82 protein-coding genes, 1 tRNA gene, 2 pseudogenes and 1 other annotated feature (1 of these 86 cut by a window edge) are annotated in these 105,969 nt (G+C 50.1%); of the genes and pseudogenes, 26 read left to right on the forward strand and 59 right to left on the reverse strand.

Annotation, left to right across the window (positions count from 1 at the left end; translation table 11 throughout):
- Positions 1-467, forward strand: the 3' portion of a protein-coding gene (locus B4O97_RS03795; RefSeq protein WP_083048489.1) for a TP0733 family outer membrane beta-barrel protein. It extends 181 nt beyond the left edge of the window; only the last 467 of its 648 coding nucleotides appear in the window; its start codon lies beyond the left edge, outside the window; it ends in the stop codon at positions 465-467.
- Between the two features lie 19 nt (positions 468-486).
- Positions 487-1,590 carry a hypothetical protein gene (locus B4O97_RS03800; protein ID WP_083048491.1) on the forward strand — a complete coding sequence of 368 codons (1,104 nt, stop codon included), beginning with the start codon at positions 487-489 and terminating at the stop codon, positions 1,588-1,590.
- Positions 1,591-1,599: 9 nt separating this feature from the next.
- Here B4O97_RS03800 and B4O97_RS03805 read toward each other — a convergent pair whose 3' ends face one another.
- From B4O97_RS03805 to B4O97_RS19445, 37 genes are all read right to left on the reverse strand, one after another.
- The gene (locus B4O97_RS03805; protein ID WP_083048492.1) at positions 1,600-6,714 is read right to left on the reverse strand and encodes a chitobiase/beta-hexosaminidase C-terminal domain-containing protein; all 5,115 of its coding nucleotides are present in this window, start codon (positions 6,712-6,714) and stop codon (positions 1,600-1,602) included.
- Positions 6,711-7,328, reverse strand: coding sequence for a phosphoribosyltransferase (locus B4O97_RS03810; protein ID WP_083048494.1), 618 nt, complete (start codon positions 7,326-7,328; stop codon positions 6,711-6,713). The genes B4O97_RS03805 and B4O97_RS03810 overlap by 4 nt, the downstream gene beginning before the upstream one ends.
- Positions 7,329-7,348: 20 nt before the next feature.
- On the reverse strand, positions 7,349-8,749 hold the full coding sequence (locus B4O97_RS03815; protein ID WP_158084140.1) for a Do family serine endopeptidase: 1,401 nt from the start codon (positions 8,747-8,749) through the stop codon (positions 7,349-7,351).
- Between the two features lie 58 nt (positions 8,750-8,807).
- A complete protein-coding gene (map, locus tag B4O97_RS03820) occupies positions 8,808-9,560 on the reverse strand; it encodes a type I methionyl aminopeptidase (protein ID WP_083048498.1) in 753 nt (250 codons plus the stop codon).
- Between the two features lie 19 nt (positions 9,561-9,579).
- On the reverse strand, positions 9,580-11,214 hold the full coding sequence (locus B4O97_RS03825) for a tetratricopeptide repeat protein (RefSeq protein ID WP_083048500.1): 1,635 nt from the start codon (positions 11,212-11,214) through the stop codon (positions 9,580-9,582).
- On the reverse strand, positions 11,201-11,626 hold the full coding sequence (nusB, locus tag B4O97_RS03830; RefSeq protein ID WP_083048502.1) for a transcription antitermination factor NusB: 426 nt from the start codon (positions 11,624-11,626) through the stop codon (positions 11,201-11,203). Before nusB ends, B4O97_RS03825 begins: the two co-directional genes overlap by 14 nt.
- A 3-nt stretch (positions 11,627-11,629) precedes the next feature.
- On the reverse strand, positions 11,630-12,703 hold the full coding sequence (locus B4O97_RS03835) for a peptidylprolyl isomerase (protein WP_083048504.1): 1,074 nt from the start codon (positions 12,701-12,703) through the stop codon (positions 11,630-11,632).
- 9 nt (positions 12,704-12,712) lie between these two features.
- On the reverse strand, positions 12,713-13,126 hold the full coding sequence (locus B4O97_RS03840; protein WP_096348836.1) for a hypothetical protein: 414 nt from the start codon (positions 13,124-13,126) through the stop codon (positions 12,713-12,715).
- A 39-nt stretch (positions 13,127-13,165) separates the two neighbouring features.
- A complete protein-coding gene (secG, locus tag B4O97_RS03845; protein ID WP_083048505.1) occupies positions 13,166-13,513 on the reverse strand; it encodes a preprotein translocase subunit SecG in 348 nt (115 codons plus the stop codon).
- 12 nt (positions 13,514-13,525) lie between these two features.
- Complete coding sequence (gene tpiA / locus B4O97_RS03850; protein ID WP_083048507.1) at positions 13,526-14,278, reverse strand: triose-phosphate isomerase; 753 nt, start codon at positions 14,276-14,278, stop codon at positions 13,526-13,528.
- Between the two features lie 80 nt (positions 14,279-14,358).
- On the reverse strand, positions 14,359-15,540 hold the full coding sequence (locus tag B4O97_RS03855) for a phosphoglycerate kinase (protein ID WP_083048509.1): 1,182 nt from the start codon (positions 15,538-15,540) through the stop codon (positions 14,359-14,361).
- A 27-nt stretch (positions 15,541-15,567) separates the two neighbouring features.
- A complete protein-coding gene (gene gap, locus B4O97_RS03860) occupies positions 15,568-16,569 on the reverse strand; it encodes a type I glyceraldehyde-3-phosphate dehydrogenase (RefSeq protein ID WP_083048511.1) in 1,002 nt (333 codons plus the stop codon).
- Between the two features lie 103 nt (positions 16,570-16,672).
- On the reverse strand, positions 16,673-18,640 hold the full coding sequence (locus B4O97_RS03865; protein WP_158084141.1) for a tetratricopeptide repeat protein: 1,968 nt from the start codon (positions 18,638-18,640) through the stop codon (positions 16,673-16,675).
- The gene (locus B4O97_RS03870) at positions 18,633-19,412 is read right to left on the reverse strand and encodes a hemolysin family protein (RefSeq protein ID WP_233142897.1); all 780 of its coding nucleotides are present in this window, start codon (positions 19,410-19,412) and stop codon (positions 18,633-18,635) included. Before B4O97_RS03870 ends, B4O97_RS03865 begins: the two co-directional genes overlap by 8 nt.
- Before the next feature lie 23 nt (positions 19,413-19,435).
- The gene (gene ybeY, locus B4O97_RS03875; protein ID WP_083048515.1) at positions 19,436-19,891 is read right to left on the reverse strand and encodes an rRNA maturation RNase YbeY; all 456 of its coding nucleotides are present in this window, start codon (positions 19,889-19,891) and stop codon (positions 19,436-19,438) included.
- Entirely contained in the window at positions 19,888-22,110 is a 2,223-nt protein-coding gene (locus tag B4O97_RS03880) for an HD family phosphohydrolase (protein ID WP_083048517.1), read from the reverse strand. Before B4O97_RS03880 ends, ybeY begins: the two co-directional genes overlap by 4 nt.
- Positions 22,094-23,035, reverse strand: coding sequence for a PhoH family protein (locus tag B4O97_RS03885; protein WP_233142892.1), 942 nt, complete (start codon positions 23,033-23,035; stop codon positions 22,094-22,096). Before B4O97_RS03885 ends, B4O97_RS03880 begins: the two co-directional genes overlap by 17 nt.
- Positions 23,036-23,100: 65 nt before the next feature.
- Positions 23,101-26,595: an LPS-assembly protein LptD gene (locus B4O97_RS03890; protein WP_083048521.1), complete on the reverse strand. Its 3,495-nt coding sequence runs from the start codon at positions 26,593-26,595 to the stop codon at positions 23,101-23,103.
- A gap of 3 nt (positions 26,596-26,598) precedes the next feature.
- Positions 26,599-29,418 carry an excinuclease ABC subunit UvrA gene (uvrA, locus tag B4O97_RS03895; protein ID WP_083048522.1) on the reverse strand — a complete coding sequence of 940 codons (2,820 nt, stop codon included), beginning with the start codon at positions 29,416-29,418 and terminating at the stop codon, positions 26,599-26,601.
- A gap of 69 nt (positions 29,419-29,487) precedes the next feature.
- Positions 29,488-30,873, reverse strand: coding sequence for a DUF4340 domain-containing protein (locus B4O97_RS03900; RefSeq protein WP_158084142.1), 1,386 nt, complete (start codon positions 30,871-30,873; stop codon positions 29,488-29,490).
- The gene (locus B4O97_RS03905) at positions 30,870-32,306 is read right to left on the reverse strand and encodes a GldG family protein (protein ID WP_083048526.1); all 1,437 of its coding nucleotides are present in this window, start codon (positions 32,304-32,306) and stop codon (positions 30,870-30,872) included. Before B4O97_RS03905 ends, B4O97_RS03900 begins: the two co-directional genes overlap by 4 nt.
- A 4-nt stretch (positions 32,307-32,310) precedes the next feature.
- A complete protein-coding gene (locus B4O97_RS03910; RefSeq protein ID WP_083048528.1) occupies positions 32,311-33,174 on the reverse strand; it encodes an ABC transporter permease in 864 nt (287 codons plus the stop codon).
- A complete protein-coding gene (locus B4O97_RS03915; protein WP_083048530.1) occupies positions 33,174-34,127 on the reverse strand; it encodes an ABC transporter ATP-binding protein in 954 nt (317 codons plus the stop codon). The genes B4O97_RS03910 and B4O97_RS03915 overlap by 1 nt, the downstream gene beginning before the upstream one ends.
- Positions 34,128-34,255: 128 nt before the next feature.
- Complete coding sequence (locus tag B4O97_RS03920) at positions 34,256-35,164, reverse strand: tetratricopeptide repeat protein (RefSeq protein WP_083048532.1); 909 nt, start codon at positions 35,162-35,164, stop codon at positions 34,256-34,258.
- 2 nt (positions 35,165-35,166) lie between these two features.
- Positions 35,167-36,228, reverse strand: a complete 1,062-nt coding sequence (gene ispG, locus B4O97_RS03925) for a flavodoxin-dependent (E)-4-hydroxy-3-methylbut-2-enyl-diphosphate synthase (RefSeq protein WP_083048534.1) — start codon at positions 36,226-36,228, stop codon at positions 35,167-35,169.
- 116 nt (positions 36,229-36,344) lie between these two features.
- Complete coding sequence (locus B4O97_RS03930; protein WP_083048536.1) at positions 36,345-36,767, reverse strand: V-type ATP synthase subunit K; 423 nt, start codon at positions 36,765-36,767, stop codon at positions 36,345-36,347.
- A gap of 71 nt (positions 36,768-36,838) precedes the next feature.
- Positions 36,839-38,653: a V-type ATP synthase subunit I gene (locus B4O97_RS03935; protein WP_083048538.1), complete on the reverse strand. Its 1,815-nt coding sequence runs from the start codon at positions 38,651-38,653 to the stop codon at positions 36,839-36,841.
- A gap of 25 nt (positions 38,654-38,678) precedes the next feature.
- Positions 38,679-39,275 (reverse strand): V-type ATP synthase subunit D, encoded by a 597-nt coding sequence (locus B4O97_RS03940; protein ID WP_083048540.1) that lies wholly within the window; start codon positions 39,273-39,275, stop codon positions 38,679-38,681.
- 15 nt (positions 39,276-39,290) lie between these two features.
- Complete coding sequence (locus B4O97_RS03945; protein ID WP_083048542.1) at positions 39,291-40,598, reverse strand: V-type ATP synthase subunit B; 1,308 nt, start codon at positions 40,596-40,598, stop codon at positions 39,291-39,293.
- An 18-nt stretch (positions 40,599-40,616) separates the two neighbouring features.
- Positions 40,617-42,383, reverse strand: coding sequence for a V-type ATP synthase subunit A (locus B4O97_RS03950; RefSeq protein WP_083048544.1), 1,767 nt, complete (start codon positions 42,381-42,383; stop codon positions 40,617-40,619).
- Between the two features lie 24 nt (positions 42,384-42,407).
- Complete coding sequence (locus B4O97_RS03955; protein ID WP_083048547.1) at positions 42,408-42,941, reverse strand: hypothetical protein; 534 nt, start codon at positions 42,939-42,941, stop codon at positions 42,408-42,410.
- 11 nt (positions 42,942-42,952) lie between these two features.
- Positions 42,953-43,564 (reverse strand): hypothetical protein, encoded by a 612-nt coding sequence (locus B4O97_RS03960; RefSeq protein WP_083048549.1) that lies wholly within the window; start codon positions 43,562-43,564, stop codon positions 42,953-42,955.
- Positions 43,565-43,698: 134 nt separating this feature from the next.
- Positions 43,699-44,061: a hypothetical protein gene (locus tag B4O97_RS03965; protein ID WP_083048551.1), complete on the reverse strand. Its 363-nt coding sequence runs from the start codon at positions 44,059-44,061 to the stop codon at positions 43,699-43,701.
- Between the two features lie 106 nt (positions 44,062-44,167).
- Positions 44,168-44,572: a hypothetical protein gene (locus B4O97_RS03970; RefSeq protein WP_083048553.1), complete on the reverse strand. Its 405-nt coding sequence runs from the start codon at positions 44,570-44,572 to the stop codon at positions 44,168-44,170.
- On the reverse strand, positions 44,572-45,525 hold the full coding sequence (gene rsgA, locus B4O97_RS03975) for a ribosome small subunit-dependent GTPase A (protein WP_083048555.1): 954 nt from the start codon (positions 45,523-45,525) through the stop codon (positions 44,572-44,574). The genes B4O97_RS03970 and rsgA overlap by 1 nt, the downstream gene beginning before the upstream one ends.
- Entirely contained in the window at positions 45,516-46,367 is an 852-nt protein-coding gene (murI, locus tag B4O97_RS03980) for a glutamate racemase (protein ID WP_083048557.1), read from the reverse strand. Before murI ends, rsgA begins: the two co-directional genes overlap by 10 nt.
- Positions 46,330-46,605 (reverse strand): hypothetical protein, encoded by a 276-nt coding sequence (locus B4O97_RS19445; protein ID WP_083048558.1) that lies wholly within the window; start codon positions 46,603-46,605, stop codon positions 46,330-46,332. Before B4O97_RS19445 ends, murI begins: the two co-directional genes overlap by 38 nt.
- 109 nt (positions 46,606-46,714) lie before the next feature.
- Here B4O97_RS19445 and B4O97_RS03990 point away from each other — a divergent pair, with 109 nt between their 5' ends.
- The 7 genes from B4O97_RS03990 to B4O97_RS04020 all read left to right on the forward strand — a co-directional run bounded on the left by B4O97_RS03990 (position 46,715) and on the right by B4O97_RS04020 (position 52,124).
- On the forward strand, positions 46,715-47,476 hold the full coding sequence (locus tag B4O97_RS03990; RefSeq protein WP_083048560.1) for an ABC transporter ATP-binding protein: 762 nt from the start codon (positions 46,715-46,717) through the stop codon (positions 47,474-47,476).
- The gene (locus B4O97_RS03995) at positions 47,473-48,609 is read left to right on the forward strand and encodes an ABC transporter permease (protein WP_158084143.1); all 1,137 of its coding nucleotides are present in this window, start codon (positions 47,473-47,475) and stop codon (positions 48,607-48,609) included. The genes B4O97_RS03990 and B4O97_RS03995 overlap by 4 nt, the downstream gene beginning before the upstream one ends.
- Positions 48,610-48,832: 223 nt before the next feature.
- Positions 48,833-48,904 (forward strand) — tRNA-Gly (locus tag B4O97_RS04000).
- Positions 48,905-49,018: 114 nt separating this feature from the next.
- On the forward strand, positions 49,019-50,179 hold the full coding sequence (locus B4O97_RS04005) for a tyrosine-type recombinase/integrase (RefSeq protein WP_083048564.1): 1,161 nt from the start codon (positions 49,019-49,021) through the stop codon (positions 50,177-50,179).
- Positions 50,180-50,388: 209 nt separating this feature from the next.
- Positions 50,389-50,574 carry a helix-turn-helix domain-containing protein gene (locus tag B4O97_RS19800; RefSeq protein ID WP_083048566.1) on the forward strand — a complete coding sequence of 62 codons (186 nt, stop codon included), beginning with the start codon at positions 50,389-50,391 and terminating at the stop codon, positions 50,572-50,574.
- Positions 50,567-51,841, forward strand: a complete 1,275-nt coding sequence (locus tag B4O97_RS04015; RefSeq protein WP_083048568.1) for an AAA family ATPase — start codon at positions 50,567-50,569, stop codon at positions 51,839-51,841. The genes B4O97_RS19800 and B4O97_RS04015 overlap by 8 nt, the downstream gene beginning before the upstream one ends.
- Before the next feature lie 10 nt (positions 51,842-51,851).
- Positions 51,852-52,124, forward strand: a complete 273-nt coding sequence (locus B4O97_RS04020; protein ID WP_083048570.1) for a hypothetical protein — start codon at positions 51,852-51,854, stop codon at positions 52,122-52,124.
- Positions 52,125-52,475: 351 nt separating this feature from the next.
- On the opposite strand, the pseudogene B4O97_RS04025 reads toward B4O97_RS04020, so the two are convergent.
- From B4O97_RS04025 to B4O97_RS04055, 7 genes and pseudogenes are all read right to left on the reverse strand, one after another.
- Positions 52,476-53,697: pseudogene (locus B4O97_RS04025) on the reverse strand (IS3 family transposase).
- Positions 53,303-53,419: a sequence feature (AL1L pseudoknot), on the reverse strand. Its footprint overlaps the pseudogene before it by 117 nt.
- 195 nt (positions 53,698-53,892) lie before the next feature.
- A complete protein-coding gene (locus B4O97_RS04030) occupies positions 53,893-55,533 on the reverse strand; it encodes an N-6 DNA methylase (protein WP_083048572.1) in 1,641 nt (546 codons plus the stop codon).
- Positions 55,530-56,387, reverse strand: coding sequence for a phospholipase D-like domain-containing protein (locus tag B4O97_RS04035; RefSeq protein ID WP_083048574.1), 858 nt, complete (start codon positions 56,385-56,387; stop codon positions 55,530-55,532). Before B4O97_RS04035 ends, B4O97_RS04030 begins: the two co-directional genes overlap by 4 nt.
- Entirely contained in the window at positions 56,384-57,652 is a 1,269-nt protein-coding gene (locus B4O97_RS04040; protein ID WP_143305524.1) for a hypothetical protein, read from the reverse strand. The genes B4O97_RS04035 and B4O97_RS04040 overlap by 4 nt, the downstream gene beginning before the upstream one ends.
- Before the next feature lie 745 nt (positions 57,653-58,397).
- Complete coding sequence (locus B4O97_RS04045; RefSeq protein ID WP_083048578.1) at positions 58,398-61,901, reverse strand: DEAD/DEAH box helicase; 3,504 nt, start codon at positions 61,899-61,901, stop codon at positions 58,398-58,400.
- Positions 61,888-64,161 carry a DISARM anti-phage system protein DrmE domain-containing protein gene (locus tag B4O97_RS04050; protein ID WP_143305526.1) on the reverse strand — a complete coding sequence of 758 codons (2,274 nt, stop codon included), beginning with the start codon at positions 64,159-64,161 and terminating at the stop codon, positions 61,888-61,890. Before B4O97_RS04050 ends, B4O97_RS04045 begins: the two co-directional genes overlap by 14 nt.
- A 1,577-nt stretch (positions 64,162-65,738) precedes the next feature.
- The gene (locus B4O97_RS04055) at positions 65,739-66,113 is read right to left on the reverse strand and encodes a hypothetical protein (RefSeq protein ID WP_083048582.1); all 375 of its coding nucleotides are present in this window, start codon (positions 66,111-66,113) and stop codon (positions 65,739-65,741) included.
- A 398-nt stretch (positions 66,114-66,511) separates the two neighbouring features.
- Here B4O97_RS04055 and B4O97_RS04060 point away from each other — a divergent pair, with 398 nt between their 5' ends.
- From B4O97_RS04060 to B4O97_RS04075, 4 genes are all read left to right on the forward strand, one after another.
- A complete protein-coding gene (locus B4O97_RS04060; protein WP_083048584.1) occupies positions 66,512-66,874 on the forward strand; it encodes a GxxExxY protein in 363 nt (120 codons plus the stop codon).
- A 162-nt stretch (positions 66,875-67,036) separates the two neighbouring features.
- Entirely contained in the window at positions 67,037-67,291 is a 255-nt protein-coding gene (locus B4O97_RS04065) for a FitA-like ribbon-helix-helix domain-containing protein (protein ID WP_083048641.1), read from the forward strand.
- Entirely contained in the window at positions 67,288-67,710 is a 423-nt protein-coding gene (locus tag B4O97_RS04070) for a type II toxin-antitoxin system VapC family toxin (protein WP_083048586.1), read from the forward strand. Before B4O97_RS04065 ends, B4O97_RS04070 begins: the two co-directional genes overlap by 4 nt.
- A 371-nt stretch (positions 67,711-68,081) precedes the next feature.
- Positions 68,082-68,444: a GxxExxY protein gene (locus tag B4O97_RS04075; protein WP_083048587.1), complete on the forward strand. Its 363-nt coding sequence runs from the start codon at positions 68,082-68,084 to the stop codon at positions 68,442-68,444.
- A gap of 218 nt (positions 68,445-68,662) precedes the next feature.
- Here the strand turns inward: B4O97_RS04075 and B4O97_RS19450 are convergent, their stop codons facing one another.
- Positions 68,663-68,839 (reverse strand): hypothetical protein, encoded by a 177-nt coding sequence (locus tag B4O97_RS19450; RefSeq protein WP_158084144.1) that lies wholly within the window; start codon positions 68,837-68,839, stop codon positions 68,663-68,665.
- Between the two features lie 17 nt (positions 68,840-68,856).
- Between B4O97_RS19450 and B4O97_RS04080 the strand changes: the two genes are divergently transcribed.
- Entirely contained in the window at positions 68,857-69,846 is a 990-nt protein-coding gene (locus tag B4O97_RS04080) for an ADP-ribosylglycohydrolase family protein (RefSeq protein ID WP_083048589.1), read from the forward strand.
- Between the two features lie 160 nt (positions 69,847-70,006).
- On the forward strand, positions 70,007-71,020 hold the full coding sequence (locus B4O97_RS04085; RefSeq protein WP_143305528.1) for a LacI family DNA-binding transcriptional regulator: 1,014 nt from the start codon (positions 70,007-70,009) through the stop codon (positions 71,018-71,020).
- A gap of 53 nt (positions 71,021-71,073) precedes the next feature.
- Here B4O97_RS04085 and B4O97_RS04090 read toward each other — a convergent pair whose 3' ends face one another.
- The 12 genes from B4O97_RS04090 to B4O97_RS04145 all read right to left on the reverse strand — a co-directional run bounded on the left by B4O97_RS04090 (position 71,074) and on the right by B4O97_RS04145 (position 92,834).
- Entirely contained in the window at positions 71,074-72,165 is a 1,092-nt protein-coding gene (locus B4O97_RS04090; RefSeq protein WP_083048593.1) for a class II fructose-bisphosphate aldolase, read from the reverse strand.
- Positions 72,166-72,186: 21 nt separating this feature from the next.
- Complete coding sequence (locus B4O97_RS04095) at positions 72,187-73,104, reverse strand: carbohydrate kinase family protein (RefSeq protein WP_083048595.1); 918 nt, start codon at positions 73,102-73,104, stop codon at positions 72,187-72,189.
- Positions 73,105-73,126: 22 nt separating this feature from the next.
- Positions 73,127-73,966: a carbohydrate ABC transporter permease gene (locus B4O97_RS04100; RefSeq protein WP_083048597.1), complete on the reverse strand. Its 840-nt coding sequence runs from the start codon at positions 73,964-73,966 to the stop codon at positions 73,127-73,129.
- A 22-nt stretch (positions 73,967-73,988) separates the two neighbouring features.
- A complete protein-coding gene (locus B4O97_RS04105; RefSeq protein WP_083048599.1) occupies positions 73,989-74,894 on the reverse strand; it encodes a carbohydrate ABC transporter permease in 906 nt (301 codons plus the stop codon).
- A gap of 96 nt (positions 74,895-74,990) precedes the next feature.
- Positions 74,991-76,274, reverse strand: a complete 1,284-nt coding sequence (locus tag B4O97_RS04110) for an ABC transporter substrate-binding protein (protein WP_083048601.1) — start codon at positions 76,272-76,274, stop codon at positions 74,991-74,993.
- Between the two features lie 125 nt (positions 76,275-76,399).
- On the reverse strand, positions 76,400-79,705 hold the full coding sequence (locus B4O97_RS04115) for a DUF499 domain-containing protein (RefSeq protein ID WP_083048603.1): 3,306 nt from the start codon (positions 79,703-79,705) through the stop codon (positions 76,400-76,402).
- A 21-nt stretch (positions 79,706-79,726) separates the two neighbouring features.
- Positions 79,727-82,504, reverse strand: coding sequence for a DUF1156 domain-containing protein (locus B4O97_RS04120; RefSeq protein ID WP_083048605.1), 2,778 nt, complete (start codon positions 82,502-82,504; stop codon positions 79,727-79,729).
- Entirely contained in the window at positions 82,501-86,019 is a 3,519-nt protein-coding gene (locus B4O97_RS04125; protein ID WP_083048607.1) for a helicase-related protein, read from the reverse strand. Before B4O97_RS04125 ends, B4O97_RS04120 begins: the two co-directional genes overlap by 4 nt.
- Before the next feature lie 12 nt (positions 86,020-86,031).
- Positions 86,032-86,976, reverse strand: a complete 945-nt coding sequence (locus tag B4O97_RS04130; protein ID WP_083048608.1) for a hypothetical protein — start codon at positions 86,974-86,976, stop codon at positions 86,032-86,034.
- An 18-nt stretch (positions 86,977-86,994) separates the two neighbouring features.
- Entirely contained in the window at positions 86,995-88,791 is a 1,797-nt protein-coding gene (locus B4O97_RS04135; protein WP_083048610.1) for a GmrSD restriction endonuclease domain-containing protein, read from the reverse strand.
- Between the two features lie 340 nt (positions 88,792-89,131).
- Positions 89,132-89,788, reverse strand: a complete 657-nt coding sequence (locus B4O97_RS04140) for a porin family protein (protein ID WP_158084145.1) — start codon at positions 89,786-89,788, stop codon at positions 89,132-89,134.
- Between the two features lie 235 nt (positions 89,789-90,023).
- A complete protein-coding gene (locus tag B4O97_RS04145) occupies positions 90,024-92,834 on the reverse strand; it encodes an AAA domain-containing protein (protein ID WP_198947011.1) in 2,811 nt (936 codons plus the stop codon).
- Positions 92,835-93,317: 483 nt separating this feature from the next.
- Between B4O97_RS04145 and B4O97_RS04150 the strand changes: the two genes are divergently transcribed.
- From B4O97_RS04150 to B4O97_RS04180, 7 genes are all read left to right on the forward strand, one after another.
- The gene (locus B4O97_RS04150) at positions 93,318-94,640 is read left to right on the forward strand and encodes a transglutaminase domain-containing protein (protein WP_083048614.1); all 1,323 of its coding nucleotides are present in this window, start codon (positions 93,318-93,320) and stop codon (positions 94,638-94,640) included.
- Positions 94,640-95,515 carry a hypothetical protein gene (locus B4O97_RS04155; RefSeq protein ID WP_083048615.1) on the forward strand — a complete coding sequence of 292 codons (876 nt, stop codon included), beginning with the start codon at positions 94,640-94,642 and terminating at the stop codon, positions 95,513-95,515. Before B4O97_RS04150 ends, B4O97_RS04155 begins: the two co-directional genes overlap by 1 nt.
- Positions 95,512-96,030: a hypothetical protein gene (locus B4O97_RS04160; protein WP_083048616.1), complete on the forward strand. Its 519-nt coding sequence runs from the start codon at positions 95,512-95,514 to the stop codon at positions 96,028-96,030. Before B4O97_RS04155 ends, B4O97_RS04160 begins: the two co-directional genes overlap by 4 nt.
- Positions 96,023-96,934 carry a hypothetical protein gene (locus B4O97_RS04165; protein ID WP_083048617.1) on the forward strand — a complete coding sequence of 304 codons (912 nt, stop codon included), beginning with the start codon at positions 96,023-96,025 and terminating at the stop codon, positions 96,932-96,934. The genes B4O97_RS04160 and B4O97_RS04165 overlap by 8 nt, the downstream gene beginning before the upstream one ends.
- Positions 96,918-97,463 (forward strand): hypothetical protein, encoded by a 546-nt coding sequence (locus tag B4O97_RS04170; RefSeq protein ID WP_083048618.1) that lies wholly within the window; start codon positions 96,918-96,920, stop codon positions 97,461-97,463. Before B4O97_RS04165 ends, B4O97_RS04170 begins: the two co-directional genes overlap by 17 nt.
- Before the next feature lie 69 nt (positions 97,464-97,532).
- Entirely contained in the window at positions 97,533-98,144 is a 612-nt protein-coding gene (locus B4O97_RS04175) for a hypothetical protein (RefSeq protein WP_083048620.1), read from the forward strand.
- Between the two features lie 34 nt (positions 98,145-98,178).
- Positions 98,179-99,390 (forward strand): PrsW family intramembrane metalloprotease, encoded by a 1,212-nt coding sequence (locus B4O97_RS04180; RefSeq protein ID WP_083048622.1) that lies wholly within the window; start codon positions 98,179-98,181, stop codon positions 99,388-99,390.
- Positions 99,391-99,447: 57 nt separating this feature from the next.
- Here B4O97_RS04180 and B4O97_RS04185 read toward each other — a convergent pair whose 3' ends face one another.
- Positions 99,448-100,974, reverse strand: coding sequence for a Fic family protein (locus B4O97_RS04185; RefSeq protein WP_083048624.1), 1,527 nt, complete (start codon positions 100,972-100,974; stop codon positions 99,448-99,450).
- 373 nt (positions 100,975-101,347) lie between these two features.
- Here B4O97_RS04185 and B4O97_RS19300 point away from each other — a divergent pair, with 373 nt between their 5' ends.
- The 4 genes and pseudogenes from B4O97_RS19300 to B4O97_RS19665 all read left to right on the forward strand — a co-directional run bounded on the left by B4O97_RS19300 (position 101,348) and on the right by B4O97_RS19665 (position 105,572).
- A complete protein-coding gene (locus tag B4O97_RS19300) occupies positions 101,348-102,184 on the forward strand; it encodes a type IV toxin-antitoxin system AbiEi family antitoxin domain-containing protein (RefSeq protein WP_143305530.1) in 837 nt (278 codons plus the stop codon).
- On the forward strand, positions 102,181-103,152 hold the full coding sequence (locus B4O97_RS04195) for a nucleotidyl transferase AbiEii/AbiGii toxin family protein (RefSeq protein WP_083048627.1): 972 nt from the start codon (positions 102,181-102,183) through the stop codon (positions 103,150-103,152). The genes B4O97_RS19300 and B4O97_RS04195 overlap by 4 nt, the downstream gene beginning before the upstream one ends.
- A pseudogene (locus B4O97_RS19805) lies at positions 103,149-104,879 on the forward strand (TOTE conflict system archaeo-eukaryotic primase domain-containing protein); the annotation flags it as partial. The gene B4O97_RS04195 and the pseudogene B4O97_RS19805, both read left to right, overlap by 4 nt.
- A gap of 159 nt (positions 104,880-105,038) precedes the next feature.
- On the forward strand, positions 105,039-105,572 hold the full coding sequence (locus B4O97_RS19665; protein ID WP_233142899.1) for a DEAD/DEAH box helicase: 534 nt from the start codon (positions 105,039-105,041) through the stop codon (positions 105,570-105,572).
- Between the two features lie 72 nt (positions 105,573-105,644).
- Here B4O97_RS19665 and B4O97_RS04210 read toward each other — a convergent pair whose 3' ends face one another.
- Entirely contained in the window at positions 105,645-105,869 is a 225-nt protein-coding gene (locus tag B4O97_RS04210; RefSeq protein WP_083048632.1) for a HigA family addiction module antitoxin, read from the reverse strand.
- Between the last annotated feature and the right edge of the window lie 100 nt (positions 105,870-105,969).

Consider the following 105,969-nt stretch of genomic DNA (forward strand, 5'->3'; position numbering starts at 1 on the left):
TCATTCCCCTCTATTACAGAAGACCCGGAGATTTTTCCACCGCCCCGGCCAACCTGAGCCTTGGAGGAACGGGAAGCATCGAATACTCCAGCTTTATCAACTCAAACATGACCCTGGGCCTGAGCCTGAAGGGAATGTTCGCCTATACTCCCAATGACAGGCTTCTCTCCATGTTTCCCATAACCGGGAAGCTAACCTATTATATTACGGACTCCTATCCCTTTGAGTTTCCCCTCTACGTTCATGCTGGTCTCTGCATCAGCCGTCTTGAATCCGAGACCTTCTACGGCCCCACTATCATGCCCGGGGCGGGGGCGACCTGGAACATGAACTCCTCCTGGGGATTCGGAATCAACGCCACCTGGTGGTGGGTACCCATGTGGTACGGGCCGAGCCACGAGGATACCGCCAAGAGCCGCTTCGGGAACTTCCTGGACATTTCCCTTTCGGCCACCTATCACTTCTGACCTGAGGACGCTGACAACCATGATGCGAAGTATACGGAAATGCAGAAAGATCATACCCCTTTTTCTTCTGATCCTGATGATTTTTACCTCCTGTACCGACGGAGGGGCCGGGATCTTCTACTCCATCGAGATAGAAGAGGAGATAAAAAACCGCTCCCTGCCGGACTACCTGACGGCTTTCAGTTATGCCACAACCAGTTCGGACAGTATGTATTATCTGGCAGGCGGAGGCCTTTACCGATGGGACTCTTTAACCCCGTCCCAGGAGTGGTCGGATCTGTCCCTGCCCTCGGGCTGGAAATACACCTGGCAGGTAGCGAGTAACGGTACGGACACCCTCTACGTCATACTGGAAAACAGCGACGGAGACCGTTCAGCCCTGTATTCCTGGGACGGCACTGACTGGCAGAAGCCTATTGTAGTCTGGGTAGGACGACCTTACCGGCTGTGGTTTGCTGAAAACGAACTGTACGTTGCCACACAGGAGACCGCCAACGAAACCGACAAGATCTACAACTACAGGTTGTATCATGCAGATGATGCTTCCAACCTCTCCTCAGGTTTTTCCCAGGTAACTGTCGGCGGTTCGCCTTTTGTCTCGTCCAATAAGCCCATCAGGGATCTGGATGCAATTCCTGCCGGAGACTTCTTCTTTATAACATCAGCGAAGGTCTATAGCGGAACCGACGTTACTTTCAATGAATCGGTTTGGCCGAATCGTTACCTGCGGAAACTTCACTATTCCCCCCTCCTCTCTTCCCTTTTTCTCTCCGCCGGAAGCCAGTCCATCAACGGTTCCGGCTACGTATACAAGTGGAACGGAGTAGACGATTGGGATTTTGTTGACTCCGTCGGCGACGACCCCAACGATTTTGAGGATGTCACCTTCGGAGGATCAGACTACCTGCTTATAGGTACGGAGAATGGCTATTACGAAAGCAGCGATGGTAATAGCTTTACCGGGGAATCCGCCACCATCGAGTCCGCGTCGAAATACGAGATTACCGACCTGTCATCCGCGGTTGTTCAGGGACTCTTTGACGGCCCCGGAAACATCTTCTTTGCCATGACCTCCGGCAACGGTCTCTGGAGAAACACCGCCGGTACCTGGTCCAGGGAATAAAAAGGGGAATCAGGGCGCGGCGTAGAACTCGTCGGCCCCGATATCCGGAAAGGGCCTGATTCCGTGGGCGGGATTGGGCCTTTTTTGTCCCTCCAGATCCGGCAGCCCGATTCCGCTCTCGATACCCGCATCCACACAGGCCGAGTTTTCCCGTAAACGGTAGCCTTCATCGGCAAAGCTGTCCCCGGGAGCCTCCCCGATATTTCCGTCTATCCAGCCGCCCAGGGGATCCCCATCGAGACTGTTCAGTGCCGCCGGGTCGGGGACCGGACTTCCGCCGTACTCCGCCGTGCGGGCCCAGTCTCCGAAGTTGCAGTTTCTGATACTCCAGGCATCGTTCTTTTCTCCCCGCAAGGCGGTTCCGGAAGGTCCCCGGCTGTTGGAAACAATGCTGTTTGTCATAAACAGCTGGGCGCCGCTGCGGCTTATTATACCGGAGGGACGCTCCCGGGAGGACGAAACCAGCAGACTTGAATGAACCATGCTCAGGCGTCCGCCTTCCAGATCGATGAGAACCGGCTCCCCCCTGGCGGAAAGCGAAGCTGTACAGTTGAGCAGGTCACTGGATCCTTTCCGTTGACGCAGCATGAAGCTGAAACCGGCTTTCTCCTCCGTACTTACATTGCAGTGGCGCATCGTCATCTGGCTGTCAGCCAGGACAAGAGCGGTATTACCGTTCTGTCCACCCAGTATTATCTGCGTCTCCCGGATTTCCAGCCGGGAAGAGTCAGCACGTACGGCAATCGGCGTCTGGGCACCGACGGCATGTATACTGCCACCGGTAATATGCACCTGGCCCCTTACCAGCTGCAGAGCGACGGCAGACCTGCTGCCTGAACCGGAATACAGTTCCGCTCCCCGCAGGCGTATATAGGCATCTTCCCCATTCACAGAGGCTGTACGGGAGCCCTTTCCGGGCCGTATGGTACTTTCCTGCAGAGTAAGGCTTCCCCCTTTCATACTCACCGCCGTCCAGTCTCCGGAGACATCCTCGGTAAGCGTGAGAGTAGAACCTTCGATGTTAATACTACCTCCGACGCTCTGGAGTATACCGCGTCGACCTCCGCGATAGATCACGGTATCCGTGATAGTTATGACGCCTCCCTCCTGACGAAGCAAATAATCAAATACGCTCCCCGCTGTTGTATCGATATCCCGAAGACGAACATCGACCTTCCCGACAGTCATGGGAAGGCCCGCCCTTCCCCGGGGATCGCTGAAAAGGAACCCCTGAATACTGCAATCACTGTTTATCGCGAGAATCTCCCTTCCCTGAGGAAAGTACTCCCCGCTTTGTATGGTGCTTCTTCCTTTCGGTTTCCAGTCTTCAGGATCAAGACCGCCGATCAGTTCAAGATCCCCGCTTACAACAAGCGGGCGCTGAACAGTGTAGCTGCCTTCTGCAATGTAGATGGTACCCATCTTCAGAGAAACAGCCCGTTCAAGGGCCTTCTCCAGGGACCTGAAGGGGCGCAGCCTGGTTCCCTCAAATAAATCGTTTCCGCTTTCGGCAACATAAATTATGTCTTGATCCAGCAGTACAGTCCATTCAGCTTCCCTGCTCCGGTTCCCCACCCGGTCAAGGGCAACGGCCCTGACAATAACGGAGCTTCCTGCTTCTCCCCGGGTATCGAGCTTGATGGTTCCGGTATATTCCCTTCGCGGCTCATCACCGTCAAGACTGTAGAGTATCCTGTTACCTCCAGCCTCCAGTTCAATCGTTTTTTCCCGCAAACCGGAAACGCCGGAGCCTCCCTCCACCAAATGAGGAAGTCCGGGTCCAAGACGGTCGATGGTAAAATCCAGGTATTCCTCCGCCTGAGGAACCCGGGACTCCCTGGTGGGATACAAACCGGCCCGCAGGAAGAACCTTCGCTCCATTCCGGCGGGCACATTCAGAACCATCTCGTCCTCCATGAGAGGAGAATACGGTCCCAGCTCGTCGGCTTCCGAATTGATACCGAGTTCAAAGCGCACAAAGCCCTTATCAGCGGGAATCACCGGTTCGACTACAAGCCGGCCGGGGTATACACCACCCCTTTCCACTCCCCGAATAAGAGCACTCCCTCCTTCGCCGACGGGAGATTTGAGCCTCATGGTCCTGACTGCAGTGGTGATCCCCGATTCGCTCTCAAGATAATACTGAACTGAAGAGGTCCCGCCTCCCGGGGATCTATCAAGGCTCAGGGGCGATGTATAGACCCTCCAGTCACTCCCTTCCTCAAGACGATAAAACAGCCTTGTACCGGGAGGTACCGGCCAGCTGATCTGTACGGGACCTTCGAAATCGTTATAATCCACCAGAGGTTCCTCCGGAGTCAGTACAGGACGCCGGTCGATGGTGATGACTTCACGCGGAGTTTTAAGGGATCTGTTTCCGGCTTCGTCAAAGCTGCGGTACTCAAGCTGAAACACGGTAAGTGCACCTTCGGTTCCGGAAAGTTCGAGGGGATCCTGGTAGGGAACAAAAGGAATCATCCCTTCCCGGGATATATCATCCCCGGTAATAAGGCGGTATTCTATCCCTGCATTCTCAGGGGCCCTGAGCTCGACCCGCAGGGGAGCACTGCTTATCCGGCCCTGGGGAATACCTGAGCTTGCAGGCTCAGGAGGCGCCAAACGGTCGATTCGCAGATGCAGAGAAGGTTCCATGTCCCTGCGGTTTCCCGCAGCGTCAATCATGCTCAAGGCAATGGTAAAGGTCCTTTCCAGACCGTCCTGAAGACTGATCCGGCGTGGTCCGGTGTATTTATCGCCATACAGCAGAGGATCAGATTCGCCGGGAGGAGCGGACTCCCCGCCGATTAAAATATATGCGGTCTCATCATCCGGCAGTTCACCAAGGGACAGAACAACATCATCAGCACTGATACCGGATTCGGGTATGCCGAAAATCTCCGGGATCTCCGGTGCTTTTCTGTCCACAACGAACCTGAGAGTAGTAATGCGTCCCGTACGGCCCCGTTCCGGAAAAACGGGAAGCAGTTTAAGCTGATAATAGACCTCGGTGCCCTCTTCAGTTGCAATTGCAAGATCCTGAAGCCGCGGCGAGTTAATGTCCGGGTCCGGCGGTTCCCGGGAATCGGTTCCCAGGGAATAGACGACGTCCAGGTCATCCTCTTCGCTCCTGAATCCCGGATTGAGAACCGGGTCATTATAAACCCGGCGATCCTCCAGACCCATTATACCGGGCAGTTCAGGCAGCCTTTTATCAATCCTTAGGTCTGACCGGGCGATATCACTTCTGTTTCCCCATTCATCCTCTGCAAAGGCCCGTATCCGGTACAGCTTCAGTTGTTCAGCCTCTCCTTTCAGCTCGAAAGACTCCTCGTAAAGGGAGAATTCCTCTTCCCCTTCCTCCTGTCCGGTACCTGCAGTCTGTTGGTTACCCTCCGGTTCAATCAGGGAATAGAACAGAGTACCGCTTCCGGAAATACGGACCGTCCCGCCTTCCAGGGAAATCGAAGGAACAGGCGGCGGCAGACGATGGATCTCCGTCCGGATCTGTACCGGAGCGGAGAGGTTTCCCGCAGCGTCCCTGGAGGCGAAGCGAAAAAACCGCCGGGAGTTCATTCCCCAGGGGGTATGCAGTTCTTCTCCGGACCAGACCGGAGAAATCCCGGAAATCTCCCGGGTGGAGGACTCATCATCTCCGGATTCAAAAACCACCAGCGCGTCGCCCTTTGCAGCGGCCTCGATGCGGACCGCCCCGTCCCTTTTCTGTTCTCCCACCATAAGCTCCGGCGGTTCCGGAGGAAGAAGGTCATAGGGAATAAGACGTCCGGAGACCGGACCGCTGATTCCCTCTGTTGATACCACCGCCGCTTTTATCATCAGGTTGCCTTCCGTATCGGACAGCGGCGGAGTAAAAGGCCCGCTATAAAGGGGAGAGCCGGCATCGGGATCGGAACCGTCCAGGGTGTAATGGATTCTGCTCTGGTCGGAGGCCAGTATCGATATTAGCGGGGCTTCGGAATAGGGTGCAGTTCCGGAAACGCTGATTGAAGGGGCTTCCGGTTTGCGGGTGTCAAAAACGTAGAAGTAACGGTAGTGTGGTGCGGTTTTGTCCCCCGAAGCCTGGAGAAAAAAGCGCAGGCCGTAATAGTGCACCCCCCCCGGGGGCGCCATCAGGGTCAGCACTCCTTCCATGGAAGGATCATCACCGGTGGGCCTTCTTTCTTCAAAGGTATAAAAAACAGGATTTGCACTGAAATCGAGGGACTGTCCTTCCCGGTATACGCCTGAATCAGGAAGTCCGGGAAGACTCTCATGGTTTCGGTCTTCCTGTACCGAAAATTTTACGGTCTTCACCTCTGTAAATGTTCCATCCGGAAGCCTGCCCGCGACTGACAGGGTAAGGTCTCCCCGGGCATCTTCCAGCAGGGTTCCACCGGAAAAACTCTCTCCCGAGCGTCGGGGATCCCTGCCGTCGGTGGTATAAACGAAGTCGGAAAGTCCTGTGCTTTTAACATAGAGAAACTGCGGATTGCGATAGACCCCTTCCGCGGGACTGAGAATATCGAAGGAGTACCTGGATTCCCGGGGCTTTGTACTTACCACATATTCCCACTGGACAAGTCTGCTCAGGTTTCCTGCTGAATCTCTGGAATACGCGGATACCCTGTACGGCTTTATCCTTGGCTGCAGAACGATATCTTCACCCTGCCAGGTACGGGGTTTTTCTGATATATGTTCGTCCACGGAATAGAAAATCGCATCCTTCCTGGTGTGAAAAGAAAGGCTCAAAGGTCCCGAATAGGTTCCCGGTTTCGGTTCCATTTCCGGTTCCGGAGGAATCCGTTTATCTATATGGTATTCGAATACTCTGAGATTTTCGTTTCCATCCTGGACCGGCCGGTCGGAGATCTCGATTCGATACGTTCGCTCCTCCCCCGGAAGGGCACTGAGACGGAGAGGGAACCTGCAGGGAACAAAATGATCAGGGGAAATACCTGTAAAACGATAGTAAAACCGTGTTTCCCCTGTGTCTTTAAATTCAAGCAGAACGGACTGATTGTATTCTCCCGGGGGATGCGACAGCTGGACTGACTGCCCGTTCAATTCAGGCAGGGAACAGAAAAACAGCAGGAAGACCAGAATGTACAGTTCCCGGGTTTTTTTCATTCCAGCGCGCTCTCCAGGGCCTCCCGCAGAAGAGGATCGTTACTTCCGGCATAGTAGTAGCGTTCCCTCTCTTCACTGGTGAGCCCGATCAGCTCGTGACTCGCGTAATGGATCCAGTAGTCCTCCTCGGGAGCATTGATACTCAGCTTGCGACAGTAGTAATCAGGCTGAAGGGGAAGCCGCTTCTGCTCCGGGATATACTCGAGGATCTTGTAGTCATGAACGGCTATCTTGATGTCTTCCCTGGGAATTCCTTTATCGATGATAATTTCAGAAAGATGGTTTATCGTGCGGCCGGAATCGAATATATCGTCCACGAGAAGAACCTTATCCCCGTTTCGCAGATACGATGGATTGTAGGTCCATCCGTCAACCATAACCCGCTCCTGTTGACGTATATCCGTATATGAGCGGGCGACTACGGCGGCATAGAATACGGGCCTGTCGTTTCTGCGGATAGCTTTAAAATATTCACTGATGATATTTCCAAGATAGGCTCCGCCCCGCAGGGATACATAGATTACATCGGGGACAAAACCGTCCTTGTAAATGGAATAGGCCAGCTTTATGGAATTGTCCCGCATTGTCTGATATGGCAGAAACTCTTTTTTCATGTCCTTTACCGTCTCTTTTTTCAGTTCTGTTTCATTGGGCCCATCATGAGCTCCAGATCTTCACCGCCCCTGTGTACACTTAGAGCAAGCGCCTGGTCTTCCGCCAGTTTCAAGGAGGAGTAGAAGGCATCCAGGGAATCTATCTCTGTCTTCCCCAGACGGGTAATTACGTCGCCGGATTTAAGACCGGCAGACTCCCCCGGGGTGCCCTTATCCACGGCGAGCACATAGACTCCCCTTTCCGGGATCTTCTCCATCTCCTCCCGCAGTGCATCGGTAATGGGATAGAGACGCAGTCCGGGCCAGAACTTGTCCGACCTGGCACGAATTGTATCATCATCGGCCCGTTCCTCTATGGCCACCGGGATTTCCAGGGACTCACCGTCCCGCAGAATAACAAAATCACTGTTGCGGCTGACCGGCAGATCGCTTACCGCCTGGATCAGGTTGTCGGCATTTTTAATCCGGCGTCGACCTACGTTCAGAATTATATCTCCGGGACGTATGCCGGCTTTCTCCGCCGGACTGTCGACATAAATATTGGTGACCACCGCACCGGAAACATCGTCTTCCTTCATGCTTTCAAGGATATCGTGACTCGTATCGGTAATACTGACACCCAGCCAGCCGTAGGCGACCTGTCCGGTTTCAATAAGCTGATCAATAACGTTTCTGGCACTGTTGATGGGTATGGCGAAACCAAGACCGATACTGCCGCCGGTAGGGGTCGTTATCCAGGTATTTATACCTATTACCCGTCCCTTCAGATCCACCAGGGCACCGCCTGAGTTCCCCTGGTTTATGGACGCATCGGTCTGTATAAAATCACTTATATCCGTAGGCCCGGACCTGTGCAGCCCGGATATGATTCCCTGGGTAACGGTACCGCTGTACCCGAAGGGGTTGCCGAGGGCGACAACAAGGTCGCCTATTCGCAGGGAATCGGAGTCCCCAAGGCGTGCCTCCTGAATATCCACTCCAGGCGCCGAAAATGAAACCAGAGCCAGGTCCCTCCGGGGGTCCTTTCCTATCAGGTCTGCAGGATAGATTCTGCCGTTGTGCAGGGTTATGCTTACCTCGTCAGCCTCACCCACCACATGATTATTGGTTACAACGTAGTAGGTATCCCCATTACGACGGACAATAACCCCCGACCCCAGACCCTGGGTACGAAACTCCCGTTCTTCCGACTCTCCTTCGCCGTCGGGGTCCGGGAAGAAAAAGTCCCAGCCATCGAGATCAGGGACTTCCTGGGAGAAGATGTCCACAGTATTTACCTGCACCACAACTGGAAGGGTTTTGTCTGCGATGTCACGAAAATTCTTCTGGATCGTAAGAGAGGTCAATCCCGCACAGCCTGAAATCAGGAATACAAGAGCAATAAGAAAAAACAGCATCATTTGCTTTGGTCGAATTGTCATTATTTTTCTCCCAGCCGCAGCGGGCTCCTTTCTATTGTCGAACAGGTGATGCATAATCTCAAGTCCGCGGACGGGTCAGTATTTCCGTTCCATCCTCGAGGATGGCAACGGTATGTTCAAAATGGGCCGAGGGTTTGCGGTCTGCGGTTACCACGGTCCAATCATCATCCAGAATAACGACCTCATGAGTTCCCTGGTTGATCATGGGTTCCAGGGCAATGACCATTCCCGGTTTTAAACGGGGATTCGGCCCTCTGCCAACGTAATTCGGAACCTGAGGTTCCTCGTGAAGTTCAATACCCGTTCCATGACCGCAGAAGTCCCGCACTACCCCGTATCCTGCTGAATCGGCATGTTCGAATACTGCCCGTGAAATATCCTTTATCCGGTTCCCCGCTACTGCTTTACTTATCGCGATATCGAGACACTCCCGGGTTATATCCATGAGCTTCTGCTTCTTTTGATCAATTCTCCCCACCGGCAGCGTCAGAGCCCGGTCACTGTAGTATCCGGAAAGATTGATGCCCATATCAATACTGATAATGTCCCCTTCCTTTAGTTTTGTACCGTTGGGTATACCATGTATAACTACTTCATTTACGGAGGCACAGATGCTGGCCGGGTATCCCATGTATCCCAGAAAGGCGGGTTCTCCGCCGCCATCACGGATTGCCTTTTCCGCGGCTTCATCGAGTTCCTTTGTACTGATTCCCGGTACAACAAGGGGTTCCAGGAGATCAAAAACCTCAGCCAGAAGACGACAGGATCGTCGTATTCCTTCCAGCTGGGTCCGGTTTTTCAAACGTATCATATATACTCCTCAGTGTGTTCTATTCCATTTTACCCAGAGCATTGATCATCAGAGTTGCGCGTAAATTGGATGGATCGAGATCCAGGGCATAGCTAAGGGCATTTGCAGCATTCTTTCTGTCCCCGGCGGCCATATGGGATTCGCCGATTCCAAGCCAGACCATGCTCCGGTTCTGTGCTGATAAATCTTCACGAAGCGTAAATATCTCATCCGCTCTGCTGAAAGCATTCAGGGCCCTTTCTGCCTCTCCGGCTTCCAGGTACAGACGTCCGGCATCGTAAAGATACTCCCAGTGCTTGTTTTTCTGATATGCCGCTTCGAATTTTTCAGCAGCTCCGGCGAAATCGCCTGTAAGGGAAAAATAGAGCCCCTCCAGCAGGTCCTGATCAGGTCCGTTTCTCTGCTTTTGCATAGTCAGAAGAACCCGCAACCCCTCCTGGTCCCGATTACCGAAAAGACGCCATCCGAGAAAAAGAGCCAGAGAATCGCCCTGCTCTCCGTGATAGGAGTCCCACAATCTGGCGGTGCTTCCCTGAGAGCCGGCTCCCAGCTCGAGATCCGCAAGCCGAATCCGTGCCTCGGGATGTCCTTCTGCTACATCAAGAAGCCGCGTGAAGGTCTCTTTAGCAGAGACAAAAGCTCCTTCCCGGTAATAAAGCTCACCAAGTCTTTCCAACAGCACCCTTGATTCGGGAAATTTTTCCAGACCTTTTTTCAGATACTCCTTCGCAGAAGAGTTATCCAGTACAGCCATGTTTAGGTAGGGCAGGACGGAGTATTCGGGCGTATTCTGTATCAGATCCCGATAAATTTCCATGGCCTCTTTTTGCCGTGCCAGGGCGATGGCGAATTCAGCCTGGTATAGTTTCAGTCCCGGATCCTCCTGTGCCTGTTCCCCCATCATCTCCTGTATAAGGACCAGTCCATACTGGGGATCAGCTGCATCGTAGGCGATCTGGAGAGAAAGCTCCGGAAAACGGCTTTCCGTTGAGTTTTTCAGAAGCCTGTTCGCCTCCGGGATGGAACCCTCCTCTGCGTACAACAGGGCTGCATCGGCGATCAGTTCGGGAGAGTTCCACTCCCGTCCGGCGGCGGAAAACAATCGCGGGTCTCTGCTGTTGAGCAGTTTGATGAGTCCACCGCTGGAGAAACTGCTTTCCCCAGCCTGCTTTTCCAGATACGTGTCAATTTCCATCCCCGATGAAAGCAGACTCTCCGCCCTCATTCCCAGAAATCGGGGAGAAACAAGTTTTTCCTCGCTGATTTCCACTGCCCGTTCCGGATTACCCTTCATTATAAGAGCCCTGCAGTAGATAAACCAGAGATCCTCCCTGCCGGGGAAACGTTCAGCCCCGCGGCGGGCAAAATCGGTGAAAATGGAGACACCCCTGCCGTTGACGGCAAGCTGATGGCTTCTCTTTAGAATCTGGAGATACTGAAAACTCGATAGATCTACCCGTAAAAGGGGGCGCAGTGTTTCAAGTGCCTCACTTTCCCGGCCATAGTCAAGGAGACCGTCGAATTCGCTTAGAAGGTCCCTGAATTCAATATCCCGATAGAGGATCTGCCGGTGATCATAGAAGGAGTATGCAAGGATTGAAACAAGAAGGAGTACAAGGATTTTCGGTAAAATATCCCATTTATCTTTTTTCATGATGAGATTTCAGTATTCCGTCCAGCACCCCGTTTATAAAGCGGTAGGATTCATCGCTGCCGTAAATTTTCGCAATATCAACGGCTTCATCGATGGTAACGGTAGCGGGTATATCCTGCTGAAATTTCAGAGCATAGGCACTCATACGCAGTATTGCAAGATCTATCTTGCCGATGCGCTTGAAATCCCAGTGCTCAAGATGTCCGGAGATACACTCATCAATAAAGTCGAGGTTTTCAATGGTTCCCAGAACTATAAAACGGGCGAAATCAAGGGTTTCCTGCTCGTAACGGGCCCGCATCTCCTCATCTATCCAGGGGAAAGTGGCGATCTCTTCCGGAGTCTGAGGATTTAAGTCCCAGCTGAACAGGGCCTGAAAGGCCAAAACCCTTCCCTTGCGACGTGATCCCATGAGCTACTCGAACACCTGAATATCTGCTTCACTTCGCAGGGTACTCACAACACGACTGTAGGCATCGTGAAGCGCCTGTTGCTGTTTTTCGTTAATAATCAGTCGGCTTATATATTCCCGTACGGTCATTGGATTTGTAGGACTCAAGGGGTCGTTCAGGGAAAGAATCTTAGCATCCCGATGTTCGGTTATTTTAACGATGTGAAAACCAATGTTGGAACGCAGTACACCTGAAACCTGATTCGTTTCCAGACTGAAGAGGCGGGCAAAGAAGTCTTTTCCAAAATATGCTTCGGCCCTGGCGTCATCCCGGGCCAGGTATCCGAAATCACCGCCGGAATATCGTGAACCTGCATCATCGGTGTACTCGCTCACCAGGGAACTGAAATCGGCGCCCTGACGGATCTTTTTATGGATATCCTCCGCCTTCTCGCGAAGACCATCTACAGCGGCTTCATTCTTGTTCATCGTGGAAATGAAAATCTGACTGAAACGGATAATTTCAGGATTGACCAGGCGGGTAGCTATTCTGTTATACCGCTCCTGAATATCTTTTTCCGCCGGAGGACTGATAGTATCAATGACATCGGACTGGGTCTGCATTACATATTTCTGCTGAAGCAGCTGTTTGCGGATGGACTCACGGATCTCAACCCAGCTCATCCGGGTCTGCTGCTCCATAAGCTCCCGGAAGCGATTTTCAGACAGCTGCTCTGATGCTCCCATCTGTCCCCGCTGCTGCAGCTGCAACTCCACACCCTTGCGCTGATTATTCAGCGCTGCGGATATTTCGCTCTCGGATACGTTTATTCCGTCCCGTTCAGCGGCCTGCTCAATGAGGATTTCTGCGATCATGGCATCCAGGACCTGTTTTTCTGTCTGGGGAGGAATCCCGAGGCGGGCCTGAACCCGGACTTCTTCGGTCTCTTCAACCCGCTGCTGCAGCTGTCCCTTCGTTATGACCTCGGTGCGAATAAGATTTATCATCGCCGCAGGTCCGTCCAGGGGGGCAGCCGTTATCTGCAGAGAGCAGAAAAATATCAGGACAATGATAAACAGGCATCCGACTTTCTTCATCCCAGACTCCTACTCAAGGTGCAGCTTCTTCCCGATGGCCTCGGCCTCTTCCGGTATACGGAATACATCGGAGAGTTTCAGGAACATTCCCTCATGCTCCATGGCCTTCATGAGGACCCTCAGGGTCTTGCTGTTCCGCAGACCCTTTTTTGCCAGGAAGGCGAAACTGCGTTTACCCGCAACCATTCCGGAATTGGATAGGAATCGCGGGATGGACGGATCAATCTTACCGCCGAAAAGGGTGGTTCCGACAGCTCCGAGGGCGATATAATTGTAGATCGTCAATTTTGTATTGATATCCCGTTCACCATCGATCAAATCGACGGAGACCCCCTGGCTTTCAATCCCCCGGGCCAGTGACCGGGAGATCTCGGTCATCTCCTTCTTTTTGGATCCTGGAAAATAGACTACCGCCGCTCTCACTGTAACTCCTTTATCCAGTAAGGCGTGGGCCTCACCGGACTATTCGGCTGCGTCCTGATTGGCTCCACCCTGATCAGGATTCTGATTCCACCATTCCGTTTGCGCAGCATCATTTGCCATTCTTCGGGCTGCACCTTCCACGTCGCCTTCAGTGTCACTTACGTTTATCCAGGCGAGGGCAAAGGCACTTCCCATGAAGATGACACCGAGAATGGATGTAAAGCGGGTAAGAATATTACCGGAGCGTGATCCAAAGGGCGTGGAGCTTCCTCCGCCGAACATTCCGCCCAGTCCGTCTCCCTGATCGTCCTGGATAAGGACAATAAAAATAAGCAAAAGGGCGCTGATGACAAACAGAATCATCAGTAATACAGAAACAATTACCATAGCTGTGTGCTCCTAGGCATCAAATTTTACGATCGGAACAAACGAATCAAGCTTCAGGGCAGCTCCGCCGACGAGGGCCCCGTCGATATTTTCCATACCCATCAACTCTTTCGCATTATCAGGCTTAACGGATCCGCCGTACTGAATGACAAGATCCTCAGCTGCTTGTGCAGAATACAGCCCGCTTATCTTCTTTCGGACGGCCTTGTGAATAGCATCGGCATCCCCGGGGGTAGCGGTTTTTCCGGTACCGATGGCCCAGACAGGTTCATAGGCGATGGTGACCTTTTTCAGGTCCGCTTCGCTTACATCCTTGAGGCTGCCTGCGAGCTGCCCTTCCACCACTGCTTCGGCCTTTCCGGCTTCCCGCTGTTCCAGGGTCTCACCCACGCAGAGAATAACTTCAAGTCCCCGGGAAATAGCCAGGCGGACTTTACGATTGATGAATTCGTCACTTTCTCCGTATATAAGACGACGTTCCGAGTGTCCAAGGATAACAACCTCAACTCCCAGATCCTTCAGCATAAGAACGGAAACTTCTCCCGTGTGTGCGCCGGATTCCTGGTCTGACATATTCTGGGCACCCAGGATTATTTCGGAACCCTTCAGGCTCTTAGCCACCGCATCAAGAGCGGTAAAAGGAGGGGCCACCATAACACGATGGGCGACACCGGAAACCTCCTTCTTGAGCCCTTCCACAAGTTCGAGAGCCTCTGCAACAGTTTTGTTCATCTTCCAGTTGCCGGCAATAAAATATCTTCGCATGTCTTTTCCTTGTCTTTCGTATAACAGAACTGTAAAGCCCCGGCCTGTACGACCGGGGACCGCAGAACTATTCTATCAGCTTATTGTGTTAATGCAACTATTCCAGGGAGGGCTTTGCCTTCAAGGAATTCGAGCGAGGCTCCCCCTCCGGTAGAAACATGGTCGATGCGATCGGCAAAATTGAATTTATTGACCGCAGCTACGGAATCTCCGCCGCCCACAACTGTCGTGCCCGGGCACTCCGCGACATAACCGGCGACTTCAAGGGTTCCCCTGGCAAAGGCATCGAACTCAAAGACTCCCAGAGGTCCGTTCCAGACTACATTTTTGGCAGCAGCAACGGCAGTCCTGATTCCGGCCAGGGTCTTCGGCCCCACGTCCATGCCGATTCTGCCCTGGGGAATGTCAATTCCGTCGACCTGTTCGGGTTTTGCAGACTCGGAGAATTCGGAGGCCACAACGTGATCCAGGGGCAGAATCACCTCGACTCCCGCCTCATCCGCCTTTTTCAGGAGGGATCTGGCTGTGTCAAGGAAGTCCTCTTCCAGAAGAGATTTGCCGATTTCGTGGCCCTGGGCCTTCAGAAAGGTGTATGCCATGCCTCCCCCGATAACCAGGGTAGTGCATTTCGGCAACAGGGATTCGAGGACAGCGATTTTCGTGGAGACCTTGGCGCCGCCGATGATCGCGACGAAGGGTCGAGCCGGATTCTCAAGAAGTGGAGAAAAAAACTTCACCTCTTTTTCGATAAGAAACCCTGCGGCCGCCTCCAGATGGTGGGCAACACCTTCGGTGGAAGCGTGTGCCCGGTGAGCGGTACCGAAGGCATCGTTCACGTATACATCCCCCAGTTTTGCCAGGGACGCTGCGAAACCGGGGTCGTTTTTGGTCTCCCCCTCGTAGAAGCGAACATTCTCGAGCATCATGACATCCCCGCCTTTGAGGCCGGAAGCAAGCTTTTCGACCTCGGCGCCGATACAGTCGGGAGCCATGATTACGTCTTTTCCAAGAAGCTCGCCCAGCCGGACAGCAACGGGAGCCAGACTGAAAGCCGGCTCCCGGGCACCCTTGGGCCGCCCCAGATGGGTCATGAGTATTAGTGACGCCCCTTCCTGCTCGAGAATATACTTCAGGGTCGGCAGAGCTGCCTTGATACGGGTATCATCGGTAATCGTCCCCTCCTTCAAGGGGACGTTAAAATCAACCCGTACCAGAACCCGTTTGTTTTTCAGATCGATATCTTTAACTGTCTTAAGGGACATACAATATTCCTCTAAAATTTATGCTGATTATACGATCTTCTCAGCAAGGTCTACTACGCGGTTGGAGTATCCCCATTCGTTGTCGTACCAGGAAACAACCTTGAAAAACCCCTTGCCGAGTTTCATGGTGCAGAGAGAATCGAAAACTGAAGAGTGGGGATTGCTCTTTACATCCATGGAGACGATGGGTTCATCGCAGTACTCGAGAATTCCCTTCATCGGGCCCTTAGCGGCCTCTGCCACAGCTTTATTCACTTCTTCCACGCTGGGATCCTTCTCAAGCTGCACGGTAAGGTCTACAACAGAACCGGTGGGAGTGGGTACCCGCATTGCCATACCGTTCAGCTTTCCGTTCAGGTCGGGGATTACCAGACCGACAGCCTTTGCTGCACCGGTGGTGGTGGGAATGATTGAAAGCGCTGCGGCGCGGGCCCGGCGCAGATCCTTGTGGGGAAGATCAAGAATATTCTGGTCGTTGGTGTAGGCATGAATTGTGTTCATGAGCCCCTGAACAATACCGAAATTGTCATGCAGGACCTTGGCAAGGGGGGCAAGACAGTTGGTGGTACAGGAAGCGTTGGAGTATGCGACGTACTCATCACTGATCATATCGTCGTTAACGCCGAGAACAATGGTCTTGTCGATGGTATCCTTGGCGGGAACCGTAAGGATGACCTTCTTCGCGCCGGCTTTGATGTGGTCCTTGTAGCCGCCCCGGGGGCCTTCTGCTGTGGTAAAGATACCGGTGGACTCGACAACGACATCGACACCCAACTTGCCCCAGGGCAGGTTTGCGGGTTCGCGGACGGCGAAGATCTTTATCTCCTTTCCGTCTACAACGATAGCGTCTTCCTTAACCTCGATCTTTTTATTGTACACACCGAAAGTTGAGTCATATTTCAGCAGGTGTGCCAGGGTCTTGGGATCAGTAATGTCGTTAATTGCGACAACTTCAGTGTTGTCACGCTCAAAAGCAACCTTGAAAACATTCCTTCCAATTCGTCCGAAACCATTAATAGCAATCTTCATCCAATTCCTCCTGGAAATTATTTACCTTTGGTGACCAATATATGACAAAGCCCGAACATGTGTCAATTAACCGGGAAAGGGATATAAAACTGGAAAATATAATTTATTGTATTGTAAGCAGTTCCTGATAGAGCCCTTCCCTCTGATCGTCTTTCTTCGGTACCGGCGGAGGAGCTTCTCCCGGCATGATCAGAATGTCTCCCTCGTTTATGTAATCAAAGAATCCCAGGGCTTCGATCGTCCCCTCCGCCACGAGATCATCGATACCATCAACGGTAAAACGCCCCACCATATCATCCTCACTGTAGGCGAATCCGAGACGGTCCCGCAGAAGGCTGACAGCCTCGGGAGGAAAAATAAGAAGCTCGTCTCCCTCCTCGAGGCCGTCGAGGGCACCGATATCAAGCAGTCCGGCATCGAATTCCCGTCGCAGAAGATTGCCCCGCAAGGGCAGTGAAGCGTGAATTCCCCGAACGGCGCGGTCAAGAGCATCGCTAACCCTGTCGTTGCCGGTTCTGTATACCTTCCGTTCTTCCATTCCTGCACCATTGACAGCGAGATACATGTCCGCGTATACAGAAAAACTGCGCCGGGTTTCATCGAAGGAAAGAAGCAGGAAATACTCATCTCCCCGGCCTCTCGCAATACCGAAGGCCTCTGCAAAGGAAGATACCATCCGGGCCCGGAGATCCGTTACGGCGACCCTCTCCATTGAGCTCAGAAAGTCCACAAAAAGATCCGCGGCAATCCTTTCGCCCATATATTTTTCCATGGTTGATTCCGAAGGAATATAGAAAACCCCGAGGCGGTACTCGTTCCGTTCGATTTCGAACTGCCCGAGCCCCCAGGACTGTGCAATCCCGTCCTCCTGAAGACTGCGCTGAATTTCCAGTTCATCCAGGATATCCTCAGACTGAGTTCCTTCATCAACGATTCCCTCAAGATAGCTGAGATACTTTGCGTAATAACCAAGAGTCTTCCAGACCTCCGCATACCGCATACGGTAACGCGCCTCCGATGGTTGCAGCTGTACTGCAAGACGATACTCCCGTGCCGCCTTGTCCATGAGAAAACGGGATTCGAACTCGATTCCCCTGTTCAGATGATACTCCGCCAGAGTCTCCCGCAGCGGGTGATCCCCGGGGGTACTGCGCCTGACCAGGGATTCCAGGGCGTAACGGGTCAGTTCGTCGTCCCGGCGGCTGCGAAACACGGAGGTATAACTCCGGATCGCCTCCTCAGGTCGACCTGCCATTTCATATGCCATTCCCAGGGAATAGAGGGTACCGGCATCTGCAGGATCCACTTTAAGGGCGTTCAGAAGATACTCGATCGCTTCGTCAAACTCATTTTTCAACAGCAGAGCCCGGGCAGCTGTAAGCAATGCAGGCTGATAGTCCGGCTGAAGAGAGACGGCGATACGGGCATGATGGAGGGCATCGTCAAAGCGCTCCCGCCTGATATAATGCCGGGCGACAGCTACCTGCACCTCGGGACTGTCTCCATGATACCGCACCGCCGCGGAGACGTAGGTTTGAGAAGCTTCCTGGCGTTCCAGCTCATCGGAGAGAAGCAGAAGCCCCAGAATAATCCGCTTGTCCCCGGGGACCCGGGCAAGGGCGTCCTCATAGGTCTGCAGTGCATTACCCACCTCCCCCTGAGCCACGTCCAGTTCAGCCAGCCCCAGCAGGGCTTCCATATTGTTGGGCTCCGCCTCGATAACCTGGGAAAAAATCTTCCTGGCCTCGTCGAATCTTCCCAGACCCACCAGAATCCTTCCATGGAGCACCTGAAGAGAGGTGCTCCCCCGGCGCAGTCTGATGGCATCCTGTATATAATGGAGGGCGTCCTGATACTCACCAAGAAAGAAGAATGATTCCGCGAGGCCGATCACGGGGTCGGCATAGACCGGATACCTGCGTACAAGCTCGGTATAGGCTTCCACGGCCTGATAGTATTTTCTGTTCTCCTGCAGATTTCTTGCCCGCCTGTAGGCCTCGACCTGAGGGGCCTCGGCGCCGAGAGGGAACAGGAAGAGAAACAGCAGAATCGCGGAATAAAACCTATTCACCTTTAACATCACCCTTTGTTTCGCTTTTCCTGTTCTGATCGATTATTTTTACCGTCTTTATTTTATGTCCGTCCATCTCCTGGATAATGAAATTCAGGTTCTGGTAGCTGACCTTTTCAAACTTCACGGGGATCTTTCCCATCAGATCAAAGACAAATCCCCCCAGGGTGTCGAAATCATCCAGGGGAAGACCGATGCCCGTCTCCTCCTGCAGGTCCTCAAGATTTACCCGGGCGTCACAGAGAAAAACCCCCTCGCCTATCTCCAGGATATCCTCAACTTCATTATCGAACTCGTCCTGGATCTCTCCAACGATCTCTTCGATTATGTCCTCCATACAGACAATGCCTGAAACACCGCCGTATTCATCCACCGCCACGGCGATATGCACGCGGCGGCGTTTGAACTCCTTTAACAGGCTGTCGAGTTTTTTGCTCTCGGGAACAAAATAGCCTTTTCGGGTCAGAGCACGGACATTTATTTCCTGAGGTTTGAACATGTATTTGAGCAAATCCTTGGCGTAGAGAACCCCGATTACATTGTCAATCGTCTCTTCATACACCGGGACCCGGGAGTGACCGCAGTCAGTAAGGATTTCCAGCAGTTCCGGAACTCCGGTATCCACTGAAACAAAGACCACGTCTATTCGGGGAACCATGACCTCCTTGACAGTGGTATCGGAAAGTTCGACGATACCGCGAATCATGTCCTTTTCTTCGATGTTCAATGAGTGATACGACTCGTCCCCGTCGTCTTTATTCGCCTGAAACAGCTTTTGAAAAAAGGTAGGTTTCTTCAACTTTTTTCTTCCCCCATGAGCCGACTAAGTATCTTCTCCTGCAACTTCAGCATAGGTTCGCTCTCACTGCTGCTTTCATGATGATGACCCGCAAGATGCAGGACACCATGGATGGACATACGAGAGAGTTCCTCTGTAAAACTGACACCGTACTCCATCGCCTGCTCCTCGATTCTGTCTACGGCAATCACGATATCTCCCGCAGGGACAGGACCTTCCCCGCCGGATGCGATTTCACTGTCACCCTGAGGAAAGGAGAGGACATCGGTAACCTCGTTTTTATTGCGATAGCTCTTGTTCAGATGCTTGATCATCTCTCCGTCGCAGAGAAGTACGGATATCTCCCAGTTATCGATTTTCAGATAGTCCAGGACTCTGGAAATAAAACCTCGATACTCCTCGATCCAGTCGGGTAATTCAATCCTCTCAAGGGTTATTTCTATACGGTTCATTGAACAGCCTCTTTTCCTTCTTTCTGTTCAGGATACTCAATCCGGGTATGGAAATGACCCGCCAGAATCTGCACAAAAGTGCGCTTGATCTTTTCCAGGTCCTTGAAGGTCAGGTCGCAGTTATCAAGCTGATGGTTCTCGAACTTTGACATTATCTGCTTCCAGATAAATTTATCCAGCTTCGCAACCGTGGGATTCGCCAGAGTCCGGGTAGCCGCCTCGACGGTATCCGCCAGCATGACAACAGCCGCTTCCCGGGATGCGGGGGGAACGCCGTTATATGAGTAATCCTCCGGCTTGGTACCCCCGTCGGACTTCAGGGCTTCGACGTAAAAATAGTTGATAAGACCGCTGCCGTGGTGCTGGGCCACTATTTCGATTACCTCCTCCGGGAGTTTCAGTTCCCGGGCCTTCTCTATACCTATCTTAACATGAGATTTAATGACAGCGGCGGAAAGACTGGGTTTCAGCTCGTTATGCTTGTTGTCGTTATCCGGCTGGTTCTCCACAAAATATTCGGACTGGTCAATCTTGCCGATGTCATGATAATAGGCTCCTACCCGGGCAAGAAGAGAGTTCGCGCCGATCTCCCGCGCTGCGGACTCGGCAAGGTTTGCCACGCTGACACTGTGGCTGTAGGTTCCCGGCGCCAGGGTGAGCATCCTGCGGAAAAGGGGCGTATTCAGGTCTGACAGTTCTATGAGGCGAAAGGATGTGGGAATATTCAGGATATGCTCGAAAAAAGGCAGTAATCCAATATTCAGTATCGAGCAGAACAGGCTGTTCAGTACGGCAAAACCTGCGAGAGACATGAACTGCCCGGGCTGAAGCCGGCCGAGAAAACCGATTACCGCAGCAATGCCGATATGGGCAAGAACCAGATAGAGGGTGGAACGGACCAGTTCAAAACGTTTGTCCGCCCCAAGGACCACAATAGCTGCGGCAACTCCGGAAAAGAAGGCAAAAACAAGCTCAAAGGGATTTGACCGGTTGATAAGAAGAAGACTTATGGAGAGAACCAGTCCGAGATTCACCGCGACACGGGGAGAAACAAGAAGAGCAAGCAGCATGGTTACCAGGGCCGTGGGAAAGAATACTGAAATCGGGAGCCATGACGGAACAGGAGCCAGTTCCGAAATCAGTACCGCGGCAACCAGATAGATAACGGAAACGGATAAGATAAAATATAACTGGCTCTCCTTTAGCCGGACACCCGCGTAACGACTGCTGAGAAGCCAGAATGTGAGCAGGTAGAGGGCGATCATGAAAAAACCGATGCCCAGCATGCCCTGAAGATTGAAACGTGCCGAGGAGTTTCCGATGGCCAGGATCTTCTCCATGTCGTCCTCGGTAACGATAAAACCCTTGCGGACAATACGCTCACCGGGATCGAGCCGGACCACCACCGGGCTAAGCTCCTGGCGGGCCCGTTCGCGGTTGCGTGCTGTCTGGTCAGGATCGTAAAAGGTGTTTGCTGCGGCGAAAACCTGGAGAAGATTTGTATAGATGGGTATGAATCCTGCGGAGACCCCCAGGTCGGCAAGGTCCTCCCTGACCCGGTCCTCCAGATTTTCAGTGGTATAAAGCTCCGAAAGAGGGACTTCCTCGTGTTCCCGGCTGCCGTTCCGCCAGCGCCAGATATCGATGATGGATTCCTTCTGGTCCCACTGATCCGGGAATCGCACCAGGCCGAAACGAAGAATTCTGCGCAGAAGATCTTCGCAGATTCCAAGATCAAAGGGACTGCGGGCCACCATGAGGATGTCCCTGATCTGATCCGAGGTAAACAGTCCGGGATACTCAGCCTCGATCTGCAGAATGGCAGTCTCTTCGGGTAAGCGCTGGGAAACGGTACTCTCCACGGTTTCAACAAATCCCCGTAAAAGGGAGAGACTCCGCTGGGTAATATCCTCTTCCACCTCGAATATGGGCCGGACAAGCTGAACCCTGGCTGCAATCTTCAGGTCCGTTGCTTCCTGATCGATATAAGATATTTCGCGGTCCAGGATAAGGTCGTTCTCCGCGACCTTTCCCGCCTCATAATCCGACAATCGGGCCCGGGTAAAGAAACCGCCGGCCTGGGTGCTGATAAAAAGGAAAACGTAGAGGATCAGAAAACTCGATACTACAAGAAGAAACCTCCGTCTTCGCCGGGGCATGGATGAGGGAAAATAGTTTTCGATACCGGCGGTAAAGCCGGTTTTAGCCTTGCGTTTCATAAGCCTGAATTATCTTTTTCACCACCGGATGCCGAACCACATCATGGGCGGTAAAATAGGAAAAAGCGATCTCATCGATACCGGCAAGCACATTGACCGCGTCGACAAGTCCCGACTTCTTTTTGACGGGAAGATCTATCTGGGTAATATCACCGGTGATTACCGCCTTTGATCCTTCCCCCAGCCGCGTAAGGAACATCTTCATCTGCTCCACCGTGGTATTCTGGGCCTCATCGAGGATGATGAAAGCGTTGGAGAGGCTTCTTCCCCTCATATATGCCAGGGGAGCGATCTCGATTATGCGGTTTTCCTCAAGACGGCTCACCGTTTCATAGGGCACCAGAATATCCATGGCGTCGTAGAGGGGCCGCAGATAGGGATTTATCTTCTGAGCGAGATCACCGGGAAGAAAGCCCAGGCTCTCTCCCGCCTCTACAACAGGACGGGTAAGAACGAGCTTTCGCATCCGCTTGCTCAGAATCTCCTGGAGGGCGTAGGCGATGGCAAGAAAGGTCTTGCCGGTACCCGCAGGCCCTACTCCGAATACAATATCCTTCCCGGTCATGGATTCGATATAGGATGCCTGGTTGGTACCCCGGGGGAAAACCTTGGTGGAGCTGCCGGGAACATTAAGAACAGTCCGCCTGAGCAGGGCCAGTTCGGTGTCGTTGCCCTCGTGCAGGGAACGGTAAATACCGTGGATGAGGTCCCTGTCCGGGGCATGACCGTTCTTCAAATGAGTCTGAAGTTCCCCGATAAGCTCCCGGAAGACCCTCTGGTCCTGGGATTTCGGTGAATCCAGAACGAGCTGATTTCCCCTGGTATGGACACGGGAACCCAATACGCCTTCAATATACCGGAGGTTCCGGTCGTTGACCCCGCAAAGATCATGCAGGATCGTATTATCCTCTAATACTATAGTCACGTCGTCTTTCACTGCGTCTACGTAGTGTAATGGCGCTCTTCCATTAAGGTCAAGCGGGAAAGAGCTTAAAGGGAAAGATCACCGTCTGAATAGTTGATCTCCTGTTTCAGTTCCGGAATCGGGTTCCACTGCAGATAAATGGAGAAATTTGATTCCCATCGGTACACCGGCCGGGTACCCTCATTTTCCTGCTCCGGTTCGCCGGTATATTCGATGGTGAGGTCCCACTGGTCAAGATGATGGACTGCTTTTAGAGCGATGGACCTGAGATTGAAATTGGAGAGCCGCCGTTCCTCATCATTGAAGAAATTCAGGGAACGGACCAGATCCTCCAGGGGATTTACCGGTTCTATGCCCGAATCCTCGAGCAGCCAGGGCATGTATCGGAAAACAGAGGTATTCTCTGAATAACTGGAGAACTGAAGATCGATGAACCGAAAAACTTTCAAGGTAAGGCTCGTTTCAAAAAAGAGGGAGGAGTCAGAAAACCTGTTCAGGTCCTGGGTCAGCCCGGTATCTATGGTAAAACTCATGTTTACCCGCCTTTTCCAGAAAGGATCGGATAAATAGTCCCGTTTGTAACCGAGGGAAAAGGTACTTGGAATAAACTCCCTTTCTGTCCCCTTATTCCACCCGGTACCGACCTGGAGGTCGTAGGGATAGAGGTACTCCATGGCATAGCGGGACCAGAAATTCCCGATCCAGCCCTTGAATGCCAGGGTCTGGGGAAGAAAGGTCTGCCGGATTCCCGAATCATCTTCATCGTTTATGGTGTATTCATAGTTTCCCTGGAGTCCGTACCGGTTATCCGACGTGGCGGCCGTTGCTTCGCTTATTCCCTCCCTGAGACGGAAGTGTTCAAGGGATTCATTCTCTCCAAACAGGAGACGCTGCCGCAGATAACTGTAGTCATTCAGGTTGATCCTTGCTTCGCTTATCAGATCATCGGGCTCCCATTCATAGTCGTCGACCTCGGTAGCGCCGCCGGAGAGGTTGAGCACCAGACGATTGAATTCCCCGGTATAGAGGGCATCCACCTGCCCGAGAAGAGGGGGCAGGACCCAGCTTACATAAACCTTCTGGGGATAGTCCCCGGCATCAAACAGGCTGGTGGAACTCAGCTTCTGTTCCTGAATGGTATTCCGTTCCCAGGGAAGCACATCATTCCTGAAGCCGTGATCAGCCTCGTACTCCCGGGTAAAAAGGTAATGCCGCAGACTGTATTCCAGGGTCTGATCAACGGGGACGGCGGAATGCAGGAACGGACGGTAACTGAGGGTCATAGAATGGGAAAGCCGTTCATAACTGCCGCCCTTGTCACTCTCCACCAGGGAGTCCCAGTTGGGAATGGAGGATTCAATATGCCTGGTACGCTGCTTTTCCTGAAAAGTCAGCCCGATGGATTCGTTCAGGGAGAGCAGATTATTCATGTAACTCCCGTCATAGCGCAGTCTCGCGTCTCCGGAGAAGGTTGTGAGGCTGTAGGCGCTGTCAAAATCCACATCCTCAGGGGACGAATAGAGGGTGGTTCCTCCCTCCTTCCAGCCGTAGATGTCATAACTGATACCGTGCACCAGGACGGGATTGAAACTGTAGCTCAGGGCATCATTTTTTGCACTATCGGCGTTCAGACGGAGGCTGTAATCGTCCATCAGACGCGGAGAAAGTACTCCTTCCTCTTCCTCGGTATCGGCGGAATCTTCATCTTCGCTGCTGCGCCAGGGAGGAAGAAGTCCGGAGCTGTCATCCCCGGCGCTCCCCTCCCCGGTTCCTCCCCCCCCCTTTTCCGGGAGGAGATTCCCCGCCAGGTTGATACGAAGTTCAGGAAACACAAGACTCTTCGGATAGGGAAAGTAGATCGAGGAGTATTCGTTCCGCAGATACGAGGGAACAATATCGTACTGGGGTAAAAGGGAATCGAGGTCGGGTTCGGAAGCGGAGATTGTGCCGTAGGCCCATTCCATGGAGCTGGAAAGCTCCCTGATTCTGAATTCCGTTATCCATGGCCGCAGGCGGGAGGTATCGGCGGAGTAGCTGGAAACCGCCTCCCAGGTAAAGCTGGAGGGAAGCGTGGTATCCTGGTAGGGGTCCGGATTTTCGGTAATGGCCAGCAGTTCTCCCCAGTCTATGGTCTCCTTGCGATTGTCGAAGAGCCGGCTGACCCGGGGATCGGAATTAAAGGGTACCGAGAGGGAATAGTCCAGTCCTGCCAGTTCCCCCTCCAGGGAGGAGCGAAGATCAAAACGAAAGGGAATAAACACCCCGGCAATCCATCCCCCTTCCCATACCGGGACCGGGGAACTCTTGTTTGGATCGTCCCAGGTGTACTGGTACGGAGCATACTGCGAAACTACCCGGGTGGCTCCGACTCCGGCGAAGAGCTCGAGGGAATCGAGACCGCCGGTGTCGCTGAGAGACAGGTCCAGGGCGCTTACAAGACCCTTTCGATTGTAGTAGTCAAGAAGGACCCGAAAATAATCCCCCGATTCCCTCAGCCGCCGTGCCCGCTGGACCTCTTCCCTGGAAGGATTATCCTTGGTCCTCATATACAGACCCCGGAGCTCGGTAACCCTGTCGCCCTCTTCCACATCCGTCATCTGCAGAAAAGAGAGGGAGTCCTGATCGCTTTTCGAGGGCATTCCATAGAGGTACGTTGTTGTCTGAATGAAGGCCCCGTCCACCAGATCGAAGCCAAAGGAGGGATTGACCACCATCTTGTCCCGGAGCTGAAAAAAGAAGGGAAATACAAGAACAGGAACCCTGCCGAGGTAAAAGGTCGCGCCATTCATGAGCCACTCACCGGGTTCATAGACCCAGATCTCGTCCGCATCGATCCGGTAGCTGGGAGGTTCCAGCTGGCTGGAGGTAATCCGGCCGTCCTGCATGAAGATAATCTCGGAGGATGAACGGGCGATGGTATCGCCGTAAAATGTAAAGGTAAGTTCCTTTTCGTTAACAGTCCGGTTCTGCAGGGTATAGCCTTTCAGAAAACGGCTCTCCCAGCTGCCGAGATTGACCGTCAGGCTTTTACCGTAAAAGGTCTCCTCCTGGTTTCCTTCTTCCACCAGGGTATAGCGTACACTTCCCTCTGCACTCAGGTCACCGGTGCTCTGGTTATAGAGCAGCCGATCCGCCTGTATAGTATGCCTCGTACCCTCCACGGGAGAATAGAGTTCCAGCAGAATGCCGCCGGATATCTCGATATAGCCCTCGTCCCGCGTCTCCAGGGTAAAATACCGGGTCGAGTCGGCGGAGCGGATAGTGAGGGTCTGTTTTTTCTCAGCCTCCGTCAAATCCGGAATATTCCCGGCTTCGAGCCCGAAGTGAGCATACAGTCGGCGCCTCAGGGAGTCGATGGTGCCGCGGTGATCAAGGGAAAGGATGCGGCACCAGTCCTGCAGCTGATACAGGTCCGCTGTTGCGATATCGTAGCCGGTGAGTTTCAGATAGACCGCAGGATCCAGCATTCCCTGCCCGCCGGTCTGAGCCGTCAGCACCCCTGCAGCGGCAAGAATGAAAACAAGGGTGTATACAGACAGACGAAGCAGAGGGGATGCCACGTGTTACTTCATGACCTCGCGGAGGTAATGGGCGGTGTGAGATCCCTTGACTTTCAGGATTTCCTCCGGTGTACCCCGGGCCACAATGTTTCCCCCCTTATCTCCTCCTTCCGGTCCCAGATCGATAATGTAGTCCGCCTGCTTTATGACATCCAGGTTGTGTTCGATCAGCACCACGGAATTGCCCTTGTCCACCAGCATCTGCAGAACCTCCAGCAGCTTTTTTACATCCGCGAAATGGAGACCCGTTGTGGGTTCATCCAGTATATAAAAGGTTTTGCCCGTGCTGCGCTTGGAGAGCTCCAGGGAGAGCTTGACCCTCTGGGCTTCTCCGCCTGAAAGGGTCAAAGCTGACTGTCCAAGCTTTACATAGTTCAGCCCCACCGCCTGCAGGGTCTCCAGGCGCCGCCGGATGGAAGGAATCTTTTCAAAGAATTCCAGGGCCTCCTCCACGGACATATCAAGAACATCATGTATATTTTTGCCCTTGTAGCGGACATCCAGGGTCTCCCGGTTGAAGCGTTTTCCCTTGCAGACATCACAGGTAACATAGACATCAGGAAGGAAGTGCATCTCGATTTTAATGGTGCCGTCCCCCTGGCAGTTCTCGCAGCGCCCGCCTTTCACGTTGAAGGAGAAGCGCCCCGCCTTGTAGCCCCTGGCGCGGCTCTCCGGCAGGGAGGCAAAGAGATCCCGGATGGGGGTAAAGAGCCCCACATAGGTCGCAGGGTTGGAACGGGGGGTCCGGCCGATGGGGCTCTGATCGATATTGATGATCTTGTCGATCTCTTCAAGACCTTCAGCCCTGTCGTGAGCCCCGGTTTCGAGCTTGTAGGGACTGACAGAGTTCCTGAGGATGGGGAAAAGCAGGTTCTCCATGAGAGTCGATTTTCCGGACCCCGAAACCCCGGTTATAACCGTAAAGGTTCCCAGGGGAAAAGAGACATCTATATTCTTGAGGTTGTGCTCTGAGGCGCCGTAGATGGTAATCGTTTTTCCGTTTCCCCGGCGGCGTTCCGCAGGAATGGGAATGGCAAGCTCACCCCGCAGGTACTGCCCGGTAAGACTCTCCGGCGCTTCGAGGATCTGTTCGAGGGTTCCGCAGGCGGTAATATGCCCCCCGTGAATCCCCGCCCCGGGACCCAGGTCCACGATATAGTCGGCGGTCTTGATGGTCATATCGTCATGTTCGACGACGATGAGGGTGTTCCCTATATCCCGCAGATGCAGAAGGGTCTCTATGAGACGCTGATTGTCCCGCTGATGAAGTCCGATGGTCGGCTCGTCCAGAATATAGAGGACCCCCACCAGCTGGGATCCCACCTGGGTTGCCAGGCGTATCCTCTGGGCCTCTCCCCCGGAGAGGGTCGCTGACTGGCGCTCCAGGGTTAGGTACTCCAGGCCGACCTTCTTCATGAAGGTGAGGCGGTCCAGGATCTCCTTCATGATCTGGGCGGAGATGTGCTTTTCCGTGGGGCTCAGACCGACCTGGCTGAAGAATCCAAGCAGATCCTGCACCGAACGGCAGGTAAGGGAGTGGATGTTCTCTCCCCCGACGGTCACTGCCAGGGCTTCGGGTTTGAGACGCTTGCCCCCGCAGGCCGTACATCTCTGCTGGCGCATGAAGCCCTCGAGCCACTCCTTGATGCCCGGGGAACGGCTCTCCCGGTAGCGGCGATTCAGATCATTGAGAATCCCCTTGAAGTTTGTGGAGTATTCAAAACGCCCGGTCTTTTTCCGGTTCACATAGGTTATGTCGATTACATCATCACTGCCGTGGAGCAGAATATGCCATATATCCTTGTCCAGGTCCTGTATGGGGGTGTCCAGGTCAAAGCCGAAATGGTCGGCCAGGGACTCGAACCAGCTGCGGTGCCAGGCGGAGTCGGGGTTGTGGGTCTTTATAGCCCCATCGTTAAAGGAGAGGGAGGGATCGGGAATAATCAGGGCGGGATCAAACTCCATGGTCATTCCCAGTCCGGCACAGACCTCGCAGGCGCCGAAGGGATTGTTGAAGCTGAAGAGCCGGGGCTGCAGTTCGGGAATGCTGATGCCGCAGTCGGGGCAGGAGTTTTTCTGGCTGAAGAACTCCTCCTTCTGGATGTTTTTTTCCAGCTGCACCACCACAATCTGCCCGTCGGCAACCTCCAGGGCGGTCTCCACCGATTCGGCCAGACGCTTGCGCACATCTTCCTGAATTTTCAGACGATCCACCACGACCTCAAGAGAGTGTTTCTGCTTCTTGTTCAGAATAATCTCTTCATCCAGGGAAAGGACTTCTCCGTTGACGCGAATACGCACAAACCCTGCCCTGGCGGCATCCTCGATGATCTTGCGGTGCTCTCCCTTTTTTCCCCTCACCACCGGGGCAAGAATCATGATCCTGCTGCCGTCGGGGTATGCAAGAATAGTGTCCAGGATCTGGTCCACCGACTGCTCCCGGATCTCCTTGCCGCAGACCGGGCAGTGGGGGATTCCGATCCTGGCGTAGAGAAGCCGCATGTAATCGTATATTTCGGTTACGGTTCCCACGGTTGAACGGGGATTCCGGTGGGTCGTTTTCTGTTCTATGGAGATAGCCGGGGAGAGTCCCTCGATGTAGTCCACATCCGGCTTGTCCATGCGCCCCAGAAACTGCCGGGCGTAAGCCGAAAGGGACTCGACATAGCGGCGCTGCCCCTCGGCAAAGATGGTATCGAAAGCCAGGGAGGACTTCCCGCTTCCGCTAAGACCGGAGACGACAATCAATGAGTCCCGGGGAAGTTCAAGATCGATGTTCTTGAGATTATGCTCCCGGGCACCTTTTACAATAAGCTTTTTCATCGTACCTCAGAGATCAAACGGTACAGAAAAAAAAACTCCTTGGCAACCAGTCTGCGGGAAGCCCGGGGCTCACTCCCCCGTCATCTTGTGCAGTAATTCAGCCGCGCCCTTTATCTGCCGGGATGCTACAAGAAAAAGGCTTTTATCCTGATCCGTAAAGGCAGCGTAGAAGTCCTTGTCCACCGGTTTGAACCAGACAGATGCCTCCCCTTGGGGATCGTCCTTTAATCTATAGGTAATCCCGAATTCCGGCCTGGCCGTCGGAAGCTCTCCCCGATTCGGAGCGTCGCCGATAATTCCGACAAGCTTCTGGTAGAGCTTTTTGAAGGCTTTTTCGTCTATCTCTTTTCCTTCCAGGATATACCGCACCTGCGGCTCATCAGAATCAGGGGAAGAGTTCCGTTCTATTCGGGCAGAAAAGGTCTCATTCTCATGGACCACCGTGAAAGCGTCGATCTTATCGATGGAGATGATCAGGGGGAACTTATCCATAAGCAGGAAACTGTCCATCTGAAGAACAGCGAGATCCGATTCCGCAAGGGTCACGACCCGCTCTTCTTCCCCAAATCGGACATAGTAGTTCCCGATACTATCGCGGGTTCCCACAATAAACGACAGGCTCCGCTCCCGGTCCCTGAGCTGCAGTTCGTAACTCGGAGAATCGAGTCCGTAGAGCCCAAGGTCCTCAGGCTTCTCTTCGACAAAATCCTGAATCTTCAGCTCCCGGGGCAGCTTTTCCATAAGTTGTTCCAGTTCGTGGGCATCGATTCCCCGGGGTCCCCGTGGGCGAATCATGACCAGGCTGGTAAAAATCGAGCTCAGCGGCTCACTCTCGAGGGTTTCAACCGGAACAAGCTCGATGATTTCTCCCTTTCGCCGGAAGAAGAGGTACCGGAGTTCTTCGGCGTTAACAGTCGGTATCATGGTATTTCGAAAATCCTGCTGGTTCAGGAAAAACTGGGCCACCCGGGAAGTGTCGATGGTGTAAACCGCCTCAGAGCCTTCAGGCCGGATATATCTCTGTTTTCCCGAGGGTGTCGGATATCCGAGTTCGAATACCGAACGTTCTCCGCCCCTGAACGCAAGAGTCACCACTGCCTGAGGCGGTTTCAGACCGAAGTCTTCAAGCCCGATGGCAGGATTCTCGAGACGCCGGTCAGCGGAGAGCATGGAACTTATTCGTATAACAAGGTCCAGACGGGATTGATCGAGCTCATCCTTCCAGGGAACAGGCAGCACCCAGCGCTCTTCCTCCTTCAGCAGGACAAGGCTGCTGCCGTCGGCCCGGAGAACCTCGATTCTTTCGAGATCCTCCGCCGCCCGGGAGATCAGATCATACTGTTCTGCTTCCCCGGGAGCCTCCTGAGTGACTGTCTGTTTTTTCAGGTAGAGGTAGCTCCCCAGAAGAAGCAGGGGAACAAGGAGTGCGATAACAAGACGCCGGGAACGGCTCACAGATGTCTCCTGCGGATCCAGACTATCGTACCGCAGACAAGCAGGGTTGCCGGAATCAGGATGATGATGATTCCCGCATACAGATAGAGCTGAAAAGCCGTTAAACGCAGCGGACTGCGATAAAAACTCTTTGCCCTGATGGAAACACGCTCTTTACCTTCGCTGAGCCAGGAGAGGGCGCTCAGAAAAAAGTCGATATTCCCCTTTATCTGTCCGTAGGGAGGAATCGATCCCAAAAAAATGGAGTTTCCCACCGCGACGACCCTGAACGCAGGAGGATCCCCGTCGATGTATTTCTTCCGCTCCACCGTCCAGGCAATAATGTGAGGTCCCGGCAGGTCCGTCTCCTGCAGCAGTAAGGAGCTGTTCTCCCTGTCCGTCCTGCTCCAGGCCCGGGCTGTGGTTGAGAGAAGCGGGGTCAGATCGACGGAACGGGGTTTACGTCCCGTCTGAACAAGAGGAACCGCATTGGGGGTGATGACATCGAGATTATTGTCCACCAGGGGTTCGGTTATCCCGTGGTCCATAAGCTCAGGGGCGACAAACAGGGGTGAACGTACATAACGGGATGCATCCGCCTCCATGATGAAGCCCTCACCTATCTCAAGACCGTAGCTTTGAAGAATTGCCCTGCCCCCGGGGGAAGGATCGCCGATAAAATCCACCATGACGATCATCCGCCCGCCGTTTTCCACATACTCATAAATTTTCCGCAGCTCCTCATCGCTTATCTCATACTTGGGAGAAGAGACCAGAAGGACCGAAGCGTCCGCCGGAACTTCATCGGACCTGAGAAGGTTAAGACTCTCTATTTCATAACTCTCCGCCCGAAGCATTGATTCGATACCGTACTCTCCGAGGCTGTATTCACCATGACCGCTGAGTTCATAGATCTTCGGATTGTAACCGGAGGAGACATAATTGATGGCCTGGGAAACCCGGGGTTCCACCTGGATTCCCGTTACCTGGGGATGCCCCTGGGGATTATAGCGGATATCATACAGCTCCATGTAGGGAATTACCCTGAAGCGCGTGTCCCCCTCGACAATAATGCTGCCGCTCTCCACTTTCTCCCCTTCACCGGCAAAACGGGCAAGAAGACCGGGATTCAGATCCGGATCAATAATCTTCAAATCTACCGAAGGGCCGATCCGATCATATTCCTGAAGAATTTCGAGAATGCTGGTCTCTTCCTCACCCGCAGGATAGAGGGCATAGAGTGTGACGGGTTCCTCCAGTTCAGTGAGAATTTTCCTTGTCTGTTCAGATAAAGAGAACAGCCTGTTTTTCGTTAAATCAATCTTCAGCGGGATCTGCTGTACTATCATATTGAGAATTACCAGGCCGCACAGAAGCGACGCGGTCAGTGTCGCCGCGTAAGCTCCGTAACGAAGCCTTTTATTCTTCAGTATACTACGCAGGCTCTGCATCATATCGTCAGCTCCACCGCCGTTTTTCCAGTGTACGGACTGTTAAATAGAGGAAGAAGATCATAAACGAGAGGTAATAGACGGTATCCTGGAGGGATAAAATCCCGCTGGAAAATCGTCGGTACCTGTCGATCAGGGAGAACCAGCTCAGGATTTTTCCCACAAGGCCGACGAACAGCTCCGGATGTAAAAAATGAATCAGATAGACAACGACAGCTCCGAGACCAAGAAGTACCGCAGGGACTATCAGGTTTCGGGTCGTTCCATAGAACCAGAGAGCGGCAGCTGCGACTATAAGCCCGCTGAAAACGAGTCCGGATGTGGTATTGGAAGGAACGGCATCCTGCAGGATATTGATGAGCCACATGGCAAGGAGGGCGGCAAAGCTGGTAATCGCTGCGGTAATCTGGTTCTCCGTAAGGCCGGAAATAAAGAGCCCCACGGAGATAAAGGTGCCCCCCAGCAGAATGAACCCGATATACCCTCCCAGGGTCTCCCACAAATCGAGTTCTCCGTGAATAAGGATTATCAGGGTATAGAGAAGGGTCAGCGCCAATCCCAGACAGAAAAAGGTCAGGGCTGCCAGGAACTTTCCCACGACGATCTCAGGGATCCCCAGGGGACTGGTCAGAAGCAGCTGATCAGTTTTCTTCTGTTTTTCATCGCTTAAAAGGCGCATGGTCAAAAGGGGTACAATAAAAATGAATATAAAGAGGATGCTTCCGAGAAAACCGAGATACCGGGAATTGCCGCTTATCAGGTTTCCGGTGGTAAAAAATATACCGGTAATCAGAAGAAAAATACTCAAAAAAATATATCCCTGGGGACTTAAGAAAAATGCCCTGAGTTCCCGTTTGAATACTGCCGGCATCAGTCAGACTCCTTCAGTTTTTCATCCGTTGTAAGATGAAGAAAGATATCCTCCAGACTCATGTCCATGGGACGCATCATGAGAATGGGAAGCCTGTTTTCAGCACAGGCAAAGAATATCTTTTCCCGGATATCCGTCTCCTGTCCGGCTTCAAGCAGAAGATCAATACTGCCCTCTTCACTGCTCCCGGTACATGACAGGCTGTTTAGTCCTTCGAGTTTTTCAAGAACCGAAAGGGCTCTCGCTTTTTCCCCGGAAAGTCGAAGCATTATTCTTCCCGTACCCATCAATCTCCGGCTCAGGTTCTCCGGTGAATCAGATGCGACAATACTGCCCTGGTTCATAATCAGAACCCGTCCGCAGACAGCACTGACCTCCGGGAGAATATGCGAGCTGAGGATTATTGTATGCTCCCTTCCCAGGGATTTAATCAGTTTTCTGATTTCCAGGATCTGCTTGGGGTCAAGCCCTGCTGTCGGCTCATCCAGGATCAGAAGAGGCGGGCTTCCAATCAGCGCCTGGGCGAGACCTACCCGCTGCTGATAGCCCTTGGAGAGGTTGCCAATACGACGATTGCTGACATCGCCGATCTTTACCAGCTCCAGGATTCTTTCCCGCTCCGTCGCAAAGGCCTTTTTCTTTATTCCTTTGATTTCGGCCGCAAAGCCGAGATATTCCAGAACAGTCATATCCTGGTACAGGGGAGGCTTCTCGGGAAGATACCCGATGCATTTTTTAACCTCCCGGGGATGGTCCAGCACATTGAGGCCGTTGACCCAGACATCACCCTCGGTGGCCGAAAGATACCCGGTTATTATGTTCATTGCAGTGGACTTGCCGGCGCCGTTGGGTCCGAGAAATCCGAGTATTTCTCCCCGCCGGATACTGAAATTTACAGCGTCCAGGGCAAGATGCTTCCCATAGCGTCTGCTAAGATTCTCCGCCCGGATCAAACCAACCTCCCGTCACAGCAGTTCATGAAAACACACCGCAAAGAATAGCCCGAGTATCCTGGACTGTCAATAAAAATGATATACCGTATATACCATTAATGTTCCAGTGTTGATAAAAAGAGGGAGGATCAGAAAAAGTAGAAGAATTCCCGACTGGTTATAACAGGTTCGATGGAGGGATCCGCAAGCTGCGCGATAGCGCGGGAGCGCCATACGCTGCCGGGAAAGGCATCCCGGACCAGCTCCATTACCTGCCGAAAGGAACCCAGTTCTCCGGCAGCGTAAAGGGAGGCACCAAGATAATACAGAAGGGCGTCTATTCGGCTCTCTTCGAGGTATTCCGCTCCCTCTTCTTCGGCCATGGCGTTTCTGAAAAGATCGGTAAGACCGGTGTATTCAAGAAAAGGCCTACGTACCTCCAGATGCCGAATTGTCCTGGAAATAACGGTGAGCCCTCCGCTCAAGAGATGGCGTACGGCATCCATATAGCGGCCGGTGCGGTAGTAGAAAAGACCCAGTTCGGCGTTGGCCAGAAAATACTCCGCTTTATCAAGACGGTAGAGCTCCACCACCTTCTCCAGCCCCTGGTCTGTTAAAATGCGGATCATGGCGGCCCTCATGGCTTCCGACTCACGACTGGAGTATTCATCGTCCATGAGAAGGATCTCCGTCAGGGCTTTCTCGAATTGGGCGTAGTCACCCTTCTCCTTGTAAAGACGGGCAAGACGTTCCCGTATACGTATTTCGTAGTCCATCACATAGAGCTGCCGGCGAAACTCCAGAGCGCGCCGGTACTGCTCTTCCGCCAGGGAGTACTCACCCTCCTCTTCAAAGATGCGGCCAATCCAGTAATGGGCTTCCGGCGATATCCTGTCCTGTTCCAGTACGGAACGAAAGATCCTCATGGCCTGGCCGTACTCACCTTTTTCAAAAGCGATTTTTCCCGTTTCCAGAACCAGCCAGTCCGGCCGGGCTTCCTGGGCCCAGGAGATGGGGCTCAGGAGGATTACACAGACAAGCGGAAACAGGATTCGCATTTTCACTCCTTTATGGCCTCCCGGATCTCCTCACGCAGAGCTTCCAGGGCCTGATCCATGGGAATTTTCCGTTTAAGTTCCCCGTGGCGGAAGATTATCGCCTCGTTTCCGCTGCCGGTGATACCGATATCAGCATGTCGTGCCTCCTCCGGTCCGTTTACCACGCAGCCCATGACGGCGACGGTCAGGGGTTTCCTGATGGCGTAAAGTTCCTCCTGTATCTGTCCCACCAGTTCATGGACCGGGAACTCGGAACGGCCGCAGCGGGGACAGGAGACGATGTCCACTCCACCGGGGCGGAGGCCTGCTTCGCGAAGGATTTCCCTTCCGGTAACAACTTCATCCTCCTCAGGTGCTGAGAGGGAAACCCGTATGGTGGATCCGATTCCCTCACCCAAAAGCTGAAGCAGGGCGCGGGTGTTCTTGACTATACCGGGAATCATGGGTCCAGCTTCAGTCACCCCGAGATGCAGGGGATAGTCCCAGCGGGATGCAAAGCGGCGGTTGACCTCGATGGTATTCCCGGCGGAGGAGGACTTCAGGGAGAATACGGCGTCTTTGAATCCCAGGGCCTCCAGGAGTTCAATCTCGTTTTCCGCGGCGGCGATCATTCCCTCAACCTGGGGAAGGTCCCGCAGTTTACGCGGCAGAGAACCGCCGTTGATTCCGACCCGGATGGGAATACCCTTGTCAGAGGCCTTGGCGAGCACCTCCTTTACCTTCCACTCAGCACCGATGTTGCCAGGATTGATTCGCACCTTCTGGACTCCGTCCAGAACAATCAGGGCGAGGCGGTAGTCAAAATGGATATCCGCTACTATGGGAAGGGGAGAAATAGGACCAATTTCTGCAAGGAGCTTCGCGTTTTCCTCGTTTGGTACGGCAAAACGGATAATGTCGCAGCCCAGGACGGCGAAGCGGCGGAGTTCCTTTAAAAGAAGCTCCCGGTCATCGGGCAGTGCCCGTTTCCACATGGTCTGTATGCTGACGGGAGAATCCCCGCCGAGGGAAACATTTCCTACCCGCATTACGCGTGTTTTTTCCCGAGTATATATTATGTTCATCTGTCTAGGATTATCGGCAAAAGAAGGAGTTTCGCCAAGTGGGAGCGGGGCAAAAGAGATTCCCCTTCAAAGAACAGAGACATTCTTCAAAGGGGAAATTTTCTCTTTGTGCGGATTTAGATTGTACCGAGAAGGAAAACCATGACAAAGAGGGCAACGGTCTCGACAAGACCGAGAACCATCATGTAGTTGACAAATCCCTTACCGGTCTCGGCCAGGGCGTCCGAGGCAGCAGCTCCCGCTTTTCCCTGGAAGGCGGCGGAAAAGCCCATGGCGATACCACCGAAGAGGCCGATCCCCAGGTGAGCCATGGTCGGTTCAGGCACAGCCATGATGGAGTTCATCAGAATCATTCCGTAGATGATCTGAGTCAGGGGTGCACCGACAAAGGCTACCAGCATAAAGGGAGCGGGCCGGTTCTGGGCGAAACACTTCTTCCAGGCTCCGACAGCCGCCATACCGGCAGCTCCCGCTCCAATGGCGGAACCCATGGCCGCGAAGGCTATTGCGGCGGAAAAGCCAAGCAAACCAAAATTCATAGGATGCTCCTTACAAAATTATATTCGTTGTATACTCACAGTCCCCATTATAAGGGACTTCAGCACCTGTATCAGGCCGCCCGCTTGGCGAACGGCTCGTAGGGATACCCGGACCATTCAAGTCCAAGCTGCCCGGAATATTCCAGCATGTTCAGACGAATACCGTGTACGATAATCGACATCAGGGCAAGAACGATGTTCAGTCCGTGACCGATGATCAGCATCAGGACCGAGGCTATTGCCTGCGGGCCGTCGAATCCTATGGACATGGCCATGGCATTGAAGCTCGCCGCCACCGCAACGCTGGAAAGGCCCACGGCGAACAGGCGAATGTAGGAGATAATGTTGGAAAAAGAACTTACCCCGTCCAGAAAATTCAGGAGCAGGTTTATGGGATTGAGCCCCTTGAGCATGCCCCGCAGAAAGTTTCCCTGCTGGTTCGAAAAGAGCACGATCAGTGCGAAACCGGCGACAGCCAGGGGAATAACCAGGGGCGTGAACTCTATTCCCTGCCAGGAGGTGATTCCGAGTACGATATTCATGGCCAGGAAGAAGAGTCCCCACAGGAGTGAGAGCCACCCGAGATGCTCAAAGGCCTTCAGACTCGGCAGAGTGCGGAAAAACATCTCGATCCGGGCGATACTCAACTGGGCCACACCGATAATAAAACAGATAAGCTGTACAGCCAGGACTGAGTCCACCCCTTCCTGGGCAAAACTGGCTATCTGCGGAATAATCAGGCTGTTGAAGGGCTTCCAGGAGGCGATGGTCTCGGAGCCGAACCAGGTACCGGTAATGGCCCCCCATATGACGATGGCCGACGACAGAAGCACCACAAGCTTAAGGGGGAGCTTCGCCGATTCCGAGGCTTTCGACAGCCCCCAGAAGGCAAGACCGAGGAAGATAAGCCCGTAGCCCGCGTCTCCCACGATCATGGCGACAAAAATGGTGAAGGCGGTCAGAAATACCAGGCTGATATCGAACTCCCGGTACCCGGGAAAGGTGCCCATGAGGTCAAAAATGGGCTTCGCCATCTTTACCGGTCCTTTCCGTTCAACCAGGGTAGGTACGTACTCGTCTTTTGTGGGATCCCGCAGCATCAGTCCCCAGCCGTTGTCTGCGGCGCTCTTTTTCAATTCCTCCGCCCTGGGTTCCGGGACAAACCCGTGGAGGTAGGCCAGTTCATCCTCGATTCCCACACCGGTCCGGACCTCTTCAAAGCGAATCTCATCGTCCAGTTCATCACGGTAGGCCCCCAGGGCCTTCTGGTACACGGCCTCGTTTTCCAGTACCTCATCGGTCTTCCGGATTTTTTCTTCCAGCGCGCCGATATTCTCCCGTACAGTACTCAGCCCGTGTTCCGGGGGATTAAAATCCACAGCCTCGGCGGGCGGGTCCTCCTCGTTATCCACCAAGGCAAAACGGTAGACCGGACTTGTATCATCGATGCAGTAGAATCCCTTTTTGCCCCGATACGGTTCAGCGGCCTTTTTGGGGATCTGTACCAGCCGGATTTCGATTCCTTCCTTCTGCAAAAAGGACAGGTCGGAAGGCTTGAAGTCTCCCCAGCCTTTCAACAGTTCCTCGTCCTTGAGGAGTTGAGCGAGTTTTTCCTGAAGCCGTTTTTTCTCTTCCAGAAGACCGATAATTTCGAAGGCCTTTTTTTCGGCGTCCCCGGGAGTTTTATGCTGTTTAACAGAGATATCGGACAGAGCAATAAGAGCCCTGTTGACCTGGTCTCTCTTTTCCTTCAAAGCCTCGAGGGTTTCGCTGGTTCCGGCACAGTCTTCAAGATGAACCACCCCCAGCCCCTTCAGCTTCTTCAGGGACTCTTCCCGTTCCGAGTCCAGGAGAATCAGGTAGACCTTTTTCATTGCTACAATCATGCTGCACTCATCCTTGTTCCGCGTTTCATGAAGCTCCCACAACCTTGGCTTTGGCCATTTTTCCCCGGACAACCGCGGCGGTCTGCTGGTCTCCGAGATAGATCTGGATTCGCCGGATATTTTCCTTTGATTCCGGGATCTTTACCTTTTCAAAGAGGTTAACCCGCTGTGAAGTGGTCCTCAGCTCATCGTGCAGCAGTTTCCTGCGGCGCTGCAGAACAGCGACCTCCGCGTCAAAGGTAATAAGCTCCTTCAAGGCGGCGATCCCCTTGTCGATCCACAGAGGGGTCTTCAGCAGGTCCCACTCTATGTCCTTGAAATCAAGCTCCTTGAACACAGGAACATCGACACCGGCGATATTCCCGGTTTCCGTTTCCACGTGGTCAATCTGCACATACTCTTCAAGATCAATCTCGTCGCCGAAAACTGCAATCCAGTGCTGCAGCCTGTCCCTCAGGGCCTGCTGTTTGCGCCTCAGTTCCTGTTCTTCCGCTTCCACCTGGCGGATAACCAGCTGCAGCTGCTGTTTCTTGAGCTGCAGCGTCGGCAGGTAGCGCTGAAAGCGTTTTAAGGAGTCTTTCTGTTTTTTGAGCTCGTTCTTCGTCAGCTTGACGGCGGCCATACACTCCCCTTCCTGTTATACGCTTGCGGTCTCTTTGGGCCAGAATTTCTCTATCAGGGAGGACCGTAAGCCCGTCTCCTGGGGTTCGAAGCATTCAGCGAGGATCTTCCATCCAAGATCCAGGGCTTCCTCCAGGGGGATATTGACCGTAAGGTCCATCATTTTCTCTTCAAACATATCTCCGTACTTGAGGAGCTTCTGGTCCCAGTCGGACATCCTGAATCCCATGGACTTCTTTTCCATGGACTCCTTGAATGCCGCATAGAGCTTGATCATGCCGTCCATAAGGGAGCGGTGGTCGTCCCGGGTTGAGCTGTTGACCTGCTGCTTGAGACGGGAGAGACTGCCGAAAGGTTCGATACGACCGTTTTTCAGGTAGTACTGCCCCTCGGTGATATACCCGGTATTGTCCGGTACAGGATGGGTTACATCATCGCCGGGCATGGTGGTTACGCCGAGGATGGTAATGGACCCGGCACCCTCAAAGTCGACTGCCTTTTCGTAGCGGGAGGCCAGCTGGGAATAAAGGTCTCCGGGGTATCCCCGGTTCGACGGCACCTGTTCCATAGTAATGGCGATCTCTTTCATGGCGTCGGCGTAGTTGGTCATATCCGTCAGAAGAACCAGAACCTTCTTTCCCTTCAGGGCGAAGCCTTCGGCTACCGCCAGGCTGATGTCCGGTACCAGCTGCGCCTCTACAATGGGGTCGGCGGCGGTGTGGACGAAAAAGATGGTCCGGCTCATTGCACCGCCCTCTTCCAGCGTCTCCTTGAAGTAGAGATAGTCGTCAAACTTGAGACCGATACCCCCCAGGATAATGATATCAACCTCCGCCTGCAGAGCGATACGGGCCAGCAGGGGGTTGTAGGGTTCACCGGAAACCGAGAAAATCGGCAGCTTCTGGGACTCCACCAGGGAGTTGAAGACGTCGATCATGGGGATTCCGGTCCGTACCATGTTACGGGGAATGATTCTCTTGGCGGGATTGACCGAGGGTCCGCCGATCTCGATCATGTTCTCCTCGAGGGTGGGTCCGTTGTCCCGGGGACGTCCGGATCCGTCGAAGATCCGCCCCATGAGGTTATCCGAGAAGGAGACTTTCATGGAATGACCGAGAAAGCGTACCTCGTCACCGGTGGAGATCCCCCGACCGCCGGAGAAGACCTGAAGGGAGACCTTTTCTCCCTTCATGCGGATAACCTCCGCCAGGGACTCTCCATGGGCGGATGAGATAACCGCCAGGTCGCCGTATTTTACATCCGTCGCCGAGACGGTAATAACATTTCCGGAGATTGCCTCTATCTTGCTGTATACCTTGCGCATTCTGTTTCTCCCTTAACTCTACTCTGCCACGGTCTGCAGTAAACGGGCAGCTTTGCTTTCCATTCCTGCCTGGCGCTCGTCTATCATCTTCAGGATCTTGCCTTCCAGCTCCTTGAACTCGTCGCCCTGCCACTGGCTCCGGTTATAGTCGATGAAGAGCTGCCGCAGGTTGTTAAAATAGGAGCGGGCCTCTTCCTTGCTCTCGAAGTTAAGCTTACCGCCCAGAACCTTGAACAGGATATTGAAGATATGGTCCTGCCGTTCCACGCTTACGGAAAAGTCGATGGCGTCGAAGGAATCCTGCTGCAGATAGACCGCATCGAGAAAATCGCTCTTCAGGTAGATTACGAAGTCGTCAAGACTCGTTCCCTCTTCTCCGACTACCTTCATCATCTGGCCGATCTCGTCTCCCCGGAACAGAAGTTCCCGGGCGTACTCGGTAAGGGCATGATTGACCGAACCTTCATACTTGGACCATGAATCCAGGGGATGAATGGCCGGGTACTTTCTGGCGTCGGAGCGTTCCCGGGAGAGTCCGTGAAAGGCACCGACGACCTTCAGGGTTGCCTGGGTTACCGGCTCCTCGAAGTTTCCTCCCGCGGGGCTTACCGTACCGCCGATGGTGACCGAGCCGATGCTGCCGTCCTTGAGCCGGACGAGTCCGGCTCGCTCGTAGAAGGAGGCGATGGTGGACTCGAGGTAGGCGGGGAAGGCCTCTTCTCCGGGGATCTCCTCCAGACGTCCCGACATCTCCCGCATAGCCTGGGCCCAGCGTGAGGTTGAGTCAGCCAGAAGCAGAACATGGAGCCCCATCTGACGGTAGTACTCCGCCAGGGTCACCGCGGTATATACCGAAGCTTCCCGGGCTGCAACGGGCATGGAACTTGTATTGGCGATAATGATGGTACGCTCCATCAGGGTCTTGCCGGTCCGGGGGTCGAGGAGTTCCGGGAACTCCTTCAGGGTTTCCACGACCTCACCTGCCCGCTCTCCGCAGGCGGCGATGATAACAACGTCTACTTCCGCATTACGGCTGGTGACCTGCTGCAGAACCGTCTTTCCCGCGCCGAAAGGACCGGGAATACAATACGTACCACCCCGGGCTACCGGAAGAAAGGTGTCGATAATCCGCACTTTGGTTACCATCGGCTCGGAGGGTTTGAGACGTTCCTCATAGGCGCTTATTGCCCGCTTGACGGGCCACTCGAACTTCATTGTAAGGGTGTGCGTGTTTCCGCTGTCGTCCTTTATTACGGCCACGGTGTCGTCCACCGTGTAGGAGCCTGCGTCCGCCACGGATTCAACAGTATAGACTCCCTTGAAACTGAAAGGCACCATGATGCGGTGCTTGAAGATTCCTTCGGGAACCGTACCCAGAGAGTCTCCGCTCTGTACTGTATCGCCGGTTTTAACCGAAGGGGTAAACTCCCATTTGCGCTCCCGGGAAAGGGCGTCGAGATAGACTCCCCTCTGCAGGAAGAAGCCGCACTGCTCGGCGAGCTTCGGCAGCGGGTTCTGAAGACCATCGTAAATCTGCCCCAGAAGCCCTGGTCCGAGTTCCACCGCCAGAAGCTCCCCGGTAAACTCAACCTTGTCTCCGATTCCGATGCCCCGGGTTATTTCAAAAACCTGCAGCTCAACGTTGTTCGCATTTACCCGGATAACCTCAGCCTTGAGGCGCTGGTCACCGACAAGAATGTATCCTACTTCATTCATGGAGACCGTGCCATCGACAGCTACGGTGACCATATTTCCGTTTATACCTACAACCGTTCCATTCGTCATTGTGCTCTACTCCGATCTCCCGCTTCAGATACCGATTTCGGCATCCTCCAGAGGCTTGGTGATATTCTGATAAGATTCGGTATACCGGGCGGTACCCCGCTCTTCTGTAAGCTTGTTTTTCCGTTCCAGCAGCATGAGTTTCAGCAGATGGATAACCAGGCGCTCGAGATCAAAAAAGTGTCCAGCCTCGAGTCCATCGAGGAATTCCCAGGTGAAGCGCATGACCTCGGTCTCGGCTTCCAGGGGGTTCTCCATGGCGACACACTGCCGCGCTTTTTCTCCGATCCGGGCATCAGAAGCCTGGGCGTACTGGTTCGGGTCCCTGCCCATCCCCTGGGCCCGGTACCGGGCAAGTTCCCGGTCGAACTCGCTGCTGAATACCCTGGTCCTGGCTACAAAGGGATGAGAAGAAGCCTCACCTCTGAATACAGAGTCAAGAACCTGAAAGTCCTTTTCCGGAAGCATGCTCCTGACGAAGGCCAGAAAGCCCTGGACATCTGTTTCCGTTGTGCCGGAAAATGAGAGAAAAGGTAAGGTCGCGACTATGTAATAATACACGTCAGTCCCCTTTACGATTCTTTCGCCGCTGCCTCGACGATTTCAGCGAGCTGGGGATTGACAAGACGGGAGAGCATCTCCGCGATCTCCGTTGCGGAAAAATCGTAATAGCTGCCGCCCTCTTTCGTACCGATCCGGAAACCTGCCTTTATGGAGGGGAAGGGTTTGATTTCCACACCTTCGCCGAACCTGGAAGCAAGCTGACCGGTGAGCTTTTTGCCGAGTTCCCGGGCATCCTTTTCGGATAGAAGAAGGGAGAGATCTCCTTCGGAGCCGTCCCACTTTTCCAGGGCCGCGAGAATGATCTTCTCAAGGCCTTCCCCGCTCAGGGCCTCCGCGGTTTTCTGATTCAGGATTGATTCACCTATGCTCTGAATAGACTGCCGTACCTTCAGAATGAGATCCCGGGCGGCCTGTTCGAGGGCAGCACGTCCGGAGGCCTCCATTCTGGCGGCCTCTTCTTTGGCGCGGGACCTGATCTGGCCGGCTTCCTGCTCAGCCTCTTTCAGGATTTCATCCTTACGACGGCGGGCATCCTGCAGAACCTTTTCGGCCTCCTCTCTGGCAGTGCCAAGGCCTTCGGTTTTTATCTTTTCAATAAGTTCGCTCAGTTGGACATCCATGCTTTCCTCGCTCTTATACACAAGATCGTATTAATTCGGCATTGATATGCCGACATATTAAAGGAGCATTTTTATTTAATCAATACAATTTGTCAAAAATACGCTATTTTTTTATCGATATAAACAATCTGTTATCAGACAACCTTGGACCGAATATATTCAGCAACCTTGTCGATCTTTCTCTCCACAAAAATACAGACTGCATCGGGATACGCCGAATTGTGGATGGTCTGCCCGCAGCGCTGCTTCAGGCGGGAAATAAAATCGGGAAACGTCTCCCCTTCAATCAGCTCGACCTTATCCAGCTCATCCACAATTTTTTTTATTCCCGCAAACTCCTGCTTTAACAGGGATATGTTTTCCATATGCACATATTCGGTGATTGCCCGGTCCTGACGGCGTTTTGCCGTAAGTCCGGCCAGGGTGTTGATATCCTCTTCCAGATCCTCAAGCTCAACCTTCAGGATACGCAGGAACTTTCCTACCCTCTCTTGCATAACCTCACCTCATGGACAGATTGGAAACATTGGAAATATCCTTACAAGCCTATTGTAATGGACTCAGCCAAAAATGCAACAAAAGTTTCCCACATTTTCCCGTTTTCTAGAGGGAACCGAGAGAAAAATCCCCGTGAATCTTGTAGACATGACCGTCCCGGCTCACCGTCAGATCCCTGTCGGGAAAAAAACGCGGCAGCCGCTCCTGTACCAGATCCACTACCTCCTCCTCGATCTCTTCCCGCACATCATCGGGTATCCTGGTCAGGGTCACCATATCGATATCGATTATATAGCCCTTTCCCAGTTCACTCCCGAAGCCGGCGGTAAAGGAGGTACCCACATTGAAAAGACCGTCGTGCTCCTTGTTGGAGGTTTTTCCCCTCTTTGCCCGGTTGGGATGCAGAGGATACAGGTGACCGTACTTCTCTTCCAGATAATCGTCGATCTCATCGAACATTTTCTTCATGGTCTCGTCCCACTGCTGCAGTTTCGGGTGTCTCATGCTCATCAGTTCTTCCCCCTTTCCCGTACATATTCGGGTTCGTTGCCCTGGAGCTGTTCGAGTATCCGCAGGTAGCTCTCGTATCTGTCCGGATGTATCCTGCCCTCTTCCACCGCATCCCTCACGGCACAGCGGGGCTCGTGATCGTGGTAGCAGGGAGAAAAGGCACAGTCCTCCAGAAAAGGCTGAAAATCGGGAAAATAGTGTCCCAGATCCAGGGGCAGAATGCCGGCAATATCGATTTCGCGGATTCCCGGAGTATCCACCAGGCGTCCGGGAAAATCACCTTTGAGCATCAGAGCAAAACAGGTGGTGTGGCTCCCCCGATTGTACTTCTTCGTAATCTCCCCCACAGCCAGATCCGCGCCGGGAACGATACGGTTCAGAAGGGTGGATTTTCCCACCCCGGATTGTCCCACGAAGGCGACGTCCATGCCCCGGAGGGATTCAACAAGCTCGTCGACCCCTTCTCCGCTGGCGGCTGAACAGAAACGGACATCCCAGCCGAGGGACCTGTAGATTTCCAGGCGCCCGGTCATGGCTGAATCCATCTTCTGGTCCATCTTGTTAACCAGGATCATTACCGGCATATCACCGATGGCCGCAGCAACCAGGACCCGGTCGATAAAACGGGGTCTGAAGGGAGGGGACTCCGGCGAGCTTAGACAGACAAGCAGATCCATATTGGCCGCTATGGTCTGCATGGTACCCCGCTTCCGGTTCAGCCGGGCAAAGACATTTTTCCGTTCTCTCCGGGAGACAATCATACCACTCCCCTCGTGCCGGGGGTCCTCTTCGAACTCCACCCAGTCTCCCACGGCTATGGGGTTGTAGCGCCCAAGGTCTTCCTTGAGCTTTTTCCCTTTGATACGACAGCTGATCTCCCGTTCACGGCCGTTTTCTTCGGAAAACAGGGTATAGATATTGTTGATTCCGGAAGCCACTCGTCCTAGGGGCATTCCAGTACCCCCCGGTAGCTGGCGCCGTAGAGGGCGGCAAAATCATCATACGCAGGACCGGGAACAGGAGAGCTTGTATAAATATCGAATACAGAACCCCGCTGTCCGGGATCCGGAAAATCCTCGAGGCGGCGAAGGACCTGTCGTCCCACCCCCTCCACGGAGTCGACAACCCGTATATCCGGACCCAGGAGGGTCTGGAATTCCTTTTGAAGGTGAAGATAATGCGTACACCCCAGAACCACAGTGTCCACCCTTTCTTCGCGAAAAAAGTCGCAGGCCGGGCGGACAGCCTCGAGACGGGCCTTTTCATCCGCCCGGGTCAGGTCGTTTTCCACAAAGTCGACCAGATCCTGTCCGGCAAACCGCAGTACCCTGCAGTCCGCCGCGAAGGTGCTGATCAGGTTCTCCGTATAGGAACTGATCACCGTTTCGGAGGTCGCGATAAGACCGATTCGGCGAAGACGGCTCTGCTGTGCCGCGGGTTTTACCGCAGGGACCACCCCCACAAAGGGCTTGGAAAAACGTTCCCGCAATGCCCCCAGGGCCACCACGGAGGCAGTATTGCAGGCAATAAGAAAGATATCCGGATCGAAGCTCTCATTCAGGCAGCCGATCATACGGGTGACGATCTCGATGATCTCATCCTCGCCCTTGCTTCCATAGGGAAAGCCGGCGGTGTCTGCAAGATAGATATAGGCCCCGGCGGGACGGGCACGGAAAATCCAGTGAAGATAGGGCAGCCCCCCTACCCCGGAATCGAGGACCGCCAGACGCGGACGGGACAGGGATCCCCTTAGCCGATCAGCCGAAGAGCTTGTTGAATTTGTCCCGTGCATCATCGTCCCTGGCGGCCCTTCCGGAGGAGGAGATATTCCGGTTGGGGGAAAAGTAGTCGCAATAGTTGGCTGCTTCCTTGTCCCGGACAGGTTCAGTAATGTGTTCACTGCAGTCATACTGTTTTCCCGGGGCATAAAACTGACAGTTACGGCAGGAACGCAGAGCCTTGCCGCAGTTCGGGCATTCATCGGCCCGGTAAATCTTCCGGTCCGGCAACGGAGTTCCACATAAAGCGCACATACACTGTAGACTACCCCAGGATGCGGGGAATGTGAAGCTGTGCATTCATTAGAGAAGAGATACGTTTTTTTCATTGCCCCGGCACAGTCCTTGCGGGTATTATGGTTTCATGCAAAAAGCACGGCCGCCGATCCCGCCGGACGAAGCATCTGTAACGACAGTCAATCTGGGAAAGAAGTTTCCCCGAAGTCCCCGCTGGGCGGTGAAGAATCTATCCTTCAGCTGTCGTCCCGGTACGATAACCGGACTTATAGGGGAGAACGGTGCGGGAAAAACAACAAGTCTTCGCATGATATCCACCATGCTCAGCCCAACGGAGGGCAGCGGGACCGTCTGCGGACACAGCCTCAAGGCAGCCCCCACCAGGGTACGACAAAACCTGGGGGTTCTCTTCGGAGGCACCAGCGGATTGTACGAGCGCCTGAGCGCAGCGGAGAATATACTCTACTTTGCCCGCCTCAACGGACTCGAGCCCGGGGAAGGAGAAAAGCGGCTGGCCGAGCTCTCCCGTCTCTTTGGAATGGAGAGCTTTCTCCACCGCCGGGCCGGCACCTTTTCCACCGGAATGCGCCAGAAGTGCCTCATAGCCAGGGCGATCATCCACGACCCGGCGGTCCTGCTTCTGGATGAACCGACCACCGGCCTCGACTTCAGTACGAGACGGAGTATTTACCGCTTTATTCTGCAGCAGAAGGAGCTGGGCAAAACAATACTATTCTCCAGCCACGACCTGAACTCGGTACAGGAGATATGCGACAGCCTCCTTGTTCTGCACAAGGGCCGTCTTGCAGCCCAGGGCAGTCCGGAAACCTTGAGCCGGGAAGGTTCTCTGGAACGAGGAATCAGCGAACTGACAGGAAGCATACAATGATACCCAGGCGTATACCCGCAGCCCTGATTACAGCCCGTAAGGAACTGAAGGACTTTTTCCGGGACCCCCGTTCCATTATCCTGACCCTGGTTCTTCCGGTAGTGCTGTTTCCCCTCCTCTTTCGGGTCCTGGAGGAAAGAAGCCCGGAAGCTTCCGGGAGACAGAGGATATTTACCATTGGTCTGTCCGGGGAGGTCCCCGATTTTCTGAGCAGGACGGATCCCGGCTATTTTGTGGATGATATTGACGAACCTGCAGCGGCGGAGAATGATACAGAACGCCGCAGGCTCCTTTTCAGCCGTTACGATGCGGTGGTAATTTCCGAAAGCGGCACCGTCTATTACAACAACGCCGATCCGGAATCAGAGGCCGCTGTCAGATATCTGCAGGAGGCTTCCGGCAGCATGGACGGAAAGAAGAAGCAGCTCCAGGGAGATTCCGCGTTTTCCGCTGCCCCCCTGTACCGCCCCGAGGACGCCGCGGGTAAACTGTTTCTATCCCTTGTTCTCCCCTTTATGGTCTTCATCTTTGCCTCCACCTGCCCACTGCCTGTTGCGGCGGACATGAGCGCCGGAGAGAAGGAACGCCTGAGCCTGGAACCCCTGCTCTGTACAGCCGCCCCGCGTTCCGGCATTATCAGCGGAAAACTCCTGGCCGCGGCCCTCGCGGGCTGCATCAGTGTGGGGGCCTATTTTCTTGGAATCAGTATATCTGTTCTCATCAGTCCCGAGATTCTCGGAGACGAGGCCATGATTTTCAACATTGATCCGTCACAGTACCTATTAATTCTGACTCTGATGCTGCTGGCCACTTCCTTTTTCGCCGCCCTGGAACTTACAGCAGGCTTTATGGCCAGATCGGTTCGGGAGGCCCAGCTCCTGGGCATGCCCTTACTGTTTGTATCCATGGGAGCTGTCTATATTGCCCAGAGCATCGATCTGCAGCATGTTCCCCTGCTGATACCCCACATTCCCCTGGTCAACCTGGGACTGGTAATCCGGGAAGCTGCCCTGGACCGGGTAAATCCGTACCACGCGTCTGCCGCCATTTTGTGGAGCCTTTTCTACCTGTTCTGCGCCGCCTTTGCGTCGGTGCACCGCTTCAAACACGAGTCGGTGATCGGGGGAAGATAAAAAGCTTGATTTTGACCGTTTATGGCCCTATCATTTACACCATAGAAAGAAAGGAGAGGATTGTATGGGAATCGTTACCGCTCTTGTCGTTGTAATCCTTGTTATTGTAATTGTTAAACTCGTGTAATCCGTTGTGAGGCATAGACTTTAGACAAAGGGGAATAAACTGCCGAAACAGGATTGACAAAAAAACGACTTATTACTATATTCTCACCGTAACAACGCGCCTGTCGTATAATGGCTATTACCTCAGCCTTCCAAGCTGATGACGTCGGTTCGATTCCGATCAGGCGCTGAAAACAAATGCTTACAGCATCAAGAGTTAGGCTTCTTTCTGATCAAGCATTGAACCCTTCTTTGGCTCGTGTAGCCAATTGCGTAGCCACTATCGCTCACCAAGGAGCATAGTATGGCACGTTATCGATTACCCTACACCTACTACACCCGCACCCTCAAATCCGGGAAAAAGGTGTATTACTACCGGACCTACTACGAAAACGGCAACCGGACTCCCGGAATCTCCACCGGAACAAGCACCAAAAAAGACTTTCTTGCTCACATGTCGCATCTCATCAAGCAGGATGCCCTGATCCCCGACCGCCGGAAGATCGGCACCTTTGCAGAGTACACCGAGTCCTGGTGGACCTGGGATGCCTGCCCCTACATTGCCCGGCAGCTCGCCCGGAACGCCAGCGCCATTACCCGGGAGTATGCGAAGTCCCGACGGAGCGAACTTTCATCGCACCTGATTCCAGCCTTCGGGACCACCCGGCTGGATGCCATTACCCCGGGGATGATCGAAGAGTGGATCCTGTCCATGAAGAAGGCCGGTACCCGGTCGGATGCGACCATCAACCATGCCCTCAAGAACCTGAAGAAGATCCTGGGAGAGGCCTGTCGCCTGGGGGATATCCCCTCGGATCCGACAGCATCCATCTCGCTGATCCATGAACAGCGAAAAGTCCGCGGGATACTCACCCTGGAGGAGATGAAAAAGCTTCTAAGTGATGATGCGCTTGGGACAATCTGGGACGGTCATATTGTGCATTACGCAATTAACCTGACCGCAGCCGCCACCGGGATGCGCCAAAGCGAGCTGCTCGGGGTAACAAAGGAGAGCTTCCATGGCACCCACATCGATGTTGCGACCGTGTACCGCCCCTTGAGCAAGGAGAAAAGCACCAAAACCAACCGTCCCCGGATCGTCCCGGTCCCGGGCAGGGTCGCCCAGTATCTCGAGCTGCTCTGTCAGCAAACGAATAATTACCTCTTCTCGATCGATACCGGCACCACCCCGCTTGCAGGTAACAGTATTACCCGCTCCTTCTATCGTGCTCTGGAACGGATCGGGATCGAAGCTGAAGAGCGGAAGACACGCGGGATCGTGTTCCACTCCTGGCGGCACTTCTTCAATACCTACTGTCGGAGCGACAACCTGGCGGATGCAAAGCTTCAGGCTATAACGGGTCATACCACGATGAAGATGACGGAAAATTACACCAAGTTCGACATGCAGCACTTCAAGGAAGTAATAGAGCTGCAGGAGCGTCTGATAGGCAATTCTCAATAGAGCCTAAGACCATTCGTTCAATACATAGCCATCACTTTAACCTAATGTTTTACAATTCCCTTAAATTCTACACACTCTATACGGTTTCTGATAGCAAACAATTCCGTCAACGACACGGTATTTGGAAATTTGTATAATGATCACGTTCAAACAGTCATGAATCATCATGATTGTTGGTGATTATCGTTAAAAAGCTGGGAAGGATTATTATGAGGATTTTAACGAGTTATGAAACCGCAGAGATGTTGCGGATTTCAATGCCGACATTATATCGGCACGTACGAGATGGGTTGATTCCGTGCCTGAGAGTAGGTCGGCGAAAACTTTTTCGATATAGTGATATCGAAAAATTTATTGACAATCAGATCTCTGACGGGAGTACTAACGGTGTATAGTATTCCTGAAACAGCTAAGGCGAAATATGATCCATTGAATGAACATGTACTATCGGAAGACTTCGCCCATAACTATGGGACTCCGATTACAAGTAAGATTGACATTCACAATGGGATAGTGATGGTACCAACTGACCGCGGGCTGTATGAAGTTCACTCACAAGAAGGAACCATCACTGTTGTACCATCATCGCAATCCAGACAGTTTACCCTCTCAAGCCTGCTTTCAACAGAGTTCCCGGAACTCATCTGGTACGTCGATCGGCTTATAACACCAGGGCTCAGTCTGCTGTGGGGGTATGCTAAGAGCGGGAAGTCTATCCTTGCGCTGCATATCCTTGTTGACATCGTTCTTGGGCGCAAGGTGCTTGGTACTTTGGCAGTGAAACAATCATCTGCACTCTTCATCAGCCTTGAGGATGGAGGTCGTCGCCTTAAGCAGAGGCTCCAAGCCGCTGGAGCAATAGGGAGTGATAATCTTATTATCCATACAGATTGGTCACGCGGTACTGAAGGAGTCCGGGAACTTGAGCTGTTCTTGGATGTACATCCAGCTATCAGGGTTGTCGTTATCGACACACTCTTTCTTTTCTCCAAGTTGCCAGATAGCAACGATTACAGCTCTACTATTAGCCTCATGGAAACCCTTAAACGGGTAGCAGATGACAGGGACATCTGTATTATTGCTTTGCACCATAGTAAAAAGTCTGGCCGGGAAGATTCTACCGATATAACACAAACTGCCCTTGGTTCTACCGGAATCGTCTCTGGACCGGATCACTTGCTGTACCTAAAGCGGACTCCTGAAGGTCCTACTGATGCAGTGCTGTTCTTCCGATCCAAGGACGCCGAACCTGCTGAAATTGCGCTGACGTTTGACTCTACTATTCAGGGGTGGCGCTACGCAGGAGAAGCTGATGAGATGGCCGATACTGATGAGCGACAGGAGATCCTGGAACTGTTACGCCGTAATCAAGGCTCCATGTCCACTGGCGATATCGCGGATGCGCTGAGAAAGAAGAAAGCAGCTGTTTCAAACCTTCTTGGGCGACTTGTAAAAAAAGGCGCAGTAAGAAAACTCAGCTACGGGATTTACACCCTACCCTCTGGAGAGTCGTGTAACCCGTGTAACTGTGAAACTGAAGGAAGCAAGGAGGTGTTCCACCAGGATCAGGAAACGAGGACTTTCACAGTTTCACCACTTACACAGGAGGTTGATGCTGAAGAGAGTGAAGGTGAAGACCAGGCTCAGGTGCCTTTGTTTTAGGGAGGCGGAGATGGATTGGATGATATCCTGGCTAATTGATCTACACCTTAAGCAATCTGGCGCCTTCTTTAGTTCCCTGCCAATAGAAGACCAATGTTCTATTGCACACGCTCTTGGCAACATAAAGGCAGGAAATGCAATGATCCATTCATTATCGAATGGCAATCGAGTGATTATCGGCAAAGATAGATGTTGCCGACCACAAGTAGTTCCAGCAGAGCAGATCATGACTCTGCTTGCCCTGAAGCAAAAGAGGCAGGAAGATGCAGTGTCCGAGAAATGAGAATCCCGAGTTCTGCACCGGTGCTTTCCTGTGCAGATTCTGGGATCCATTCAGCGTGAAATGTTCGTATCCGCTATTTGCCGCAGCAAGAAGAAGGGAGGCACAGGTAAAAAAGTTAGCAAAATGATCGAAGTGCAGCAGAATCCTTAGATTCTGCGGTACTACTTTTCTTTGTGTACTTCTGTAGGCAGAAACCCCTCTTGAGTGGGGTTTTTGTCGACATTAACTGAGTTTCTGTTAACATAATGTATACAGAAATCCCCTTCAAGCTCTGTTTCTGCGTCATAGACAATTTCGATTCGTTCTTGAGAACTGAACCACTCCGGAAATCCCGGAGACTGTTTCGTGTGACTACAGCCCGCTGGCTGTGTCTTCCAGTTGATTATAATATGCCGTCTCAAACTCGGCCGGAGGCATATATCCTAACGGTTCAAGAAGCCGTTTGTTGTTGAACCAGCTTACCCATTCCCGTGTAGCAGCGCCTCAATCACTTCAAGGTTTTTCCACGGACCTTTTTTCCGAATTACTTCAGTTTTGTAAAGCCCATTGATAGTTTCCGCCATTGCGTTGTCATACGAGCTGCCGACGCTTCCCACCGACGGCGTAACTTCAGCTTCTGCCAATCTCTTGGAATACCTGATGGAAAGGTACTGCCTACCGCGGTCGCTATGGTGGATGAGTCCATCCTGTGTTTGTCTGGCCCACAAAGCCTGCTCGAGAGCATCAAGGGGAAGTTCCGCCTTCATCGAAGTCGACGCTCGTCACCCGACGATCATGCGGGAAAAGATAGCGATGATAAACGCGACGTACACAAAACCCATCCTCGTTGCAACATACGTAAAATCCGCAACCCACAGTTGGTTAGGCCTGGTTGCGTTGAAGTCCCGATTGACCAGGTCCAGTGGGAGTTTGTCTTCTTGGTCTGAGACGGTGGTTCGGACCTTTCGGCCCCGGACCACGCCCTAAAGGCCCATAGAACACATAAGCCGCGCTATGGTGCACGTTGCGACTATGAAGCCTTCACGCTTCAGTTGACGCCAGATTTTACGGGCTCTGTAGACTTGGTAGTTCTCATCCCAAACCCGTCTGATTTCTGGCTTGAAGAATTCATCGCGCTGGATACGCGCAGGCGCTGTCTCAGGGGTTCGTTCCCGCTTTTTCTGCTCGTAATATACCGATGGAGCAATCGGCAGCGTTTTGCAGATTGACTCGACTCCATACTTGTTCCGGTATCTGTCGATAAATCCAACTATCTCTTTTGTGGGCGGTCGAGCTCCGCCTTCACGAAATATCCGGCAACCAGGCGTAAAATCTCATTGGCTTTCTTGAGCTCCCGGACTTCCCGCTCTAAATCTTGTATTCGTTTCTTTTCGTCGGAAGTGAGACCTTCGCGGTCCCCGTTATCTTTCTTCGCCTGGCGGATCCATCTTCGAAGCGTCTCCGACGTACAGCCAATCGTCTCGGCAATCGACTCTATGGCGGCCCACTGCGAATCATATTCGTCCTTGGCGGCGAACACCATCCTAACTGCCCGTTCCTTTACTTCCTCAGAAAACCTGTTGTTTTTCCTTATCATGACTCCATTCTCTCACAAGATTTTTTCTCCGGTAAAGTTGGGGCATTTCACTTGAGCCCATGTCTTTAATTACATTGAGGTGATATTTTACATCAGGAAACGTCGTCATGAGCATCCCGATGGAAAGCCACCTGTAGAAGAATTAGTAGCTAAGGGGTGTCTATAAAACAAGGGGAATTCCACTGTACCTCATCAACTGGTTGATGGAGATCGGGGACGCTGACGTTCCTGAAGGAGACGGTGATGCGCGTCCCGTGCTTCTTGCAGTATCTTCGGATCGAGTCCAGCAGCAACTAGCATATCGTCTACTTCGAGAGAAGCCTTCTCTCGGTGCCCGGACCGACAGAGTGCGTCCAACCGATGAAATTTTTCAGACGAGACAACAAATCCATCAGGAGAAAGAAGCTCCAGAACATCCGAAGGATCGAGACGTAGGGCACCGCCACCAGTTCTTCGACCGACGATCTCTGCACTGAGCTGAGCTGGCGTAGAGAGCATTCCCACCGCTACCATTCGCTGGTGGGAGAGGGTCTTATCCAGAAAAGTAACTGCGTGTAGCGTATTCGTACATGCGACTCCAGAGCGGTTCAACGATAGACAAACAAAAGTCCCACTTGTATACGTCAAAAATGCATCTGGTGGAGAGGTGCCCGGCACTATATACCACGGGTGTCTACTTGAGCATTTGTGCCCTCGATGGATACCCTCTCGCTCGCCGTACTCGATATATGCCTGAGCTCCACTTGGGCAGTCACCTTTTAGCGGTGGCGAGAACAGGAATAGCTTTCCGAATCGATCCTCAGCCCAATTATTGTGAACACCAGTCACTTGCAGACCATGTACCTGTTTTGCTCGTGCAACTATCGGTACTAGACAGTCAGATTCGATGCCACGATCGATAGCTTCGTCGAGCGACATGACGAAAAACCGCTTTGCACCAGTCACTGCGCCTATCCTAACATGAGCTCTTGACCCGAATGAGGGGTACTGGCTACGCAATATCTCAAGTACTGAAGCGGCACCCGAGCTTTTTGACGAGAGGTGCCAATCAGCCGGACGTTCCCTTGATAGAGTAATTTCAACATCTTCCGAATGTATAGTTCTCTGCAGTTCGATTTTGTGTCGTTCCATTGACCTCAAAATCACCTTTGCACATCCGTCTTGCCTGTTTTCACCTAGGACTAGAATACTTTCCTCTTGGGCTTCGGGAAATACCGTCCCAATAACGCGGATGATCTGCAACGACGCAAAAGAAGAAGCAAGGAGAGTGCGAATACGTTCAGCGTAGTTTGCATGAAGAAAGGCTCCAGGTAGTACAAAGGCTAAGTGCCCACCAGGTCGAATGAAACGGAGTGAATGTACTACAAAATAGGCCCAGTAGCTTGCGCGTCGCGAGACCTCTCCTCTACTACAGGATTGTTCCGCGGCGAGCCGTGCTGCATCACGAAGTAGGTGATGTCTGACGTACGGCGGATTGCCGATGATGACGGAGTAAAGTCCCCCCACATCTGATGGAGTTAAGCGAAGGAAGTCTGTATGCATTAGTTTGGATTGCGCGAGGGACTTCCGCACAAAGGCGATAGACGTCGCTGCAGCAGAGTCAATCTCTACGCCAACTATCTGGCGGCTTGGATTACTGACTCCAAGATTCCGTAGGCGATTGAAGGCTGACTGCAAAAAAACCCCGCTCCCGAAGCTCGGATCGATTACGGTATCATGCTCATTGCGAATTGCCCAAAGCGCCAATGCATCGGCAATATCAGTTGGGGTGTAGTACACACCATTCCTTTTCTTCACCGAAACATTTGCTGAATTGGAGAGAGAATAGCTCATGATTTCTCCCCGCGATACTGATCCCCAAGGAAATCACTACCTTGCTGAAGAACAATTTCCATAAGCATCGAGAGGCGTTGCGCTATTGGACCCCGTAGAATTGTACCCGCCTCGAACCTCGAGCGCATACCTGCAACAGTAAAATTAGCAGATCCGAGATATGCCGAACGTCCGTAATCGGAGACAGCAGCTTTGAAGTGGAAAGTTGAGATACCGAACCGATCTGCTGTGTCAGGCGTGTTCCAAGTAAGAACCCTACACCCGGGGTAGTGTGCCAGTTGCTCAAGTCTCGCGAGAAGGGTTTTGCTCGAGCTAGCGTTGAAACGACCCAAGATCGTTAGTTGAACACCTGACTTCAGCCGACGCTCCACGACTTGAGATATGTCCGAGACTGTATCGCTATCCCAAAAGGGAGCAGCAAGGATTACTCTCTGCTGCGCGCTTGCAATCACATCAACAACCGCCGTCCGAAGATCAAGTGCGGTTCGCCGAATATCTGCTTGTTTATCAAGGGATAGACTGGAGGGAAAAGTCACACAGAGCTCAACTTTTGACTTTGAAGCCCTTTCCATTCCAAGGGCTGCTGCGACCCCTCGTCGGAACTCAGCAGTTGACTTCAGAATGGCATGGTCTATTTCAAAATTGTCACCAGACGTGCGGTTTACAACTCCCAAGTCTTCCAGTCCGATCAGAGCAAGTTTAATCTCATCGTACGACGCGGAGCGTTCAGATAATTCAGCCTCGATTTCATGAATTCCAACAGACTTGGTTTGATTGGAATAAGCTAACGATTTCTCAACAAGTTCAAGGAGCCGCCCGAGGCGACGCGCCGCTTCAAGATACCGGGTACTCAATACTCAACTCCATCCAACTGCCAGAATCCTACAATCTGCTCGAAATTGCTAACATCTGCCCATGGAGCATGTCCACCAATCAAGAAAGTCCTCGACAAGCCGTGATTAAATGTACGACACGATATCTCCGGAGACTGAATACAACCGTGACATGCACCTCGTCCATCAATGCAGGTTGAATCATACACGCAATATAGTGCTTCGTTAGCCAAAGCATCCAGAAACGCACTAAGTTGATCACGGACGAGTGTCTCAAAGCCACCGAGTTGAAAACTCCCTGAACTATCATAAATCACAGTTCCTAGGAGCGGGAGAAACAAATACTCGGACAAGGATGTACGTTCGAGACCAGAATACCAGCTGGCAGCGCGCATCGCTGCATGTGAGAGAGTATGGACCAATCCAAAGACCATTCTACGCACTCGACAACTCCAGATGTCGTCGTAGTAGCGATCAATAGGCTCAAGATGGCTAAGGATCCACGACAATGGAGATTTCTCGTTTTGAGGTACAGCGATCCCATTTGTCCGGAGCCAAGCCGCTACTCTTGCTGGATCGAGGGAGAGAAAGATTCCCTCGTGATCGCCCTCACGAGCGAGGATTGGAACTGTTCCGACGAGTTCCGGTCGCCCAAGCCGTTGAGCGGCAGCATACTTATCAAGCGAAGGAAATGCACGGATTTCAGTCGGAAGATCCTGTGCCGATAGCTCCTCGAAAGTCGGCAAAAAGGAACGACGCGTGTAGCCGAAGGTTGCAGTAATAACTGGTAGATCCTCAACTAACATGAGGTCCTTTATTCCAAGCTGAGAGCGCGTATTTGCAATCTCGTCGGCAAGCAACGCTGTTGCACTGTCTTCCGAATCTATGACACTCATAGCATCTATAGTTGTTACAGTGGACCGAAAGGCGAGACTTTCCCGTATAGACGACTGAACATCTATCTCAAGGTGGATGCCTTCAGTTTCATCGTTTTTTTCCTCTTCGAGAGAAGGAGATACTACAGCTGTTGCTGCTACAGCAATACGAGACATCAGTTCGGCAGCTCGCTGCGAATCTCCTGTCTGCCGTGCCGCTTGAGCGGCTTTCGTCAATTCTTGGATCACATCGATGGGATTCACCGGCCGCAAAGGCCGCTCACCGACAGGTAGCAGCGACCAGAGTGTCCTCTGCTCATCATCTGGTATACCAGTTACAGATGGTCTGTCCAGACGCAGAATTGTTAGGGACTGCGGATAATAGGTTGCATTCGCACTGTATCGAGTCATACGCATCGCTGTCCTAGTCACGAAAGTACTGTCAGTATCTCCGCGGTCTACGGATCCGATAGCTCTCTCCTTCACAATGTCCTTAGCACACCGCGGGCAAGTTGCTGTGAACCGGTCCACAACAGTATGGCCGCACTTTTTGCATATGACCTTCATGTCTTTTACCCGTTCGGACATCGCTGACAACTCTAGATGACCACCTTCTTTGCAGTTGGGGCACCGCAGTCTCCGCTTCGAAGGCACCAGCAATCCATCTTTCGTCTTACGCGTAGTAGGCAAGTATTCGGAAACAGCGACAATCTCGCCACAACCATGTACGAAAACTTGTCCAAATTGTCTTACGGTCCGACTGTGGCACGCTGGACAGAATAGGGATGCTGCGGGTAAACCTCGCGGAAAGAAAAGAGTGCCGCAAGAACTGCAAAGAAATGCTGTCTCAAAGACCCTTGCCTCCACAGACTCTGGCAGACCAATAGTGAAACGTTGCGCTTCACGTAACGGATCCGGGAAGTTCCGGTCGATACGACCACCACGCGACTCCCAACGCTTGAGCTGCTCATTGACCTCTGCCAGTAAAACTTCCGCCCTTGAGGGCTCCCAAACACTCGACAGCCGAACGTTACCCAATTTTACGACTGCGACACCGTCTTCCCAGTCAACAGTACGTCCAGGAAGATAGTTAAACAATAACTGCGATACTCCTCGCGTCATTGAAAGGGCGGCGATGTCTGAATTGCTATAGCTATTACTGTCCACGCGACAACCTCTGAATCAATTTCTTATCTGCGGAATCCCAGATTATGATGAACCCAGGATCATCCGAATCTCGCAAGCTACGCATTGACGATAGATGCGAATTCAAGTTTACGGATCTCCTACCATGTACACGTTCTTGGTTCACTATACTGCTGTAGTGATTCTGAACTACCACCTCAAGCTGTTCGCGATAGCGTCTGCTTGGAGCCAGATCCGTTCCATACGCGCTATTCATCCATGCGATGATTTCCGATACTTCGAGAGCCTCTGCATTCTCGCTCCCTTGCAAGTCCTGCACGTCCGCGACCGATACAATACGCCGGCGTATATGTCTCGGAGCTATGGCCATCAAATATCCTGCGAGAATACCGGCAGATGTTCTTCGTAAGGCAGGTTCGGGCCAACGAATGATTGCAGACGGATCCACAAGACGGTCAAGATACTCATGGAATTTACAAAAGCGATCAAATACGCTTCTATCTCTCTCACTTTGTGGAGTAGCAACGAACAGTGATATCCCAGGCACCGTTCGTCCTACTCTCGCAGATGCTTGGATGTACTCAGCGACGAGTCTCGGAAAACCGGCAAAGACAATGATGTTGAACCGGTCGACGTCAACTCCATGACCAATCACGTTTGTAGTTACGATACCGCGCGTCCGCTTCGCGGGGTCTCCAAGTGGATCAGCGGTTCTAATCGCGTGAACAATGCGACTCATCTCCGATTCAGAAATTCCCCCATTAAAGGTAGTAACGAGGAGATCACCGTGCTCGGGAGCCAGACGCTGAAGCTCTCGCTTCACTCGTGACTCTATAGCCTCAGCGACTTGATCAGAACCTTTACGCGTGAGAACATATGATAAAACTAACTCATAGTAAAAAACCAGCAACTTGTAATCATCTTTCGAGAGATCGCCCAAACCATAGCGATCCGCCATGGCCGCGGTATCGGTGTCAGCCAGATGCCGCGCTAACTGTAGTTCTTCATAGAGTAGAGAGAGCGTGCGAGTTACAGCAGGTGTGTGCTTTCGTCCCACACCAAGAACTCCCACGAAAACTCTCCCGAGTTTTGCTCGGTTTTGTGCATAGTAAAAGGACTCATAGGCACTAGGCCCCGGGCCAGGAAACTGTCGAGACTGTCGCAAGTAAAGATGCCAAGCATGTGTCTTGTAACGTTCGATTGTCGCTGTTGCAGCAACGATTTTCCACGGTCTGCTGCCGAGAGTGTAAGCCAAGTTCATTACAGCCGTTTCGTAGTGCGAGTCAAATGTGCCCAACTCCTCACTAAGCAGGTGCATTTCGTCCTGAATCAGAAGGCTGGGGGCTGGATCTTTAAAAGGTCCATAGTGTATCCGGTTCGTCGCAGTACCACACGACTCCGGAGTCTCCCCTGCCGCGTAGGCTACTGCTGCACTGCAGATTCGGTTAGAATCAAGAAAACTTGTTCCGTGAGTAGGGCAAACCAAGTCAAATCGACCAAATAATTCGGCAAATCGCTGGTTTTGCCCAAACTGAGCGAGTTTGTCGACGGTCGAGACGATAACCGTTGGCACAAACCGATAAACGTCTTGGTCTACAACGTAAATTGGAAGACGATTCTGTCCCCCGGGACATGAGTCACTCGTGCAACGGTGCTCCACAATGCGGTTAGAAGCATCGTATGACAGAACAGTATCGCACCCACAGAATGGACAAGCGAATACACGCCGAAGCTTATCGTCTGGTCCGTTTGTGACAAACCGACGATGCGCGTCATCATCGATACGATTTGGTGTCGTCCCACTGCCAACAAAGTATCCCATTGAGAAACGAGCGCCACCGAGCCTCTCACGGTGCCGTATAAGCTCTGCAGACCCCAGTGCGGAGCCTAGGCGTTGCAGTTGTTGAAAAGTTAGAAGACGCAATGGGAATCTCACAAAGGCGGTAACACCAATTCGTTTACCCCTTAGTCGATCAAAGAAAGCTTGCCAGATCAGAAGACCGAGAAATGCCTCCGTCTTTCCGCCCCCAGCTGCAAACCAAAGGATATCCACGTCATCGTCATGTTCTTCGCGAATTTCCTCGTATTCTCGCGAAGCAAGTCCAGGAATCTGTGACACGATAAACACAATTTGAAACAAGCGCCACCTATCATAACGTCCGTCAGCAGCAGCTTCCATCGCCTCGTTCATCAACACGAAGGCCCGCAACACATGATCGAAACTGTCGTCCGCAAGTAGTTTAATGCCTCTGGAAAACCGCTGAATTTCGTCGCGAAATCTCTTCCGTGCTTCTGAAGCGTCGGTGAGCTCTTTTCCCATGAGACCAGAAAGAGTGTCTCTCCATTCGATTCTATCGTACGATTTCATCGCGGTGAGGATCGACTGAAGAGTATGAATGGGATCACTGCGCATTGAATCGAATGTTGGAGCGCCGTCTGGGATTTCGCGCGGTTCGAGTCTGTAGACATATTCGATCGGCGTGGCATCTGTTGAGAGTATAACATTCCCGTTCTGAGCATCGTGCCTCACGTGACAGTTGATGCCAATCCCCGCCATTCGTCGGTCGTATCTGAAGCTCTTCGGTAGTTCTCGGAACACCGAGAACCGATGCGCACTTGCAGGCAACACAACACTTAACCGAACACGGTAGAGATTTGGGTCAAGGAAATCACCTTCGCCGCGACCAGGTACCTCAGTTCGGTTGATCACTCTAAGAACCACTCGCACACATTCTGGTTCCGTCGGAATCGGTACAATCCGTACATCAAGTACCGGGCTCCAAAAATTGCGTAGGGACGCCATTCCCAAGGAGCTGAGCCAACTGCGGTATTTCTCATTAGATTTCACATTCTCTTGCGACACTTGAAACTGTGTTACTCCAGGGTAGAGATCCCTAGGCGAGATGGAGTCGAGATACCTACGAAAACTTTGGGAAAGATCCATAGTTATCTTCTTTCGCTGGCAGAGATCCCGTATGTTGATTTCGGGTGCTATAAGTCCTGTCACATCTTCCCGTGTCCATACCGGCACAATCTCAGAAGTTTTTATCCCAGTATCGTTACTACCTACACTTTCGTCGACCGATTTGGAAGAAGAATACTCACGCCGCCAAGCTCCCAGGCCCGATTGTTCCTCTAAAGTCGGCAATCTACGCACATAAATACTAGCACTGAAATCAATGACCATTGCACCGGCCATTTCGCAGGCCTCATGTGGCATCTTCCATTGAAGCCCAAGAGAAGACTGCTCATAGGCCGAATCCTGCGGGAGGTCTTCTGCCAAACTATCAAGGTCGTTTCCGGCAGAGATAGGACCAAGTATGGAACTTTTTGGGGACGGCTCGGGCTGATTAGCCATTCGTGATGCAGGAGTCAAGAAACCACAAAGCACGGTGTCTCTTGGGAACTGACCTACCAACCGCGAGGCAGTTTGATCGGAACCTTGTGCGCGTTCGGCGAATCGTCTTGCTAGATTAATTGAAAATGCATTATATTCATCGTCAGATATCGACATATGCTTCCTCTTCGCACTTGATTATATCGTCTACCACCCGCATCTGAGCGGCTGACATCAGTTGGCTGACAGACATTCCCCACTCCCGTTCTATTTGTGCGAGCGTCAGTGGTCCCAGTCGGCTAGAGTAAGATGCCCGAATTGCTCTTGCTAGATCTCGTCCTGCTTTTCTGTGAAGGACCCGCCAGCGTTTGATCCGATCGAAATACCTCCGAAGATCAGGCTCATATAAACTCACACCAAGTGCCGCAGCAAAAGCTCTAAAACGCTCCCAACTTGCAGGAGTGCTCGCAGCATCAATGTCTTTGAAAGTAATCCACGACCTGATCGTTGAGTAAGTGACCGGGTGTCCTCTCTCTGCAAGTACACGGGTGATTTTCCTTAGACTGGGACGGTTTTCAGAATACACCGACTTAACGATAAGCAACCACTCCTCACGAGCAGCGGCAAATTCCTTTAATACACCCGCATCAAGCATCGCTATTCGACGTTCAGAGAATAGTTCGTGTGAATCATCGTCCAACATGACGATTTTATCTCCAATTTGCAGATTCTCAGCGAACGTGACTGTAGTGTGGCCACCCGCAGCACCAAGGACTTCGAACCGCGTATGCTGCCCTGTTGTCATTATAGTTCCATCTTCGAAGACTAATGTAACCTCGCCAGCATTTGCTCGGAAATCATTGTCAATCTCATTGGACTCAGTCTTGATTGTCGTCCCTGCGACGTCCATGCCTATAGGCAATTCCGCTGTGTCGGCGAAAGGAGGAACATAAGGCTCCAAGGCCGCCATTAAACTTTCCAGTGGTTCCGCAGCTGCTGATTGGCCCACGCTTTTCAGTAGTTCGATCATACTGTTCGCACCATACCATGCAGCTCTGACTTCCAATGGATCCATAACAAGTTGAGCATTTTTCACTCGATGCGAGAGTATTGCGTCAAGGGTAGCCATTCCGCTGTATCCAATGACTATTGCCCTCTCATAGCTCCGATGCAAACCACGTTGTCCCACCCACCTTGTCGTCACGCCGAGTTCGTGAAGTCCTTTTGTATCGATACCTAGGACACTCGCTACAGAATGCTCTACAGACAAAGCCGTTCGTTGGTCCCGCACCAAAACCAGCAACTGCCCATTGCCTTCCTCGTGGATGATGGAAGCAACGGCTGCGTCAAGTCTTTCTTGCTGGATAGCGACATCTGCCGCTGTGGCAGTGAGTAGTTCGGTGCAGTATGTCAGCATGCTGGCTTCTTCAGGACGAGCATTCTGCAATCGCTCTAACGCAGCGAAGTAACGCGCCAACTCACGATTCTCATAATTATCAACTGCCTGACGCAATGACCACCAAGCCGCCCGTGCAAGTCGAACAAGCCGATCGAGTTCGCCCGACATGTCGCTCAAGCCTTCCAATGCAAGATCTAAACTGCGCTGAGCCGAAAGTCGGGTTCCACCGACAGAGACAACTCCGCCTCCAATAAATACCGGTGGCGGAAGGACAGGTAAAAAGGTCTCAGCTACGTTTTCGATATCCATAGGCAAACCCAAGAGATCACTAGGACTCGCAGCAACGATGACAGTGGGAGCCGAATCTTCTCGTATCCCAAGAATCGAACTAACAATTTTTCTTCCGCGAATACCTCGATAGAATTGAATATCGGCCAAAACAACATCCGCCTCCGCCAGAGTTCGTAGTCCGAACTCTCCGGGACGTCGATTCGCAGGTACCTGAATGTGTGGTCTGTATTCGGAATGAGAAGTGTATCTCCCGAGCACAGGGCGTGAACCTTTTACAACTCTACCAGTCGGATGTACGCGATCAATACCCATGAAACATTTTGACCCCAATAGCCTCTCTGAAAGATCGCATTTATGTCGTTGGAATGCATCCTCCCAGTCAGGCTGGACGAAGTCACGTTCTTGTTCACGTTGCTCCATGTGCCTGGTCCGACGTGCTTCGAGCCGCCTTGCGCTTGATTCGGACACCGAATACGCCAATGAATCATCAAGATTAAGGACTGGAACTACGCTCCAGGAAGCATTTAACGAAAGCCATGGAACCGCGTCTGGCCAACGGACGTGAAGATACAGTGGAAGCTCGGATACATGGGGGATATGCGTCCACGAAGTGAAAAGAACAATTCCACCTGCTCCGCTTGCATGGCGCAGAGCCGCGACCATCGGGCGCAAATCCTTGTCAATAACTGCTAAACGACATTCCTCGGTGCTGGAGAAGAATGCAGAAAAGTTTTGATTCGATGGCATCAATGAGCATTACCTCTTCAGAAATCGAAAGATGCAACGCAGATGATACTTACCTGAGTGGTGAGACATGACTTTTGTCACGATGCAAGAGTGTACTGGCACTTGGAATCCGCTGGTCCGCAGCTTTTGAATTGTACATGCAATTGCCGTGCCTCAACAGCCAAGATGTAGATCTGGTTCATACTAACAATACAGTCAGTATAACGTGAATCACGAGCGTTCTGAGCCGTTGCCCTCACACTTTGAACTGTCAGCTTTACCGACTCCGAACCAGGACTTTAGCCCACGATTCCTTGTAGCTGCTGTTCCATTGTAAGTAGATGGGGCAATGGTTCGTTCATACTTACAGATACTCCTTTGGGCAACTACACGAATTAACCATTAAGCCTTGTCACGATGGCGATTCAAACGCTCCTAGACTGAACCTACCTTACACAAATGACGTTACGCTATTAAACGATATTTCCATCTATTTTACCGGTTAGCATGTGTTCTTGCAACTGCAAAATCATGATAAGGTAAGTATGCTGTTAGTAGGGGCGGTTCATAAGAGATGTTATCGGTGATCCAAACATATATGGCACGCACAAGCTCCCACTGGTTTTGCGAAATTACCCAGGTTCTCTGACAAGGACCAGATGCTCTCTGCTGCCTCCACCGGCAAGGTACGGACAGCAGCGTCTATACGACTGAAGTCGATGTCGGATCGTTCAACTGGAAGTTGATCGTGATATATTCCACGAAAGCGGGCGTGCTTCCGTCTGGCCTTCAACCTTTGAGTGTTCATCGTTAGTTCCCCAGACTGTTGATTGTGGTTTTGCCGTGCACTCCTGGGATTGCTGATCGTTCGATTATTCCTTGCTCGTGTGTAGAAAGAGACCATCGATATATGCAGATATGCAGGCGAATATTTTTTGGGGTTCAATCGTGGTGCAGCCTGTAAGCAATTAAAGAACCATCAGCACAAAACCTTTTTTCATATGCCAGCAGTATCTTATGGTTTGCGCCGATGTGCAACTTTTTTCCTTTCTTGACCAAGCCGACGAGTAATTCCAATTGTCTACATTTTCCCCGTGTAGCCAATTGTGTAGCCACTATTTTCTCTATTATCTAAAAGTTATGATCACTCATGATCACTCTTGACATGTTAATTTTTTGTTATATAATGATTTATGTAAGTCGTGAGCGATGGTAAATATCTCTAATATCTCACGTCGTCAGCCTTCCAAGCTGATGACGTCGGTTCGATTCCGATCAGGCGCTGAGAGTGAGCGGAATGGCAAAGCTTGCTTTGTCATTCCCGAACCGAAGTGACTGAAACTGTAAAGTATCAGTCGATGGCGAAGAGTCCCCGCTTTGCGGGGGCATTTTTTTGCCCTGAAGCTTTAGCGGCTTTTCCATATCCTGCCCTGCAAAATCAGAAAACCTTTATTAGCTTATCCTTTGTCGTGGATGTCGTGGTGAAAATAATAACTCCGGAAGAGGCTCAAACCACTACAGGCACGACAGGATCACGACATATTTATTGCGATTCTTCCTCTGTCGTGGTCTCCGTGGATGTCGAGGTTAAGGTTGTATTACGCCAGAAATTGGTAGACCGACATCATGGTTGCGAGGATGACAAACCCTGTGGTCATGAACTTGAACATCATGTCAAAACGCTTGTCCACGGATGTAAAACGCTCATCCATCGATTTCTGTACGGCACCAAAACGCTCGTCCATTGAACGCTGTATAGCTTCAAAACGCTCATCCATGCGTTTAAAGCCTTCCTCGATGCGGGTATCGATGCGGATTATGGCTTCACGAAACTCCGAATGTTCCCGTTCGTTCCGGTCCTGACGTACCAGGTTCTCAGTCAGCAGGGTTATATAACGGTGCAGGGAGCGTTTGTTCTTTACTTCCACCGCTTCTTCGAGTTCCTGTTCCAGAATGTCCGCCAAGGATTCCATGGTCATCTCATGTAATATACTCTGATCAGTACCATTAATACAGCGGAACATAAGCTGTTGCTTCAGGAGAGACTCGACCACAATGGGCACTACAGGAGCGCGCCATGGTTACAGATTCCTCTCTTCGTCGTGGGTGTCGTGGATTTCGTGGTTAAAATTCTTATTTTCGAAGATGTTCAAACCACTACAGTCACGACAGGACCACGACATTTTTATGGTTCTTATTCTTTCTGTCGTGGTTTAATCTTCTTCTAATACACTCCTTCAAGGTCTTCTCATTCTGCCAGCCGTCTTGCCGCCATCAAGGGCCTCGGCAAGCAGGCCGTCCGGCCCGCCCTTGACTGCGGCTGTGACGGTCCGGGGGTGTAACAAGGTAAAACCTTGAAGGAGGCTTTGCCATGGTGTATCCGGAATTGTCAAAACTCATCCTGGATTCCGCTTTTGCTGTTCACAGATCCCTCGGTCCTGGGCTGCTGGAGCTGCCCTACCACAACGCTTTGTATTACGAGCTTGCCGGTAATAATCTGCAGGTTGGCTACAACGCTCCGTTTAATGTTTGCTACCGTGGGCATACGGTAGGAGAGTATTTTGCAGACCTCATGGTAAACGGTACTGTCATTCTGGAGGTCAAGGCGGTCTCCGCCCTGGGCGTGGAACATACGGCCCAGCTGCTAAATTATCTGCATATTTCCGGCTGCAGGCTGGGCTTTCTGCTCAATTTCGCGCCTCAACGGCTGGAACTCAAGCGGCTGGTTTTGTAGGCCGGAAAGGGTAACCACGACGGGTACTACGGGAGCACGATATTGCTGAAGAACTTTATCCTTGGTAGTGGGTTCCATGAAGGTCGTGGTAATGCTTGATAGAGCTGTTGAATAGCTTTATATTATGCACTGACAGCATTGCTATCAATGGAGGGTTTTACCGTGGCTTCTTTAACGATTCGAAACCTGGATAAAGAGATAAAATCCCGGCTGCGGGTACTGGCTGCCAGACATGACAGGTCCATGGAGGAGGAAGCGCGGTGTATTCTTGGAGAAGTCCTTACCAGAGAAGAGAACGAGAAAGAAAACTCCGGGCTTGGGTCCCGTATTCACCGGAGATTTTCTGATACTGGGGGCATAGAACTCAGCATTCCGGAACGGCGAGAACCTGCACGAGCAGCGGAAATTATTGAATGATAGTTCTGGATACCAATGTGCTATCCGAACTTATGCGGCCGACCCCGAACCCAGTCGTTATTACATGGCTTGATACCCTTCCTGTCAGGGACGTTGCTTTAAGCTCGATTACTGTTTCGGAGATACTTTTCGGTATAGGTTTGTTACCGTCTGGAAAAAGAAAGGATCAACTCATTTCCGCAGCAAAGACACTCTTTGAAACTGATTTTCAGGACCGCATATTTCCTTTCGATGCCGATGCAGCTGTTGAATACGCGGCGATCGTACTTCATCGTCAAAAGTCCGGCCGCCCCATATCCATGGCTGATGGCCAGATTGCAGCAATATGCAGGGCACGGAAATGCTCGCTTGCGACCCGGAATATAAAGGATTTTGAAGGTACGGGAATAGTATTGATCGATCCTTGGGCCGAGGGGTAACAAGTTTTTCCCCATAAGACCGCGGATAACTCTTTTTACAAGGTAGAACCACGACAGGCACTGCAGGAGCACCACGGAGCCAGGGTCCCCCGTTTCCTGTGTGGTGCTTTTCGTGAATGTCGTGGTTAAAATCCTTATTTTCGAAAATGCTCAAACCACTACAGACACAACAGGACCACGACATTTTTTATGGTTCTGATTCCCTCTGTCGTGGTTTAATCTTCCTTTAATTCACTCCTTCAAGGTTTTTTCATTCTACCAGCCGTCTTGCCGCCGTCAAGGGCCACGGCAAGCGGGCCTTCCGGCCCGCCCTTGACTGCGGCTGCAACGGTCCGGGGACAAACAGGTAAAACCTTGAAGGAGGCTTTGCCATGTTGTATCCGGAATTGTCAAAACTCATCCTGGATTCCGCTTTTGCTGTTCACAGGTCGCTTGGTCCGGGGCTGCTGGAGCTGCCCTACCACAATGCTTTGTATTATGAACTTGCCGGTAATAATCTGCAGGTTGGCTATAACGCTCCGTTTAATGTTTACTACCGTGGTTATACGGTAGGGGAGTATTTTGCAGACCTCCTGGTAAACGGTACTGTCATTCTGGAGGTCAAAGCGGTCTCCGCACTGGGCACTGAACCTTCAGCCCAGCTGTTAAACTACCTGCATATTTCAGGCTGCAGGCTGGGTTTTCTGCTCAATTTTGCCCCTCAAAGGCTTGAGTTTAAGCGGCTGGTTTTGTAGGCCGGAAAGGGTAACTACGACGGACACTACGGGAGCACGATATTTCTGAAGACTTTATCCTTGGTAGTGGTTTCCGTGAAAGTCGTGGTCTGAAAATTAAGTCAGAAGAGGTTTAAACCACTACATTCACGACAGGAGCACGACAGATTTATGGTTCCCGTTTCCTTTGTAGTGCTGGTAGTGGATATTGTGGTTCCTGTTTCACCGCGCTATTCCCACTAATAATCAAGAATATGCCATCCCGCAGCGATGTTTTTATCCTTCTTCTTTTCATCTGAGAGATAGACCTTAATGTTGATGTCAGGTTTTTTTATTGACGCACGGCGATAGAGAACATACAGTTTTACCAGACGTGATCTGCCTTCCGGCTTGCTGCGTCCGGAAAAAATAGCCACAGGAGGAATCCTGCGTTATGCAATCCGAAAACCCGAATAATCTTCTTCTTGATTCCAGAGTAAAAGGCGGCATTTTCGGCCTTGCTATAGGCGACGCTTTGGGGGTGCCCGTCGAATTTATACATCGGGAGAAAATAACCCGTTCCCCGGTACGCGGCATGCAAGGATACGGGACCCATAATCAGCCCCCGGGGACCTGGTCCGATGATACCTCAATGGCACTGTGTATTCTTGAGTCAGTCACCAAAATAGGCTGGAACATTGACGACCAGGCAATGCGTTTTGTCCGCTGGTACAAAGAAGCGCATCTGACCGCCCATGATGCTGTTTTTGATATAGGGATAGCGACAGCACAGGCTATTGATCGTATAGCAGCCGGGTACGCACCACTTGAAGCGGGAAGCAGGGATGAAAACTCTAACGGCAACGGATCGCTGATGCGCAGCCTGCCGGCCGCCGTCTACTGCGCGGTTACCTGCGGTGATGAAAAGTTGGTGGAAGAAGTCGCGAACTCATCGGCCATCACCCACGCCCATCCCCGGAGCAGACTGGGCTGCGTTATCCACGCGTTTTTAATCTCAGAGCTGCTGAAAAGTAAGCGGATCGATGCCGCCCTCATCGGGGCGGCCAAACGGGTTGAATCGGTGCTTGAATCCTGTATTCTTTTTTCCGACATGAAGCAGGAGCTGCAGCACTATCATTCCATACTGTATGACAACCTGGAACTCGCTGAATCGTCCGAAATACGGTCAAGCGGATACGTGGTAGACACCCTGGAAGCAGCGGTCTGGTGTCTTCTTACAAGTTCAGGCTTTGAAGAATGCGTCCTCAAGGCAGTGAACCTGGGGGACGATACGGACACGGTGGGCGCGGTTGCAGGAGGCCTTGCAGGAATTTACTGGGGGTATGAAAGTATTCCGTCTGAGTGGATTGAAACTTTGGCGAAGCATGAGATGATCGGGGCGATGGCGGAGGAGTTTGTTGGTGTTTTAAACTGTTCTCAGTAAATGATACTTCATTTGCGTTAGGAAAATCCCCTAATCATTTCGTTATACTTAACTTTATAAGTTCAGAAAGATTACTCTTTCTTTTATAAAGATACTTCATTTTCATTGACTTAATAGTGGACAGTTGAATTACAGCATATTAGTAGTGTATTGTCATCTTGTGGGAACTACAATCAAGGATATGGCTAGAATTTTAGGTGTTTCTCATTCTACAGTATCGCGTGCACTTAGAGATAGTCCTGAAATTGGTCCTTTGATGAAGCAGAAAGTACGAGATTTGGCGTTAAATCTAAACTATCGCCCTAATGCTTTTGCTCGTAATTTAGTTCGGCAAAAGTCTGAACATATTGGAATTATTATCCCAGATATAGAAAATCCTTTTTATGCTTCACTATGCAAAAGAATTATTCGGTTCTTTGAAAATAATAATTATAAAACAATAATCTGCAATTCTGATCGTGATACAACTAAAGAAAAATCTCACATTGAATACTTAGAAGAATTACAAGTTGCTGGCATTTTAATGGTTCCCGCCGATGTTAATCAGGAATCTTTTATGCATTTAACTACTTCCGGGGTGCCCTTAGTTCTAATTGATCATGACGGTACAAAAGAAAAAATTGATTCCGTAATGGGAAATAACTTCATTGGTGCATGTATAGCGGTAAAACATTTGATATCTTTGGGTTATACCAAGATTGCGCATATTTCCGGACCAGAAAATGCTGATCCTAGTCTTGCTCGTTTGAAAGGTTATTTACATGTTGTATCAGAATTTTTTTCAACTGATTTCGAACCTATTATTATACATTCTGACTCGACATTTACTGGAGGCTATGAAGCTTCTAAATCGTTGTTTTCAGGTAAATATGATTTTGATGCGGTCTTCACGGTAAATGACGTTACAGCTCTTTCTCTATTACAGGTCGTAAATGAACGCGGATTGAGAGTGCCATATGATGTTTCCGTTGTTGGTTTCGATGATATTTCTATGGCTCGTATGGCATCTGTTCCTCTAACAACTATGCGACAAGTACCAGAAGACATAGCACGCGAGGCCGGTAACATTTTATTGGATAAAATGCAAACAGGCTACTCTGATTCTCAGAGAAACATCTTTTTAACCCCAGAGTTAATTATCCGAGACTCCTGTGGTTCTAAATTAAGAGTATGACTAATTTTGGTAAATTCACAGATAGACTTTAAAAGTTATTGTCTTATCCTATATTATATTCTTCCTACCGCTCCAAAGTTAACCAACAATTGGCCAACAATTTCTTTAGTTCCTAATTCTATCTTTTGACAAATCTTCTTCTCAAATTCGTCAGCAGCATCGCCTGTCAATAGCATTTCTTTTACTGGCGCCAAGATCTTACGGAAGTCAATTTCATGAGAATTCTCCTGTAAATATGTAAATATTTTTGATTCTATATTTCCTTTGTTCTTTTCCGACATTATTAATTCTCTTATATTTCGTGTTATGCTTAACCTCATGTCAGTGTCTATATTTATTTTCCCAACTCCCTCTTTTATAGCGCTTTTTAATTCATCGACATCTATACCTTCTGCTTTCACAAGATCGCCACCATTTTTATTGATATCTTCGACAATATACTTGGGAACAGTTGAACTACCGTGAGAAACAAGAACTGTACGTAAACCTGAGTGTAGCAGGTTCTCTCTTGCAGCAGTAATTATCTCTTTTCTAAGCTTTACATTACTCCCTTTATTTACCCCATGCTTTGTGCCAAAAGATAGGGCCAAACAATCAATTCCAGTTTTTTTTACAAAATCTGTCACCAACATAGGGTTTGTATATGTGCTTGTTTCAGAGAAAATATTCTCTTCTTCGCCTGCTAAAATTCCAAGTTCCGCTTCAACAGTAACATCGTAAGGTTTAGCTAACCTCTTAACTTCTCGAGTGATGTCAACATTTTCTTTATATGGTAGATTTGAAGCATCAATCATAACAGATGTAAACCCATTCTCTATCAGCATTTTAATGGTATCTAAGTCTTTTACATGGTCAGCATTTAAGGCTACAGGAATGGAATACGCATGTTTCAATTTCTCAATCATCGATATAACATTCTTTGCACCAAACTCTTTTTCATCTAAAGTTGAATTGTTCATATCCTTTGCTGAACCTAGAAAACTAATTGCTATCATACCTATCTGAATGATCGCTGGAGTACGAAAAACTTCATGAATATCAAGTGCAGCTTTTAACTGTTGAAAACATGTAATGTTAAAAGCACCATGCGCATATCGTTTTTCAATAGTGGGTTCAAGTATTTGGTACATCGGTACAAGGTTCATATTTACTCCATTTCTTTTTGATCAGGATAGGGACATCTTTTCTTTTTTTATAGTAAATTCTTGGACTTCTTCGAGAGTTGGAATCCCTTTTTGTCCTCCAACAGTTTGACAATTTATAGCGGCACAGGCATTAGCAAATCGTACCGTTTTTTTTAGATCATATCCCTTCCATAGAGCGAATATAAAAGCGCCATGAAAGACGTCACCTGCCCCCGTTGAGTCTATTACATTTACCTTATAAGCAGGTATATTTTCGATACCATCTTTTTTTATTATGTAAGATCCCTTCTCGCCACAAGTCACTATTAAAGCTTTGTTACCATTCTGCAGCAACGATTTCCCAGCCTCGATTGGGTCGCTAATATTTGTGTATGAACATAGAAAAAGCTCAGACAAGACTGGGTAATCAATATATTTTAAATACTCAGTTAACCTTGGATCACGATTTTTAGGACTCAAATCTGTTACAGTCACAATATTCATTTTCCTAGCTTTTATTGCTGCCTTTAGCGCTGTCTCAAAGAAGAACCCATCAAATAGCATATGCGAAACATTCTCATAATTTATTTTATTTATGTTCAAATTTGATAGTCCATTAACACCTTTATAATGTATAAAGCTTCGTCTTCCTGTAGAGGAATGTATTAATACTAAAGTGACTGCACTTCTGTTTTCATTGCTAATCATTACATTGTCGCATTTAATACCAAACCTATTAAAGTTTTCTAAATGAGACATTCCTTCGGTATCATTACCGATTGCACTAATAATTTCTGTATCAGCTCCCAGTTTCGCAGCTGTTACCAATCCAGTTGCAACCATTCCACCTTGTTGGACTTGATATTCTTCAATGTATTCCACTTCCTCCCAAGCTGGCATATTTGGTATTACTGAAAGAATATCGTATGCGATTCCACCGAGTCCTAAAATCCGTTTCATTTAGTTCAGTCCTTTCTTATCCCTATTGCTTTACGGCACCAGCGACCAAGCCGCTCTTAAAAGACTTTTGAGCTATGAAGTACAAGAAAAATGTCGGAATAACTGATAGTGTGGCGGCTGCCATTAAACGTCCCCAGGCAAAATCATCTTCGACAATCCATTGAACTATACCTGCTGGTATGGTCATGCTTTTTGAGCTAGTCACAAAAACAAGGGCATATAGGAATTCGTTCCAACAAAGGGTAAAAGAATATAGAGCAACTACTGCAATGCCAGGCAACGATAGTGGTACAAAAATTTTGGTTAGTATTTGAGGTTTTGTACAACCATCCAATACAGCAGCCTCATCTAGACTTTGAGGAATAGTTGAAAAATAGCCATAGAGCATCCATGTACAAAAGGGAATAGTAGCACTTAGGTACGAAACTATTAATGCATATAGAGTATTTTGTATACCTGCCCTTGTTATTAAAAAGAATAAAGGGATGAATAAAATAGCAGCAGGTATTAAATAACTTGCTATTATGCTTCTTGCAATAAAGATCCTCCCTGGAAACTTTAAGCGAGTAATTGCATAAGCACTCATGGTAGAAAAAACAATTGAAAACAATGTTACAGTCACACCTACAATCATAGAATTCTTCATATACTGAATAAAGTTTCCACGATTTATTACATCTTGAAAGTTCTCAAGACTCCAGTTTTGTGGAAAAATCGTTACATTTCCTGCATAAAAATCTGCAGAAGGTCTAAATGCCGTAAAAAGAATCCATATAATGGGAAAAACAGCCCAGAGGATACATATAATGACCAATAACAAAAATAAAATTTTCCTTACCGCATTGTATTTCTTGTAATCCATAAACTCTTCCTTCTAACCAGAATTAATCATTTTTTAGCATGGTGCGAGTAAGGTACACAGTTAATACTGCAAAGACTGGAATTGCGGTAATTGAAACTGCCGACGCAAGAGAAATATTTCTCATTTCTATGCCATATTTAAAAGTTAGAGTAGAAAGTATGTGAGTCATACCACCTGGACCACCACCAGTCATTGAATAAACATACTGAAATTGATTAAAAGTCCATATAAATGACAGTAACATCGTTGTTATGATGATGTTAGTTAAACTTGGAAGGGTAATATAAAAGAACTTGTGTATTTTATTTCCCCCATCTATTTCTACCGCTTCATAAAGTTCCTTTGGTATTGTTACTAACCCAGCCAAAAGCATCATTGTATAAAACGGATAACCTTGCCAGGTCGCAGCTATAATCACACTAATCATTGCGAACCTTGGATCAGAAAGCCAGTATATAGGTTCACTAGCTAAGCTATATTTAGCTAAAAGGATATTAAAAAAACCATTATAATCATCAAAGATCCAGCGCCATGTTAACGCGGCAATATATGGAGAGATCGCCCAGGGTAAAATAATCAAAACCCTGACAGCACCCTTGAATGGAAAATTAGCATTTAGCAAAATAGCAGTTATTAGACCAATAAAAAACTTTAAAATAACTGAAGAAAAAGTATAGTAAAATGAATTACCAAAGGCACGCCAAAATTCAGCACTTTGAAATAATGTATAGAAATTTGATAGACCGATAAAATTCCCCTGACCACCCAAGCTCTTATTTGTAAAAGAGATCCAAATTGCTGTTAAAAATGGATATAATATAACCAGCAATAAAATAGTTATTGTTGGTAGAATGAATAGATACGCAGTACGTATATCGCGGTACCTTTGTATTTCGAACAAATTTCTTGGAACAGATGGAATTACCATTTTTTTCCCCGATATCCATAATTTGGCAAAGTCGATTTATAAAAATCGACTTTGCCATAATCGAAAACTTTTCTATAATTTATAAAGTCAATTTTTTTAAAACTTTGCTGCTATTTCTTTAAAGGCTTTATCTGCGTTTCTTACTGCCTCTTCTGGTGACATACCGCGTACTATCATATCAGAAAATGCTTTTGTAAGGATTCGCTGAACAAGCATTTCTGAAGCAGCGGCACTTGCTGGTCCCTTATAACCAACAACTTTAGCCTCTTCCAACATTTTACCTAAGTCTTCGAATTTCGGGTTGCTATTCCAAAAGGGTGTATCTATTAAATCCCTATATACAGGCAGATAGCGCGATCCGGCTGATTCAATTATTTTATTATAATTATCAACCTGATAAAGGTATCTCAATGCATCTTTTGCCAGCTCATGCTTTTTAGAGTCTTTCGGTAGTGACACCGCCCAACATGCAGTTAGATTTGCACGTGTTCCTCTGGGGCCAGCAGGCATTCTCGAGAGTACCGTATTTTCATGCAAAGTATCATCATTTTCTTTTATCCATCTGTAAACACTACCAGGATTGATAATGAATGCTGTTTGCTTCATCTGGTATGCCTGGTTATTACTACTATCATTCCAGGTAGTAGCGCCCTTGGGGATCGTTTCATCCTCTTCATACATTTTTTTAATTAGTCTAAATACCTCTAAAGTTTCCGGTGAATTAAAAACAACTTGTCCATTTTCATTAAAAATATACGAATCGAAAGCCCACATGATTATTCTTGTTGAGAATTCTGTATCATTTATTTCGGAAAGAGGATGTCCAAAAGCTGGTATGTTGTATTTTTCCTTAATTTTAACAGAAATCCTCGCGATATCATCCCAAGTTTGTGGGAGTTCTTCACCAACACCCTTTACTAAATCCTCTCGGACATAGAAAAAATAGATATCATTCTGAAACGGAACACCATACAGTTCATCTTCGTGTTGAAGTACTGGGAGAACTCCATCGAACATTCCACCACCACGTTTATTAAGCTCTTGAAAGAAATCATCCAATGGTGTGAGGACTCCTTGCGTTGCATAATACTTACAAAAATCTCCATCGAAAGTAATAACATCGGGAACATTCCCAGTTTCAAAAGCAGCAGCGAATTTCTCTTTTTGAACTTCTGAGGTGATTGTCGTGTATTCTACTTCTACGTTGTTCTGCTCACCCCATTCCTTGAGAATTTCTTCGATTAACTCATCGGTTGCCCTGTCCTGCGCTTGCTTACCCCAGAAAACAAGTGTTTCTTTATCTGATTCCTCTTGTCCTCCAGCAAAAAGCAAACCCATCGCAATTATTACGACTAGACATACTGTTAATAACTTCTTCATCCTGGTTTCCTCCTTGGATTACGGACACGTGTCCGTTAGTGAATTTATGGTAAACGCAAACGTGTGCGCTGTCAAGAAATAATTTTATTAGTTTTAAATACATTTTTACCGCTGGATAGTGTAAATCACTCCTCAAACCCGAAATCGTCGAACTTCAGCACATTACAGTTCTCTGCGATAACCCGGCGTTTTTCGTCGCTTAACCCATCCGGAACATGGACATCTATGTCGAGGTTTATTTTTACTTCAGATCCAACAATACTCGTGAGGTGCTGCAGCACTTCTTCCGAGATTTTTCCAATTTCCCGGGAGATATGCAGGGGGTCGATTTTTTTATGGGCATAAAAACGCCGCTGCGGATTATCCACAGTGATGTGCTCAGCTGGTCTGGCTGTTGTATCGTGATTATTTGCAGCTTCACCGCTGCCATGGGGAGTTGTACCCGGTTCCGGGTATGCTGAAGGAGCATTATTCTTAGGTTCAGATTCGGCTGCCTTCAACTGCTGTACTGCTGCTGCGGCCTGAACAACAATCCCTCTCTCCGTATTTATTGAAACCACCCTGCCTGCCTTCAAGCCCTGATAGCGCTGAGCGTTATCATCGTAGCTGTCGGCATAGGCAAAACCGTCGCGTTCCCATTCGGGCAAGGCTATTCCGTCGATTACTGCGTTTTCAAGGACCTTTACGCTGGTAACTCTAGGAAGGTAGGGATAGGTAAAAAAATACTGAATCAGGTCCTTAACAGGAACATGAGAGCCTTTCCAGAGAGGGATTCGATCAAGGTCGATTTTCAGGTTCGATCCGCCCATTTCAGCTTGCAGGATTCCTTCGGTACGCAGTTTTTTCGACAGACGTACTGCAAGGGCTTCACTGCCCTGCAAACGGTACTCCGTCAGTTCTATACTTTTCTTTGGATCCTCCTGGTACGGGACAAGGGCCCAGCAGAAGGTTTCCGGAATTTGCAGCTGTACTGTGCCTGCACATGAATCACGCTGTTCCTCCGCCTGCCGTATCTGATCAGGGGTCAAATTCAGCGAAACCCTGTCATCAAGAATGCTCTGCCAGGCAAGGTATATTCGCACCGCCTTGTTAAGATCGACATTGCGGCTTTGATCCGCAGCCAGAAATACCAACGCGTTTCGGTAAATACGGGGTGCGTTGCCCCGGGAATTGAGGATCTCTTCAGCCTTTTCACGAGCGGAAGAGGCCGCATCTCCTTTCAGGTGGGTGTTGTCGGTACTCAGCACGACCAGTCGGGTCGACATTTCATCGAAGATATCGGCTCCGCCCTGGGGAAATACGTGTACCTTCTGAAAACCACCGGTATCAGAAGCAGCAAGCTCAATCCGCCGCTGGATCTCTTTCCACACATCATGGGAATCGATCTGCCCCGCCCTTCCCTGGGCTATTTTTCGAACTGTGGGCTGGGTGGAATACCAGTAGCGGCGGTTATCAACATAGAGGTAGGTTGCGTTATCCGCCAGCCTGCGCAGGGCATCTCCAAAGGTGGAGACGGCCTCACCGGGCTGGACGCAGCCGAGTTTTATTTCCTGTTCATCAATGCCCCGTTGAGCTGCGTGCTGGATCGGGGCGGATCCAAGGTAGATGGTCCGGGCCACCCTACGTACAGCGGAGTATCTTCCCAGATTGGTATTCTCTGAATCAATTTTTCTGGGCAGGGACTGGTCTCCATCCACATCATGGTCAATAACCGGTTTCCAGTTGTCCTCCAGATAACGGGTCAGCTCACTCTTTACGTCAGGATCATCTATGGGGATGGTGGAGGGCATTATCAGCAGACTGCGGTCATCCTTTTCCCAGAGAGAATAGATTACCGTCGCCATAAGGCGCAGCACACCCCGGGTCCTTTGGAAGCGATCGAGGGTGGACCAGGTGTTATAGAGCTTGTCGAACAGGTCTGGATGAACGGGATATGCCCGCTTGATGCGTTCCCTGTAGTCGACCTCCTTACACTCCGGGGGAAAATCCTGACTCTGGTCAAGATACATGTCGGAAAAGGCCCTGGCAACGGCATCGAGGGCTTTATGGTCCAGCACGCGGCGAAAGAGCCTGCGGCGTACAATCTCAAAGCCTTCCTCCGCGGTCGCAGGACTCCAGGGGGTATGCACGCGACCGATGGCATTCTTCAGCCGGTCAAGGGCGGCCTGCCCGCCTTTCCCCCCGATTTCGTTATCCGAGGCCGGCACACTGACTACAAGAAAGGTATTTTTCGCGTTCTTGGCAGACTCGCTCAAGGTCTGGGCAAAGGTAAACTGGGTATCGAAGGTCCCCGACGGCAGAGTGTCTACATCGTAGAACTGCCGGGCATAGGCAACCCACTCATCCACCAGGATCAGGCAGGGTGAATAGGCATCGAAGAGCTCCTTTAGGGCATCCCCGGGATTAGTCGAAGTGGCATCGGATTCGGCTATCATGGCATAGGCATCCCTGCCGCCAAGCTGCCAGGCGATCTCTCCCCAGAGGGTATTCACCACGGTTCCATCAGCTTTTTTGTCGGGTTTGCCGGGAGGGATTTTATTCCCGACGATTACTGCCCGGTTTACTTTTTTAGGGACTTCTATCCCCAGCTCCTTGACCAGGGAGTCAGCCCCGGCCAGTTCCGAGGCAGCGATGCCGGAAAAGAGATGATAGAGGGCCAGCATGGAGTGGGTCTTACCACCGCCGAAGTTGGTCTGCAGTTCCACCACTGGGTCTCCACCGTTCCCGGAAATACGCTTCAGTCCGGTTTTAAGCAGTTCATTGAGACCTTCAGTAATGAAGGTCCTGCGAAAAAATTCCCTGGGGTCCAGGTATTCTCCCGAGCCCCTGCCAAGATACACCTCCCAGAGGTCGGCGGCAAACTCGGCCTGGTTGTAGTTGCCCGAGGCAACATCCTTATGGGGCTCGATTACCTCCCGCCAGGGTTTAAGACCGGAAGCCGTTTCTGTTTTTACCTTAACGGTAACCTTCTTCCGTGCTTCCTTGCGGGCCTGCTCGTTAAACCGGATCCGTAGAAGATCCTGTTTTTCCGTATTTATCGCCCCTGATGCCGGAGAAGCAATGGATTCCAGGAGCAGGCCGATGCTGTCGAGGGCCCGATAGGCTTCGTCCGTGGAAAAAGGCTGCTGATGGGCCCACTGATTGCGGGCATCCTTGATCTGGAAAACCAGGCTGCGATCGCTGCGCCCCAGAACATCGGAGAAGACCTCGTTCCAGCGGACCTGCATAATCGTCAGAAGCACCTGGATATCCCAGCTGGCAGGGTCTTCGCTTATGGAACCGCCGTACTGGTTTGAGCTGAATATGGCGGCAATATCCTGAAAATAATTTTTTCCCAGCTTTGTCCGCACCTGGCGGAACACAAAGGGTGTAAGTTCCCTGTTCAGTGTATCCAGGGCTTTTCCTACCCGTTCTGCATTACTCAACGCCATCTTTTACCTTCCTGTTATACGCTATGAAAAAAGTTCCTGTTGGGTTTCCCGGCCCTTGTAGACTGCAGCCAGCCGTTCAATCTCGCTCCAGCTGGTTATAAGCCCGTTGTAGGCAAGGCCGTCACTGGTCCAGTTTTTGCGTTCGCAGATCGAATAGAGCAGGTATGCAAGCTCCCGGGCGGCATCCGCCTTCTGCGGTCCGACGGCATGAAGTACCCGGGCGGCGGCCTCCTCCCCTTTTTTCTGCAGCTTCCTGCATAGGTGCTGGGTCACCATCCAGACCGGTACACCGGTATCGGTAAAGGCTTCCCAGTCCGGGTCCAGGTCGTCCCGGCTGACAAGCTGCACCTTGCCTTTACCGGAGACCACAATCCCCTGGGCGGCTACATCCGCTACGGTAATGTCCTTGGCGTTGGCCAGCTGTTCGGCAACGCCATAATCAGCCTCCTGAATGCCGTACTGCTGGAACCAGACGACAGCCCAGCGGGTAAAGCGGTCGAAATCAGCCTCCTGTTCATTCAGGATTTCGTCCAGGACCTGATTAATAAGCCCCAGGGCGACCCTGACCGTCATTGCAGAACCGTCGGATTCCAGTACCCGGTGATGGCGGGAGAAGACCGCCATCCCCGGCCCGATGGCCGACTGGGCCAGGTCCACCGGGGCAATGTTCCCCGCCTGAAAGGCCCGTAATCCCTGGGGGAGCTCGGAACGCAGAATGCGGATAAAATCGCTTCGGCGGATGTCCGGGGCGGTCTCGTCCCGCTTGCGGCAGACCAGGACAATGGAGGAAGCCAGGGCGTTTGTGCCGATACCAACTGCCCTGTTCGCCATCTCGGTGCGCATGGGCCAGGTGCCGATTATCTGGAACCCCGTCTCCATTAAAGCGTTGAGGATCGTCTCCCAGCCGGTGGAAACGGGCAGCCCCGCCCTGTCGTTTTCGGTGGTCTCCGCCTGCTTGAAGGCATAGTAGACAGTAAGGGGATAGTCGTGGTGCTGATACTCGGCTATACGGCCGAAAACCCTGGTCAAACCGGTCTCGAAAAAATCTTTGGCCTTCTGTTTGCTGCCGTCGAAGCGGTAGGGGGTTGCCACGAGTTCCTCCGCCTTGGGGACCAGCATTGTCTGAAACAGGGAGGGGAATACCGATTTCAGGCTGCGCCGCAGCCATACGTAGAAAAAGTCGGAGAGGTCGGCATAGCCGATGTTATCGTAATAGGGCGGATCTGTTGAGAACATCATTTTTGCAGGAGGCTTAATGATCTCAGCATTTTTCTGCGAAGCTAAGCCAGTCTTTTCACTTGGTATATTATCGAACGCTTTTATCATACGTTCAAAAAGATTATTAAAACTTCCTGAAGAATTACAAAAAGGATTGGATTCCGCGTAATCCCAGACCATGGGAATTGCTTGCCTTGAGAATGTATTTCTTAACTGTGTATTCCTAGCATGCCAACTACAAATAGTACTTTGATGATTTGCTAATTGATCTACTAAAAACGCCAGATACACCGCCACCGCGTCGGCGTAGGCAGTAGCCCCGGAACCGCCGGCCTCAAAGCCCGTGCCGTCGTCCTCCATTCCCGCGGCCCGGGCATCCGTCAGAACCTTTTCCCTGGCTTCTGTTACAAGATCGCTAAAGGTGGTAAGGGCCAGGAGCTGGCGGGGGGTGAAGAGGTCTGAGAATGAGGTCATTCCGTAATTTGGAGTTTTAAAATCCCTGGGATTATGCGGTAAATCCCATTCAGGTTTCCATTCACTTCTTATCCCATCGAGTGCACTTATTTGAATATTTGAAGGTTCAATATATATTCTACCACCAGGCCCTTCAGCTACAATGGCTAACATTCGGCTATCAAGCTTTTTCTGCTTCCCTTCCAATCTTATGTACTTAAGTGTTGCAGTAGTACCACATGCCAGACAACGACCTCCATTCCTACCAGCAGTACCTTCTATTTCCTTTGATTTCCCTTTCTTTATAAAAAACTTGATTCCTCTATTAGCTGAATTTACGGTGTATCCTATGTGTACTTCTTTGCCTTTCTTTGTTGAAAGATCAAAAGACCGAATAAGCGGCATCTCTGCACCACACCCAGGATTGGGACACTTAACTGTGCGCGCCCAGAGCCAGGCGATAACCGTAGCCTCACCGCCTCCCTCCTCTTCCGGCAGTTTTACCTTGGGATAATATTTCCCAATACGGCGATAGGCTTCATCCCGCATCCACTGTCCGTAATGGCGCACGTCCTCTGCAAGGCCGCGGCTTCCCGTCCAGCGCTCGGCAAAGAAACCCGCATCCCTGCCCGCATGGACCGGGGGCCTGTTCGCAAAGCGCGGCGGGATTTCTATCATGGCCTTGTTGATCATTACCGCTACAGGGTTCAGATCGCTGGCGAATGCTTCCAGCCCCAGCCGCTGGGCTTCCAGGGGAATCGCCCCTCCGCCGGCAAAGGGGTCGTATACGGCTGGAGGGTTTCCACCGGTGTTTTTCGCGATTTCGTCCATTACCTTCGCAAGGACTTCAGGATTATTGGAGTTCTCCCAGGTAACCAGCTCTTCGATCAATCCAAAGAGCCGCTCCCGCTCTTGCTCCTGTTCTTTTTCCGTGGGAAACTTATCCGGATGGGATGAAGGGTCGTCAACGATAGACGCGAACAGTACAGCCCGTGCTGCCGCCAGGGGACGCCGAGCCCACCAGAGATGCAGGGTCGAGGGATGGCCGTGCCGGATTGATTTTTCCCGTACGCTGGCGCTGTTTATCGCATCCAAGGGGAGTGCTACTTCTATCAGTTTCTTCTTCATCCATTCATCCTTATGCTGATCATGGCCGGATCTTCCGCCCTCTCAAGAAGCTTCTTGATTCGCAGCTGTTTGCCCGCATCCGCCCAGTCCGGTTCCTTTTCGAAGGGCCTGCGGATATAGTATGGCCCGTCGCAGGTCACTCCTGCAACGCGTACGAGGGCAAGAATAAAGTTCTCGCTGGCGTTGAATCCCTGCAGCACCTCGTTATGGGTCACAGTAAGCTCCTGTGCATCCTGTGCCCGCCCCTTTACCTCGATAAGCAAAAGGGTGCCTGTTTCAGGGTCCCTGGACTCAATGTCCCAACCCCTGTTATCGGCACTTACATCAACGGGAATACGCCCGGCCTTTTGCTCGGCAATCAAGACCTGCTGCATAGCCAGGAGTTCTATGCGTCTGCGGCCTTCCTGATCGGGCTTTGTTATCGTACCCCTTTCCGGGTACAGTGCAGCTGCAGGGACAACAAGGGCGGCGGCGAGAACATTGGGAGCAAGAGGGGTCAGCAATCGTTGATTTTCCAGTTCAGCCTCCCGCTGCTCCAGACGCCGGGACAGCTCATCCGCCCGATCAAAAGCTTTGCGGGAGTTTATTTTGGCGTTCTTCTTACCCGCGTTCTCCGCCAGTTTTAGCTGCTGTCCCTTGTTGTCCCAGTACATAATCTCCCTGGTTAGACGTAATCGCACCTGGGTGTGGATTTTCCGTATCATATCTTCCCGCCTGGACTTTATCTCATCCATGTGCGCCGGAATCAGCTCTGTTATGGCGTAGCTTCTGGAGAGCTCCTCTACATTCATCGCACCGAGAAAGTCACCGAACATCTCCAGGGCCTGGTTCCGTTCCGTATCATCTGCAGCCCGCAGATCCAGGTAAGGAGCAGGTCCAGCGGAAGATGGATTACCCTCATGGTCAAACCGAACGAACTCCATTCTGCGGGAAACAATCGTTTTTCCGCCTGACGGACGCCGGGTCCCGTCGGCAATGGAGTGGTCCAGATATACCAGGAGACCTGTATCCGATGCTTCGTCCCGTTCGTCGATAAGTACCGCCCCCTCCTTGAAAAGATGGCGGTTCTGCTGCAGCACCAGGTCTATTATTGCGGACAGAAGCGGGTGCCCCGGAGCAATGAACTCGGCATCCGGCTTCCCGGGTAAATGGACCATCTTCCGGTCAAAACAGATGCGTTCGTATCTTCGCAGAACGGAACTGCGGCTGCCGATAATCCTGTCCTGGTTCCGAATTGCGGCGGGTACATGGTTTATCTGGTAGCGCTTTTCTTCCCGCTTGCGTACATCGCCCCCCAGACTTGAAAAAGCCCGCAGAAAAAACTCGCGGATAAAATGGGGCTGCAGCTTACGGGCCCGGGCACGTTCCATCATATCCCGGATTTTTTCCACGGTGCTTGTGGCCAGAACATCCTGACTTAAAGCACGTTCCGCCAGGATCTTCTGAAGGTCTCCGTGTTCAAAGGGATGGTCTATTTTTTCATAAATCCGGTTACGCACCTCAGGGCGGTCTCCGTCTCTGATCGCTTCTATCAGAAGGTCCCGCAGGGCATTTCCCCGCAGGATATCCCCCAGCACATCGAACACCTGGTCTCCCAGGTCCTCTTTCTGCTTTTCAATCTTGCTCAAAAGACGGAAAAAGACGTCTCCCTCCCTTGTCTCAAAGGCAACAAGGTTCCAGAGATGACACACCTCGGTCTGACCTATACGATGGATCCGTCCGAAACGCTGTTCCAGGCGATTCGGATTCCAAGGCAAATCGTAATTGACCATCAGATGCCCGCGCTGCAGGTTAATTCCTTCTCCAGCGGCGTCCGTGGCCAAAAGAATATGCACATCAGGATCATTGCGAAACAGGTTCTCCGCCTTTTTCCTCTCCTGGCGGAGCATCCCGCCGTAGATGCTTACAATCGACTCGTCGTTCCCGATACTGGTTTTAAGCTTCCCCTCGAGATATGCCAGTGTATCCCGGTGTTCCGTAAAGATGACCAGTTTGCGTCGGGTTCCTTCCGGGGTAAACATCTGGGGATTATCCTGTAGGATACTGGAAAGCTCTTGCCACTTTTTATCATGTCCGTTGTCCAAGAGCTTCCTGGCCTGTTTTTCCAGAGCCGAAAGAACGATAATCTCCTTTTTAAGCTCCTCTATACTGCGCGAGGCGGACGCACGGTCAATCAGCTGGTCCTCAAGCTCCTCCGCCTCTTCTCCGGTAAAATCATCAAGATCCAGCTCTTCATCCAGGTCAGATCCTAAAACATCATCGGAATCCTCTGCAATGGTAAAACTCCTATGGAGGAGTTCCATTTCACGAAGCTTATCTTCCAGACGTTCCCGCCTGCGGTGCAAGGAACGGTAGATCGCGGCAGGACTGGATGCAAGACGGCGCTGCAGAATAGTCAGAGCAAAACCGATGTTTCCTTTCCGGCCCTGATTAATGATCTTCTCTGCCCGATTGAACTGCTCCCGTACATAGCTGGTAACCCCTTCGTAGAGGAGTACTTCTTCATCGGACAATCGATACTGTACAGTGTAGGCCCTCCGCTCAGGGAAAAGACGGGTCCCGTCCATTTTGACAAGCTGTTCCTTGACCAGTCGCCGCATCAGGTCAGAAGCTTCAACGGAACCATTGTTCTTTCTGGGTTTGCCCTCAAAACGATCGGCATCGATCAGAGAGAGAAAAAGCTGATAGTCTTCCTCTTTTCCGTTATGTGGCGTTGCTGTCATGAGCAGGAAATGCCGGGTAAGATTACTCAGCATCTGCCCCAGGCGAAAGCGCTTTGTATATTTTACTTCGTTCCCAAAAAATGTTGCCGACATTTTATGGGCCTCATCACAGATTATTAGGTCCCAATCACTTACCTTCAGTTTATCCTGCAGGTCCTCATCCCGGGAAAGCTTATCCAGACGGCAGATTACAAGATTGTTTTCAAGGAACCAGTTCCCTGTTCTCGAAGACTGCAGTTTATCGTTTGTGAGAATCTCAAAGGGCAGGGAGAACTTCTCATCAAGTTCATCCTGCCACTGCTCCACAAGACTTCCAGGACAGACAACCATGCAGCGCTGGACATCGCCACGCATCATGAGTTCCTTGATCAGCAGTCCCGCCATGATTGTCTTTCCCGCTCCAGGATCATCGGCAAGCAGAAAACGCAGGGGCTGCCGCTGGAGCATGTGTTCGTACACTGCGGAAATCTGGTGAGGCAAAGGATCCACATCGCTGGTATTAACAGCAAGCAAAGGATCAAACAAGTAAGCCAGCTGTATGCGCATGGCCTCGGAGGCGAGGATAAACTTCTCGGACTCCGCTGTAAAGCTCCACAGCCGGGCCCCCTCCACCAGCGATAGATCCTGTTCCTGGGAACGATACACGAGCTGGGTCTCGGTGTATCCGTCATCATCCCGCCAGGTCAGCTCGACGACATCACTTCCATGCCAACGCGCCTGGATGATTTCTACAGCACCATTGTGCTGTAGACCACGGATTCTGCTGCCGACTTTCAGTTGTTCAAGCGTCATGGGTAGAATGTCTCATTGTAAATTACGCGAACTGACAGTCAGGCTGAATTGTGTATCAGAAGGCTCCTCGGAGAATCTGACTAAACAGATCCCTTTAATCTCGTAGGCAGAGATTGAGTTTTCATGGGGATCAAGAAAATCCTTTAGGGGGTACAACTCGTCATTTATTCTGACAAAAATATCCGCTATGGCTTTAGTATCTTCAGTGTTCACTTCGAAAAAGATTTTATTTATTTCCGGTTCAATATAGACAGTTTGTGATCTCCAGCTTATTTTTCCATCAAAATTATACTGAAAAATATTATCTATATTTGAACCCAGAATCTCTGCCGCTGTTACTACGGCTTCATCAGTGATGAAGATTTTGTTTTTATAGCTTGATTCTTCTCCAGGATCAAAATTCGACATCTTTTCTACACTGCCTTCGACAAGGTAGGAAGAAATCATTTCTTGTTCGGTTTCTTCCGTATATCCCCATGATCCAAATCTTATGCCGAATCCATACATTCCACTCCTTGCAGAATTTTTTCTGTATACCAATAGAACCTTTCTTCCAGGAAATGCAAAATAATGGTTCATCTGTGAAGTGTCCAGATCTTCCACATAATGCGCCCACATTAGAGTCGATTTCATGGCGTAATACATTAGGAAATCCCGATAAAACTCAACGATAATATCTGTATTATTGGATGTTCGGTTGAAAAATACATATCCATCCTCAGGGTCACGTTTATTGAAAGATATGTCGTATGTAATTCTATTATTAAAATACTCAAAATTTCCTTGCTTCTCTAATCGACCGTCAACCAGTTCTGTGGCTGGATCTTCTTCAATATCGCTGTAGGTATATGATAAAAAATCAATCGGCGGTTCGAAAGCATACAAGGAGATACTGGCGAAGGATAGGATGAGAAGAAAGACAGGAAAAAGTATTCTGAAATTACGATATCGGTTCATACAGTCTACTCCGTAATCCTAAAGGGACAAAAAATACTTTTTTATCTTTTTTGCCATAAGCATCCTGCGTTCTTCAAGAAAATCATCATAATGCTCAATATCCTTATCCTTCATTCCATCAGGGATACAGTGCATTCTGAAGTTCTCTTCCATCTCTGCCGGATCAGTGATGGCTCCATATGCGGCTGTTCCAGACGAAACCCGTTCAACAAGTTCACTAAAATATTCCGACGGAGCTCTGTCCTTAATAGCAATATTAATTTCAGACTGCATCATTACATAGTTTGCAATTTGATTGTATCGAGCTCTGTTAAGTCCCCGTTTTTTCAAATAATTCTTAGGGAACAGATGATGCACATCGCCACGATGGGCAATCAGATCCCGGACAGTAATATCTCGTGATAGAAAACCCTTATCATTCATTTTTACCTGAGCAGCCAGATAGACTTTAAAATACGGGCTTGAAGCAACTGATGTATTCATCTGCTGTGGTAGTCCTGCATTCCAGAAAGCATCCCCTAATTCAGCTTCCATAATATTATCCAGATGACGGTTAGCCCCCAATGAATCTATATTTCGGATATCATAATCCATGGTCGACTCAGGAGAAGAAGAGTATCTGCCAGTAAGGACCGATAAGACATACCAACGACGGACAAGACTTTCAATAACATTAGGGTTTTCTTTTAGTCCAATCAAAGTCAGATACAGGGTGTATGCGAAATTCAATGCATTTTGAGATCGAATCATAGATGAATCAATAAAACCAGCGGAACGAATTATCATTACAAACCGTTTAAAATTCGTCTCTGACATATATTTCATAATGCCGGCTTTCAGCTTATCGAATGAGGCTATTGCAATCTCTTCCTCGAAGGTACGGGTGATAAAATTCCTCCCGGAAAGAAGGGCCACCAGGTCTTCCAGTCTGCCACGCTTAAACTCTGAAATAAACGAAACTCTCAACATATCGGTATAATTTGGATCGTAGATATCGTCATTCTCATTTTTTAGCCACTGCATTCTCTGGAAATACTCGGTTTGGGCAAATGTTGTATCACGTTCTTTTATTGATTGGTAGAATTCGGGCGCTACTGCAAGATGACAAAAATAGTCAATACATTTTCTTAATTCATTACCACCGTACTGTTCGTCCGCTGCAATCTTTGACATGGCAAAATCAGCCTGGCTAAGAACCTTTCCACGGGAATTAATCCTTATAAAGATCTCCGTTACCGTCTGAATATCAAGATTGGAGTTTAACTCTATCAATCCTATATGGTTATTCACCAAACTTTTCAAGCGTTCAAGTTTTTCAAATATTGCTTCCTGAGTGAAATTTTGGTTATTGGTACTAAAATCCTTCGCAATACTGAAGAGTCTGGCATCCGACCTTACGATATCAGCGATATTTGAAATCCATGCATTGTCTTTTTTAATTGCAGGATTCAGTACTTCAAAACGATCTTCCTCAGGATTAAACGCGATCGTCATTTTAACCCTTCGGTATTCATCATCAATTACTTCGTAGCCCAAAAGGGCAGCCATTAGTGCTGTTATACGCTGCTGTCCGTCGATCAGCACCCGTTTTCCAGTCGATTGCGTTCCATCCTTCAATTTTACATTCGGATTGCGCCAGGCGATGAGGTACCCCACCGGAAAACCATTATATAAGGAGTCTATTAAATCACGAACCTGCGTGCTGCTCCAGACAAAAGGGCGCTGGATTTCCGGGATTGCAATCTCACCCGATGTGATCCAGGTTAATAAGGTTTGAATTGTGTATTGGTTGACTGAATATTTCTGTATGGACATAGATACTCCATTAGCTATTTGTGCTTACCTATTATAAGCTGTAAAAAGAATATTGATCACTGATTATATCCTTGCCAGTAAAAGAAGTAATCCCAGACAGACATGCTGAAATACTGGCATGGAAGCCTTGCATTCTTAAACTGGGTCTGATTTGCCTATACTCAATCGATGTATTCCCGAAAGTAAAAGAATTACCCAAACACATAACTCCAATAGATTTTATAGAAATAACATTCTGTTCATTTCAGTATAAACCTCCAGAAATCATCTTACAACAACGAATTCTGCAAAAACCCCGCAGCGCGGGGCCTTACCTACATGCATCCGGTCTACAAAAACCCTACAGCACGAACCCGTAGCCCAGCAGCAACTTGAACCCGTTCACGTCGAAGGGGTCCTTGTCCGCGTCGAAGGCATCAGTCAGGTTCCGGCCGTAGCGCACCTCCAGGCTCAGCACACCCTGGTTCATAATAAATCCGTAGCCCACCCCGGCAGTCAGCCCCAGGACAATCGGGTTATCCGGAGTATCACTCCCTTCAACGGTCACGCCTCCGCCGCTTTCCTCGAACTCAAGGTCCCCTGTTAGCAGAATTATGGTCGGTCCCGCAAGACCGTAAAAGCCGCCGACAGGCTGAGAGGCAATCTTAAGCTGTAAAGGGATCTCAATAGCATTGATGGAATAGCTGCCCTCAAAGTCCTCCCCGGCGTAAGAATACTCGTAATCCTGGCCGTACTGGGTAAAATTCAGCTCCGTCACAAAACCCAGGTTCTGGCTGAACATGGATTCCAGGTATAGTCCTGCGTGCAGCGCCGGGTGCAGCTGCTCTTCTATGTCAATTCCATAATAGAGTTCTGCGGACTCCACATAATCGTCCCAGTTGTTGCCGCTGAACCAGCCAAGGTTCACCCCGCCCTTTACCCCGAAAACGAGCTCCCGGGCCGTCAGCCCCGCAGAGCACAGAAGAATGAGGAGGATCAGTCCAATAAATCTTTTCATATACAACTCCTTTGTATTGTGATTGATACCCCTCTTATTGCAGAAAGCATGCCAGAACGGTATGTGCTGAATATGTAAGTACTTAGCTGTGTTCGGATGAAAAGATTTCACCATGGAGGATAAGTAATGTTATGTTTTGATAAGATTTCTTACCAGGCTTATGGTTAAGCAAGATAATAATTGGTATTTATCTGACCTTGAAAGCGTCGCTGTTTTTTCCTGGGCTTGTATTATGTTATGTAGTGGAGGGTGTCTTTGCCAGGATTGCATTCTGTAAATCCTTCCTAATCCGACTCCTCTCGCTGCTTCCGGTAGTAGACAGACGAAGGACCGGCAGTCCCGATTTCTTTAAAACTGAATCCTTCAGTGCATCACGCTCTGCCTGGCGTGAGCCTTTCCGGTGAAATGCGAATCCGTCCACTTCAATTACCAAAATCGGACTCTTGTTGACCTTGCGATAAATGAGAAAATCGGTTCGTGTCCAGGGATGGGAGGCATAGGCAGATTCCTCGGGGCTTAAGTGACCTGTATCCCTTACCAGCATCCACAAAGGGAACTGGAAAAGAATGCCATAGCCCTTATAAAGGCCCTCATTCAGGACTGCCTCAATCTCAGCGTAGGCAAGGTTTTCGGAATCATATTTCGAAATCCGTTTTAACTTTTTAAATGCATCTTTACGAGCTGCAGTGTATTCGGTATATAGAAGATCAAAAACAGAACGGACCCTGCCGGGAATAACATCACCATTACTGTATTGTATATAGCGGACAAAATCGGCAATATTGCCGTTCCCCTCGGCCATCTCCTTTGACACAACCAGCCGCAGTTTCTCCTGTGCCCTGGATATGGCTACGTTCAATAAATTCGGGTTATCAACGAAATCGTTGGCTTCGTTTGACACTGTTGTTATAATCATAACGCGCTTTTCTCTGCCCTGATACTTATGTACCGTGTCTACTTCAACCTCCTCTGAACCGATAGTCGCCCGTATTCGAGCGGTCTGTTCCCGGTAAGGAGAGACAATACCGATATCACAGGAATTAATCGTCCCCAGCTCGGGTAAAACATTTTCTATAATTTCGTCAATCTGACGCTGATTGAAGGTACCCCGTGCATGCCGGCCCTCCACAGTCATATAAACCTTTATGACATCGGATTCACCCTGATCGCTGGTCATAACTAGCAGCTCTCCCCCGTAAAACTGCTGGTTACAGAACTGAATAATCTTCGGGTGGCACCGGTAATGCTCACGCAGCAATGTCTCAGGGATTTCTGAAAAAGCCGATCGCACCGCAGAAAGCAGGTTATGTTCCTCATACCTTGCATAGTGCGGTACATCGTAGCGTTGTACTACCTGTATAGCCTTTTCTTTATCCTGTTCCGACAATACGTTGGGAAGCTGCATGGGATCACCGACTATTACAAGCTTTTTTGCGCAGCCCATGGCAAGAACACCGTTCAAAAGATCCACTTGGCTTGTTTCGTCAACAATAACGCAGTCAAACATATACCCGTTCCGGACCGAAGTTATCACTGAGAACGTCGTGCTAAGTATAAGAGGATATTCATCAAGGAAATCTTCAGGCTGCCGCCAGAGATCCTGAAGGGCAAAAATCCTTCTCGTTTTATTGTTATAGTGCTTTGCAAGACGATGCTTTAGAAGTCGCATCGAAAGGGCGGTCAACAGTTCAAGACTTTCATTAAAGCGAAATTCCTTCAGCGAAACTTCCAGCTTTGTACGTCTGTTTTCCAGGTCCTCTATTGTGCGCAGGTAGTAGGCTTTTTGCAGTATAGCAATCCGTTCCTCGATGCCAAGATCAAACAGAATGCGTCCGGCCATACCGAATCGCAGCAACAACAATAGCTTTTGCAAAATCCCGGTACGACAGCCTGTTACTCCTGCAGTGCCTGGTGATTGTCTTTGATTTTTAGTATATTGGCGTTTTGCTTTCCTTTCATACGCCATCCAATATTTCATCAGATCCTGTGCAGGTGTTTCAGGCTGAAACGACCGATCTCTTATGCTTAAGTTTCGGCCATTAAATTCCTGACGGAATTTCTCAAAATGAGTTAATTCTAGTTTGAGTGCATCGATCTTTTGAATAACACCAGACAACTCGTTCTTTAGTTTGAATCCTTTATCAATTTCCTGATTCAGACTACGAATTTTATTATATACAGCCGCTGTCTGCCCAATGGGGATAATCGGCAGTTGAACCAGAGTATCCGTTTGACCCTCTATAAACGCCGTTTTGTTTTTAGCACTACCAAGAAATGCGGCTACAAAATTCAGCTCGTATTTTTTTAGTTTCTCAAGTACGTTTGCCGTAGCGGAATTGTTACTGGATACCACAGCTACTTTTTTCCCTTCCAGCAGCATGTTTCCAATTAAATTCAGTATCGTCTGCGTTTTTCCAGTACCCGGCGGTCCTTGGATTATGGATACTGGATGCCGCAGTGCTTTTTCAAGCGCCATTTTCTGGCTCATGTTACAGCCAAAGGGTAAAATGAGGCTCGGATCGCCCCCTGACGAACTCGAATCAAGGATGGAAGGTTTATCCCGAAGAAAACTGAAAAGAATACTTTCCTGTGAAATGATGTCCAAATACCGATATTTCATCGCAAGAAGTGAAGAACCTTCATCCGTCCGCAGTGATACACATTCAGCAAGCTCACGCAAATACGCGAGAACATCTTTGCTGCGTCCTTCCGGAGTGGTCATCCGCTGAATGGAGAACTCAGAGAACCGGCAGCATCTGCTGCTTCCAGTTCCGTGAAAGATTTTTACCCAATGTCCGAAGCGCAATACCTCATTTACATCAGACAAAAGATCGCCTTCAATAAAAACACAGCAGTTATCGACTGATATAGATTCGGGATTTGAGAAAAATTCAACATTGCTCCGGAAATAAGGGTATGATTTCCCGCTTTTATAGGTTACGACAGTGCGTTCGTTATTAAGGCTTATGTGTCGGATTTCATCCGTTTTGTCCTCGTCCTTGATGATGACGAGATTTTGCTTCGAGTTTATAGTCATTGTTTCCATGTACTTTATCGCCTGAAACCGGACACAGATAAAAATTCTCTAACTATTCTAAACCGAATCACCTGTTTACGCCAGCTTTCGATTTACTGACTTCGATTGCTCTTTGGCTACACTTACGTCAAGGACCTATCATTGGACTATGGACAGCATCGAAACGATACAGAACTTCCATACCCGCAAGGCGCGCAGACAGTAGCAGCAGGCCCGGGAACAGGGAGAAACCTATGAATCGATGCTGCCGGACTTTGTTATTGGCATTCTTGAGAGGGACTCCGTGGCTGTGATGATCATACTATTCGGCCAATAAGAAACATATTCTCAGGTTTATAGATCTGCTGATACTTAGCTCCCTTTGAACTTCCTCCATCATAAATATTTTTATCCCCCCATAATTTTCTTTATCATAAACCGGTCATAAACCCCCGAATTTCGGTCGAATTCCCGCTAAATTCCCCTTGGCACAGATACTGCATTAAAAGTGCTATGGTCAGTGTCCTACAACAGCGTCTGTTATTCCCGCTGCTTCGAATTACAGGAATCGCGGGGCTTCTGCTTCTCCTGTACATCTCTCTGCATCTTCTGCTTCCCGGGCAATTTCCCTCTCTGCCGGCCCTGACACCTTCCCAGGGGGCACTCCTGGCAGCCGTGCTTTCCGTTGTCTCCTTGGTACTGCTTCCCGGCTACAAGAAAAGCAGCTTCTTTGTTTCCCTCGGCGTCGGGTCCGGTTTTATCATTCTTGCCCTGTATCCTGGCCACCTTCCTTTACGACTCCATGAGGGGCTTCTCCTTGCAAGCGGGACCTTGAGTTACAGCGCTGCGCTTTACAGTTCGCTGGTACCCGTTCTCAATCGACAGCTTTTTTCCCTGGTTTTACCCGTAGTTCTCGTTGTTTCTGTAACAGCCGGCTCGTTTCTGCTGCCTGAAAGCACCGATATCACCTACAGGGGTGAACTGGATTCCGTACGCCGGGTACTTGCGCAGCTTGATCCGGCCTATAAGGTCGTTCTCGGTATGGAGCAGGAACTTTCCTCTTACATCGAGGATAAGCTGCAGAACAAAGATGACAAAGAGGAGGAAGAGGCCCTTGTCCATGAGCTGAATTCCAGGATTCAACAGATGGAAGATGAACTTGCCCGCTTTAAGGCGGTGGAGGAAGAGAACGTGCTCTACCGCGACGAGATTGCTGCGCTGAAACGGAAAATCGGCGACATGGAGGTCCGTGATAAATCCACTGTTGCCATACGCAGGGTTGCCACCATCTCCGAGGCTGTACGGCCTGCCTCTCCGGTAGTGCGGGATTTCGCGGTACGCCTCGCATCTGCCCATCCCGGTTCTTTCAGCAGGTTTTCCGGCGGATACCCCTCCCCCGGCCCGGAGGGCATTGCGCAGATCCTCAGCATCCACCGCTACATTGCCGCAGAGTGGAAATACATAAGCGATCCCCTTAGCTCCGGAACAGACTATTACTCCCCCGCGGACAGGACCATTGCTCTGGGGCTTTCCGGGGACTGCGACGACTTTGCCGTTCTGCTTGCATCCTGTATCGAAGCAATCGGCGGCAGGGCCCGTATTCTGCACGGGAGCTGCTCCGATGGTGCCCATGCCTGGGCCGAAGCCTACATTGGGAGTGTTGCGGCCTGGAACGAGACTGTCAGCATAACTCGGAAGTTCTATCCAGGCCGCAGCGTCTCGTACCTGGAACCTCGTTCAGCGGACGACTACTGGCTCTGCCTGGACTGGCAGGCGGGAATCTACAGCTGCGGAGAAAATCCCGGCTATATGTATGAAACTCAAGGAAGGTTTTAATGTCCTCTACCGCGAAGACCATGATTAATCTTCTCTTTCCCCTCATGGCCCTTGCAGGTTCCTGGCTGATTTTGCAGCTGGAGCACCTGGATGAAGGCTATGCCCTATTTCTTCCGGCAATTCTGGTAGGCTGTTACGGCATCATCATAGGCTTCAGCCTCTCCGGTACCGAGGACCGGGACTACGCTGAACACCAGATAGACACAATCTACTTTCTCGGTTTTCTCTACACCCTTGTCTCCCTGGCAGTCTTTTTTTACCGCTTTAATCCTGCTCTTTTACAGGACAACTGGCTCATTGCACAGGCCCTATACTACATCGGGATATCGGTAAGCACCTCGATTACCGGGGTCCTTTTCCGCAGCATCGCACGAAGCGGATATTTAAAAAAACACGGTGAGGAAAAAGTCGACCTTGAGAAAAGTTATATCCTCTTAAAGTCCATTGCAGAAAGTTTTTCTTCCAGTTACGAAGAGACCTTCCAGACAATGCGCCGGTATTTCGATGAACGCATAGAGACCAGTGCCGCCCTTGGGGCCAGAGAAAAGGAGTATCTGGAATCCCTGGAACGCTTTATCGGTGTAATGGATAAGTTTTCCGCCGGGCTCACGGCCACACGCGAGGAACTGCAGGAGGCGGGCCGCGCTTTTTCCCGGGACCTCGCCGCCCAGCGGGAACCGATAGCGGGTATCGCGGAAAGCTCCCTCGCCTTTTCCCATGCCGCTGGCCGCATTCGCTCGGAACTGGAAGCCCTTCCCATGAGCAGCATTACTGGAGGCTGCGAGCGGTTCAGAAAGGAGATCAGCGAGCTCGATACGGTGCTGGATAACTTTGTGAGCCTCCTGGAACTCAAAGTGGAGAAACTGGGCGTATGAAACGGGGAAGCGATGCCATGCACTACTCCCTGGCGGAGTTCGCCTACATCCTGTTTTTCCTGAGTGTCTGGGCTGCACTGCTTGTGTACGGCCGCTACCAGGCTGTCGCTGTTCAGTACCAGAACGCCCGGGAAGAGATTTCCCTGCTCACCGAGGAGGTGAACTACCTGAACGAGGTCCTGGCGGAAAAAGAAAACGCCGTGGTTCCCTGCTGGAGAAGACCAGACAAGGCCATTCCGGAGGTAGCGGGTGTCATTGCCATTCACAGCAGCACCATCTACACCCTTACCCGAAATCCCGGAGATGACAGGGACGCTTTTGCCGCCCCGCCTGAAACTCGGGACACGATCCTCAAAACCCGTACGGCAGCTTTCTTTAAGGAGGAGCTGGCCTACGCGCGGGAGAAGAACTGTTACATCCGGGTACGGATAGAAAACCATACAAACGATTTTTCACTCTATAAAGGCATGGCGCAGGTTCTTGCCGGCCTTGGGATAGTGGTGGTCAATGAATAGCTGCAGGAATATCTCCATAAACCTTCTGCGCTGGAAACTCTGCTGCGGGGCGGCCCTGCGGGTCGCAGGGATTAACCTGCGATACCTGACGGCCGGAACCCGCATTCTAACTCTCCTGTCTGTCTCAGGATGCGGCAGCTTCAAACAGAAATTTCGCTTTTCCCGCAGGGTATGTACATTCCATGGGCTGACGATTCTTATCGATTTCGTGCGCGCCGCACGGACCCCGTCGAAGGAGTGGAAGCTGAACCTATCGGCCGGCGAGGATACATTGAACTACCTCCACAGCGAAAAGGCGATACGTCTGCAGCGGACAATCGCGAAACACTTTATTGAACGGCAGTACGGTATTAGACCTGAGCCCTTCGAGCTGGAGGTCCTGTCACGCTGCGCCTCCGTCGGGGCAGCCTCGGGCCGGCTGATACGGGCGGCAGGCTGCGGAAGTCCCACCACCTTAAACAGGGAAGATCTGTTCCGCTGCAGGACCGTTTTCCCTGCTTTTATCCGCTTGCTGAATCTCGATATGGATTTCAGGGAACGGAATCCTGTACCGGAACCGCCGCTGAGTCGGTTCAGAATAAAACTCCGCAGGAGCCTTTCCCTTCCACGTCGAACCCGGCAGCCGGCATTGCCTCAACTTTACCCCCGGGAACTGGACCGGGAACGGCGGGAGTTTGAACGGACTTCTTTACTGGCTCGCTACTGCTCGAGCAAAGCAATCCTTGTCCGGACATTTACCTCGGAGCTCTTTCGGCTCTATCTCGACGCCATGCAGCTTATCATCGAGAATCCGCCTAGCAAAGCGGGACTGCACAATATCGAACCTCTGCTGAACCGTCTTGAACGGATGCATACAAAATCACTGAACCATTTTAGGGAGGAGAATTATGGGTACATGGAGTAACGAAAAAAGCGAAAACAGGGACATCCAGCGCTATGCGCCGAAGGACCTGACCAACAGCACGGAGTTCACCAAGGAGCTTCACAGCATCAACAGCAACCAGACCCTCACCGTGCTGGACAAGCACCGCTCGAAAAAGCAGCTCATGCGGGCGGTATTTGCCGCCAAGCAGCAGGAGATTTCCCACCACCTGGACTCCTATTCCAACTATCTGCTCGCCCGCAAGGATGTTGAGGCCAAGTCCATCGCCCTGGAAGCCCAGAAGGCGATCATGGTGCTGGAAAAAGAGCAGCTCAAGATGATGAAGGAGATGGGCTTGTCCCACACCGACGAGATCGCAGAAACCCTCATGAAGGCCGGTCTCATGATGACGGAGAAACTGAAGGAGGTGGAGGAATCCCGCATGGAAGCTGAAATAAAGCTGATGACCCTCACGAACATCCGGCGAGTCTGGGACAAGACCAACAGCCGTATAATGGAGAGCGTCGACACCTATATGGACGAACTGTGGGAGAAGGAACATGGACGCTGATAATGTGGTAATATCGGATAGAACTGTTTTATCTTTCAAGGTATTTAACACCGAAAGTGAGGATACGGAATGATATTTGGCCCTGTGATTATACGCAAATGCCCTGAATGTTTCGGCCAGATCCAGCAATACACCCTGGATTCATATAATACATTTTGTTTTGTTCCACGGACAGATGGGAGACGACCGATCCCTTTTAGTGACATATTCCACATATGCCCCTTCTGTAACGCGGCTCTGTTTATAAACGAGTTGGAAAAAATCGGTGAAACTGAACCGGAAATAGTAAAAGAAACCTTCCCTCAATCAAGATCCGCCAAGTTCTTGAATATGCACGATTATCTTTCTGTGCTCGAAAAAGAAGTTTTTGATATCCACAAAAAGAAGTTCCTGCGTATTCGCGCATGGTGGTCTGGAAACGATGACAGGATTCTGCAGCACAAAACTGATCAAGTCCTGTCAGAAGACGAAAAAGACAATTTACATAAACTGTATGAACTGCTTGTCCCATCTGATGATGAGGAACGAATGATGATAGCGGAAATAAAGCGGGAATTGGGTGAGTATGACGAAGCACGGCAGCATCTTACAGATCCTTTTCCCCAGGAATTCACAAGAATTGTTTCTACCATCATGAAGTTGATTGAAGAAGCAGATCCACGCGTAGCAGAGGTTAAATAGCGTAATGAGAAGTGGAGGTCTTCCTTTTTAAAGTATGGGATTTATTCTATCTGTCGCCATAGCGGTCGTATCGACTTTCCTTTGCCTCAAGTATCTCGACTACCTTGACTACTATAAAAAGGATAAACGTACGGAGCGAATCCGTTATATCGGTTTTGTAGCGGGAATCATCAGCATTATCCCCACTTTTATCAACTACGAGATTAACGAACTACTGTTCGGTTGGATGGTCAACGGCCCATTCCTCTACCACTTTCTTATCGTCGGCTTCTCCGAAGAGATAGCCAAGTATACCATGCTCATTGCGATGGTATATTTCTTTCGTTCGATAAAGGAACCCCAGGACGGTATCCTTCAGGGTGCTGCAGTCGGGGCAGGCTTCGCGTTTTTTGAGAACCTTAAATACGCCCTCGATTATGGCCCAATGAATACGATCATCCGTTCGATCCTTTGCACACCCGGACACATGATGTACACTGCCCTGGCAGGCTATTTCCTGGCGACGGCGGTCTACTCCAATCTCGAAGTCCGGGATGATCGATCTTCCTGGATTGCGGTCGGCGCCTTCATTCCTACCGCCTTCATTCATGCCCTGTACAACGCTTCCTATATCTGGGCCTATGTCTACAGCACAGGCTATAATACTCTGGAAGGTCTTGCCTACCTTGTCGATCTGCTCACTCTTTTTATTACTGCACACGTTTTCCGCTCCCTCATCGAACACTCCCCCTACTTCGTCTACCCCTACTCCCGGTCGAAACAGGCTATTCGATCCCTTCTCAGGGGACTCAAACTGAATCCCTCGAGCTTTGTACTGAACCGACGCCTGGGGCTCTACTACCTGGCGGCGGGCAGATACCCAGAGGCCCTCAAACGCATCCGTTACTGTCGGAGCCGGCAGCCGAAAAAACACAATACCTGGGACGTGCTGGAAGGGATCGCCCTCATGGGAAGCGGCAAAAGCGACGAAGGGCTGCAGCTCGTCACCCGGGCGCGGGAGAACTTCGGAAAAGGAGAGCGCTTCCGCATCGAACTCTTCCTGCAGCGCATCATCCGGGACGCCGGGCTCAAACTCCGGGTACGGAACATACTGAATCCCCGTGTGTTCAAACACAACCACTACTTCGACCGCAGACGCAAGTACGGCCCCCGGGACTACTGGAAAAGCGACAGCAGAATACTGAAAGAGAGGCTCGAGGAGTACAGCGAGCTGTTACGGGAGAAGCGGCAGATGGAAAGCCGGTAGGTAGAGGATTCTTCATTCATGGTGAGGTATCCTCAAGTACCTGACTCAGAAATGCTTTTATCCGAAAACAGCGTGGTAAATCTCTTCTATTCTCAGGATTTCATCATCAGTCAGCTGATGAAATTCCCTGTCCCGTGCCCTTTTCGAAAGCAGGCCATTATGCTGTCCAAGGAACCGGAACAGCAAGTCCACAGTTTTCGAGGGCATCTCCACGATTTCTTCTACCTCCCGTCTAAACTGGTCGTAACGTTGAAGAAACAGGGCTTCTATAGGAAGATCATGCTCAATGGTTTTGTGCACACAGGAATATAGAAACTCCGCATGGGGGGTGGCATCAAAGTAACGGTAATAATCCGTTGTGTCGTTGCTTACCACAACATTATGGTCCCGCGACTGCTCCCACTCTATCAAGGGGAGCAATCTTGAAGAGTAGCCCTGAAGCACCGCACGGTATTCATTGATTCTTTCCAGGACTACCGACGATACAGGAAAAACAAGACCCGGAGGATTAAAGCCGTTCTCAGCCAGCACATGGTGGATCAGATAGCGGTGCAGTCTGCCGTTTCCGTCGCTGAAAGGATGTATATAGACGAAACCGAAAGCAAGGGATGCCGCGGCAACAACCGGGTCCAACTCCCCGCTGCAAAGGGAGTTATGCTCAAAAATGCCCCGGACCAGATCGGGAAGGTCTTCCGGACGAGCGCTTATATGTTCAGGGATAGGCATGCCGCTTTCCCTGTCGTGTTCACCCACAAAGCCGCCCTCGGTTCTGAGTCCCGGCTGCACAAAGCGGGTATCGCCTATAACAATCTGCTGTAACCGGATCAGTTCATCCTGGTCCAGGGGATGTGTTCCTGCCTGCCCTATGATTCTCCCCCATCGCTCGATTCGCTTATGCGGGGGTGTTTCATTTTCTATGGCATAGCTGGCCTTCGAATCTTTCAACAGCAGAAAGGAAGCAGTGCGGCTCATTACATCAGCCGGAATACCTTGTATCACCTCCGCAGCCTTCTGTTTGAGATCCATCTGAATATGGTGCTCAAGCTTTTCAGTTTTGAAAACCAGGGGACAAAATAGTCGACTGCCGGGAAGATTGTCGATAACACGGTGACGCCGGACGTTCCTTCCGGTAATTCCATACTGCATCTTAGGATCTATTACGGGAACATAATTTCCGGCCTGCAGATCAGGAATATCAAGGCGTTTATCCATCAGCCATTCATACAGAAACCAGAGCCGCCGTACGTACGATCCGGTCGGGGTTTTACGAATTATATGCTCTATTTCCGATTCCGGGACATGGGAAAAAAGTGACTTAAGAACCGCCAGATCCACCCCCTCATATTTGAGGGCAAACAGCAGGTGGCCTTCAAGCGTAGCTTGCGGCGTGTAGCGCGGGCTAAAATAGCGCCAGCAGTCCTCTTCTTTGAGACTGTAACTGGTACCGACGCAGCACAGCCGGTACGGGAAAGGTACTGGAAGATCATAGGCGTCAACAATCGCGGCATAACCTGTCGGGACCGCCTCTTCAGCAAGCCGTAAACCGTGAAAAACAGTTATTTTTCCTGAAAAACGCTTATTCATCCCCCTTCTCCATGAAATTCGATTATAAACCATGAAAAACAATTATAATACCTATACTTTCGTGAAAAATGATTATTTTAGATATCCGGAGGTATCAAAAAGTATTTTGAAGACCATGATGGCATAGTCCGTTCCTCAGTATTTCAAAGCGATGGATTTCATAATTCCCATCTGACAGAACTGGCATGTATCGAAAAAGATCACATGTGTGAATAATAAGAAAATTGGCAATAGCGGAAAGATAAATATCTAAATACTATGTGACAGAATGACGATTAAGTACTAATCATATTAATACTTTATAGCTTCAATGTCATAAAAACATAATTTGTATTTGACACATAAGCGCGTTAGAACTAATATAATTAGTATTATGTTGCCAGATCGTCAAATACAAAATGATAATTCTCTTGAATCATTCTTCTATAAGCATCCGGTATTTCAAGTATCAGAACTTGATACATTCTTGTCGCAATATCGAACTGGAAATCGGAATACCAGACAAGCTTTATTAAGCCACTATAAAAACCAGGAGCGAATAATATCTATACGCCGGGGTCTTTATGCGGTTATTCCTAAAGGAGCAGATTCATCAAATTTCCCTGTTGATCCATATATAATAGCGGCAAAGCTGACTGAAGACGCTACTCTCTCACATCATACTGCTTTGGAATACCATGGCAAAGCCTATTCTGTTTTCAATACGCTAACCTATACCTCAAAAGATAGAACTAAACCACTAACTTTTCGTTCTCAAAAGTATACCCCAGTTCCAATTCCCAAGGAACTGATCACGTTAGGCAAGGTTGATTATGGTATAATTCGGCGTATTCGATCGGGGATTGAAATACGTGTTACATCTATAGAAAGAACTCTTGTCGATATGATGAATAGACCAGATCTTTCGGGGAGCTGGGAAGAAATATGGCGATCCCTGGAATCAATAGAGTATCTTGAACTTGATAGCCTCTATGAATATATAACGCTATTGAATAATGCAACCATCGCTGCAAAAATTGGCTACTTTCTTCAGCAAAACCAGGAAACCTTAATGGTTGATGATAAATTCATAGCAAAACTTAAAAATAAAAAACCTAATCAACCGCACTATTTCAGTCGGAGCATTCGCCAAAAATGTCATCTAATAAAGGAATGGAATTTAATGGTACCTATCGAGATAGTTAATCATTCGTGGAATGATGTATTATGATCCTATCCCCGGCAGAAATTCTTCCAATTGCAGAATCAACAGGGTTTAATCCTATAATGATAGAAAAAGTGATTCATTTAATGAATTTATTGAATGGTTTAAATAGCCACCCCTTCCTGAAACGAAAATGGGTTCTCAAAGGTGGTACCGCTCTAAATCTATTCATCTTTGACCTTCCTCGACTTTCTGTTGATATTGATCTCAATTATATAGGGGCTATTGATCGAGAACAAATGATTGAAGATAGACCCAAAATTGAACAAGCTGTACAAGCTGTTTTCTCAAGAGAAGGTTTTGCTATAAAGCGTATACCTTCCGAACATGCCGGAGGAAAATGGATTCTTAACTATCAAACTTACGCAGGACACCCCGGAAATCTTGAAGTAGATTTCAATTTCATGTTTCGTCAGCCCTTATGGGAACCGGTTATTAAAACATCCAAATCACTCGGACCTTTCACAGTATCCAATATACCAGTTTTGGATTTTCATGAGTTAGCTGCAGGCAAACTCGCAGCGCTTCTGGCTAGAACACAAGCAAGAGATTTATATGATAGTGTACAGATTTTAAACCAAATGACACTGGATAAATCATCACTTCGTGTTGCGTTTGTAGTATATGGAGGAATGAATCGGATCGACTGGCGAACTATCTCCGTAGATGATATTCGATTCAATCCGGAAGATTTGGCCAGAAAGCTTCAGCCTGTTCTTCACGATCATTCGATATTGAAAGACATAACAGCTCAAGAATATGGAGAGAAACTTGTAGTCGAATGCCAAAAACAAATTTCAAAAGTACTACCACTTCAAAATTCCGAGAAGCAATTTCTCGATTTGTTACTTGATAAAGGCGAAATCAAACCAGAGTTGCTGACTATTGATTCTGAACTCCAAGAAAAGATAATTCGTCACCCATTACTCCAGTGGAAAGCAGTAAATGTTAGAAAGCATAGAGGGTTTGAATGACAGAGGAATCTAAGCGTATATCTGAAATACAACGAGAACTCCAAGATATTGAATCACATAAACAAAAGCTCCTTGTAGAACTCAAAATCCTTGAATCCTCCAAATCTGAAAAAGTTGTTTCCTTTGCCGGAGAACCAATATTTTCCACTCCCCCTGAAACACCTGAAAATAAAATTAGTTTATTTTTGAAACTATTCCGTTGCCGTGATGATTTATTCCCAAAATATTGGGAAAACAAAAGAAGTGAGAAGAAGAGATATAGCCCGGTATGCACCAACGAATGGAAAAGAAAAATCTGTTACAAACCTAATGTTAAATGTTCCGATTGTGTAAATCAGGCTTTCATGCCATTTGATAAGAATGCTGCTTGGGACCATCTCACAGGTAAAACGACAATTGGATCATACGCAATAAACGGTCAGGATAGATGCATCTTTCTTGCAGCTGACTTTGACAAGTCAACATGGAAGGAAGATGTTATTGCCTATCAAAGTGCTGCTGAAGAATTACACGTTCAAGTAGCTATCGAGATCTCAAAATCAGGCAACGGAGCCCATGCATGGATTTTCTTCAATGAACTAGTTTCGGCATGCAAAGCACGCAAACTTGGCGATATTATTCTTAGCAATGCTATGGATTCCACAAATAAACTAAACCTGGACAGTTATGATCGATTCTTTCCAAATCAGGACTACATGCCTTCAGGAGGTTTTGGGAACCTAATAGCGCTTCCACTGCAAAAAGAGTACAGGAAACAAAACCGAAGTGTTTTCGTAAATAAACAGATGGAAGTTTATCCTGACCAATGGGAGTTTTTATCAAGCGTACACTGTCTTTACGCACAAGATCTTGATCTAATTTTAAATAAGCATCTTATTTCACTTGAATACCAATACACCAACAATCGGTCGGGGAATGAAATAAAAATAGATAGCGACTTATATATTGCGGAATCAATTTTAAATGTTGAATCTGAACAAGAGGATCAATTCAGCGGAACTATCGAAATAATTATAGACAGTCAAATCGCTGTTCCTCTCAAGGAACTTCCAGCAACAGTATTAAGGCAATTGAAAAAACTTGCAACGATTGCCAACCCTAAATTCTTTGAAACCCAGGCTTTAAGGTTTTCCACTTGGAATATCCCGAAATACATATTCTGCGGAGAGAATGACAGTGACTTCATTTTTCTTCCCCGCGGAAAATTAAACAACATCATCCACCTACTCACTGCCAGTGGATTCGAAGTACTAATCAAAGATAACCGTAATGTAAATGAACAAATTGAACTCAGTTTTGAAGGAGAGTTGTTTAAACATCAACAATCTGCAGTTCAGGCTATTATAGACACTGATTTTTGTGTCCTCGTCGCTCCTACAGGCACAGGTAAGACGGTCATAGCTATCAATCTTATTACTATAAAGAAAATGAGAACTCTCATCCTTGTACATCGCAGCACGTTGATTGACCAATGGATAGATTAACTATGCCGCTTCATCCCGGAGATAGACAAAAAGAGTATTGGGGTTTTGGGATCAGGAAGGAGAAAACTGAAAGGGGTCATTGATATAGCTATGCTCCAGACCCTGGCAAACAAAGATGATATTAAAACAATAACTGCTGGTTATGATTTTCTCATTGTGGATGAATGCCATAGAATTCCTACGGTTACATTTGAGCCGGTATTGAAAGGAATCAGAGTTCGCAGCATTTTAGGTCTTACTGCAACTCCACAGCGAAAAGATCATTTCCAATCAATAATATTCATGCAGTGTGGTCCTATCGGGTACACCGTTCAGGATGTCAATAAAGAGAATCAGATCAGAAACGTATATTTTAAATCCACCGACGTTCCCGAACTGCCAAAAGACGGAACCATTCAAGATATGTGGGAAACACTAATTGGAAATAAATCCAGAAACAAGCTTATTATTTCTGATGTGTTGAAATTGCTTCAGGAAGAAAAATCTCCCTTGATATTGACTGACAGAATCGAACATATCGAATTATTTTCTGATGCTTTACAACAACAAACTGATGCACCTGTTCTCGTCCTGAAAGGCGGAGTGGGAAAGAAGGAGCGGAAGGAAATAATCGATAAGTGCAAAGAACTTTTTCGTAAAGGTGATCCGTTTTGCCTAATCGCCACAGGTTCGTTAATCGGAGAAGGATTTGATTTCCCTGATTTTAATACTATGATTCTTACTCTACCGATCTCATTCAGGGGAAGGTTAACCCAATACGTCGGCAGGTTACATAGGCAAACAACAGAAGATAAAAAAACTATAACTGTGTATGACTACGTGGATATATGCTCTGGAATGACAATTTCTATGTTCAAAAAAAGAATCCCTGCTTATAAAAAACTTGGTTACATTTTTCATTATGACATAACAGATAAGATCGCCAAATGGCTCTAAGAGAATGGAGCAAAAATCATAATGCTCTATTATACTGTGTAATTTTATTCAGTTCACTTTCTTTGGTTTCCATCAAACCTCCGAGTCGTAACGACTCTGCATATTCATCCAGAACTCCGGGCTGGGGCCAAAGAACCTGGACAGCCTTGCAGCTGTATCAGCTGTAACCTTCCTTTTTCCCTTGATAATCGCGGCTATTCTCGGCGGATCAACGAAAATGTGTAATCCCCATGGGATCGAGAACTCTTCCTTCAGGACTTCGCCGGGTGCGGAAAGTTCGGTATACTTTTCGTCCATATGCCCTCTTGTTCTTTACAAGATTAATGATAGCGTAATACGCAATTAGCCCGCATTTCTCACAAACCAGCGAGGACCCTGCATTAAATCAGTATCAGAC

It is taken from the genome of Marispirochaeta aestuarii, assembly GCF_002087085.1.
Classification (GTDB): Bacteria; Spirochaetota; Spirochaetia; order JC444; family Marispirochaetaceae; genus Marispirochaeta; species Marispirochaeta aestuarii.

Coding starts and splice junctions, on each gene's coding strand:
- B4O97_RS03910 (WP_083048528.1), bottom strand. CDS start 33,174: ATGCCGGCAGTATTCAAACGGGAACTCAGGGCATTTTTCTTAAGTCCC.
- B4O97_RS04135 (WP_083048610.1), bottom strand. CDS start 88,791: ATGTCCATACAGAAATATTCAGTCAACCAATACACAATTCAAACCTTA.
- B4O97_RS03935 (WP_083048538.1), bottom strand. CDS start 38,653: ATGATTGTAGCAATGAAAAAGGTCTACCTGATTCTCCTGGACTCGGAA.
- B4O97_RS04060 (WP_083048584.1), top strand. CDS start 66,512: ATGGTGTATCCGGAATTGTCAAAACTCATCCTGGATTCCGCTTTTGCT.
- B4O97_RS04080 (WP_083048589.1), top strand. CDS start 68,857: ATGCAATCCGAAAACCCGAATAATCTTCTTCTTGATTCCAGAGTAAAA.
- B4O97_RS04145 (WP_198947011.1), bottom strand. CDS start 92,834: ATGGAAACAATGACTATAAACTCGAAGCAAAATCTCGTCATCATCAAG.
- B4O97_RS03880 (WP_083048517.1), bottom strand. CDS start 22,110: ATGAAACGCAAGGCTAAAACCGGCTTTACCGCCGGTATCGAAAACTAT.
- B4O97_RS04075 (WP_083048587.1), top strand. CDS start 68,082: ATGTTGTATCCGGAATTGTCAAAACTCATCCTGGATTCCGCTTTTGCT.
- map (WP_083048498.1), bottom strand. CDS start 9,560: ATGATACGTTTGAAAAACCGGACCCAGCTGGAAGGAATACGACGATCC.
- uvrA (WP_083048522.1), bottom strand. CDS start 29,418: ATGAAAAAGCTTATTGTAAAAGGTGCCCGGGAGCATAATCTCAAGAAC.
- B4O97_RS04070 (WP_083048586.1), top strand. CDS start 67,288: ATGATAGTTCTGGATACCAATGTGCTATCCGAACTTATGCGGCCGACC.
- B4O97_RS03945 (WP_083048542.1), bottom strand. CDS start 40,598: ATGCGCAAGGTATACAGCAAGATAGAGGCAATCTCCGGAAATGTTATT.
- B4O97_RS04210 (WP_083048632.1), bottom strand. CDS start 105,869: ATGGACGAAAAGTATACCGAACTTTCCGCACCCGGCGAAGTCCTGAAG.
- B4O97_RS04155 (WP_083048615.1), top strand. CDS start 94,640: ATGTCCTCTACCGCGAAGACCATGATTAATCTTCTCTTTCCCCTCATG.
- B4O97_RS04005 (WP_083048564.1), top strand. CDS start 49,019: ATGGCACGTTATCGATTACCCTACACCTACTACACCCGCACCCTCAAA.
- B4O97_RS04130 (WP_083048608.1), bottom strand. CDS start 86,976: ATGAACCGATATCGTAATTTCAGAATACTTTTTCCTGTCTTTCTTCTC.
- B4O97_RS19665 (WP_233142899.1), top strand. CDS start 105,039: ATGTGGGAAACACTAATTGGAAATAAATCCAGAAACAAGCTTATTATT.
- B4O97_RS04180 (WP_083048622.1), top strand. CDS start 98,179: ATGGGATTTATTCTATCTGTCGCCATAGCGGTCGTATCGACTTTCCTT.
- B4O97_RS04120 (WP_083048605.1), bottom strand. CDS start 82,504: ATGAAGAAGAAACTGATAGAAGTAGCACTCCCCTTGGATGCGATAAAC.
- B4O97_RS04095 (WP_083048595.1), bottom strand. CDS start 73,104: ATGAAACGGATTTTAGGACTCGGTGGAATCGCATACGATATTCTTTCA.
- B4O97_RS04055 (WP_083048582.1), bottom strand. CDS start 66,113: ATGGAATCCTTGGCGGACATTCTGGAACAGGAACTCGAAGAAGCGGTG.
- B4O97_RS03950 (WP_083048544.1), bottom strand. CDS start 42,383: ATGACGAATGGAACGGTTGTAGGTATAAACGGAAATATGGTCACCGTA.
- B4O97_RS03905 (WP_083048526.1), bottom strand. CDS start 32,306: ATGATGCAGAGCCTGCGTAGTATACTGAAGAATAAAAGGCTTCGTTAC.
- murI (WP_083048557.1), bottom strand. CDS start 46,367: ATGATGCACGGGACAAATTCAACAAGCTCTTCGGCTGATCGGCTAAGG.
- rsgA (WP_083048555.1), bottom strand. CDS start 45,525: ATGCCCCTAGGACGAGTGGCTTCCGGAATCAACAATATCTATACCCTG.
- B4O97_RS03810 (WP_083048494.1), bottom strand. CDS start 7,328: ATGAAAAAAGAGTTTCTGCCATATCAGACAATGCGGGACAATTCCATA.
- secG (WP_083048505.1), bottom strand. CDS start 13,513: ATGGTAATTGTTTCTGTATTACTGATGATTCTGTTTGTCATCAGCGCC.
- gap (WP_083048511.1), bottom strand. CDS start 16,569: ATGAAGATTGCTATTAATGGTTTCGGACGAATTGGAAGGAATGTTTTC.
- B4O97_RS03800 (WP_083048491.1), top strand. CDS start 487: ATGATGCGAAGTATACGGAAATGCAGAAAGATCATACCCCTTTTTCTT.
- B4O97_RS03855 (WP_083048509.1), bottom strand. CDS start 15,540: ATGTCCCTTAAGACAGTTAAAGATATCGATCTGAAAAACAAACGGGTT.
- B4O97_RS04100 (WP_083048597.1), bottom strand. CDS start 73,966: ATGGATTACAAGAAATACAATGCGGTAAGGAAAATTTTATTTTTGTTA.
- B4O97_RS03930 (WP_083048536.1), bottom strand. CDS start 36,767: ATGAATTTTGGTTTGCTTGGCTTTTCCGCCGCAATAGCCTTCGCGGCC.
- B4O97_RS04125 (WP_083048607.1), bottom strand. CDS start 86,019: ATGACGCTTGAACAACTGAAAGTCGGCAGCAGAATCCGTGGTCTACAG.
- B4O97_RS04160 (WP_083048616.1), top strand. CDS start 95,512: ATGAAACGGGGAAGCGATGCCATGCACTACTCCCTGGCGGAGTTCGCC.
- tpiA (WP_083048507.1), bottom strand. CDS start 14,278: ATGCGAAGATATTTTATTGCCGGCAACTGGAAGATGAACAAAACTGTT.
- B4O97_RS03965 (WP_083048551.1), bottom strand. CDS start 44,061: ATGCAAGAGAGGGTAGGAAAGTTCCTGCGTATCCTGAAGGTTGAGCTT.
- B4O97_RS19800 (WP_083048566.1), top strand. CDS start 50,389: ATGAGGATTTTAACGAGTTATGAAACCGCAGAGATGTTGCGGATTTCA.
- B4O97_RS03960 (WP_083048549.1), bottom strand. CDS start 43,564: ATGGATGTCCAACTGAGCGAACTTATTGAAAAGATAAAAACCGAAGGC.
- B4O97_RS04150 (WP_083048614.1), top strand. CDS start 93,318: ATGGTCAGTGTCCTACAACAGCGTCTGTTATTCCCGCTGCTTCGAATT.
- B4O97_RS04030 (WP_083048572.1), bottom strand. CDS start 55,533: ATGAGCTATTCTCTCTCCAATTCAGCAAATGTTTCGGTGAAGAAAAGG.
- B4O97_RS03815 (WP_158084140.1), bottom strand. CDS start 8,749: ATGACAATTCGACCAAAGCAAATGATGCTGTTTTTTCTTATTGCTCTT.
- B4O97_RS04175 (WP_083048620.1), top strand. CDS start 97,533: ATGATATTTGGCCCTGTGATTATACGCAAATGCCCTGAATGTTTCGGC.
- B4O97_RS04115 (WP_083048603.1), bottom strand. CDS start 79,705: ATGGCGTTGAGTAATGCAGAACGGGTAGGAAAAGCCCTGGATACACTG.
- B4O97_RS04195 (WP_083048627.1), top strand. CDS start 102,181: ATGATCCTATCCCCGGCAGAAATTCTTCCAATTGCAGAATCAACAGGG.
- B4O97_RS04050 (WP_143305526.1), bottom strand. CDS start 64,161: ATGCCATCGAATCAAAACTTTTCTGCATTCTTCTCCAGCACCGAGGAA.
- nusB (WP_083048502.1), bottom strand. CDS start 11,626: ATGGGATCACGTCGCAAGGGAAGGGTTTTGGCCTTTCAGGCCCTGTTC.
- B4O97_RS04110 (WP_083048601.1), bottom strand. CDS start 76,274: ATGAAGAAGTTATTAACAGTATGTCTAGTCGTAATAATTGCGATGGGT.
- B4O97_RS03970 (WP_083048553.1), bottom strand. CDS start 44,572: ATGAGCATGAGACACCCGAAACTGCAGCAGTGGGACGAGACCATGAAG.
- B4O97_RS04045 (WP_083048578.1), bottom strand. CDS start 61,901: ATGTCGATATCTGACGATGAATATAATGCATTTTCAATTAATCTAGCA.
- B4O97_RS03995 (WP_158084143.1), top strand. CDS start 47,473: ATGATACCCAGGCGTATACCCGCAGCCCTGATTACAGCCCGTAAGGAA.
- B4O97_RS19300 (WP_143305530.1), top strand. CDS start 101,348: ATGTTGCCAGATCGTCAAATACAAAATGATAATTCTCTTGAATCATTC.
- B4O97_RS03835 (WP_083048504.1), bottom strand. CDS start 12,703: ATGAAGAAAGTCGGATGCCTGTTTATCATTGTCCTGATATTTTTCTGC.
- B4O97_RS03940 (WP_083048540.1), bottom strand. CDS start 39,275: ATGGCCGCCGTCAAGCTGACGAAGAACGAGCTCAAAAAACAGAAAGAC.
- B4O97_RS04090 (WP_083048593.1), bottom strand. CDS start 72,165: ATGAACCTTGTACCGATGTACCAAATACTTGAACCCACTATTGAAAAA.
- B4O97_RS04020 (WP_083048570.1), top strand. CDS start 51,852: ATGGATTGGATGATATCCTGGCTAATTGATCTACACCTTAAGCAATCT.
- B4O97_RS03805 (WP_083048492.1), bottom strand. CDS start 6,714: ATGAAAAAAACCCGGGAACTGTACATTCTGGTCTTCCTGCTGTTTTTC.
- B4O97_RS03920 (WP_083048532.1), bottom strand. CDS start 35,164: ATGCGAATCCTGTTTCCGCTTGTCTGTGTAATCCTCCTGAGCCCCATC.
- ispG (WP_083048534.1), bottom strand. CDS start 36,228: ATGAACATAATATATACTCGGGAAAAAACACGCGTAATGCGGGTAGGA.
- B4O97_RS04105 (WP_083048599.1), bottom strand. CDS start 74,894: ATGGTAATTCCATCTGTTCCAAGAAATTTGTTCGAAATACAAAGGTAC.
- B4O97_RS04170 (WP_083048618.1), top strand. CDS start 96,918: ATGGGTACATGGAGTAACGAAAAAAGCGAAAACAGGGACATCCAGCGC.
- B4O97_RS03990 (WP_083048560.1), top strand. CDS start 46,715: ATGCAAAAAGCACGGCCGCCGATCCCGCCGGACGAAGCATCTGTAACG.
- B4O97_RS04165 (WP_083048617.1), top strand. CDS start 96,023: ATGAATAGCTGCAGGAATATCTCCATAAACCTTCTGCGCTGGAAACTC.
- B4O97_RS04185 (WP_083048624.1), bottom strand. CDS start 100,974: ATGAATAAGCGTTTTTCAGGAAAAATAACTGTTTTTCACGGTTTACGG.
- B4O97_RS03825 (WP_083048500.1), bottom strand. CDS start 11,214: ATGAAAAAAGATAAATGGGATATTTTACCGAAAATCCTTGTACTCCTT.
- B4O97_RS04140 (WP_158084145.1), bottom strand. CDS start 89,788: ATGAAAAGATTTATTGGACTGATCCTCCTCATTCTTCTGTGCTCTGCG.
- B4O97_RS04040 (WP_143305524.1), bottom strand. CDS start 57,652: ATGACTCGATACAGTGCGAATGCAACCTATTATCCGCAGTCCCTAACA.
- ybeY (WP_083048515.1), bottom strand. CDS start 19,891: ATGAACCGTATAGAAATAACCCTTGAGAGGATTGAATTACCCGACTGG.
- B4O97_RS19445 (WP_083048558.1), bottom strand. CDS start 46,605: ATGTGCGCTTTATGTGGAACTCCGTTGCCGGACCGGAAGATTTACCGG.